General features: G+C 71.7%; 109 protein-coding genes, 2 tRNA genes, 1 pseudogene and 1 riboswitch (1 of these 113 running past the window's edge). Of the genes and pseudogenes, 49 read left to right on the top strand and 63 right to left on the bottom strand.

Annotation, left to right across the window (positions count from 1 at the left end; all coding sequences use genetic code 11):
• Positions 1-11 carry the 5' end (the start) of an ABC transporter permease gene (locus EV187_RS07260; protein WP_130352424.1) on the bottom strand. 946 nt of this gene lie to the left of the window's left edge, so the window shows 11 of its 957 coding nt (coding positions 1-11); its start codon is at positions 9-11; the stop codon falls past the left edge of the window.
• Positions 1-930 (bottom strand): ABC transporter permease, encoded by a 930-nt coding sequence (locus tag EV187_RS07255; protein WP_130352423.1) that lies wholly within the window; start codon positions 928-930, stop codon positions 1-3. The genes EV187_RS07260 and EV187_RS07255 overlap by 11 nt, the downstream gene beginning before the upstream one ends.
• Positions 931-1,114: 184 nt before the next feature.
• A complete protein-coding gene (locus EV187_RS07250; protein WP_130352422.1) occupies positions 1,115-2,734 on the bottom strand; it encodes a peptide ABC transporter substrate-binding protein in 1,620 nt (539 codons plus the stop codon).
• A gap of 206 nt (positions 2,735-2,940) precedes the next feature.
• Between EV187_RS07250 and EV187_RS07245 the strand changes: the two genes are divergently transcribed.
• Entirely contained in the window at positions 2,941-3,702 is a 762-nt protein-coding gene (locus tag EV187_RS07245; RefSeq protein WP_130352421.1) for a CPBP family intramembrane glutamic endopeptidase, read from the top strand.
• Here EV187_RS07245 and EV187_RS07240 read toward each other — a convergent pair.
• Positions 3,651-4,109 carry a hypothetical protein gene (locus EV187_RS07240; RefSeq protein WP_130352420.1) on the bottom strand — a complete coding sequence of 153 codons (459 nt, stop codon included), beginning with the start codon at positions 4,107-4,109 and terminating at the stop codon, positions 3,651-3,653. The two genes, EV187_RS07245 and EV187_RS07240, sit on opposite strands and share 52 nt — an antisense overlap.
• A 138-nt stretch (positions 4,110-4,247) precedes the next feature.
• On the opposite strand from EV187_RS07240, the gene EV187_RS07235 reads away from it, so the two are divergent.
• On the top strand, positions 4,248-4,439 hold the full coding sequence (locus tag EV187_RS07235) for a hypothetical protein (RefSeq protein ID WP_130352419.1): 192 nt from the start codon (positions 4,248-4,250) through the stop codon (positions 4,437-4,439).
• A gap of 64 nt (positions 4,440-4,503) precedes the next feature.
• Here EV187_RS07235 and EV187_RS07230 read toward each other — a convergent pair whose 3' ends face one another.
• The 6 genes from EV187_RS07230 to gcvT form a co-directional block, all read right to left on the bottom strand.
• The gene (locus EV187_RS07230; RefSeq protein WP_130352418.1) at positions 4,504-5,016 is read right to left on the bottom strand and encodes a COG4315 family predicted lipoprotein; all 513 of its coding nucleotides are present in this window, start codon (positions 5,014-5,016) and stop codon (positions 4,504-4,506) included.
• A 128-nt stretch (positions 5,017-5,144) separates the two neighbouring features.
• Positions 5,145-5,846 (bottom strand): anti-sigma factor family protein, encoded by a 702-nt coding sequence (locus EV187_RS07225; protein WP_165391132.1) that lies wholly within the window; start codon positions 5,844-5,846, stop codon positions 5,145-5,147.
• Positions 5,843-6,349, bottom strand: a complete 507-nt coding sequence (locus tag EV187_RS07220) for a sigma-70 family RNA polymerase sigma factor (RefSeq protein ID WP_130352416.1) — start codon at positions 6,347-6,349, stop codon at positions 5,843-5,845. The genes EV187_RS07225 and EV187_RS07220 overlap by 4 nt, the downstream gene beginning before the upstream one ends.
• A gap of 144 nt (positions 6,350-6,493) precedes the next feature.
• Positions 6,494-9,388, bottom strand: a complete 2,895-nt coding sequence (gene gcvP, locus EV187_RS07215) for an aminomethyl-transferring glycine dehydrogenase (protein WP_130352415.1) — start codon at positions 9,386-9,388, stop codon at positions 6,494-6,496.
• A gap of 14 nt (positions 9,389-9,402) precedes the next feature.
• Positions 9,403-9,774, bottom strand: coding sequence for a glycine cleavage system protein GcvH (gcvH, locus tag EV187_RS07210; RefSeq protein ID WP_130352414.1), 372 nt, complete (start codon positions 9,772-9,774; stop codon positions 9,403-9,405).
• Positions 9,775-9,835: 61 nt separating this feature from the next.
• Positions 9,836-11,074: a glycine cleavage system aminomethyltransferase GcvT gene (gene gcvT / locus EV187_RS07205; protein WP_130352413.1), complete on the bottom strand. Its 1,239-nt coding sequence runs from the start codon at positions 11,072-11,074 to the stop codon at positions 9,836-9,838.
• A gap of 91 nt (positions 11,075-11,165) precedes the next feature.
• Positions 11,166-11,254: riboswitch (glycine riboswitch) on the bottom strand.
• A gap of 208 nt (positions 11,255-11,462) precedes the next feature.
• On the opposite strand from gcvT, the gene EV187_RS07200 reads away from it, so the two are divergent.
• The 8 genes from EV187_RS07200 (at position 11,463) to EV187_RS07170 (ending at position 22,566) form a co-directional block, all read left to right on the top strand.
• Complete coding sequence (locus EV187_RS07200) at positions 11,463-14,909, top strand: hypothetical protein (RefSeq protein ID WP_130352412.1); 3,447 nt, start codon at positions 11,463-11,465, stop codon at positions 14,907-14,909.
• Between the two features lie 172 nt (positions 14,910-15,081).
• Positions 15,082-15,801 (top strand): NUDIX hydrolase, encoded by a 720-nt coding sequence (locus EV187_RS07195; protein WP_130352411.1) that lies wholly within the window; start codon positions 15,082-15,084, stop codon positions 15,799-15,801.
• Entirely contained in the window at positions 15,798-17,141 is a 1,344-nt protein-coding gene (nadA, locus tag EV187_RS07190) for a quinolinate synthase NadA (RefSeq protein ID WP_130352410.1), read from the top strand. The genes EV187_RS07195 and nadA overlap by 4 nt, the downstream gene beginning before the upstream one ends.
• Positions 17,142-17,143: 2 nt before the next feature.
• On the top strand, positions 17,144-18,709 hold the full coding sequence (nadB, locus tag EV187_RS07185; protein ID WP_130352409.1) for an L-aspartate oxidase: 1,566 nt from the start codon (positions 17,144-17,146) through the stop codon (positions 18,707-18,709).
• Complete coding sequence (gene nadC / locus EV187_RS07180) at positions 18,709-19,587, top strand: carboxylating nicotinate-nucleotide diphosphorylase (protein ID WP_130352408.1); 879 nt, start codon at positions 18,709-18,711, stop codon at positions 19,585-19,587. Before nadB ends, nadC begins: the two co-directional genes overlap by 1 nt.
• The gene (locus tag EV187_RS07175) at positions 19,584-20,729 is read left to right on the top strand and encodes a cysteine desulfurase family protein (protein WP_130352407.1); all 1,146 of its coding nucleotides are present in this window, start codon (positions 19,584-19,586) and stop codon (positions 20,727-20,729) included. Before nadC ends, EV187_RS07175 begins: the two co-directional genes overlap by 4 nt.
• Entirely contained in the window at positions 20,726-20,872 is a 147-nt protein-coding gene (locus EV187_RS18330; RefSeq protein WP_165391131.1) for a hypothetical protein, read from the top strand. Before EV187_RS07175 ends, EV187_RS18330 begins: the two co-directional genes overlap by 4 nt.
• A 143-nt stretch (positions 20,873-21,015) precedes the next feature.
• The gene (locus tag EV187_RS07170; RefSeq protein WP_423190877.1) at positions 21,016-22,566 is read left to right on the top strand and encodes a DHA2 family efflux MFS transporter permease subunit; all 1,551 of its coding nucleotides are present in this window, start codon (positions 21,016-21,018) and stop codon (positions 22,564-22,566) included.
• 69 nt (positions 22,567-22,635) lie between these two features.
• Here the strand turns inward: EV187_RS07170 and EV187_RS07165 are convergent, their stop codons facing one another.
• Positions 22,636-24,351 carry a VWA domain-containing protein gene (locus EV187_RS07165; protein WP_130352406.1) on the bottom strand — a complete coding sequence of 572 codons (1,716 nt, stop codon included), beginning with the start codon at positions 24,349-24,351 and terminating at the stop codon, positions 22,636-22,638.
• Positions 24,352-24,734: 383 nt separating this feature from the next.
• Between EV187_RS07165 and EV187_RS07160 the strand changes: the two genes are divergently transcribed.
• Complete coding sequence (locus EV187_RS07160) at positions 24,735-25,304, top strand: carboxymuconolactone decarboxylase family protein (protein WP_130352405.1); 570 nt, start codon at positions 24,735-24,737, stop codon at positions 25,302-25,304.
• A gap of 35 nt (positions 25,305-25,339) precedes the next feature.
• Positions 25,340-26,032 carry a phosphoribosyltransferase gene (locus EV187_RS07155; RefSeq protein WP_130352404.1) on the top strand — a complete coding sequence of 231 codons (693 nt, stop codon included), beginning with the start codon at positions 25,340-25,342 and terminating at the stop codon, positions 26,030-26,032.
• Positions 26,033-26,058: 26 nt separating this feature from the next.
• Here the strand turns inward: EV187_RS07155 and EV187_RS07150 are convergent, their stop codons facing one another.
• The gene (locus EV187_RS07150) at positions 26,059-26,868 is read right to left on the bottom strand and encodes a putative protein N(5)-glutamine methyltransferase (protein WP_130352403.1); all 810 of its coding nucleotides are present in this window, start codon (positions 26,866-26,868) and stop codon (positions 26,059-26,061) included.
• A 203-nt stretch (positions 26,869-27,071) separates the two neighbouring features.
• Here EV187_RS07150 and EV187_RS07145 point away from each other — a divergent pair, with 203 nt between their 5' ends.
• Positions 27,072-28,943, top strand: coding sequence for an anthranilate synthase family protein (locus tag EV187_RS07145; RefSeq protein ID WP_130352402.1), 1,872 nt, complete (start codon positions 27,072-27,074; stop codon positions 28,941-28,943).
• Between the two features lie 90 nt (positions 28,944-29,033).
• Complete coding sequence (locus EV187_RS07140; protein WP_130352401.1) at positions 29,034-29,672, top strand: hypothetical protein; 639 nt, start codon at positions 29,034-29,036, stop codon at positions 29,670-29,672.
• A gap of 68 nt (positions 29,673-29,740) precedes the next feature.
• On the opposite strand, the gene EV187_RS07135 is transcribed toward EV187_RS07140, so the two are convergent.
• From EV187_RS07135 to EV187_RS07125, 3 genes are all read right to left on the bottom strand, one after another.
• Positions 29,741-30,226 (bottom strand): nucleoside deaminase, encoded by a 486-nt coding sequence (locus EV187_RS07135; RefSeq protein WP_130352400.1) that lies wholly within the window; start codon positions 30,224-30,226, stop codon positions 29,741-29,743.
• 90 nt (positions 30,227-30,316) lie between these two features.
• On the bottom strand, positions 30,317-30,934 hold the full coding sequence (locus EV187_RS07130; RefSeq protein ID WP_130352399.1) for a GNAT family N-acetyltransferase: 618 nt from the start codon (positions 30,932-30,934) through the stop codon (positions 30,317-30,319).
• A 25-nt stretch (positions 30,935-30,959) separates the two neighbouring features.
• The gene (locus EV187_RS07125; RefSeq protein ID WP_130352398.1) at positions 30,960-31,820 is read right to left on the bottom strand and encodes an Fpg/Nei family DNA glycosylase; all 861 of its coding nucleotides are present in this window, start codon (positions 31,818-31,820) and stop codon (positions 30,960-30,962) included.
• Between the two features lie 108 nt (positions 31,821-31,928).
• Here EV187_RS07125 and EV187_RS07120 point away from each other — a divergent pair.
• Positions 31,929-32,231: pseudogene (locus EV187_RS07120) on the top strand (GNAT family N-acetyltransferase); the annotation flags it as partial.
• A gap of 25 nt (positions 32,232-32,256) precedes the next feature.
• On the opposite strand, the gene EV187_RS07115 reads toward EV187_RS07120, so the two are convergent.
• The gene (locus EV187_RS07115) at positions 32,257-33,045 is read right to left on the bottom strand and encodes an LON peptidase substrate-binding domain-containing protein (RefSeq protein ID WP_207221778.1); all 789 of its coding nucleotides are present in this window, start codon (positions 33,043-33,045) and stop codon (positions 32,257-32,259) included.
• Positions 33,046-33,176: 131 nt separating this feature from the next.
• Here EV187_RS07115 and EV187_RS07110 point away from each other — a divergent pair, with 131 nt between their 5' ends.
• Both EV187_RS07110 and EV187_RS07105 read left to right on the top strand, forming a co-directional pair.
• Positions 33,177-33,932 carry a hypothetical protein gene (locus EV187_RS07110; protein WP_130352396.1) on the top strand — a complete coding sequence of 252 codons (756 nt, stop codon included), beginning with the start codon at positions 33,177-33,179 and terminating at the stop codon, positions 33,930-33,932.
• A gap of 93 nt (positions 33,933-34,025) precedes the next feature.
• Complete coding sequence (locus EV187_RS07105) at positions 34,026-34,403, top strand: DUF4180 domain-containing protein (protein WP_130352395.1); 378 nt, start codon at positions 34,026-34,028, stop codon at positions 34,401-34,403.
• Positions 34,404-34,484: 81 nt separating this feature from the next.
• On the opposite strand, the gene EV187_RS07100 is transcribed toward EV187_RS07105, so the two are convergent.
• A complete protein-coding gene (locus EV187_RS07100) occupies positions 34,485-34,694 on the bottom strand; it encodes a dodecin (RefSeq protein ID WP_130352394.1) in 210 nt (69 codons plus the stop codon).
• Between the two features lie 98 nt (positions 34,695-34,792).
• On the opposite strand from EV187_RS07100, the gene EV187_RS07095 reads away from it, so the two are divergent.
• The gene (locus tag EV187_RS07095; RefSeq protein ID WP_130352393.1) at positions 34,793-35,053 is read left to right on the top strand and encodes a hypothetical protein; all 261 of its coding nucleotides are present in this window, start codon (positions 34,793-34,795) and stop codon (positions 35,051-35,053) included.
• A gap of 26 nt (positions 35,054-35,079) precedes the next feature.
• Here the strand turns inward: EV187_RS07095 and EV187_RS07090 are convergent, their stop codons facing one another.
• The 4 genes from EV187_RS07090 to EV187_RS18860 all read right to left on the bottom strand — a co-directional run bounded on the left by EV187_RS07090 (position 35,080) and on the right by EV187_RS18860 (position 38,248).
• Positions 35,080-35,940 (bottom strand): DNA-formamidopyrimidine glycosylase family protein, encoded by an 861-nt coding sequence (locus EV187_RS07090; protein ID WP_130352392.1) that lies wholly within the window; start codon positions 35,938-35,940, stop codon positions 35,080-35,082.
• An 82-nt stretch (positions 35,941-36,022) separates the two neighbouring features.
• Entirely contained in the window at positions 36,023-37,378 is a 1,356-nt protein-coding gene (locus EV187_RS07085) for a hypothetical protein (RefSeq protein ID WP_165391130.1), read from the bottom strand.
• A 76-nt stretch (positions 37,379-37,454) separates the two neighbouring features.
• Entirely contained in the window at positions 37,455-37,976 is a 522-nt protein-coding gene (locus EV187_RS07075; protein WP_130353224.1) for an RNA polymerase sigma factor, read from the bottom strand.
• 143 nt (positions 37,977-38,119) lie between these two features.
• Entirely contained in the window at positions 38,120-38,248 is a 129-nt protein-coding gene (locus tag EV187_RS18860; RefSeq protein WP_278038942.1) for a hypothetical protein, read from the bottom strand.
• A 205-nt stretch (positions 38,249-38,453) separates the two neighbouring features.
• Between EV187_RS18860 and EV187_RS07070 the strand changes: the two genes are divergently transcribed.
• Positions 38,454-38,798 carry a LysR family transcriptional regulator gene (locus tag EV187_RS07070; protein ID WP_130352390.1) on the top strand — a complete coding sequence of 115 codons (345 nt, stop codon included), beginning with the start codon at positions 38,454-38,456 and terminating at the stop codon, positions 38,796-38,798.
• Between the two features lies 1 nt (position 38,799).
• Here the strand turns inward: EV187_RS07070 and ychF are convergent, their stop codons facing one another.
• Both ychF and EV187_RS07060 read right to left on the bottom strand, forming a co-directional pair.
• Entirely contained in the window at positions 38,800-39,873 is a 1,074-nt protein-coding gene (gene ychF, locus EV187_RS07065; protein WP_130352389.1) for a redox-regulated ATPase YchF, read from the bottom strand.
• 6 nt (positions 39,874-39,879) lie between these two features.
• Positions 39,880-40,791 (bottom strand): DMT family transporter, encoded by a 912-nt coding sequence (locus EV187_RS07060; protein WP_165391129.1) that lies wholly within the window; start codon positions 40,789-40,791, stop codon positions 39,880-39,882.
• 387 nt (positions 40,792-41,178) lie between these two features.
• Here EV187_RS07060 and EV187_RS07055 point away from each other — a divergent pair, with 387 nt between their 5' ends.
• Complete coding sequence (locus EV187_RS07055; RefSeq protein WP_130352387.1) at positions 41,179-43,293, top strand: DUF7363 domain-containing protein; 2,115 nt, start codon at positions 41,179-41,181, stop codon at positions 43,291-43,293.
• Between the two features lie 46 nt (positions 43,294-43,339).
• On the top strand, positions 43,340-45,568 hold the full coding sequence (locus tag EV187_RS07050; RefSeq protein WP_130352386.1) for a caspase family protein: 2,229 nt from the start codon (positions 43,340-43,342) through the stop codon (positions 45,566-45,568).
• Between the two features lie 13 nt (positions 45,569-45,581).
• Here the strand turns inward: EV187_RS07050 and EV187_RS07045 are convergent, their stop codons facing one another.
• Together EV187_RS07045 and EV187_RS07040 are read right to left on the bottom strand one after the other, a co-directional pair.
• Positions 45,582-46,373, bottom strand: a complete 792-nt coding sequence (locus EV187_RS07045) for a class I SAM-dependent methyltransferase (RefSeq protein ID WP_130352385.1) — start codon at positions 46,371-46,373, stop codon at positions 45,582-45,584.
• The gene (locus EV187_RS07040; protein ID WP_130352384.1) at positions 46,370-46,696 is read right to left on the bottom strand and encodes a nuclear transport factor 2 family protein; all 327 of its coding nucleotides are present in this window, start codon (positions 46,694-46,696) and stop codon (positions 46,370-46,372) included. Before EV187_RS07040 ends, EV187_RS07045 begins: the two co-directional genes overlap by 4 nt.
• A gap of 154 nt (positions 46,697-46,850) precedes the next feature.
• Between EV187_RS07040 and EV187_RS07035 the strand changes: the two genes are divergently transcribed.
• Together EV187_RS07035 and EV187_RS07030 are read left to right on the top strand one after the other, a co-directional pair.
• Positions 46,851-47,468 (top strand): 3'-5' exonuclease, encoded by a 618-nt coding sequence (locus EV187_RS07035; RefSeq protein WP_130352383.1) that lies wholly within the window; start codon positions 46,851-46,853, stop codon positions 47,466-47,468.
• Between the two features lie 171 nt (positions 47,469-47,639).
• The gene (locus tag EV187_RS07030) at positions 47,640-49,070 is read left to right on the top strand and encodes a DNA recombination protein RmuC (RefSeq protein WP_130352382.1); all 1,431 of its coding nucleotides are present in this window, start codon (positions 47,640-47,642) and stop codon (positions 49,068-49,070) included.
• Between the two features lie 69 nt (positions 49,071-49,139).
• On the opposite strand, the gene EV187_RS07025 is transcribed toward EV187_RS07030, so the two are convergent.
• From EV187_RS07025 to EV187_RS07010, 4 genes are all read right to left on the bottom strand, one after another.
• Complete coding sequence (locus EV187_RS07025; protein ID WP_130352381.1) at positions 49,140-49,532, bottom strand: VOC family protein; 393 nt, start codon at positions 49,530-49,532, stop codon at positions 49,140-49,142.
• Positions 49,533-49,608: 76 nt separating this feature from the next.
• Positions 49,609-50,991 (bottom strand): MFS transporter, encoded by a 1,383-nt coding sequence (locus EV187_RS07020; RefSeq protein WP_130352380.1) that lies wholly within the window; start codon positions 50,989-50,991, stop codon positions 49,609-49,611.
• A gap of 46 nt (positions 50,992-51,037) precedes the next feature.
• The gene (gene glpX, locus EV187_RS07015) at positions 51,038-52,039 is read right to left on the bottom strand and encodes a class II fructose-bisphosphatase (protein ID WP_130352379.1); all 1,002 of its coding nucleotides are present in this window, start codon (positions 52,037-52,039) and stop codon (positions 51,038-51,040) included.
• 157 nt (positions 52,040-52,196) lie between these two features.
• The gene (locus tag EV187_RS07010) at positions 52,197-53,144 is read right to left on the bottom strand and encodes a fructose-bisphosphatase class II (protein WP_165391128.1); all 948 of its coding nucleotides are present in this window, start codon (positions 53,142-53,144) and stop codon (positions 52,197-52,199) included.
• A gap of 111 nt (positions 53,145-53,255) precedes the next feature.
• Here EV187_RS07010 and fbaA point away from each other — a divergent pair, with 111 nt between their 5' ends.
• A complete protein-coding gene (gene fbaA, locus EV187_RS07005; RefSeq protein ID WP_130352377.1) occupies positions 53,256-54,284 on the top strand; it encodes a class II fructose-bisphosphate aldolase in 1,029 nt (342 codons plus the stop codon).
• Between the two features lie 7 nt (positions 54,285-54,291).
• A complete protein-coding gene (locus EV187_RS07000) occupies positions 54,292-54,915 on the top strand; it encodes a DUF6264 family protein (protein ID WP_130352376.1) in 624 nt (207 codons plus the stop codon).
• 73 nt (positions 54,916-54,988) lie between these two features.
• Here EV187_RS07000 and EV187_RS06995 read toward each other — a convergent pair whose 3' ends face one another.
• Positions 54,989-56,023 carry a 4-hydroxy-3-methylbut-2-enyl diphosphate reductase gene (locus EV187_RS06995; RefSeq protein ID WP_130353223.1) on the bottom strand — a complete coding sequence of 345 codons (1,035 nt, stop codon included), beginning with the start codon at positions 56,021-56,023 and terminating at the stop codon, positions 54,989-54,991.
• Between the two features lie 147 nt (positions 56,024-56,170).
• Here EV187_RS06995 and xseA point away from each other — a divergent pair, with 147 nt between their 5' ends.
• From xseA to EV187_RS06970, 5 genes are read left to right on the top strand one after another with little or no spacing between them, the layout of a single operon-like run.
• Entirely contained in the window at positions 56,171-57,412 is a 1,242-nt protein-coding gene (gene xseA, locus EV187_RS06990) for an exodeoxyribonuclease VII large subunit (RefSeq protein ID WP_130352375.1), read from the top strand.
• Between the two features lie 10 nt (positions 57,413-57,422).
• Positions 57,423-57,671, top strand: a complete 249-nt coding sequence (locus tag EV187_RS06985) for an exodeoxyribonuclease VII small subunit (RefSeq protein ID WP_207221777.1) — start codon at positions 57,423-57,425, stop codon at positions 57,669-57,671.
• Between the two features lie 14 nt (positions 57,672-57,685).
• On the top strand, positions 57,686-58,333 hold the full coding sequence (locus EV187_RS06980; RefSeq protein WP_130352373.1) for a DUF4245 domain-containing protein: 648 nt from the start codon (positions 57,686-57,688) through the stop codon (positions 58,331-58,333).
• Between the two features lie 28 nt (positions 58,334-58,361).
• The gene (locus EV187_RS06975; protein ID WP_242609485.1) at positions 58,362-59,018 is read left to right on the top strand and encodes a carbonic anhydrase; all 657 of its coding nucleotides are present in this window, start codon (positions 58,362-58,364) and stop codon (positions 59,016-59,018) included.
• Positions 59,019-59,077: 59 nt separating this feature from the next.
• Entirely contained in the window at positions 59,078-60,484 is a 1,407-nt protein-coding gene (locus EV187_RS06970; RefSeq protein ID WP_130352371.1) for a class II fumarate hydratase, read from the top strand.
• 66 nt (positions 60,485-60,550) lie between these two features.
• On the opposite strand, the gene EV187_RS06965 is transcribed toward EV187_RS06970, so the two are convergent.
• The 3 genes from EV187_RS06965 to EV187_RS06955 form a co-directional block, all read right to left on the bottom strand.
• Entirely contained in the window at positions 60,551-61,825 is a 1,275-nt protein-coding gene (locus EV187_RS06965) for an RNA 5'-3' helicase PhoH2 (protein ID WP_130353222.1), read from the bottom strand.
• Between the two features lie 308 nt (positions 61,826-62,133).
• Positions 62,134-63,252: an aminotransferase class V-fold PLP-dependent enzyme gene (locus EV187_RS06960; RefSeq protein ID WP_130352370.1), complete on the bottom strand. Its 1,119-nt coding sequence runs from the start codon at positions 63,250-63,252 to the stop codon at positions 62,134-62,136.
• 58 nt (positions 63,253-63,310) lie between these two features.
• Positions 63,311-64,096, bottom strand: a complete 786-nt coding sequence (locus tag EV187_RS06955; protein ID WP_130352369.1) for an isoprenyl transferase — start codon at positions 64,094-64,096, stop codon at positions 63,311-63,313.
• Between the two features lie 73 nt (positions 64,097-64,169).
• On the opposite strand from EV187_RS06955, the gene trhA reads away from it, so the two are divergent.
• On the top strand, positions 64,170-64,973 hold the full coding sequence (gene trhA / locus EV187_RS06950) for a PAQR family membrane homeostasis protein TrhA (protein WP_130352368.1): 804 nt from the start codon (positions 64,170-64,172) through the stop codon (positions 64,971-64,973).
• 16 nt (positions 64,974-64,989) lie between these two features.
• On the opposite strand, the gene EV187_RS06945 is transcribed toward trhA, so the two are convergent.
• A complete protein-coding gene (locus EV187_RS06945) occupies positions 64,990-65,343 on the bottom strand; it encodes a hypothetical protein (RefSeq protein WP_130352367.1) in 354 nt (117 codons plus the stop codon).
• A 114-nt stretch (positions 65,344-65,457) separates the two neighbouring features.
• Between EV187_RS06945 and EV187_RS06940 the strand changes: the two genes are divergently transcribed.
• The gene (locus EV187_RS06940; protein WP_165391127.1) at positions 65,458-65,868 is read left to right on the top strand and encodes a DUF4307 domain-containing protein; all 411 of its coding nucleotides are present in this window, start codon (positions 65,458-65,460) and stop codon (positions 65,866-65,868) included.
• Between the two features lie 57 nt (positions 65,869-65,925).
• On the top strand, positions 65,926-66,417 hold the full coding sequence (gene greA / locus EV187_RS06935) for a transcription elongation factor GreA (RefSeq protein WP_130352365.1): 492 nt from the start codon (positions 65,926-65,928) through the stop codon (positions 66,415-66,417).
• Positions 66,418-66,487: 70 nt separating this feature from the next.
• On the opposite strand, the gene ilvA is transcribed toward greA, so the two are convergent.
• Together ilvA and EV187_RS06925 are read right to left on the bottom strand one after the other, a co-directional pair.
• On the bottom strand, positions 66,488-67,726 hold the full coding sequence (gene ilvA / locus EV187_RS06930) for a threonine ammonia-lyase (protein WP_242609484.1): 1,239 nt from the start codon (positions 67,724-67,726) through the stop codon (positions 66,488-66,490).
• Between the two features lie 4 nt (positions 67,727-67,730).
• Entirely contained in the window at positions 67,731-68,969 is a 1,239-nt protein-coding gene (locus EV187_RS06925; RefSeq protein ID WP_130352363.1) for an AI-2E family transporter, read from the bottom strand.
• An 81-nt stretch (positions 68,970-69,050) separates the two neighbouring features.
• Between EV187_RS06925 and EV187_RS06920 the strand changes: the two genes are divergently transcribed.
• Positions 69,051-70,265 carry a winged helix-turn-helix domain-containing protein gene (locus tag EV187_RS06920; RefSeq protein ID WP_130352362.1) on the top strand — a complete coding sequence of 405 codons (1,215 nt, stop codon included), beginning with the start codon at positions 69,051-69,053 and terminating at the stop codon, positions 70,263-70,265.
• A gap of 61 nt (positions 70,266-70,326) precedes the next feature.
• Here EV187_RS06920 and EV187_RS06915 read toward each other — a convergent pair whose 3' ends face one another.
• Positions 70,327-71,199, bottom strand: a complete 873-nt coding sequence (locus EV187_RS06915; protein ID WP_130352361.1) for a M48 family metalloprotease — start codon at positions 71,197-71,199, stop codon at positions 70,327-70,329.
• 9 nt (positions 71,200-71,208) lie between these two features.
• Positions 71,209-71,775, bottom strand: a complete 567-nt coding sequence (locus EV187_RS06910; protein ID WP_130352360.1) for a LemA family protein — start codon at positions 71,773-71,775, stop codon at positions 71,209-71,211.
• A gap of 131 nt (positions 71,776-71,906) precedes the next feature.
• Between EV187_RS06910 and EV187_RS06905 the strand changes: the two genes are divergently transcribed.
• The 3 genes from EV187_RS06905 to EV187_RS06895 are packed head-to-tail and all read left to right on the top strand — an operon-like array spanning position 71,907 to position 74,150.
• A complete protein-coding gene (locus EV187_RS06905; protein ID WP_130352359.1) occupies positions 71,907-72,569 on the top strand; it encodes a TetR/AcrR family transcriptional regulator in 663 nt (220 codons plus the stop codon).
• Positions 72,559-73,419, top strand: a complete 861-nt coding sequence (locus tag EV187_RS06900) for an ABC transporter ATP-binding protein (protein WP_130352358.1) — start codon at positions 72,559-72,561, stop codon at positions 73,417-73,419. The genes EV187_RS06905 and EV187_RS06900 overlap by 11 nt, the downstream gene beginning before the upstream one ends.
• Positions 73,416-74,150, top strand: a complete 735-nt coding sequence (locus EV187_RS06895) for an ABC transporter permease (protein WP_130352357.1) — start codon at positions 73,416-73,418, stop codon at positions 74,148-74,150. Before EV187_RS06900 ends, EV187_RS06895 begins: the two co-directional genes overlap by 4 nt.
• Here EV187_RS06895 and EV187_RS06890 read toward each other — a convergent pair.
• Genes EV187_RS06890 through EV187_RS06875 form a run of 4 tightly spaced genes read right to left on the bottom strand, consistent with a single transcriptional unit; the run spans position 74,125 to position 78,621 of the window.
• Positions 74,125-75,492, bottom strand: coding sequence for a D-arabinono-1,4-lactone oxidase (locus EV187_RS06890; protein ID WP_130352356.1), 1,368 nt, complete (start codon positions 75,490-75,492; stop codon positions 74,125-74,127). The genes EV187_RS06895 and EV187_RS06890 overlap by 26 nt on opposite strands.
• Positions 75,489-76,733, bottom strand: coding sequence for an alanine racemase (locus EV187_RS06885; protein WP_130352355.1), 1,245 nt, complete (start codon positions 76,731-76,733; stop codon positions 75,489-75,491). Before EV187_RS06885 ends, EV187_RS06890 begins: the two co-directional genes overlap by 4 nt.
• Positions 76,733-78,028, bottom strand: a complete 1,296-nt coding sequence (locus EV187_RS06880; RefSeq protein WP_130352354.1) for an MFS transporter — start codon at positions 78,026-78,028, stop codon at positions 76,733-76,735. Before EV187_RS06880 ends, EV187_RS06885 begins: the two co-directional genes overlap by 1 nt.
• Entirely contained in the window at positions 78,025-78,621 is a 597-nt protein-coding gene (locus EV187_RS06875) for a TetR/AcrR family transcriptional regulator (protein ID WP_130352353.1), read from the bottom strand. The genes EV187_RS06880 and EV187_RS06875 overlap by 4 nt, the downstream gene beginning before the upstream one ends.
• Positions 78,622-78,730: 109 nt before the next feature.
• Between EV187_RS06875 and EV187_RS06870 the strand changes: the two genes are divergently transcribed.
• The 3 genes from EV187_RS06870 to EV187_RS06860 all read left to right on the top strand — a co-directional run bounded on the left by EV187_RS06870 (position 78,731) and on the right by EV187_RS06860 (position 81,349).
• Positions 78,731-79,657, top strand: a complete 927-nt coding sequence (locus EV187_RS06870) for a Ppx/GppA phosphatase family protein (RefSeq protein ID WP_130352352.1) — start codon at positions 78,731-78,733, stop codon at positions 79,655-79,657.
• 570 nt (positions 79,658-80,227) lie between these two features.
• Positions 80,228-80,524: a hypothetical protein gene (locus EV187_RS06865; protein WP_130352351.1), complete on the top strand. Its 297-nt coding sequence runs from the start codon at positions 80,228-80,230 to the stop codon at positions 80,522-80,524.
• 213 nt (positions 80,525-80,737) lie between these two features.
• A complete protein-coding gene (locus EV187_RS06860) occupies positions 80,738-81,349 on the top strand; it encodes a hypothetical protein (protein ID WP_130352350.1) in 612 nt (203 codons plus the stop codon).
• A gap of 196 nt (positions 81,350-81,545) precedes the next feature.
• Here EV187_RS06860 and EV187_RS06855 read toward each other — a convergent pair whose 3' ends face one another.
• From EV187_RS06855 to EV187_RS06845, 3 genes are all read right to left on the bottom strand, one after another.
• Positions 81,546-82,106, bottom strand: coding sequence for a dihydrofolate reductase family protein (locus EV187_RS06855; RefSeq protein ID WP_130352349.1), 561 nt, complete (start codon positions 82,104-82,106; stop codon positions 81,546-81,548).
• A 399-nt stretch (positions 82,107-82,505) separates the two neighbouring features.
• Complete coding sequence (locus tag EV187_RS06850) at positions 82,506-83,063, bottom strand: hypothetical protein (RefSeq protein ID WP_130352348.1); 558 nt, start codon at positions 83,061-83,063, stop codon at positions 82,506-82,508.
• A 51-nt stretch (positions 83,064-83,114) separates the two neighbouring features.
• Positions 83,115-83,834, bottom strand: coding sequence for a hypothetical protein (locus EV187_RS06845; protein WP_130352347.1), 720 nt, complete (start codon positions 83,832-83,834; stop codon positions 83,115-83,117).
• Between the two features lie 589 nt (positions 83,835-84,423).
• On the opposite strand from EV187_RS06845, the gene EV187_RS06840 reads away from it, so the two are divergent.
• Positions 84,424-85,557: a site-specific integrase gene (locus EV187_RS06840; RefSeq protein ID WP_130352346.1), complete on the top strand. Its 1,134-nt coding sequence runs from the start codon at positions 84,424-84,426 to the stop codon at positions 85,555-85,557.
• Positions 85,558-85,597: 40 nt separating this feature from the next.
• Here EV187_RS06840 and EV187_RS06835 read toward each other — a convergent pair.
• From EV187_RS06835 to EV187_RS06800, 8 genes are all read right to left on the bottom strand, one after another.
• Positions 85,598-85,671, bottom strand: a tRNA-Leu gene (locus EV187_RS06835).
• 34 nt (positions 85,672-85,705) lie between these two features.
• On the bottom strand, positions 85,706-87,160 hold the full coding sequence (locus EV187_RS06830) for an NAD(P)/FAD-dependent oxidoreductase (protein WP_130352345.1): 1,455 nt from the start codon (positions 87,158-87,160) through the stop codon (positions 85,706-85,708).
• 46 nt (positions 87,161-87,206) lie between these two features.
• A complete protein-coding gene (locus tag EV187_RS06825) occupies positions 87,207-88,490 on the bottom strand; it encodes a S8 family serine peptidase (RefSeq protein ID WP_130352344.1) in 1,284 nt (427 codons plus the stop codon).
• The gene (locus tag EV187_RS06820) at positions 88,487-89,050 is read right to left on the bottom strand and encodes a DUF501 domain-containing protein (protein ID WP_130352343.1); all 564 of its coding nucleotides are present in this window, start codon (positions 89,048-89,050) and stop codon (positions 88,487-88,489) included. The genes EV187_RS06825 and EV187_RS06820 overlap by 4 nt, the downstream gene beginning before the upstream one ends.
• Complete coding sequence (locus EV187_RS06815; protein WP_130352342.1) at positions 89,047-89,637, bottom strand: FtsB family cell division protein; 591 nt, start codon at positions 89,635-89,637, stop codon at positions 89,047-89,049. The genes EV187_RS06820 and EV187_RS06815 overlap by 4 nt, the downstream gene beginning before the upstream one ends.
• A gap of 74 nt (positions 89,638-89,711) precedes the next feature.
• Positions 89,712-90,992 carry a phosphopyruvate hydratase gene (eno, locus tag EV187_RS06810; protein WP_130352341.1) on the bottom strand — a complete coding sequence of 427 codons (1,281 nt, stop codon included), beginning with the start codon at positions 90,990-90,992 and terminating at the stop codon, positions 89,712-89,714.
• Positions 90,993-91,099: 107 nt separating this feature from the next.
• The gene (gene hisS, locus EV187_RS06805) at positions 91,100-92,368 is read right to left on the bottom strand and encodes a histidine--tRNA ligase (protein ID WP_130352340.1); all 1,269 of its coding nucleotides are present in this window, start codon (positions 92,366-92,368) and stop codon (positions 91,100-91,102) included.
• A gap of 85 nt (positions 92,369-92,453) precedes the next feature.
• Positions 92,454-92,897, bottom strand: a complete 444-nt coding sequence (locus tag EV187_RS06800) for a DUF6841 family protein (protein ID WP_130352339.1) — start codon at positions 92,895-92,897, stop codon at positions 92,454-92,456.
• 135 nt (positions 92,898-93,032) lie between these two features.
• Between EV187_RS06800 and EV187_RS06795 the strand changes: the two genes are divergently transcribed.
• Together EV187_RS06795 and EV187_RS06790 are read left to right on the top strand one after the other, a co-directional pair.
• Positions 93,033-94,025 carry an ABC transporter ATP-binding protein gene (locus EV187_RS06795; protein ID WP_242609483.1) on the top strand — a complete coding sequence of 331 codons (993 nt, stop codon included), beginning with the start codon at positions 93,033-93,035 and terminating at the stop codon, positions 94,023-94,025.
• Complete coding sequence (locus EV187_RS06790; protein ID WP_130352337.1) at positions 94,022-95,104, top strand: ABC transporter permease; 1,083 nt, start codon at positions 94,022-94,024, stop codon at positions 95,102-95,104. Before EV187_RS06795 ends, EV187_RS06790 begins: the two co-directional genes overlap by 4 nt.
• A gap of 3 nt (positions 95,105-95,107) precedes the next feature.
• On the opposite strand, the gene EV187_RS06785 is transcribed toward EV187_RS06790, so the two are convergent.
• Positions 95,108-95,887, bottom strand: a complete 780-nt coding sequence (locus EV187_RS06785; RefSeq protein WP_341272750.1) for a nucleoside triphosphate pyrophosphohydrolase — start codon at positions 95,885-95,887, stop codon at positions 95,108-95,110.
• Between the two features lie 194 nt (positions 95,888-96,081).
• Between EV187_RS06785 and EV187_RS06780 the strand changes: the two genes are divergently transcribed.
• Positions 96,082-97,281, top strand: coding sequence for a Na+/H+ antiporter NhaA (locus tag EV187_RS06780; RefSeq protein WP_130352336.1), 1,200 nt, complete (start codon positions 96,082-96,084; stop codon positions 97,279-97,281).
• Between the two features lie 7 nt (positions 97,282-97,288).
• Here EV187_RS06780 and mfd read toward each other — a convergent pair whose 3' ends face one another.
• Positions 97,289-100,987 carry a transcription-repair coupling factor gene (mfd, locus tag EV187_RS06775; protein ID WP_130352335.1) on the bottom strand — a complete coding sequence of 1,233 codons (3,699 nt, stop codon included), beginning with the start codon at positions 100,985-100,987 and terminating at the stop codon, positions 97,289-97,291.
• Positions 100,988-101,117: 130 nt separating this feature from the next.
• On the opposite strand from mfd, the gene EV187_RS06770 reads away from it, so the two are divergent.
• On the top strand, positions 101,118-101,852 hold the full coding sequence (locus tag EV187_RS06770; protein ID WP_242609482.1) for an RNase H family protein: 735 nt from the start codon (positions 101,118-101,120) through the stop codon (positions 101,850-101,852).
• A 22-nt stretch (positions 101,853-101,874) separates the two neighbouring features.
• Here the strand turns inward: EV187_RS06770 and pth are convergent, their stop codons facing one another.
• The 3 genes from pth to EV187_RS06755 all read right to left on the bottom strand — a co-directional run bounded on the left by pth (position 101,875) and on the right by EV187_RS06755 (position 104,013).
• Positions 101,875-102,459 (bottom strand): aminoacyl-tRNA hydrolase, encoded by a 585-nt coding sequence (pth, locus tag EV187_RS06765; RefSeq protein WP_242609481.1) that lies wholly within the window; start codon positions 102,457-102,459, stop codon positions 101,875-101,877.
• 157 nt (positions 102,460-102,616) lie between these two features.
• Positions 102,617-103,264: a 50S ribosomal protein L25/general stress protein Ctc gene (locus EV187_RS06760; RefSeq protein WP_130352332.1), complete on the bottom strand. Its 648-nt coding sequence runs from the start codon at positions 103,262-103,264 to the stop codon at positions 102,617-102,619.
• 221 nt (positions 103,265-103,485) lie between these two features.
• Positions 103,486-104,013 carry a gluconokinase gene (locus EV187_RS06755; RefSeq protein ID WP_130352331.1) on the bottom strand — a complete coding sequence of 176 codons (528 nt, stop codon included), beginning with the start codon at positions 104,011-104,013 and terminating at the stop codon, positions 103,486-103,488.
• A 172-nt stretch (positions 104,014-104,185) separates the two neighbouring features.
• On the opposite strand from EV187_RS06755, the gene gndA reads away from it, so the two are divergent.
• The 3 genes from gndA to EV187_RS06740 are packed head-to-tail and all read left to right on the top strand — an operon-like array spanning position 104,186 to position 106,388.
• Positions 104,186-105,649, top strand: coding sequence for an NADP-dependent phosphogluconate dehydrogenase (gene gndA, locus EV187_RS06750; protein WP_278038908.1), 1,464 nt, complete (start codon positions 104,186-104,188; stop codon positions 105,647-105,649).
• Positions 105,650-105,679: 30 nt separating this feature from the next.
• Complete coding sequence (locus EV187_RS06745; RefSeq protein ID WP_130352330.1) at positions 105,680-106,033, top strand: YidH family protein; 354 nt, start codon at positions 105,680-105,682, stop codon at positions 106,031-106,033.
• 13 nt (positions 106,034-106,046) lie between these two features.
• On the top strand, positions 106,047-106,388 hold the full coding sequence (locus tag EV187_RS06740) for a DUF202 domain-containing protein (protein ID WP_130352329.1): 342 nt from the start codon (positions 106,047-106,049) through the stop codon (positions 106,386-106,388).
• A gap of 373 nt (positions 106,389-106,761) precedes the next feature.
• Here EV187_RS06740 and EV187_RS06735 read toward each other — a convergent pair whose 3' ends face one another.
• The 5 genes from EV187_RS06735 to EV187_RS06715 form a co-directional block, all read right to left on the bottom strand.
• Positions 106,762-107,349: a hypothetical protein gene (locus EV187_RS06735; RefSeq protein WP_130352328.1), complete on the bottom strand. Its 588-nt coding sequence runs from the start codon at positions 107,347-107,349 to the stop codon at positions 106,762-106,764.
• A gap of 7 nt (positions 107,350-107,356) precedes the next feature.
• Complete coding sequence (locus EV187_RS06730) at positions 107,357-109,057, bottom strand: long-chain-fatty-acid--CoA ligase (RefSeq protein ID WP_130352327.1); 1,701 nt, start codon at positions 109,055-109,057, stop codon at positions 107,357-107,359.
• A 7-nt stretch (positions 109,058-109,064) separates the two neighbouring features.
• Complete coding sequence (locus tag EV187_RS06725) at positions 109,065-110,042, bottom strand: ribose-phosphate diphosphokinase (RefSeq protein WP_130352326.1); 978 nt, start codon at positions 110,040-110,042, stop codon at positions 109,065-109,067.
• A 34-nt stretch (positions 110,043-110,076) separates the two neighbouring features.
• Complete coding sequence (glmU, locus tag EV187_RS06720; protein ID WP_130352325.1) at positions 110,077-111,534, bottom strand: bifunctional UDP-N-acetylglucosamine diphosphorylase/glucosamine-1-phosphate N-acetyltransferase GlmU; 1,458 nt, start codon at positions 111,532-111,534, stop codon at positions 110,077-110,079.
• A 1-nt stretch (position 111,535) separates the two neighbouring features.
• Positions 111,536-111,607, bottom strand: a tRNA-Gln gene (locus EV187_RS06715).
• A gap of 96 nt (positions 111,608-111,703) precedes the next feature.
• Here EV187_RS06715 and EV187_RS06710 point away from each other — a divergent pair.
• The gene (locus EV187_RS06710; protein ID WP_130352324.1) at positions 111,704-112,195 is read left to right on the top strand and encodes a MarR family winged helix-turn-helix transcriptional regulator; all 492 of its coding nucleotides are present in this window, start codon (positions 111,704-111,706) and stop codon (positions 112,193-112,195) included.
• Positions 112,196-112,357: the final 162 nt, after the last annotated feature.

Here is a 112,357-nt window from a genome sequence, read left to right as displayed (position 1 = left end):
TTACTTGGCATAGCGGATCCTCGGGTCGAGAACGGCGTACAGCAGATCCACCAGCAGGTTCACCACGAGGTAGATCAGCACCATGACGGTCACGAAGGAGACGACAGTGGGTCCCTCTCCGCGGATGATCGCCTGGTAGAGGGTGCGGCCGACGCCGGGCACGTTGAAGATGCCCTCCGTGACCGTCGCGCCGACCATCAGCACGCCGAAGTCGACGGCGAGATAGGTGACGACGGGGATGAGCGAGTTGCGCAGGATGTGCACCGGGACGATCCGGGTGCGCGGCAGGCCCTTGCTCGCGGCGGTGCGAACGAAGTCCTGCGTGTCGGTGTCGATGACTGACGCCCTCGTCAGTCGGGTGATCTGCGCGAAGCTGATCGTGGCCAGCACCAGTGCCGGCAATATCAGGTCCTGCGTCGGCGCCCCCGAGCCCACCGTGGTTCTGAACCACCCGAGCTGGATGCCGAAGATGTACTGCGCGACGAACGCGATGACGAAGATCGGCAGCGAGATCAGGATGAGGCTCACGACGAGTGCGCTCGCGTCGAAGATGCCGCCCTTGCGGAGGCCCGAGATGAGGCCCACCGAGATGCCGGCGACCATCTCGAAGAAGATCGCGAGCAGCGCGAGCCGCAGCGTCACCGGGAAGGTGGCGGCGAGGATCTCGGAGACGGGCTGCCCCGAGAACGAGGTGCCCAGATCGCCGCGGAAGATGTTGCCGAGGAAGATGAAGTACTGGACGATGAACGGCTGGTCCAGGTGGTAGCGCTCACGCAGCTGTTCGATGACCTGCGGGGGCGGGGTCTTGTCGCCGAAGAGCGCGACGATCGGGTCTCCCGGCATCGCGAAGACCATGAAGTAGATCAGGAAGGTTGTGCCGAGCAGGACAGGGATCGCCTGGAGCAGTCGGCGCACGATATAGCCGGCCATGGATCAGGCCCCGCTCGTCGTGTTTGTTGACATGTTGAAAAAACCTCACCGTTTGCGAGTTCGTCCACTCGATGCTACGCCGATCGGGTTGGCATCGGGGATACGTGGGAGTGGGGCGGCAGCCGGATGGCTGCCGCCCCACGGGCGCCTCAGAGTCTAACCCGGAGTCGCCCCTGAACGAGAATTACTCGCTCTTGGTGACCTGGTGGTACAGCGGGACCGAGTCCCAGCCGTACTCCACGTTCTCGACCGTCTCGCCCCACGCGCCGTTGACCGTCGCGTACCACAGCGGGATCGCGGGGAGGTCCTGGAACAGGATCTCCTGCACCTGCTGGAACTTGGCGTTCGCAGCGTCGAGGTCGGTCTCGGCGAGGCCCTCGTCGAGGAGCTGGTCGACCTCGGGGTTCGAGTAGTCGCCGTCGTTCGAGCCGGCGCCCGTGCCGTAGATCGGTCCGAGGAAGTTGAACAGGGCCGGGTAGTCGGCCTGCCAACCGGTGCGGAACGCGGTCTGGATGGTGCGGTCGGTGATCGCGGTGCGCGCCTCGGCGAAGGTCGGGTAGGGAGCGCCCGACGCGTCGATGCCGAGGTTGTTCTTCAGCTGGTTCGCCACAGCGTCGACCCAGGCCTGGTGGCCGCCGTCAGCGTTGTAGGCGATCTGGAAGGTGCCGTCCCACGGGGCGATGGCGTCGGCCTGGGCCCACAGCTCCTTCGCCTCGTCGGCGTCGAAGTCGAGGACCTCGGATCCGGGGATGTCCTCGGAGTAGCCGGCGATGACGGGCGACGTGAAGTCGTGCGCCGGGGTGCGGGTGCCGGCGAAGATCACGTCGGTGATCTCCTCGCGGTTGATCGCCTTCGAGATGGCGGCGCGGCGGAGCTTGCCCTCCTCGCCGTCGAAGTGCGGCAGACGCGCCGGGATCGTGAACGACTGGAAGATCGCCGCGGCCTGGTTGACCGAGCGGTCGGGGAACTCGTCTTCGTAGGTCGAGAGCGCGCCGTCGGGAATGGCGTCGAGCACGTCGAGGTTGCCGCCCTGGAGGTCGGCGTAAGCCGCTTCCTGCGTGGCGTAGAAGATGATGTCGAGGCCACCGTTCTGGGCCTTGCGTCCACCGTCGTAGTCGGGGTTCACGACCAGGTCGATCTTCTCGTTGTGCTTCCAGGCGCCTTCGCCGTCGAGCATGTACGGGCCGTTGCCGACCGGGTTCTCACCGAACGCGGCCATGTCCTCGAACGCCGACTCGGGGAGCGGCAGGTACGCCGTGTAGCCGAGGCGCAGCGGGAAGTCCGACTCGGGCTGCTTGAGCTTGACCGTGAAGGTCGTGTCGTCGACGACCTCGAGGCCCGTGAGCTCCGAGTCCTCGTCGTAGCTGAAGCCCTCGATCGACTCGAAGAAGTAGCTCGAGAGCTGCTCGTTCGAGAGGAGCGCGCCGTAGTTCCACGCGTCGACGAACGACTGGGCGTTGACCGGCTCGCCGTTCGTGAAGGTCTGGTCGGGCTTGATCTTGATCGTGTAGGTCTGCGCGTCGTCGGTCTCGATCGACTCGGCCAGGTCGTTGACCGGGTTGCCCTCGGCGTCGTAGTAGACCAGGCCGGCGAAGATCGAGTTGAGGATCTTGGCGCCACCGACCTCGTTGGTGTTGGTGGGGATCAGCGGGTTCTGCGGCTCGTTGCCGTTCGTGGTGATGACGGCAGACGAGTCGCCGGCGCCGGCCGACGGCGAGGCGTCACCGCTGGTGCAGCCGGAGAGCGTGAGAGCTCCCGCGGCCGCAAGAGCAATGGCGGCCACGCCAAATCTCTTGATCTTCAATGTTCCTCCTGTGAGATGTGCTCGGACAGCACGACTTCTGGCCGTGCTGGAGCGCTTGGTAGATCGAGACTATGAAGCACATTGCACGGAAGCAAACTCCAGAGGAAACCGTTACCGACGCGCAATGTAGCAAGGGACCCCGTGGCGGAAACCGCTCTCAGCACGCACGAATCTTGCACGCGGGAGGCGCGTGCGAGGATTACCGCATGTCGACTGCATGGCGCCTGCGAATCGAGGTCGGGATCGTCCTGGGGTTGACGCTCGGGGCATCCGCGGTGTACTCCATCGTCTCACTCGCGGCGAAGCTCACCGAGGAGCGCGCGCTCGGCGACCAGAGCGTCGCCCTCAACCCCTCGCGGTCGAGTCGCGAGTGGCTGGACTTCACCTACCAGTTCCTCGACGTCTTCTTCGGGCTCTTCGCCGTCGCCCTCGTGCTCTACCTGCTGTGGGTGCCCGGCCGCAGCCCGTTCCGGCGGATCGGGCTGGACCTCACCAGACCAGGTCGCGACGCGGCATCCGGCCTGCTGCTCGTCGCCGCGATCGGCGTGCCCGGACTCGCGCTCTACGCGATCGGCCGGGCGCTCGGCCTCACCGTCGCCGTGCAGACCTCACCGGCCGACTGGTTCTGGTGGACGGTCCCGATCCTCGTGTTCCGGGCGCTGGAGGCGGCGCTGACCGAGGAGGTCATCGTCGTCGGCTACCTCTTCACGCGGTTCGCCGAACTGGGCGTCGGGCGCTGGGCCACGATCCTCTCGAGCGCGGTGCTGCGCGGCAGCTACCACCTCTACCAGGGGTTCGGGCCGTTCGTCGGGAACGTCGCGATGGGGATCGTGTTCGGCTGGTGCTATGCGCGATGGGGCCGCACGATGCCCCTCGTCATCGCGCACTGGATCATCGACGTCGTCTCGTTCGTCGGCTACCCGCTGGCGGTCGGCTGGTGGCCCGAGCTCTTCGCGCCGCCGGCCTGAGCCCTGGCGGGCGTCGTGGTCGACGGATGCCGCGGGCGCGGCGCCTGCGGCACGTGCTCGCTACGGGCCAGCGCGACGACCGTGGCCGGCATCGGCGGCAGGGACTCCTCCGGCGGCTCCACGCGCAGGTCGGAGTCCGTGGAGCGGATCCGCGCCATGTCGAGCCCACTGCGCCGGCTCGGCGTGCAGACGGAGGAGAAGCCCTCGTCGCCGAACACGCCACCGGCGGGGAACTCGCTCATGAACTGCGCCCGGCGCAGCGCCGCGGCGGTCCCCGGATCGCGACGCTCCAGCAGCGACGCGCGCTTCTCGAGGCCGAATCCGCTGCCGGCGAGCAGGCTGCTCCCCACGAAGACTCCGGCGAACGCGACCGTTCCCAGCAGTGCGATGAGATCCACGGGCATCATGCGCAACCCCCTCTTCGAGAGAACCTCAGTGTACTCCCGGGGGGCGTCGGCGGGACTGCCCGGATGCCGCGACGCGCCACCCCGCCGACCATGGTCTCGACGCAGCAGCTCGGCGCTGCGCGGATGGGGGACGGGACCATGAGCCTGGCACGTGCGTTCGCCGCGGGAGGACTCGCGGCACGGCGCTCCGACCGACGATTCCGCACCACCGAGGCGGAGATCCGCGACGCGGAGCGTCGCGTCGTCGAGCGCCGCTCGGCGGCCGTCGTGACACCCGTACGCCGGGAGTACACCGAGCGCGGACGCCACGCGGCGCCGCGCCCGGCATAGCTCCCCCGGCTCGTCGACCCGGCCGGCCCGGCTGACCCGTCGGACCCGGCCGACCGGGCGGCCTTCAGCCGCCGACCTTCTCGCCGGCCGGCGTGAGCACCCACCACACGTCGTTCACGCCCTGGCCGTTCGTGTCGCCCGCGGACGAGTCACCCGCGAAGTAGTAGAGCGGCCAGCCGTTCAGCGTCACCTGGGTGGCGCCGTCGACGCCCGTGATGGTGCCGACCTCGCCGGTCACGCCCTCGACCTCCGGCGCGTCGGAGTCCGTCGTGACGGCGGGCCAGTTCGTGGCGCACTCGCCCTCGCACGTGCTGGTGCCCGACCCCTGGGTGTCGCTGTCGAACATGTAGACCGTGAGGCCCTCGCCGTCGACGACGATCTCGCCCAGCGACGAGTCCGCGGTCATCAGGACCGCGCCCGACGCCTCGCCGGCGTCCGCCTCCTCTGAGTCGGGCGCCACGGACTCCGTGGCGGTGCCGGCGTCGTCGGCCGGCTCCTCGGCGGCGGGTGCGGTGCAGCCCGCGAGCGCGACGACGAGTGCCGTGACGGCCAGCCCGGATGCGATGCGCAGCTTCATGCGAAGACCCTCCTCCTGATCGAGGCCGCGGCCACGGCCTCATCGGAACCACGAGGCCGACCGCCGGATGGTTCATCCCACCCGGTCGACGCGCCGATCGGCCGGCGCCGAAGGGCACGGGCCCGCGGTCACTCGGTGACGCCGCGCATGAGCACGTCACCGCTGCCCAGCGACCGGATCTCGAGCGACGCGATCTCATCGAGGTCCACCGCGGTCGCGGCCGACAGGCGCGCGGTGCTGCCGGGGCTCGCGCGCCAGCTCGACACCTCGCTGCGCACGCCGTCGCGGTCGACCACCACGAGCGCGTACGGCCAGCCCTCGGCGGGGGCATCGGATGCCGCATCCTGGGCGTACCGGCAGTCGAGCTCGATCGACGTGCCCCACCCGGCCGGCGTGAGCCTGGCCGTGGCGGACAGCGGCACGTCGACGACGGACTCGAACGCCACCGTCTCGTGCGCGTCGAACGGCCGCAGGATCGACAGCGGCACCGCGATCGCGACGAACGCGAGCACGACCGCCGCGGCCGCGGCGATCCACCACGTGCGGGCACGACGGGTGCGACGGCGCCGGTCCTCTCGGCGGACCGCCGCGAGGAGGTCCGACCGCGAACCCGACACGACGGCGGCTTCGGGGTCATTGCCGAGCGCGGCCGCCCGCTCGGGCGAGAGTCGTGCGAGCAACCCGGGCATCGGCGCGAGCTCCGCGACGGAGCGGCGGCAGGTCTCGCAGGCCTCGAGGTGCTCCTCGTACTCCCGGCGCTCGGCCGGCGAGAGCGCGCCGAGCACGTAGGCGGAGTCCCATTCGGCGAAGCGCGCGTGATCCGGGTTCATCGCGTCACTCCCTTCTCCTGCAGCGCGAGCCTCAGGGCTCGGAGCCCGTAGTGGAGGCGCGACTTCACCGTTCCCTCGGGGATGCCGAGCCTGCCCGCGACCTCCGCGACGCTGCATCCGCCGTAGTAGGCGTGCACGATCACCGCACGGTGCTCCGCGCTGAGGGTCGCCAGGGCCTCCTCGATGAGCAGGCTCTCGAAGAGGGCGTCGGTCGCGTCGTCCTGCGCCCGCTCGGGTGTCTCGGCCACCCCGATCTCGTGCCGCCGACGGGCGCTGCGCACCTCGTCGATCACGAGGTTCCTGGCCACCGTGAACATCCACGACCGCGTCGACGCCGGCTCCTGCGCGAGGATGCGCGGACTGCGCCACGCGCGGAGCAGGGTCTCCTGCACGATGTCGTCGGCTCCGGCCGGGTCGCCCGTGAGGTGCACGACGTAGCGCCACACCGACGGCCCGTGCGCGTCGTACAACGCGACGAGCCGGCTGTCGTCGTCGGGGGGCATCCGTCACCTCCTGCCTTCACAACGAGGCGGGGGTCCGTGCGGTTCAGCCAGAGGCTACCGCGTTCGCGCGGCTGCCGCGTCCGCCCCGCGAGCGCCGCTCCTTCGTCGCGACGTGAGGCCGCGGTGCCCGTTCGTCGGCGCCCGCTACGCGAACGCCTCCACCGGCGGGCAGGCGCACACGAGGTTGCGGTCGCCGTAGGCCTGGTCGATGCGGCGCACGGGCGCCCAGTACTTGTTGCGCACGAGCGAGTGCACCGGGTACACGGCCTGCTCGCGTGTGTACGGGTGCGTCCACTCCCCCGCGATGACCGACTCGGCCGTGTGCGGTGCGTTGCGCAGCGGGTTGTCGTCGGCGGGCCACTCGCCCCGGCCGACGGCGTCGGCCTCGGCCTTGATCGCGATCATCGCCTCGATGAACCGGTCGAGCTCGGCGAGGTCCTCCGACTCGGTCGGCTCGACCATGAGCGTGCCCGCGACCGGGAACGACATCGTCGGCGCGTGGAAGCCGTAGTCGATGAGCCGCTTCGCGACGTCGTCGACCGTGACCCCGGTGGCCACGGTGAGCGGGCGCAGGTCGAGGATGCACTCGTGCGCCACGAGGTGGTTGTCGCCCGTGTAGAGCACCGGGAAGTGGTCGCGCAGGCGGGCGGCGACGTAGTTCGCCGCGAGCACCGCGGTGGCCGTGGCCTGCTTCAGGCCCTCGGATCCCATCATGCGCACGTAGGCCCACGAGATCGGCAGGATCGACGGGCTGCCGTAGGGCGCCGCCGACACGGGACCGCCGTCGTGGGTGACGCCGCCGGAGTGGTCGGAGCGCTGCGCGAGCGGGTGCCCGGGCAGGTACGGCGCGAGGTGCGCCTTCGCCGCGACGGGGCCCACGCCGGGCCCGCCGCCACCGTGCGGGATGCAGAACGTCTTGTGCAGGTTGAGGTGCGAGACGTCGCCGCCGAAGTCGCCGAACCGGGCGAAGCCGAGCAGCGCGTTGAGGTTCGCGCCGTCGACGTAGACCTGGCCGCCCGCGTCGTGCACGGCCTGCGTGATCTGCTTCACCTCGTGCTCGTAGACGCCGTGCGTCGACGGGTAGGTGATCATGAGCGCCGCGATGCGGTCGGCGTGCTCGTCGATCTTCGTGCGCAGGTCGTCGAGGTCGACGTTGCCGAGCTCGTCGCACGCCACGACCACGACGCGCATGCCGGCGAGCACGGCGGATGCCGCGTTGGTGCCGTGTGCGCTCGAGGGGATGAGGCACAGGTCGCGGTCGAGGTCGCCGTTCGCGCGGTGGTAGCCGCGGATCGCGAGGAGCCCGGCGAGCTCGCCCTGGCTGCCGGCGTTCGGCTGCAACGACACGGTGTCGTAGCCCGTGACCTCGGCGAGCCAGTTCTCGAGCTGCTCGATGAGCCCGAGCGTGCCCTCGACGTCGGCCTCGGGCGCGAACGGGTGCAGGTTCGCGAACTCGGGCCACGTGACGGACTGCATCTCGGTGGCGGCGTTGAGCTTCATGGTGCAGGAGCCGAGCGGGATCATGCCGCGGTCGAGCGCGTAGTCGCGGTCGGCGAGCTGCTTGAGGTACCGCATCATCTGCGTCTCGGACTGGTGCGTGTTGAACACGGGGTGCTCGAGGTAGGCGCTCGTGCGGCGCAGCGACTCGGGCAGGCTCGCGGGGAGCTCGCGCAGCGACACCGGCACGTCGAGGCGCGGGTCGAAGCCGAAGGCCTCGACGACGCGCGAGAGCTCGTCGGCCGTGGTCGTCTCGTCGACGGCGACGTGCACGGTCGCCTCGTCGGCCTCCCACAGGTTGAGGCCGAGCTCGCGGCCGCGGGCGACCACGTTCCTCGCGAGTCCGGGCACGTGCACGCGGATGGTGTCGAAGTACGCGTCATGCGCGAGGGTCAGCCCGAACGAGCCGAGCGCGTCGGCGAGCGCCTTCGCCTTCGCGGCGGTCGTCACCGCGATGTGGCGGATACCGCGAGGGCCGTGGTACACCGCGTACATCGACGCCATGACGGCGAGGAGCACCTGCGCCGTGCAGATGTTCGATGTCGCCTTCTCACGGCGGATGTGCTGCTCGCGCGCTTGCAGGCTCAGCCGGTATGCCGGGTGCCCGGCTGCGTCCTGCGACACGCCCACGAGGCGGCCCGGGAGCTGCCGCTCGAGGCCCTTGCGCACCGCCATGTACCCGGCGTGCGGGCCACCGAAGCCCATGGGCACGCCGAATCGCTGCGACGTGCCGACCGCCACGTCGGCCCCGAGCTCGCCGGGACTCGTGAGGACGGCCATCGCGAGCAGGTCGGCGGCGGCCACGACGAGCGCCCCCTGTTCCTTCGACGCCGCGATCACGGATGCCGGGTTCCAGACCCTGCCCGAGGCGCCCGGGTACTGCACGAGGAGGCCGAAGTGCTCGCCGAGGGCGGCGACATCCGTCGACTCGTCGAGGTCGGCCACGACGAGCTCGATGCCGACGGCCTCGGCACGCGAGACGAGCAGCGCGTGCGTCTGCGGCAGGGTGTCCGCGTCGACGACGAAGCGGTTCGAGGCCGACTTCGATCCTCGCCGGGCGAGGAGCATGCCCTCGACGACCGCGGTGCCCTCGTCGAGCATCGACGCGTTGGCCGTGTCGAGGCCCGTCAGGTCGGAGACCATCGTCTGGAAGTTGATGAGCGCCTCGAGGCGGCCCTGCGAGATCTCGGGCTGGTACGGCGTGTACGCCGTGTACCAGCTGGGGTTCTCGAGCACGTTGCGCTGGATCACCGCGGGCGTGATCGTGCCGGAGTACCCGAGGCCGATCATCGAGGTGCGCACCGTGTTCTGCTCGGCGAGCGCCGCGAGCTCGGCGATGGCCTCCCGCTCGGTGGCGGCCGGCGGGATCACCGAGTCGACCACCTCCCCCATGCGGATCGCCGTGGGCACCGCCGCCGTCATGAGCGCGTCGAGGGAGTCGTAGCCGAGGGCGGCGAGCATCCACTCGTGGTCGTGCGGGGTGGTGCCGATGTGGCGGCGGCCGAACGCGTCGGCGTCGAAGGCGGAGGAGGCGGTGTTCATCGCGGGGTGGATCCTTACTCGCCGACGAGGGCGCGGTACTCGGCGTGGCTGAGGAGCTTGGGGAGGTCGCCGACGGTGACCTTGATGAGCCAGCCCTCGCCGAACGGGTCGCTGTTCACGAGCTCGGGCGCATCGACCACGGCCTGGTTCGACTCGACGACCTCGCCGTCGACGGGGGCGTACAGCTCGCCGACCGACTTGGTCGACTCGATCTCGCCGACGACGTTGCCGGCCGTGATCTTCGAGCCCGCCTTGGGCAGGTCGACGTAGACGACGTCGCCGAGCTTCTCGGCGGCGTAGTCGGTGATGCCGATCGTCAGGGTGTCGCCCTCGACGAGCACCCACTCGTGCTCTTCGGTGTACTGGAGTTCGGTCTGGTCGGTCATGGGGTTCTCCTCGCGGTGGACGGTGCTGGCGGTCGGTGCTGCGGTGCGTGCGGCGGCGGGCTCAGGCGGGCCGCTTGTAGAAGGGCAGGGCGACGACGGATGCCGGGACTCGCGTTCCGCGCACGTCGACGTAGAGCTCGCGGCCGAGCTCCGCCGCAGCGGGCGCGACGAACGCCATCGCCACGGGGTGGCCGAGCGTCGGCGACAGGGCGCCGCTCGTCACGATGCCGACGCGGGCGGCATCCGCACCCTCGCCGTCGTACACCTCGTAGTCGGCGCGGGCCGCTCGGCGGCCCTCCGCGGCGAGGCCGACGAGCACCGGGGCATCCACGGCGGGGCCCTGCTCGATCGCGGCGCGACCCACGAAGTCGCCCTCCTTGGTGAGGGCGACGACGCGCCCGAGACCCGCCTGCACGGGCAGGATGTCGCGGCTCAGCTCGTGGCCGTACAGCGGCATGCCCGCCTCGAGCCGGAGCGTGTCGCGGCTGGCCAGTCCCGCGGGGACCACGCGCGCGCCGCCGGTCTCGCGGAGGGCTTCCCACAGTCGCGGCGCGCGATCGGGCGCGATGTACAGCTCGAAGCCGTCCTCGCCGGTGTAGCCCGTGCGCGCGACGAGCACGGGCTCGCCCTCGAACGTGGCCGCGAACGCGCGGTAGTACCTGAGCGACTCGAGGTTCGCGAGGAAGTCGTCGACGTCGTTGCCCGGCCCGTCGTCGACGCCGAATCCGGGCGTCTCCTGCAGCACGGCGCGTGCGTCGGGACCCTGCAGCGCGATGAGCGCGATGTCGTCGCTCTCGTCGGAGACGAACGTGTCGAAGCCGTCGGCGCGCGACCGCAGCTCGTCGGCCACGACGGCGGCGTTGGAGGCGTTCGCGACCACCATGTAGCGGTCCTCGCCGGTGCGATAGACGACGAGGTCGTCGATGATGCCGCCGTCCTCGGCCAACAGCAGCGAGTACTTCGCCTGGCCGATCTCGATCGCCGAGAGCCTGCCGGCGAGCGCGAAGTCGAGCGCGGCGGCCGAGCCCGGTCCGAGCAGGATGATCTCGCCCATGTGCGAGAGGTCGAAGATGCCCGAGGACGTGCGCACGGCGTGGTGCTCGGCGAGATCGCTCGAGTAGCGCACGGGCATCTGCCAGCCCGCGAAGTCGGTGAACGACGCGCCGGCGGCGCGATGCACCGCGTCGAGGGGGCTTCGACGTTCGATGGTGCCGGATTCGGTGCTGCCGGGGTCGGTCACGAGTTCTCCAGAGTCGCGTGGGCGGTCGGCGGATGCCGCTGGGAACTCCCCCTCTGTCATGGGCCTGAGAGTTTCGCGTCGCGCCCGTGGGGAGCTGAGCTTTCACCGTCGGCGGGATGCAGCGTTCGCGGCATCCGCTTTTCAGAGCGGCCTCGTCATCGCGGTGTTGTGACCTGAGAGATTGGCGGGGAGGCTTGCTCCTTCGGTGCCGGATGAATCCGGCTCTCCCGCGACGCGTCGATGGCCCGATGTGCGGTTGTACCGCCGATCCTATCCGACGCGGCCGCCGGCCGGGCTCCCACGCCGCTCGCGAGGTGCGGTTGCTCCGCCCCGCGTGCGGTCGTGAGCCGTGCCACCCCCCGGATGGGGTCTCTACGCTGAGGATTCTTCGGCTGTACGCTCAGCCCAACCCGGCCGCGGGGGGCGGCCGGGTTCCGGGGGAGCGCGAATGTCCGGCCAGCCCGATTCGACGACTACCGAGATCGTGTACGCCTCGGCCACGACCAGACCGCGCGAGCCGGTCATCATCGGCGACGACGCTTGGCGGCGAATCGCCGCGAGGCTCACGTGGGTCGCGGTCGCAGCCCTCTTCGCAGTGATGCTCGGTGAACTCGATCGACTCATCGCCAGCGTTCCGGCGGGGGACGGCCGAAGTCACTCCCTCAACGTCGTGCTCTCGCCGCTCGGAGCCACGAAGGTCGACAGCTGGGTGGCGTGGGCGGGAGCGGCGCTGAATGAGGTGATCGGCCGGTGGATCGTGCTCTCCGCACTCCTCGACCTGATGCTGGTGCTGGCACTCGTCATGCTCCTCGTGGCGCTGATCCGCATCGCACCCCGCCCCAGGACCCAGGTCGTCCCGATCGTCGCCGTCGTCGCGTACGCGTCGGCCGAGGTGATCGAGGACGCACTCCAGATCGCCGGCGGCCTCGCGGTGATCGTCGGCGCGCCGTCGATCGCCGGCGAGCCGTCGATCGCCCACGTCCTCGGGGTCGTCATGGCCGTCTTCACCACGCTGAAGGCACTCTCGCTGCTCGTGTTCGCCGTGGCGATGCTGCGGATCGCAGCGTATCGCCGAGAACTCGGCCGACAGGTCGCCAGGATTGCGAGGGCCGTCTGGGTCCACCGCCTCGCGACCCTCGCGATCCTGGTCATCGTCGTGCTGGCCTGCATTCCCGCAGCGGATCTGCTCGACCAGCTCCCCGACGTGCAGCGGCAATGGGTCGATAACTGGGACGGGTACCGTGCGGCCGGTGCGGCGGCGGCGGCACTCGCGGCGACGGCATTGGTCACCTTCGTCCTCGGGCGTCGTCGCACCCGCCTGGCGGTGGAGACCCGCGCGTTCCGCCTGAGCCGCTGGCCGGCAAGGTGCCGATGGGACGCCGCCGCCCCGTGGCTCTTCGCGCCCGCCGCCCTCGTGGTCGCCGCCGTGATCGTCATCGGATTCAGCCTGTGGTACGGCGTTCGATGGGGCATCCACTGGCCCACCTTCGGCACGATCCTCATCCTGTCGGGCCTCGTGCCCGTGCTTGCCGCATGCGGGTGGAAGTGGGTGAAGCAGCATCCGGCGCGTCCTCTGGGCGTGGAGCGCGACCGAGCGCGGATGAGCTGGATCGTCGGCGACACCCTCGCCGTGCTTGTGCTCGTCGCCGGTGGTATCGGCATCGTGCGGTCCTTCATGGTCCCGGTCGCGCTCCTCCGCCCGACCGAGGGCGCATGGGCATGGAGCTCCACCTGGACGGTATTCGCATTCGTGGTCGGTGCGTGCGTCGCCATACTCTCGCCATTGCTGCTGCTCCCGTGGTTGGCCTCCTGGAAGCCGCACATCCTCGACCCCAACCTGCGGGCGACCGAACCGCCGCCCGGTCCGAACCTCGACCCCTTCGACCGGCTGATCACGCCCGCGGGCCGCCTTGAGGCGTGGTCGCTCTTCTTCGGCGCCGCCTTCCTCCTCGGGGCCATGCTCGTCCCGACGATGGCGGCATGGCTCCTCGGCGGGGTCGCGGTGACCCTCTTCGCCATCAGCGCGTGGATCACGGTCTTCGGCGCGTTCACGCTGCTCGTGCAGCCGCGCGAGCTCATCGCGCCCTTCCGCTGGTTGCGCCTGAAAGCGGCGCCGGTGCTCACCCTCGGCATCCTCCTGCCCTTCGCGATCAACATCGTCATCTCGGCGTTCGCAGCGGATCGAGAGCTTCATGCGGTGCAGGTTTCGAATCCGTCCGCCTCGGTCGCAACTGGGGATCCGCTCGAGGCGCGCCTCGAGGAACTCCAGAACGACGCGGCGTGCGGCATCGCCGTCCCAGCGCCGGACGGCGAACGAGACGCCGGGGACGCCGGCGAACCCGATTCGTCCGAATCCGCCCCGGTGCAGGTACGCCCGGTATACCTCATCGCCGCCGAGGGCGGCGGCATCCGGGCCGCCTATTGGACCGCCACCGCGCTCGCGGCGCTCAAGGACTGCGCCGCGCGCTCGGGCTTCGTGGCGAGCGGCATCAGCGGAGGCTCCGTCGGCTTGGCCGTCGCGAGCACCATCGAGCAGGGCGGCGAGCTCGACGGGTCCGGTGGTGCTGCCGATGACTCGACGTGGGCAGACGAGATCGTGGTGGCCGCGAAGAAGACCGCGGGGCCCGACGTGGTGTCGACCGCCGTACTCGGCCTGGCTGTGGGAGACATGTTCGCGGCGGGCTCCGGCGTGCGGATGCCCTCATTCCTTCCGTGGTTCCATGGTCCCGATGACGAGGGGCTGCGCTGGCGCGACCGGGCCGCCCTCGTCGAGGCGCTCTGGGAGCGTGACGCGCCCGGCCTGGAGGACGCGTTCTCCGCCGAGATCTCGCCGCTCACCGGCATGCTTATGCTCAGCTCCACCGACGTCGTCTCGAAGTGCCGGCTGCTCGTGGACCAGGCCCCGATCGCCCCGAGCGCCCCAACGCCCGCCGATGCGACGGCCGCACCGGAGGACGTCAGCGACGCAGCCGCATCCGGGGCCCAGGAGAACAGCCAGGAGGGCTCGTGCGACGTCGCCGGCGGCTTGCCGTCGATGCTCGGCTTCCGTGAACTCGCGGCGACGGGCGGAGCGGATGCGACCACGAAGTGCCTCGCATCGCTCGACTGGTCGACCGCCGCCATGCTCTCCGCACGATTCGCCATCGTCACGCCCACCGGGGGCCTCCCCGCGGAGGCGCCGTGCAACGACGCTCCGAAGGGAGCGCAGTTCGTCGACGGCGGCTATGTCGAGCCCACCTCCCTCGCAGCATTGGCTGACACTGCTCCGCGCCTGATGGCGAGGATCGCCGAGAAGAACGAGGAACGCGTCGAGGGCGAACCTTGGCTGTTGCCCATGCTCGTGTACTTGCGCAACACGCAGGGGTACGACCTGGCCGACGATGTGGCCCGCGCCGAGTCGGAGCCGCTCGTGCCGATCACCGGCGGCGCTGCGAAGGGGCACCTCACTGCGGAGGACGCGTGGATCCAGCGCATCACCTTGGCCATGCCGGGTGCCTGCCCAGACAGCGAGGCCGCCGAGGCGTGCCGGACCGCGCTCGTCGACCTCATCGGAAGCGATGGGCTCATGCCGGGCGGCACCCTGGTGATCGCCCCGGACTCGACGCCGGCCGTCGTGCCCCCGCTCGGGTGGGCGTTGTCCGGCATGAGCCAGGCTCGGTTCACGTCTGCGATCAAGTCCGCCGCGGGCTGCGACGCGGACGTCGCCGGGACGGCGGCGGCCGAGTCCGCCGCCGACGACGAGGGCGAGGGCGAGGGCGACGACGTCGTGACCGAGCGGGGCCAGTACATGGGCCTCGCCGAGTTCGCGGAGAACGTCGTCAGATTTGACCCGTGTCCGCAGGTCGACGCGCAGGAGCGCTCGCAGACCGCGCCCGCGCCGGCGCCGGCGCAATAGCCGCCCCGACGGGTCGCCGCATGCTGGCGAGCGCTGCCGGCCGCGTCGTCGCGGACGGCATGGCTCGCCGGTTCCGGCTGCACGGCGTCACGCGATTGGCGTTCGTGTCAATCTGACTGTAAGCTGATCCCAGCACTTCGAGTCATACCGACTCTAAGAAGGGAGGTAGCGGATGTCGCACCAGCACGGCCACGGCGCCACGGCGCGACTCGCCGTCTCCACCGTCATCTTCGCGCTCAGCCCCGACGAGGGAGCGGCCGCCCCGAGCCTGCGGATCCCGCTCGTGCGACGCCTCCGCGAGCCCGGCGCCGGACGCTGGGCACTGCCCGGCGGTTGGCTGCCTGTCGACGAGGGCCTCGATGCCGCGGCGGCGCGCACGCTCGCCGAGACGACGGGCCTCGCACCCCGCTACCTCGAGCAGCTCTACACGTTCGGAGCCCCCGATCGCTCCCCCGACGAGCGCGTCGTGTCCGTCGTGTACTGGGCGCTCGTGCACTCCGACGAGGTGCAGCGCGCCGTCGCCGACGAGAACGTGCACTGGTTCGACGAAGACGAGCTGCCGGAGCTCGCCTTCGACCACCGCGAGATCATCGACTACGCACTCTGGCGCCTGCGCACCAAGCTGCAGTACTCGCGCATCGCGCACGCCCTGCTGGGCGAGACCTTCACCATGGCCGAGCTGCGCGGCGTGCACGAGGCCGTGCTCCGCCGCCGACTCGACCCGGCCAACTTCCGCCGCACGATGGAGGCCTCCGGCACGCTCATCGACACCGGCCAGCGCCTCGCGGGCACTCCGCACCGCCCGCCCGCGCTCTACCGCTTCGACACCGGCGCCGGCCCGGCGGCATCCGATCGACCAGCCACCACCGCACTGCAGAGGACGAACCCATGACCATCGCACCTCCACCGACCCGCGACGCGGCCGCGACGCGCGCGGCGGCATCCGTCGATCGCACCATCCGCCTCATCGCCACGGGCGCGAAGTCCGGTGCGACCTGCACACCCGAGCTGGCCTCGGGCCCGTGGGAGTTCGACCGCGGTCCTGCCGGCTACGGCCCCGGGTCGTCCATGGGCGACGTCATCCCCACCGGGTCGCCGCGCCAGGGCTCGCTGCCGGCCGAGTACCGCGAGGCATCCGACGCCGAGCTGCACGATCGCATCCGCGCGGCCAAGGCGACGCTCGGCGAGCGCGTCGTCGTGCTCGGCCACTTCTACCAGCGCGACGAGGTGATCGAGCACGCCGACTTCGTCGGCGACTCGTTCCAGCTCGCGAACGCCGCGCTCACCAGGCCAGATGCCGAGGCGATCGTGTTCTGCGGCGTGCACTTCATGGCCGAGACCGCCGACCTGCTTTCGACGCCCGAGCAGGCCGTGATCCTGCCGAACCTGGCTGCGGGGTGCTCGATGGCCGACATGGCCGACGAGTCGAGCGTCGAGGAGTGCTGGGAGCAGCTCGCGGAGGTCTTCGGCGATCTCGGCACGCCCGACGCCGACGGCCGGGTGCCGGTCATCCCCGTCACCTACATGAACTCCTCGGCCGCGCTCAAGGGCTTCGTCGGCCGCAACGGCGGCATCGTCTGCACCTCGTCGAACGCGCGGACGGTGCTCGAGTGGGCGTTCGAGCGCGGGCAGCGCGTGCTCTTCTTCCCCGACCAGCACCTCGGCCGGAACACCGCGAAGGCCATGGGCGTGCCGCTCGAGCAGATGCCGATGTGGAACCCGCGCAAGGCGCTCGGCGGCAGCAGTGCCGACGAACTGCGCGACGCGCGCGTCATCCTCTGGCACGGCTTCTGCTCGGTGCACCGGCGCTTCACGGTCGACCAGATCGCACAGGCCCGCGCCGAGCACCCCGGCGTGCAGGTGATCGTGCACCCCGAGTGCCCGATGCCGGTCGTCGATGCAGCGGATGCCGCGGGCTCGACCGACTTCATCGTCAAGGCCATCCAGGCGGCGCCCGCCGGCTCGACCTTCGCGATCGGCACCGAGGTCAACCTCGTGCAGCGCCTCGCCGCGGAGCACCCGCAGCACACGATCTTCTGCCTCGATCCGGTCGTCTGCCCGTGCTCGACGATGTACCGCATCCACCCGGGCTACCTCGCGTGGGTGCTCGAGGAGCTCGTGGCCGGCCGCGTGGTGAACCGCATCACGGTGCCCGAGACGGTGGCCGATCCGGCCCGGCTCGCACTCGAGCGGATGCTCGCGGCGAAGCCGCCGGCCGCGGCGGGAGCCTGACCATGTCGCGCGTGCTCGTGGTGGGCGGCGGCATCGCGGGACTCTGGACCGCGGTGAAGGCGGCCGACGCCGGACACGCGGTGGAGCTCGTCACGAAGGCCGCGCTCGCCGACGGCAACACGCGGCACGCCCAGGGCGGCATCGCGGCGGCCCTGTTCCCCGATGACTCGGTCGAACGCCACTTCGCCGACACCATCGCGGCGGGTGCTGGGCTCTCCGATCCCGACGCGGTGCGCGTGCTCTGCGACGAGGGTCCCGAGCGCGTGCGCGACCTCATCCGCTTCGGGGTCGCGTTCGACCGTGGCGACTCGGGACTCGAGCGCGGGCTCGAGGCGGCCCACTCGCGCGCCCGCATCCTGCACGCGGGCGGCGACGCGACCGGCGCCGCCATCGAGACGGCGCTCGTCGCCACGGTGCGGCGGCGGGCGGTCCGGATCCACGAGCGCACGATGCTCGTCGACCTGCTCGTCGAGCACGGTCGGGTGGCGGGCGCACGACTGCTCGCGGCATCCGGCGACCTCGTCGATGTCGGCGCCGACGCCGTCGTGCTCGCCACCGGCGGCACTGGATGCCTCTATCGGCATACGACGAATCCCTCGGTGGCGACCGGCGACGGCGTGGCCGCCGCCCACCGTGCCGGCGCAGCCGTCGCCGACCTCGAGTTCGTGCAGTTCCACCCCACGGCGCTGTCGACGCCCGGCACGCCGCTCATCTCGGAGGCGGTGCGCGGCGAGGGCGCCGTGCTCGTCGACGAGCACGGCGACCGCTTCATGCTCGAGGTCGACCCTCGGGGCGAGCTCGCTCCGCGCGACGTCGTCGCCCGCGCGGTGTGGCGGCGCATGGCCGACCAGGCGGGCAGGCCCGTGCTCCTCGACGCCACCGGCCTCGGCGCCGCGCGGCTCGCGCAGCGCTTCCCGGGTCTCGACGCCGCGTGCCGCCAGGCGGGGTACGACTGGTCGTCGGTGCCCGTCCCCATCACGCCCGCCGCGCACTACGCGATGGGCGGCGTGGTCACCGACCTCGACGGCCGCACGACCCTCCCGCGCCTCTTCGCGGTGGGCGAGACCGCACGCACCGGTGTGCACGGCGCCAACCGGCTCGCATCCAACTCACTGCTCGAGGCGGCCGTGTTCGCCGACCGGGTGGCGCGCGCGCTCGACGCCCCGTGGCCGAACCCCGCGACGGCGCCCGCGACGGCGACCGCTCCCTCGGCGGCCGCCTCGGCACCGCTCGAGGCCGATCCCGCCCGCGCATCCGCGGGAGACCGCGTCGACCGCGAGGCCCTGCAGGAGCTCATGTGGGAGCACGTCGGGCTCGAGCGGGATGCGACCGGCCTCGCCGCGGCATCCGCTCGGCTCGCGGGCTGGCATGCGCCCGAGGTGCGCGATCGTCGCAGCGCGGAGGACCGGAACCTCCTCGACCTGGCACGCCTGACGGTCGCGGCCGCGATCGCCCGCACCGGGAGCCTCGGCGCGCACTTCCGCTCCGACGATCCCGCGAGCGCACGCCCGACGACGGCGGGCGTCCCGGCGGCCGCCCACGTGCCCGAGTTCGAGGAGGCAGCCTGATGACCGACCGCCGCGAGATCGACCGCATCGTCGGCGCCGCGCTCGACGAGGACGCACCGTGGGGCGACCTCACCTCCGAGGCGCTCATCCCCGCGGATGCGACGGCCACCGCCGAGCTCGTCGCCCGGGAGTCGGGCGTGCTCAGCGGCATCGAGGTGTTCGCCGCCGCGTTCCGCCTCGTCGACGACGCGATCCGGGTGGAGCGGCTCGCCGGCGACGGCGACGGCTTCGCCGCGGGCGACGCCCTGGCGCGCGTGCACGGGCCGGCTCGCGGCATCCTCACCGCCGAGCGGGTCGCCCTCAACCTCGTCCAGCGGATGTCCGGCGTGGCCACGCTCACGGCACGGTACGTCGCCGCGTCGGCGGGCACGGGCGCCCGCATCGTCGACACCCGCAAGACGACGCCGGGCCTGCGCAGCCTCGAGCGCCAGGCGGTGCGCGACGGCGGCGGCCGCAACCACCGACGCTCCCTCTCCGATGCGGTGATGGCCAAGGACAACCACCTGGCGGTGCTGACGGCAGGCGGGCAGGACCTCGCGACCGCACTGCGCGCCGCGCGCGAGCGGATGCCCCACACCGCCCACCTCGAGGTGGAGGTCGACCGGCTCGACCAGGTCGACGCCGTCCTCGCCGGCGGCGCCGACACCATCATGCTCGACAACTTCTCCGTCGACGACCTGCGGGCGGGCGTCGAGCTCATCGCGGGGCGCGCCGTGGTCGAGGCATCCGGCGGGGTCTCGCTCGACACCGTCGGCGCGATCGCGGCGACCGGCGTCGACGTCATCTCGGTGGGCGCGCTCACGCATTCGGCGCGCGCACTCGACCTCGGGCTCGACGTCGCGATCTCGACGGCGCCGCCGACCCGGGAGCGACCGTGATCTTCCTCGACCACGCCGCGACCACGCCCGTCCGCCGCGAGGCGCTCGAGGCGATGTGGCCGTTCCTCACGGGCGCCTTCGGCAACCCCTCGAGCCGACACGGCCTCGGCGACGAGGCATCCCGCGCCCTCGCGGACGCACGGGCCGACGTGGCAACGGTCGTCGGATGCCGGCCGGGTGACGTCGTGTTCACGAGCGGCGGCACCGAGGCCGACAACCTCGCCGTCAAGGGCATCGCGCTCGCGAACCCGCGGGGCCGGCACCTCGTGGTCTCGCCCATCGAGCACGAGGCGGTGCTCGATGCGTCGGCGTACCTGGCCCGCGTGCACGGCTTCACCGTCGACCGGGTCGACGTCGATGCGGGCGGGCTCGTGCATCCCGAGGCGCTCGCGCGCGTCATCCGGCCCGACACGACCCTCGTGTCGGTGCAGCTGGCCAACAACGAGATCGGCACGGTGCAGCCGGTGGCCGAGCTCGCCGCGATCGCCCATGCATCGGGCGCGTTCATGCACTCGGATGCCGTGCAGGCGGCCGGCTGGCTCCCCATCTCGCTCGACGTGCTCGGCGTCGACGCCCTCTCGCTCGCGGGCCACAAGGTGGGCGCCCCGAAGGGGACGGGCGCGCTCATCGTGCGCGGCCGGATCCCGCTCGAGCCCGTGCTCCACGGCGGCGGCCAGGAGCGCGGGCGCCGCTCCGGCACCGAGAACGTGGCGGGCGCCGTGGCGTTCGCCACCGCCCTGCGGCTCGCCGAGGCCGAGCGAGCGGATGCCGCGGCACGCGTCGCCGAGCTCGGCGCCGAGCTCATCGCGCGGGTCACGTCGGAGGTGCCGGGAGCGGTGCTCACCGGCGACCCGGTGCGACGGCTGCCCGGCACCGTCTCGTTCGTGTTCCCGGGCACGAGCGGCGAAGCGGTGCTGCTCGAGCTCGAGCGCGACGGCGTGATCTGCTCGAGCGGCTCGGCCTGCGCCGCCGGCAGCGACGAGCCGTCGCACGTGCTCACGGCGATCGGCGTCCCGGCGGAGCTCGCCCAGACGGCGGTGCGGTTCACGTTGGGGGCATCGACGACCTCCGAGGAGGTGACGGATGCCGCGGCCGCCGTCACCCGGGCGGTGTCGGCGGTGCGCGATATCGTGAAGCCATGACCGATCCCAGCATTCCCGCCGACGACGACGACCTCGAGGTCGACCAGAAGCGGGTCGACGACGAGGTGGCTCCCGAAGAGGAGCTCCTCAAGGGGTGGCTTCCCGACGCCGAGCCGACCGAGGGGCCCGCGCCCGCCCCGTAGCCCGGCCCGCAACCACGCGTTTCCATGCATTCCGATCGATCCGTCGAATCGGGAATAGCGGCTCGTCGAGCGCGGGTTGACTCTCACATTCGACGCAACCCACCGGCGCCGCTCTGCGCCGACATCGATTGGATGACTTTCCTTTGACCGAACGCGCCGCTCCCGACCTGACCCGGGGCGAGCCCGCCATGCTCGGCGAGCACGCCCACACCTCGAACGCCCACCACACCGACGACGAGGCGCTGCATGGTGCTCGCAACTCGCGAGTCATCTGGCTGCTGCTCGCCGCGTCGTTCGTCGTCATCCTCAACGAGACGATCATGGGCGTGGCGATCCCCCACCTCGTCACCGACCTCGACATCACGATCGAGGCGGCCCAGTGGCTCACCACCGCGTTCATGCTGACGATGGCGGTCGTGATCCCGATCACCGGCTTCCTGCTGCAGCGGTTCGCGACGCGCCCGATCTTCATCGCGGCCATGTCGCTGTTCTCCACCGGAACCCTCATCGCCGCGCTCGCGCCGGGCTTCGAGGTCCTGCTGCTCGCGCGCGTCGTGCAGGCGAGCGGCACCGCCATCATGATGCCCCTGCTCATGACGACGCTCATGACGCTCGTCGCGCCCGCCGACCGCGGGCGCTTCATGGGCCGCGTCTCCACCGTGATCTCGGTCGCTCCGGCCATCGGGCCGACGATCTCGGGCCTCATCCTCACGTACCTGTCGTGGCGGTTCATGTTCTGGCTCGTGCTGCCTATCGCCCTCGCCATGCTCGTCATCGGCATCCGCCGCGTCGAGAACGTCAGCGAGCCGCGCGTCATCCCCATCGACGTGTTCTCGGTCGTGCTCTCGGCGTTCGGGTTCGGCGGGCTCGTCTACGGCCTCAGCCTCGTCGGCGGCGTGGTGGCGGGCACCGCGCACCCGGCGCCGATGTGGATCTCGTTCGCGGTCGGCGCCATCGGCATCACGACGTTCATCCTCCGCCAGCTGGCCCTGCAGCGGCACGACCGCGCACTGCTCGACCTCCGCACCTTCCGGTCGACCAACTTCGCCATCTCGGTCGGGCTCATGGTCATCGTGATGGCCGCGCTGTTCGGCACGATCATCCTCCTGCCGATCTACCTGCAGGACGTGCTGCACCTGGAGCCCGCCATCACGGGCCTCCTGCTGCTGCCGGGCGGCCTCCTCATGGGCCTGCTCGGTCCCACGGTCGGCCGGCTGTACGACCGGTTCGGGCCGACCGTGCTGCTCGTTCCCGGCAGCATCGTCGTGAGCGCCGTGATGTGGTCGCTCACGATGGTCACCGAGACCACCTCGCCCTGGATGCTCCTCATGGCGCACGTGGCACTCTCCGCGGGTCTCGCGTTCATGTTCACGCCGCTGTTCACGTCGGCGCTCGGCTCGGTCGAGCCGCGGTTCTACTCGCACGGCTCGGCCATCGTCGGCACGGTGCAGCAGGTCGCGGGCGCGGCGGGCACCGCCATGTTCGTCACGGTCATGGCCGCCGGCACGGCGGCGCTCACCGCCACCGGCGCCTCGATCGAGGTCGCCCAGTCGGCGGGCCTCCGCACCGCGTTCACGGTCGGCGCGATCCTCTCGGTCGTGGCCGTGGTGGGTGCCTTCTTCGTGCGGCGGCCGGCCGACATGACGGAGGGTCCGCGCGCCGAGGCGGCCCTGGAGGCCGCGGCCGACGGCTGAACCTCACCGACATGACGAAGGGCCCGGCATCGTCCGGGCCCTTCGTCATGTTGCGATCGGGTCCGAGCGCTAGCCGCAGTTCGGGCGGCAGGTGCGCTGCGAGAGCGCGTCGACGAGCACGGTGCCGAGGTCCTCGGGCTTCGACGCCGAGTAGGCGGCGCCCTTCGTCGCCTGGGCGATGCGCTGCATGGCGGCCAGGTCGGTGTCGGGGCCGAAGCCGATCATGATGACCGGCACGGGCTTCGACGGATCGTCGATCTTCGCGAGCTCGGCGAGCAGGGTGTCGAGGTCGATGCCGTTCTCGTCCTCGTTCCTGCCGTCGGTGATGAGCAGCACCGAGTTCACCTTCTCGGGATCGTACGACTCGCGCACCCGCTGCACGGCGGCGAGCGTGGTGTCGTAGAGGCCGGTCGCGCCGCCGAGCCGGCTCGGCAGGGACTGGATGATCCCGCCGATCTCCTGCTTGTGCGCGAGGTCGGCGAGCGGGGCGATCGGCGAGAGGTCCTCCCAGTCGACGTCGCCGTTGCGGGCCGTCGAGAACACCCAGACGCCCATCTCGACCTCGCCCGAGAACTTCTCCATCGCGCCGATCGCGGCCTGCTGGAAGATGTCGATCCGGCGCAGGCCGTTCTCGGCCGGTTCCTCCATCGAGCCCGACACGTCGATCACCGCCAGCATGCGCGAACGCAGCGTCAGCACGGCCCAGGCACGCAGGATCTCGAGCTGGGCCGCCGCGTCGAGGTCGGCAGCGGCCACTGCCGGGCCATCGGCCGCGAGTCCGGGAACGTCGATCGTGCCGGTGCCGTCGCCCGCGCGGAAGCCCGCGGCGGAGAGCCGGTCGGTGTCCGACCGCGCCGCCTTCTCGAAGGCGGCGAGCAGGGCGGCTCGGGTCTCCGCCGCATCGGCGACGCCGTCGGCCGTCGCACCGCCCGCGTCGCCACCGGACCGAGCCGGGAGGCGCACGAGCGGGTACTCGACGAGCACGGTGCCGTCGGCCGGGTAGGCGGCGACGAGCGTCTCGGCGGGATCGTCGAGGTTGAAGCCCGCGACCTGCGCCTCGGTCGTGACCACCACGCTCGGTTGCGGCGCGGTCGACAGGGCGCCGAAGGCGGCGCTCGTCGAGGCGGGGATGGACTTGCCGAGCTCGATCATCGCCCCGGCGAACTGCCGCGGGTCATCGGGCGACGAGTGCCCGCGTAGCGCGAGGAGACCGGCGAGGCTCGCGGACGACGCCTCGGGGTTGGGCAGGATGGTCGGGAGGGCGCCTCCCAGCACCCTCGTCCACGTGACCGGGGCGCTGGCGATCTCGGCCGCCTTGGTCGCCGCCGCCGCGAACACCACCGGAGTGGCGGCGATCGGCTCGCCGACCTCGACGTCGGGCGCGGTCTGCCCGAGCGAGGCGGCCGTCGCCGACATGCGGTCCACCCAGACGCTCGACTCCGGGACCCAGGCGTCGGCGTCGACGCCGCCGGAGGCGACCACGGCGGCGGTGTCGGCCGAGTCCTGCGGCTTGACGACCGTCTCGACGCACGTCTCGGACGCCTCGTCGAAGTCCTTCGCGATGTCGGCGAGCGCCGGCGCGATGGAGGTGTCGGCGATCACGACGAGCTGCTCGCGCTCGAGGCATCCCGACTCCGCCGCAGCGAACAGCGGGTTCAGGTGGCCGCCGACCCAGAGGAAAACGCCGGAGGCGACGATACCGACGACCGCGAATGCGGCGATGAGGGAAAGGATGAGCGCTCGCCCCGGCCTCTTCGCCGGGGCCTTGACGCTGTGACGCCCCACGGACACTCCAAGCCCGACGGCACCGTGTCGCCGTCGAATCCCTGTGCTGAACGGGTTCCCCCGTCCAGGGGGAGGGTCCACTCAGCATAGGCGACCCGACTCGATACGCGAACTTCGCTCGGGATCTGGAAAACGCGGGTCGGATGACCCCCAGTCATCCGACCCGCTCCCCCGCCCTGGGCGTCGACCCCTCAGTCGTCGCCCAGGCGTCTTGGTGTGTTCTCCGACCCGACGGGTTCGCGTCGGCGTCGTCCACGCCGAGTGCCGCTGCTCCGTCGGATCTCCAACGCTAGGTGGCCCGATCCCGCTGGGACAGGGGTTGACTGGCCGGAGGCCTCACGCTAGACCAAGCTGCAGAGGCCAGCATGCGAACCGGGGGTCCCATGACGATCATCCGAACCGTCCCCGAGGACGAGGCCGAGGGCGAGGTCGCGGCGCTGTACGCCGAGGAGCGCGAGTCGCTCGGGTACGTGCCGACTCACTCGAGGGTGATGGCGATGAACCCGGCGGCGAACCGGGCCTTCGAGGCCCTGGTCGGCTCCGTCGCGACGCCGATGGGCCTCCGCCGCTACGAGCTCGTGACCCTCGCCGCCGCACGCGGCACCGGCTCGCGGCACTGCCGCCTCGCTCACGGCGTGAAGGCGCTCGGCGTGTTCGACGAGGACCAGCTCGAACGCATCGCCCGCGACTACGCCGACGCCGGCCTCAGCGACGCCGAGGTCGCGATGATGCGCTTCGCGGAGCGCGTCGCGCGTGACGCGTCGAACATGAGCGAGGACGACGGCCTGGCGCTGCGCGAGGCCGGGTTCAGCGACCGCGAGATCGTCGACATCGCCATCGCCGCGTCGGCGCGCGTCTACCTCGGGCGCATGCTGCAGGCGCTCGCCGTGGAGGTGGACGTGCCCGAGCGGCTCAGCGACCCACTCCGGGCGGCGCTCGTCGACGGACTCTGACACGCGCGGGCCACCCCGGGCCCGCACCACGGGAGATGGACCACTTCACCGATCGACGCGACGCGGGCCGGCGGCTCGCGCGGGCGTTCGCGGGCCGCACGATCGAGCGCCCCGTCGTGCTGGGGCTGCCCAGGGGCGGCGTGCCCGTCGCGGCGGAGCTGGCGGCGGCACTCCACGCGCCGCTCGACGTGCTCGTCGTGCGCAAGCTCGGGCTCCCCAGGCAGCCCGAGGTGGCGATGGGCGCCATCGGCGAGCGCGGGGCGCGTGTGCTCAACGACGACGTGCTCCGCCACAGCGGCGTCTCGGCGTCGCAGCTCGCCGCCGTCGAGCAGCGCGAGCGCGCAGAGCTCGAGGCACGCGTGGGCCGGTTCCGCGGGGAGGCGCCGCCGGTCGACCTCACGGGGCGGACCGCCGTGATCGTCGACGACGGGGTCGCCACCGGTGCGACCGCACGGGTCGCCAGCCTCGTCGCGCGGGAGCTGGGCGCGGCATCCGTCGTGCTCGCGATGCCGGTCGGCGCACCCGACAGCCTCGCCGAGCTGGCGGCGATGCCCGAGGTCGACGAGGTGGTGTGCCTCTCGGCGCCGCCGGGTTTCATGGCCGTCGGCATGCACTACCTCGATTTCCGGCAGACGGCGGATGCCGAGGTGCAGGAGATCCTCGAAGCGGCCCGGTCGAGCGGCGGCGTGACGGACGGCGGGCCCTCGGGCGGGCGGCCCGACGACTGACGCCGGAGTTCCCCGTCGGGCTGGGCTCAGCGCCGTCCGACCACGATCGTCGCCGCGAGCTCGTCGTCGCGCACGACCCGCGCCTCGAGGCCGCCGGCGGTGACGAGGGCGGTGGTGGTCGGCGCCTGGCGACGGCTCGTCTCGATGAGCAGGTGCCCGCCTGGCGCGAGCCAGTCGGCAGCGGATGCCGCGACGCGACGGTGCACATCGAGCCCGTCGGTTCCGCCGTCGAGTGCCGCGCGGGCCTCGTGGTCGCGCGCCTCGGGCGGCATCATCGCGATCTCGGCCGTGGGCACGTACGGCGCGTTCACGGCGAGCACGTCGACCCGGCCGATCAGGTCGCGCGGCAGCGCGTCGAACAGGTCGCCCGCCACCACGTGCGCGCCGAGCGGCTCGAGGTTGCGGCGGGCGGCCAGCACGGCGGCCGGGTCGACGTCGGCGGCGGTGAGCTCCACCCCGTCGACGGCGTCGACGACGGCCGCGCCGATCGCCCCGGCTCCGCAGCACAGGTCGACGACCACGGGAGCACGTCCCTCGTCGGCGATCGCACCCGCGAGCCGGACGGCCTCGGCGGCGAGCGCCTCGGTGCGACGGCGGGGCACGAACACGCCGGGCTCGAGGAGGATCCGGAGTCCGCCGAACTCGGCCCATCCGAGGAGCTGCTCGAGCGGTTCCCCGTCGACGCGACGCGCGACGAGCCGCTCGAGCTCGTCCGCGGCATCCGCACGACCCTCGACCGCCTGCGCGAGCAGCAGCGCCTCGTCCTCGGCGAAGACGCAGCCGGCGGCGCGCAGGCGCGCGACGAGCGCGGGGTCGGGCAGCGTCTGCGGGGGCATCCTCGCATCGTATGCCTCGCGCGACACCGACGTGCGCCGGTCGCTCGCATGCCATAGAGTGCTCGTCATGACCGCGTCGACCTGCACCTGGTGGCCCGCCTCCTAGGCGGACTCCACGCGTTTCGACGTACGACGACCGCCCGAGGGCGGTCGTTTCGCGTTTCCGGCGTACGACCCGGCCGAGGGCTCGACCGGAGACCGACATGACCCGCCTGCTTTCCTCGCTCCTCGCCTCGACCGAGGCGCCGCCGTTCGCCGTGATCCACCGCGAGCACGACTCGACGCTCGACGTCCTCGTCGGGGCGGTCGTCGACGTCGACCGCCTCGCCGACATCCCGCTCGGCGACGCCGAGGTGCTCGCGCTCGTCCCGTTCCGCCAGGTGCGCGAGCGTGGATTCGCGGCGCACGACGACGGCGCGCCGATCCGCTGCCTCGTCGTGCAGGAACGCGAGTCGGTCGCCGTCGACGACGCCGTGCGACTCCTGCCGCGGCATCCGGTGGTCGTCGACGACTTCGGCGTCGACGTGCGCGACGACGAGTACGCCGCGACCGTGCGTCGCGTGATCGACGACGAGATCGGCCGGGGCGAGGGCGCGAACTTCGTGATCCGGCGCGAGTTCACCGGGTCGACGGATGCCGCGCCGGCGACGGCAGTGCTCGGCTGGCTGCGCGCGCTGCTCGAGCACGAGTCGGGCGCGTACTGGACGTTCGCGCTGTGCACGCCCGGACTCGCCGCAGCGGGGGCGACGCCCGAGCGGCACGTCTCGTCGATCGACGGGGTCGTCTCGATGAACCCGATCAGCGGCACCTTCCGGCACGGCGAGGCCGGCCGCGACGACGACGCGTTCCTCGCCTTCCTCGACGACGTGAAGGAACGGGAGGAGCTCGTCATGGTCGTCGACGAGGAGCTGAAGATGATGAGCGCGGTGTGCCCCGACGGCGGTCGCATCCGGGGCCCGTTCCTCAAGCGGATGTCGCGGCTCACGCACACCGAGTACCTCCTCGAGGGACGGTCGGACCTCGACCCGCGCGAGGTGCTGCGCCGCACGATGTTCGCGCCCACGGTGACCGGCTCGCCGATGGGCAACGCCTGTGCGGTCATCGCACGCCACGAGACGACGCCTCGCGGGTACTACGCCGGCGTGCTCGCTCGCTTCACGCCGCGCGCGGGCGGGGTCGACCTCGACGCGCCGATCCTCATCCGCACGGCGTACCTCGACGGCGCCGGCCGCGTGCGTGTGCCGGTGGGCGCCACGCTCGTACGGCACTCCGACCCCGCGGGCGAGGTCGCCGAGACCCGCGCGAAGGCCGCCGGCGTGCTCACCGCGCTCGGCGCCCTCCCCCGGTCGGCGGGTTCCCATCGCGACCTCGATGCGGTCCGCGTCGACACCCTGCTCGACGCGCGCAACGACCACCTCGCCGCCTTCTGGCGCGCGCCGCAGGCCGCCCGCGCGCCGAGGCGGGCCCGTGCGATGGTGATCGACGCCGGCGACGACTTCACGACGATGCTGGCCCACCAGCTCCGGCACCTCGGTGTCGACGCCGAGGTCGTGCCCTGGCACGCGGCGCCCGATGAGGCATCAGAGGAACTCGTGGTGTTCGGCCCCGGGCCGGGTGACCCGCGCGACCCCGCCGACCCCCGAGTGGCGCGCCTGCGCGAGCTCATCGCCACCCGGCTCGCTGCGGGCCGCCCGATGCTCGCGGTGTGCCTCAGCCACCAGGTGCTCGCCGATCTCGCAGGACTGCCCATCGCCCCGCTCCCGGTGCCGCGGCAGGGCGTGCAACTCGAGGTCGACATCTTCGGTGCCCGGTCCGCGATCGGCTTCTACAACACCTTCGCCGCCTTCGGGCGACCGGGTTCGGAGACCCCGCGGCTCGGGCTCGAGGTGGCCGCGGATGCCACGACCGGCGTCGTGCATGCGATGCGCGGCTCCGGCGTCGCATCCGTGCAGGGGCATCTCGAATCGGTGACGTCACCGGACGGACTCGCGACGCTCGAGCGCCTCCTGAACGACGTCCTCGCAGGTGAGTCGCGGTTTCCGGCGATGATCGGCACTGCCTGCGCCGACGGATGATCCCGCACTCCCGGTCGTTTGGCAAGGCGTTGCGGTCGTCCGTCCCGGGCGATTGGCTGGGGGACACCCCGACTGAGGAGGCGGTTCCCTGTGGAAGCCAGCACCATCATCTGGATCATCGTCGGCATCATCGTCGTCATCGCGATCGTCGTGATCGTCATGCTCGTCACGCGCCGGCGCCGTCATGAGGCGCATCTCGAAGCCGAGCGCAAGAAGGCGGCCGACTTGCGGCAGAACGCGTACGAGTCCGACGTCGCCCGCCGCGAGCGCGAGGCGGATGCCGCGGCCGCAGCGGCCGCAGCCAAGCAGGCCGAGGCCGACGCCATGGCCGCGAAGCTCGAGTCGGAGCGGCTCGCGCGCGAGAGCGCGGCGCACCAGGCCGACGCGCAGCAGCTGCGCACCGAGACCGACGAGCGGCTGCGCAAGGCCGACGCGGTCGACCCCGATGTCGCGACCGACGAGTCGGCAGCGGCGGGCAGCGACACCCGCGATGCGCGGGACGTCCGCGATGACGCCGTCACGCGCGACGAGCGGACGGCGGCCGACGATCGCACGGTCGCCCACGACGAGCGGGCGGATCGCGACGACGCGCACGCCGCCGCTCGCCACGAGGAGGCCGCCGTGCGCGAGCAGGCCGCCGCACGTGACGACGCCACGGTCGCCGATCGCGAGCCCACCGTGGACGCGGCCGGGCACCTTCGCGACACCGACACCGGTCGCCGCGTCTGACGGCGACCGAGCGGCGGGCGACGGAGCGATCCGTCACCCGCCGCTTTCGTCGTGCGGGACTCGGTGCCCTACCTTCCCCCGACCGAGCGCTCGATGAGCACCCGCACCTCGTCGACCAGCTCATCGACGGGTCCCTCGGTCGGCACGCCGGGGGCGATCACCGAGATCGGCAGCGCGGCCACCGGCGAGGGTGCCACGCCACGGGCCGCGCGCCATCCCGCGATCTGGGCGGACGAGGCCGCGAAGACGATGCGGCCCAGACCCACCCAGGCATGGGCCGCCGAGCACATCGGGCAGTGCTCCCCCGACGTGTAGACGGTGGCTCCGGCGCGCTCCTCGCGCGTGAGGTGCGCCGCCGCCCAGCGGGCGATCTCGAACTCGGGATGCCGCGTGTCGTCGCCCGTGCTCGCCTCGCGGTTGCGGTCGGCGAACCGCTCGACGCCGTCGGCGTCGACGAGCACCGATCCGAACGGGCCGTCGCCCGAATCAGCGGCTTCGCGCGCGTGCGCGACCGCACGGCGGAGGTGGATGAGGTCGGTCTCGGAGATGGACATGACTCGAGTCTGCCGAGCCACCGCCCTGATCGCGAGGGGCAGGACCGTTCGAGTGGGTGCGCGGAGCGCGGTGTCGGTGAGGCCGCGCCGTCACCCGAGGGCGATGAGCGCCGCGAGCGTCTCGTCGTCGAGCGGGCGATCCGCGAAGATCAGCCGCTCGAGGTGCGTCGTGTCATCGGGACCAGCCGGCGCATCGCTCGACGCCCCGCTCCAGACGAGCTCGAGCTCGAGCCGCTCGAGCACGCGAATCGACGCCGTGTTGCCCGCCAGCACGCGGGCGGTGACCGGCGTCTCGGGCCGCACCGCGCGCGCCGCGTCGAGCGACACCCGTGCCGCCTCGCGGGCCAGCCCGTGGCCCCACGCCTCGGGGGCGAGCCGGTAGCCGAGGTTCCACGCGTCGAACGCGAGCATCGCCGCACCCGCGGAACCGAGGAACGTGCCCGGGGCGAGGTCGCCGACGGGCTCGCGCAGCACGACGGCGCAGTGCCCGAACCCGGAGGTGCGTCGGCTCTGCATGGAGCGTTCGATCGCTCGCGCGGACTGGCCGCGGCTCGTGTGTCGCCCGCTGGGCAGGTGCTCCCAGGTGCGCGGGTCGCCGTAGACGCGGTGGTAGGCGTCGACGTGGTCGAGTGTGAGCGGCGTGAGCAGGAGGCGGTCGGTGCGGAGGTCGTCGATCATCGTGTCGAGCGTCGCAGCGACCTCCGACATCGGCGCCGGCTGCGCGACCGGCGCGTCACTTGAGCAGGCGCGAGAGCACCCGGTCGGCGAGCGGCTTGCCGCCCGTCTGGCAGGTGGGACAGTACTGGAACGTCGAGTCGGCGAAGATCACCTCGCGCACGGTGTCGCCGCACACCGGGCACGCCTCGCCCGTGCGCCCGTGCACCTGCATGCGCGTGCGCTTGGAGTCCTTCAACTCGTCGGGCCGCCGGCCGGCTGCCGCCGCCATCGCGTCGTCGAGGGTGTCGCGCATCGCGTGGTACAGCCGTTCGACGTCGTCGGGCGTGAGCTTGGCGGCGAGCGCGTAGGGCGACATGCGCGCGTTGTGCAGGATCTCGTCGGAGTACGCGTTGCCGACGCCCGCGAACACGGACTGGTCGCGCAGGAGCCCCTTCACCTGCGTGCGGCGCCCCGCGAGGATGCCGGCGAAGTCGTCGAGCGAGAAATCGGGATCGGTGGGATCGGGTCCGAGCCGCGCGATTCCGGGCACCTCGGAAGGGTCGCGCACGACGTAGACGGCGAGCGACTTCTTGGTGCCGGCCTCGGTGAGGTCGAATCCGGAGCCGTCGTCGAGGCGCACGCGGAGTGCGATCGGGGACTTCCCGGGCCTGATGACGCTCTTCGGCAGCTCGTCGTACCAGCGGAGCCACCCCGCCCGCGCGAGGTGGAACACGAGGTGCAGGCCGCCGGCCTCGAGATCGACGAACTTGCCATGGCGGGATGCCGCATCGATCGTGCGACCCGCGAGCTGCTGCAGCGGCGGGTCGAAGGTCTTCAGGGCCGAGATCGCCGCGACGGTCGCCGACGAGACGGCGCGACCGACCGCGCGCTCGCGGAGGAACCCCACTAGCGCGTCGACCTCGGGCAATTCGGGCACCCAGCCATCGTCTCACCGACCGCCGACACCTGCACCCGGCTCGGTAGCATCGTTCGGGTGATCCAGCCCGTGCTCATCGCCGACGACCTGCTCGTCGACGCGAGCGCCGGCACCATCGTCGGCCGGGCCACCCTCTCGGGCCTCGTGCGCGGCCCCTTCCAGAGCGCGAACCTCGGCTACTGGATCGACGGGGCGCTCAACGGACGCGGCCTGGCCACCGCCGTGGTCGGTGCGTCGCGCGGCGAGCTCGGACTGCATCGCCTGCAGGCGGCGACGCTACGCCACAACGCCGGATCGCAGCGGGTGCTCGAACGCAACGGGTTCGAGCGGATCGGGTCGGCGCCGCGCTACCTGAAGATCGCGGGGCGCTGGCAGGACCACGACCTGTTCCAGCGCATCCTCCACGATTGAGCGGGCGGAACGCGACGCGGCGACCTCATCCGCGCCCATCGGGGCCGGGGTCCGCGTCGGCGTCCGAGTCGGGGTCGGGGTCGTCGGGCTGGGCTCGCGCATCGGCGTCGTCGGGCGGGGCTCCCGCATCGGCAGGGGCGCCCTCGCCGTCGGCGCGTGCCGCCTCCGCGATGGCGTCCGCGAGCTCGGCATCCAGGTCTGGGTCGACGAAGGCGGCGGCGATCGTCTCCTCGGACTCGATCGTGAACTCCACCATCCTCGCGAGCAGCTCCCGCAGGCTCGTCGAGCGCAGCAGCGCGAGCTGGTCGAGGGGGCCGATGGGGGCGATCCCCGCCAGCTGCCATGACGATTCGACCGGATCGTCGGAGAGCTCGGCATCGCCGCCCCACGGCAGTTCCACGAACTCGCTCGCGCGCGAAACGGCGCGACGCACGACGAGCTCCGCCTGCTCGCGCATCCCGCGGAGCGATTCGTCCCACTCGAGCTCCGGCATGTCGCGGACCACGGCCATCGGGTGCGGGTCGTCGTCGAGCCACCGCACGACCTCGATGCGCCGTCCGCCGCGGGCGATCAGGGCGATGTCGTCGTCGAGCGCACCGAGTTCGACGATGCGGGCGACGGTCCCGATGGCGAACCGATGCTCACCGCCGCCGGCCTCGCGACCGCGCTCGATGAGCACCACGCCGAACTCGGCGTCCTCGCCGGTGAGCACGCGCGCGAGCATGACCCGGTAGCGCTCCTCGAAGACGCGGAGCGCCAGGGGCATGTGCGGGAACAGCACCGACCCGAGGGGGAACATCGCGAGGGCTCCCATGCCGGCAGTCAACCACGCGGGACTGGGAGTGGGCCACGGATGCCACGGCGCACGCTGCCGCCGCGGACCGTCGGCGGGCGGGGCGCTCCCCGCCGCTACCGGAGGAGGACGCGAGGGCCTACGATCTCGCTGTGGACCCCAACTCGGCGCGGCAGGTGCTGCGCATCTCCCCCGACACCCCGCTCACCCCCGCACTGATCGAAGGCGCCTATGCCGAGGAGGCGTGGACGCGGCATCCGTCGCGATACCCCGACCCCGAGGGCCGCGCGCAGGCGGAGGAGTGGGCGTCGACCCTGGCGACCGCCCGAGGCGTGCTGCTCGCCCAACTGCCGGCCGTCGCGGCATCCGAACCCGTCGTGGCGCCGGCCGCCGAACGGCGACGCCGAATGTCGCCCTGGGCGATCACGGGCATCGTGGCGGGCGCGGTCGCGGTCGTCGCGCTCCTCTCCTTCGCGGTGATCGGCGGCGTCGGGCTCGTGACGGATGCCGCGGAGACGGTGAACGAGGCGATCGAGGAGGAGGCCGACCGGGGCACCGGCGAGGATCCCGCCGCGCCGCCCGCGGTCGAGCGCTACTCGACGAGCGAGACCCGGTTCACCTTCCCGGCGGCCCTCGAGGTGTATGCCGACGGGCGGTACAACCTCGATTGCCCGTCGGACTTCGCCGACGGCTGCTGGCAGATGGCGCTCTTCACCGAGGCGGACTGCGATGCGCTGGAGGTGGAGCTCGGGTTCTCGAACGACCCCGACGCCCTGCTCCCCGACCACGTCCAGTCGCTCGACGTCGCGGACGTCGTCGGCGACGAAGCCACGCCCCTCGTGTTCGGGCACGACGACTACGAGATCGGCTGGGTCAACCAGGTCACCTGCCTCGACGCCGACGGCTGACGCGCGCGCTCCCGGGTCAGCGCTGACCCCGCGCGCCGATGACCCGCCTCGCAGGTCTGGATCGCGCCGCCCGGACGCCACTAGGGTCGATCCATGTTCATCGACGACGGCAGCGACATCCGTGTGTTCCGGCTCGAGGCCGATGGCGGGCCCATCTCGACGCCCGACGATGCGTCCGACCTGGTGGGAACCGCGTGGTCGCACCAGGCGAACCTCGTGGTCGTGCCCGTCAGGCGACTCGACCCCGAGTTCTTCCGGCTGAGCACGGGGATCGCGGGCGAGATCACGCAGAAGCTCGTGAACTACCGGCTCCGGCTCGCCGTGATGGGCGACATCTCCGAGCACGTTTCGGGAAGCAACGCCCTGCGCGACTTCGTCTGGGAGTCGAACCGGGGCGACCAGATCTGGTTCGTGGCCGACGAGCAGGAGCTCGCGGAGAAGCTGGCGCTCCGAGCCGCGCGCAGTGCATGACGCGCGCGCGGCCGGGCGCGCTCAGCGCCGGACGCGCTCAGCGCCTGAGCGGGCGAGCATCGACGCGCTGTTGGAGGGGTCCTAGTCCTCGAGTCGGAAGCCGACCTTCAGGGTCACCTGGAAGTGCGCGACGCCGCCGTCCTCGACCTCGCCACGCACCGACACCACCTCGAACCAGTCGACGTGGCGCAGGGTCGCGGTCGCTCGCGAGATGGCGTTGCGGATCGCGGTGTCGATGCTCTCGGGCGACGTCCCGACGATCTCGGTGACGCGGTAGACGTGATTGCTCATGATCGGCTCCCCACCCCCGCGCCGTCGCGGGATGCCTCGACCCTAGTGGCCGACGTGCGGCGCCGACCAGTGTCGGTGGTTGCTGAGACACTCTCAGCATGGAGGTCATCGAACTGCCCCAGACCGAACTGCGCGAGACCGAACTGCGCCAGACCGAACTGCGTCAGACTCGTCAGCTGCAGGTGGGCGACACCTTGGTGAACGCCTCCGGCCGCGCTTATGAGGTGACCGGTGTCGCACGCATCGGTCGCGGCATCCGCGTGCAGTACGTCTCCGACGACGGTCGGGCGGGTCGGTTCACCGCAGCGCCCGAGGCGGTGAGCCGCGTGCGGGTCGGCTCGACGTCGCGCGTGGCCTGACACCCGAGCCGAGCTGGGCCGGTCACTCATTTCAGGGGCAGCAGCTCGCCCTGCGTCTGGTCCGTGGGGCAGTACTGCGCCGTCGTGCTGGCGAACGAGAAGTCGCGGATGGTGTCGCCGCAGACGGGGCAGGCCTGCCCCGCGCGGCCGTGCACGCGCATGGAGGCGACCTTGGCCTCCTTGAGCCTGTCGATCGGCACGCCGTGCTGTGCCGCGGTCGCTTCGGAGATGACGCCGACCGTCGCTTCGAAGAGGCGGTCGCGCTCGGCTTCGGTCAGGGCAGCCGCGTGCCCGACGGGCGAGAGCTTCGCCGCGAACAGGATCTCGTCGGAGTAGGCGTTGCCGATGCCGGCGAGCGACTCCTGATCCTGCAGCACCGCCTTGACCTGCTTGCGACGACCCACGACGGCTCGATCGAAGTCCGCTCTGGAGAACTCCGGACGGGCCGGGTCGGGTCCGAGCTTCGCCACGGCGGGTACCTCGCCGGGGTCGTCGACCACCCAGCATCCGAGCGACACCCAGTCCCCCGCGTCGGTGAGCTCGAGGGTGGATCCGTCGTCGAACTCGAGCACCACGAGCGCGGGCGGCGCATCCTCGGCGCTGCCGCGGTCCTCGGCGGCAGGGGCGTCCCCGCCGCCGCCGGCCCAACGGGCCCAGCCGTGCCGGCCGAGCGAGACGACGAGGTGCTGAGCCGCCCCGAACGACAGGTCGACGAGCTTGCCGTACCGCGCCGTGCCGGTCACGGATGCACCGACGAGCGACTCGGGCGGGCGGTTGCGGGTCTTCGTCGTCCGGAACTCGACGACGTCGACACCGGCGAGTGAGCGGCCGGTCAGTCGCTCGCCGACCTCCTCGGCGAGCGCCTCGACCTCTGGCGATTCCGGCATGACGCCAGCCTCCCACGCGACGGCGTCGCGGCGCCAGTGACCCGATTCCGAGTGCCGAGGGGTCCGCGGCGAGCCGGCCCGGCTACCCGACCGCGAAGTCGAGCTTCGCGTCGGCGACCGCGATGACCGACCACGTGCCGCCGTTCGCATCGGTGAACTCGTACGCCGGAACGACGAGCACGCTGCCGTCGGGCTGCCATTGGCTCGCGAGACCGAGGCGGGCGCCGACGAGCTCGACGTCGTTCACCGGCCAGGCGAGCGACGTGCCCGCTGCCGGTGCCGCGGGCGGCTGGGTCGGTGGCACCCACTCGGCGGTCGCATCGACCGCCTGCTCGCGGAACGCGATCGGCAGGTCGGTCATCGCCGCCCCGAACCGCGGGTCGGAGAGCCGCTCGAATGCCTCCTGCTCGCTCACCACGGGGTAGTCGCCGAGTGCCACGAGGTCGGCGAGCGCCCCGTACGCGCCGACCAACCCGTCACGCGTGATCTCGACGGTCCACGCCTGGTCGACGCGCTGTCCGTCGACGATCGGCCGCGCCTGGGCCGATCGCGTGACCGCGCCCTCGTACGTCTCGGAGGTGAACTCGAACGCGGCGGGGTCCCGGCCCGCCGACGCGAGGAGGGAACGCAGCGCGTCGACCGCCTCCTCCTCGCCGGGGAGGTCGCCGGTCGGCGGCTCGCAGCCCTCGACGCCGTCGGCGCACTGCCACGGATCGATCGTCGGGTCGGAGTAGGAGAAGCTCAGCGTTCCGTCGAGCGACACCCACAGGGACGCCGCGGTGCCGTCCTGAGGACCGACGGTCCACGCACCGTCCTTCAGCTCGGGGCTCCCCTGGACGCCGAGCGCGGTGGCGAGCGCGGCCACGGCGTCGGCGGTCGACGCCGCGCGCGCGTCGAATGCGTAGGCGAGCGCGGTGCCCTCCGACCTGGACAGCCCCGACGCGTGGAACTGGTTCCGGCCGAACCCGTACGGGTGCATGAGGTCGGTCGTGCCGGTTCCCGGCATCTTCATCCGCTCGGTCGCAGCGGCGTCGCCCTGCATCATGCCCTGCTCGGTCGGCGCTGCGCCGGATCCGCCCTGCAGCGAGATCGGCGGGGCGGCGCCGTCGGCCTGGTTCGTCGCTTCACCGGTGGTCGCCCCGACCCCGTAGCCGAGTGCGCCGACCACCACGAGCGACGCGGCGACGGCCGCGATCGGGAGCCAGCGCGGGCGCCGACGGGATCGCTCGGCCGTGAGATCGGCCGGCGCCGGCGCGGCCGGCAGCGCCGGGTCGGCCACCGGCGGTTCCGGCTCGGCCACCGTCTCCGCGGCCGCCCGGGCGACGACCTCGTCGGCGAACCCCGCATTCGGTTCGACGTCGGCGGCAGGATCCGCGGCGCGCAGCCGCTGCAGCGGATCGAGCTCCTGCTCGTGCTCGTGCCCGCGGTCGTCGTCCATGCTGGTCACCCTCCGTGACATCCGGTCTCACCCATGCCTGTGTCGCGCGCGGCCCGCACCTTGCACCGCACCCGGACTAGAACGACATCCGCTCGCCCCACGCCTCGCGGAGCCGCTTGCGAGCCCGCGAGAGCGCGGCATCCGCCCCCGAACGCGAGATGCCGAGCACCTCGGCGAGCTCGGCGCCGTCGAGGCCCTCCCAGGCGTGCAGGAGGAGGATGCGGCGGTCGCGTTCCCCGACGCTGTGGAGCGCGCCGCGGAGCTCGGCGTCGAACAGGGCGCTCAGTTCCGGGTCCTCGCGGATCCGGGGACCACCCGATTCCGGGACCTCGTCGACCGGCAGGTCGACGTGCTTCCGACGGTGGTTGGCGAGCGTGAAGCCCGCCGTGCGGTAGAGCCAGGGCAGCACCGCCTCGCGCGGCACGGCGGCGCGGCGCCGCCATGCGGTCGCGAACACGTCGGCCGCGAGGTCCTCGGCGTCCTGTCGCGGTCCGCGACGGGCGAAGTACCGCACCAGTGCGGTCGAGTGCTCGCGCACGACCTCGGTGAACCACGCGAGGTCGTCGCTCGTCGCGGGCGAGCCGGTGCCGTCGGGCATCGCCACCCCCTCGGTCGTGTCGGCGTCTGCGGCGGTGCTGGCGGTCCTCACGTACTGCCTGTGTCGCGTCTGCCGCGAGTCTTGCACGCGACGAGTCGATTCGACCGGATGCGGGCCCGGCATCACGAGGGCGGCCCGTGCGATCACCCCGGGGCTTCCCGCTCGACGAGCGCCGTGAAGTTGTCGAGTTCCTTCTGCGCCTCAGCAGGACTGAGGATGGCCCGCTCCACGAGCTTGCCGACCAGCGTGAGGCCTCGTCTCCATTGCGTCATGACGCGAAGCATGACGTCCGTGCCACCCGCTCGCTCGCTGAGCGATGAAGTGACCGCGAATCACAGGCCGAAGTAGGCGTCCGTTCTCGTCACCAGTTCTCCGCCCCTTTTGCAGCTGCTCCATCCCTGCCGTCACGGAAGCAATCTCCGACTCACGTACCCTGAAGCACGGCCGCGATTCGCGCGGGCCGACGAAGGGCTCCCCGTGAACATCACCCTGCTTCGACGTTTCGTCGCAGTCGCCGAGGAGTTGCACTTCCCGCGTGCCGCAGACGCCCTCGGCATCCCGCTCGCTTCGCTCTACTCGTCGATCGAGAAACTCGAGACCGAGCTCGGGCACCCACTCTTCACCCGCCACGGCGAAACCCAGCTGACCAAGGTCGGAATCCTCTTCCTCGACGAGGCCAGGAGGGAGATCGCCGCAGCGCCCGCTCCCGTCGAGAAACCCATGGCGAAGGCCGGCGGCAAGGCGAAAGCCTCGAAGGGCAAGGGCCGTGCTCCCATCGTGAAGGGGAAGCCGAAGCCGTACAAGAAACGCCAGGGGCGCTGACTCAGACGTTGAACCGGAACTCCACCACGTCGCCGTCCTGCATGACGTAGTCCTTGCCCTCCATGCGCGCCTTGCCCTTGGCGCGGGCCTCGGCGACCGAGCCGGTGGCGACGAGGTCGTCGAACGAGATGACCTCGGCCTTGATGAAGCCGCGCTCGAAGTCGGTGTGGATGACGCCCGCGGCCTGCGGGGCCTTCCAGCCCTGGTGGATCGTCCACGCGCGCGACTCCTTGGGGCCGGCGGTGAGGTAGGTCTGCAGGCCGAGCGTGTCGAAGCCGACGCGCGCGAGCTGGTCGAGCCCCGACTCATCCTGGCCCGTCGACGCGAGCAGCTCCGCGGCATCCTCCGGGTCGAGGTCGATGAGCTCGGACTCGATCTTGGCGTCGAGGAACACGGCCTCGGCGGGCGCGACGAGCGCGGCCAGCTCGGCCCGCTTCGCGGCATCCGTGAGCACCGCCTCGTCGACGTTGAAGACGTAGATGAAGGGCTTCGCGGTGAGCAGGCCGAGCTCCTTCACGGGCTCGAGGTCGACGGATGCCGCGCTGAGGGGCGTGCCCTTCTGCAGCACCTCCTGCGCCTCCTTCGCCGCGGCGAGCACCGACGGGTCGATCTTCCTTCCCTTGAGCTCCTTCTCGAAGCGCGGGATGGCGCGCTCGAGGGTCTCGAGATCGGCGAGGATCAGCTCGGTGTTGATGGTCTCCATGTCGGCCTTCGGGTCGACGGTGCCCTCGACGTGCACCACGTCGGAGTCCTCGAACCCGCGCACGACCTGCGCGATGGCGTCGGCCTCGCGGATGTTCGCGAGGAACTTGTTGCCGAGGCCCTCGCCCTCCGAGGCGCCGCGCACGATGCCGGCGATGTCGACGAAGGCGACCGTGGCGGGCAGGATGCGCTCGGACCCGAAGATGCCGGCGAGCGTGTCGAGTCGCGGGTCGGGCAGGTTCACCACGCCGATGTTCGGTTCGATCGTCGCGAAGGGGTAGTTCGCCGCGAGCACCTGGTTCTTGGTGAGGGCGTTGAACAGGGTGGACTTGCCGACGTTGGGCAGGCCGACGATGCCGATAGTGAGAGCCACGGGGGTCTATCGTACCGTCAGCCCGTTCGGGGCATCCGCCGAGCCGGCCTCCGACCGCCGCGTGCGCAGCGTGAGGTAGACCCCGGCGATCACGAGCGTCCCGCCGATGACGGCGGGCAGCTCGAGGGTCGCGCCGAACCCGAGCGCGATGATCACCGTGAACACGGGCAGCAGGTTGAGGAAGATGCCCGCCCGCGCCGGGCCGACCTTCGAGGCGCCGATGTTCCAGAGGGCGTAGCCGGCCATCGACGGGAAGATCACGATGTACGCCAGGCCGAGCGCGCCGCCCGACGACGACGGCAGCGAGACGCCAGTGACCGCGATGAGCGGCAGCATCGTGAGCACGGCGAGCACGGCCTGCACCGCAGTGGCGGTGATGGGCGGCGTCACGAGCCGCCGGGAGATGAGCGAGTACACCGTCCACGCCAGCACCGACCCGATCACGAGCAGGTCGCCGACGCCGAAGCCCTGCTCGACGAGCTGCCCGACGTCGCCGCCCGTGAGCACGACCGTGACGCCCACGAACGCGACGACCAGGCCGAGCACCTGCACGCGGTTCAGGCGCTCGTGCAGGAAGATCGCCGCGGCGAGCGCGATCGTGGCCGGGTTGATGGCGCTGATGACCGCCGCGTTGACGGCACCGGTGAGCCCGAGCGCGGCGTAGAGCAACAGGGTGTAGCCGGTGAGGCCGAGCAGCGACTGCAGCAGGTGCCACGTCCACTCGCGCACCGCCTCGCGCCAGTTCGGCCGCTCGATGAGCCACGCGATGCCGAGGAGGGGCAGGAACGCGAACGCCCACCGGAGGAACGTGAGCGAGATCGGCGTGATCTCGCGGGTGACCATCTCGCCGAAGACGTAGTTGCCGGCCCAGAACAGGTTGGCGAGCGCCAGGAAGAGGTACACCCGGCCGCGATCCACCGGTTCAGCGTACGTGCTGCGGCGGGGCGCCGACGAACCACGGGTGCCACGGATGGCCCGGGGGGCCCGCGGTGCCCCGGGGTGTCCCGCGGTGCCCCGGGGTCGATTCGGCGCGCCCGGTGCGGCGATTCCATCGCGACGCGCCCGGCGCGGCGATCCCCGTGCGACACGCCGCGCGGGCTCAGGGCGGTCCCTTCGCGGCATCCGGGACCGCACTGAACCCGGCGCGACTCGCTGGCGGGCGTCATCGCCGCGGTCGTATGCTGCGGCCAGAGGATGTTGAGCGTCGCTCGCGTTCGGGCGGGCGACGGTGGCACTCGAGGGGGAGGCGACCATGGTCGCCGGCTGCAACCGGGCGTATGGATGCCGCACGCGGAGGTCCGCGAGATGAAGCCGGGATCCGCGATCCTCGGTGCGCGCGGCGCGGTCCGCGTCATCGGTGCGATGGACGCCGTGGGCTGGGCGCCGCCGACGTCCGGACGGGAGCTCCTGCGCGCCGGACTCGTCGGCACGGGCGGCGGCACGCCGGTGCTGGCGCTCGTGGTGTCCGACGACGTCGACCCCCGGCGCGTCGTCGTGTTCGTGCTCCTCGGCGACCTCCTGTGCACGTTCCGTCCGAGCGGGGCCGAGCGGGACGCCCTCGGGGTCGAACTGCCCTTCCGCATCGGCGACCAGCGCGCGCTCGTCGTGATCGTCGAGTGCGAGACGGAGGCGGAGGCCGCGGAGCTCGAGCGGGCCTACGCGGCGGACCGGGAGAACCTGGAGGCGGCGGAGCCCGTGGCCGAGGCGCCCCGCGAGGCGGCGGAGCCGGTCGAGGCGGAGCCACCGCCCGGCGCAGCGCCCGCGCCACCCGTGACCCGCTCGGCGACCCCACCGCCTCGTCCACCGTCCCCGGCACTCCCACCGGAGGAGACGGCGGAGGAGGCAGCCGAGGAGGCGGCCGAGGCGCCGGCCGGGCAGCGCACCACGCTCGCCCACCTGCACGGCGAGATGCCCGAGCAGGTGCGGGTGGACATGCCCTTCCCGGTGCGCTTCGGACTGTCGCGACGACCGATCGCTCCCACCCCGGGTGCCGAGCACGACGCCACCGTGGCCCACATCGACGCCGCGCGCGACGTCACCGTGACGATCGTGCCGCGCGGCTTCCGCCTGGCGCCGGACACGCCGCGGACGGTCGGACTCAGGCTCCCGGCCGCCGACGACGAGGTGGCATGGCACGAGTTCGAGCTCACCGCCCCGCTCCCCGGGCGCGGCGAGGTGTCGCTCATCGTGCGGCAGGACGCCGACCTGCCGCTCGCGACGCTGCGACTGACGGCCGTCATCACCGACGACGCGACGCCCCGAGCCGGCGGGCCGCGTTCGGTCAGGGCACGGGTCACCCGGCCCGACCCCGAACTCGTGGCGCTGCCGAGCGTTCGCATCGATGAGGAGATCGTCGGTGACGACTCGACCCTGTTCATCCGGGCGAGCGTCGGCGGCGACGTCGCCGAGGACACGATGCCGCTTCCCCACAAGCAGCGCTTCGTGGCCAACCTGTACGACCGCGTCGCCGGGGTGCGCATCGAGCTCGCCGACCTCCGCGACGCCGACGAGCGCAGCGAGGCGGCGCTCCGGCGGCTCACCCAGATCGGTCGGTCCCTCGCCAGGTCGCTGCTGCCGTTGAACGTGCTCGACCTGCTGTGGCGGCACCGCGACGAGCTGGACGGGCTGCTGCTGCAGACCTCGGGCGAGATCGACCTGCCGTGGGAGATCGTGCACCTGGTTCCGCCGCCGGGCGAGGCCGACGACGACGAGGTGCGGTTCCTCAGCCGGAGCGGGATGACCCGGTGGGTGTACGACACGCCGCACCCCATCGAGATACCCGTCGCCATGGCGAACGTCCGGGTCGTCTGCCCGTCCTACGTCATCGACCGGCTCCGACTCACGCACACCGCCGAGGAGCGCGAGCTGCTCGAGACGGCGCTCGCGGCGCGGGTGATCCAGCCCGAGGACGCGGCGGGAGTCGGGGCGCTCATGCGCGAGGGGTTCGACCTGCTGCACTTCGCCGGCCACGGCACCTGGACCACGACCTCACCCCCGCTGCAGGAGCTGCTGCTCGCCGAGTACGACGACGACGAGACCACACCCGGCTGGCGGTACTCCGACGACGACCTGCGGGCGGACCGCCCCGACATCGGCTTCGCCGACGACGACGACGTCGGGCCGCTCGTGTTCCTCAACGCCTGCGACCTCGGGCGCCTGCCCTCGGGCGAGCGTTCGCTCGGCGGGTTCCCCGAGGCCTTCCTCCGCAGCGGCGCCGGCGCCTTCATCGGATGCTCCTGGGCCGTCGGCGACGACCCCGCCGCGAGCTTCGTGCGGGCCTTCTACCGTGCGGTGCTCGACGGCGCGTCGCTGGGCGAGGCCACGCGCACGGCGCGCGCGGCCGCCGCCGAGAGCGCCGACCTCTCCGACCTCGCCTTCGCGGTCTACGCGCACCCGCGTGCCCGCCTCCGCATCACCTGACCCTCACGTCCACCATGCACCTGCCACCAGCCGAGAGGACACGATCATGACCGGCATCCGCCCCCCGAGCCCTGCTCCCGAGGTCCGCACGGCCGCCCCGAGGGGAGGCGGACACGCGTTCACGAAGGACGAGCTCGCCGCGCTGCGCCCGCACGTCATCCTCCTCGACGACGGCGGGCTGTCCTCGACGGCCGTCGACGAGCCGCGGTCGGTCGAGGAGTTCACGACGACGGACGCCGACGTCGCGGCGATCTTCGAGACCCACCTGCCGGCGTTCGTCGCGGAACACGCTCCGGGACCCGTCCCGATCGTGATCTACGCCCACGGCGGCCTCGTCGACAAGCAGTCCGGCTTCGAGATCGCCCGGCAGCAGGTCGACTGGTGGAAGGAGAACGGCGTCTACCCCATCCACTTCGTCTGGCAGACGGCGTTCGGCACGGCGCTCTGGGATGCGCTCCGGCGCTGGACGACGGGTGGCCGGCGCGGATGGCTCGACGAGGCCAAGGACGGTTTCCTCGAAACGGCAGCCCGCCTGCTGGGCGGGGGCGGCATCTGGAACGACATGAAGGTCGATGCGGCCGCGGCATCCGTCGACGGGGGCGGCGGCGCGAGGTTCGCCGCCGCGCTCGGAGCGTGGATCGCCGCCCATCCCGATGAGGTCACCGTGCACGCGGTCGGCCACAGCGCGGGCTCGATCTTCCACTCGCACTTCATCCCGCGCGCGCTCGGGCAGGAGCGGCACCCGATCCCGAGCTTCGAGACGGTGAGCTTCCTCGCCCCCGCCGTGCGGGTCGACACGTTCAACGCGAAGCTGCTCGGGCCGGCGCGGTCGGGCGGCATCGGGCGCCTCGCGGTGTTCGACATGGACGACGACACCGAACGCGACGACAACTGCGCCCACATCTACAACAAGTCGCTGCTCTACCTGGTCTCGGCCTCGTTCGAACCGCAGAAGTCGACGCCGATCCTCGGGCTGGAGAAGCACCTCACGACGGATGCCGCGCTCGGGCCGTTCTTCACGAGTCCCCAGCGCCGAGCCGACCTCGTGCTCGCACCGCTCGACACCGGCGCGCGCTCGACGAGCACGGCGACCTCGCACGGCGGGTTCGACGATGACGCGCCGACGATGGAGAGCGTCGCGAAGCGCGTCTCGGGCAGGGCCACGGTGACGAGGTTCCCGGCCGGCGAGCGCGGACGCGAGGTGCACCCCTGGTCGGCGGTCGGCGACGCCGCCGCGCCGGCGCCCGCCCCCGCGAGCGGCTCACGGGAGGCCGGCTCGCCGGGCGGCGTCCGACGCGCCCTCTGCATCGGCATCGACCGGTACGTCGACGAGGGCGACCGCCTCCAGGGATGCGTCGCCGATGCGAAGGCGTGGGCGGCCGCGTTCCGCGAGCAGGGCTTCGACGTCACGGAGCTCATCGACGGCGACGCCACGCGCGACGGCATCCTGCGCGCGATCCTCGACCTCGTGAGCGAGTCCGCGCCGGGCGACGTGCTCGCCGTGCAGTACTCGGGCCACGGCACCTTCGTGCCCGACCTCGACGCCGACGAGGACGACGGCGACGTCGCGAGCGACGAAGCGCTCTGCCCGGTGGACTTCCGCGGGACGGGGCGCCTCGTGATCGACGACGACCTCGCCCGCATCTGGGACGTGATCCCCGACGGCGTGAGCCTGACCGCCTTCTTCGACAGCTGCCATTCAGGCTCCGCCAACCGCGCTCCGACCCCCCTGCCGCAGCGCACGGCGGGCAGCCGTCCCCGACTGGCCCCGCTCACCGACCGCGACCGCACGGCCTATCGCGCCGATCGCGGCGCCTCCGAGCCGGGCGGCGCGAGCGAGCTCCGGCAGGCGGCGATGAAGGCGGTGCTGGCTTCCGAGACGCCGCCGGTCGCGGTGCCGCGCAGCGCGGGCGTCCGCCGCGAGGTCCTGGTGAGCGCCTGCAAGGCGACCGAGGTGGCATGGGAGTCGAACGGGCAGGGCGACTTCACCCGCGCGGCACTGCCGCTCCTGACCTCCGGCGTCGGCACCGTTTCGAATCGCGCGTTCGTGCGATCGGTCGTCGAGATCCTCGGCCCGGGGCGCCGGCAGACGCCCGAGTACCACGGCGACGACTCGCTCGGTGCGCGGCCGCTGCTCACCCCGTCGACGGCCGCGCCGATCGGCGAGACCGGCCCCGCCGGAGACGGCAAGGCACCGGCGCCCCTCGACGACGACCGTCGCACCGCCGCGGTGGTCGCGATCCTGCGGGCGACGGCCGACCTCCTGGAGACGTGACCCCGGCGCGCGGTCACGCCAGGCGCGAGCGGAAGCAGCGCGTGACGTAGGGCACGGCGAGCTCCTCGGCGCCGGCCACGTCGGGATGCGTCCGGAGCAGGGTCTCGAGCGACGCGATCGTCGACGCCCGCTCCGAGGCCGACGCCGTGATGAAGTGACTCCGCGACCGCACGAGGTCGAGGAAGCGCTCGCGCGACATCCGCTCGCTCCACTCGACCGTGTGCTCCTCGATCTCGCCGAACGGCGGGCCGATCTTCACGTAGCCCTCGAACGTGGCGCTCGCGTCGTGGCGCTCGTGCATGATCTCGCCCGCCTCGCGCAGCCAGCCGACACCGGTGTCGCGGCTGTTCCACACGAGCCCGAGCACGCCGCCCGGCTTCAGCACGCGCGCGATCTCGGGCACGGCGCGATCGGGCTGGAACCAGTGCCACGCCTGGCCCGCGACCACCGCGTCGACCGAGTCGTCCTCGATGGGGATGTCCTCGGCCGTGCCGAGGATGCGCGGCACGCCCGGCACGGCCACCTCGAGCTCCTCGAGCATCTCCTCGACGGGGTCGACGGCGATGACGTCGCGGTCGAGCGCCACGAGCGCCTCGGTGAGCTTGCCCGTGCCGGCTCCCAGGTCGAGCACCCGCACGGCGTCGCCGACGAGCCACGCGATGGCCGAGACCGGGTAGCCGGGGCGGGCCTGGTGGTACACGGATGCCGCTGCACCGAACGAGCGGGCACTCCGCATCGTCGCGGGGTCGGAGGGGTCGACGACGAGGCCCTCGTCGGGCGCCCGGGTGCCGCCTGCCTCGTTCATGCCGTGATCGTCATGCGCTCGATGGACGCCCCGTCGGGCGCGAGCCGGAACGTGAACGTCGACGGGCCGTTGAACCCGCCGCCGCCGACGTCGGCGATCACGACGACCTCGCCGTCGCCCTGGCGCACGTCGGTCACCGAGAAGGTCTGCTGCACGCCGATCGACTCGCGACGGCTCCAGCCTGCGATCTCCTCGTGCCCTCGGAACTCGCGGCCCCAGTCGTCGATCACGCCGTCGGCAGCGAACGCCGCGACGAACCGCCCGAGATCGCCGCCGTTCGTGGCCGCGAACGCCTCCTCCACCGGTGCGGGCAGCTCGGTCATCCGGTCTCCTCACCTTCGCGGCGCGCTCGTCGGCAGGGGCGCTCCCGCAGCCATTCCACGCCCGCCCGAGCCATCCGTCAACCGTTCCCGGCCGATCGCCGACGCGCCCGGCGGCGCGCCCGGCCGTGTCGGAGCCGCGTGCGACGATGCTCGCGTGCCAGTGGACTTCACCGCGATCGACTTCGAAACCGCCAACCCGTCGAGCGCGTCGGCCTGCTCCGTGGGACTGGTGAAGGTGCGAGACGGCCGGGTCGTCGACCGCGTGCACTGGTACATCAGGCCGCCGTTCCCTCACAACGACTTCTCCGAGTGGAACATCCGCATCCACGGCATCACGCCCGAGATGGTGGCGGATGCGCCCGGCTGGGCCGAGCACCTTCCTGCCCTGCGCGAGTTCGCCGAGCGCGACGTGCTCGTCGCCCACAACGCGGGGTTCGACATGGCCGTGATCGCGAAGACCTCCGAGGCGGTGGGGCTCGAGGTTCCCGACTTCCGCTCCCTCTGCAGCCTGCAGGTCGCCCGCAAGACCTATCACCTCGACTCCTACCGCCTCCCGGTCGCGGCGATGGCGGCCGGCTTCGAGGACTTCTCGCACCACGACGCGCTCGCCGACGCCGAGGCGTGCGCCGCGATCATCGTGCATGCGGCGAAGCGGCACGAGGCCGAGGACGTCGATCGCCTCGCGCACATCACCCGCGTCCCGTTCGGCGCGATCGGTCCGGTCGCGACGCGGGAGCGCCGTGCCGAGCACGGGCCCATGGCGCTGCAGTAGCGACATCGCGCCGCCCACTGCGGCCCGGTCGGGCCGGGCGGGCCGCGGTGCCGTCGCCGTTGCGCCGGTTCGGCGCCCACTGCGCCGATCGAGGTGGCGCGTGGGCTGCGGAAGTGGCGCAACGCGCGGCGCCTCCCGAGCGATGTCGGATGCCGCTGCGACACTGACGTCATGGATCTCCTCGCACTCCTCGTGGGCCTCGTCATCGGCGCCGTCGTCGGCGGCCTGGTCGTCGCGGTCCTTTCGGCACGGCGTGCGGCCGTCGGTTCCGTCGGCGACGACCCGGCGCTCATCGAGGCGCGCCACCAGGCGCAGCTGGTCGAGGTCCGGGCGGCCGAGGCGGCCGCGATGGCCGAGCTGCGCGCGCAGGAGCAGGAGGCGCGCGCGCGCCTGCAGGCCGACCTCGCGTCGGCCGTGTCGACCGCAGAGGGCCTCGAGCACCAGATCGAGGAGCACCGGGCCCGCTACCGCGACCTGGTCGAGCAGCAGCGCAGCGACCAGGCGGAGCGTGAGGCGCGGGCGAAGCGCGAGAGCGCCGTGCTCGAAGCGCTGAGCCCGGTGCGCGAGACGCTGCAGACCATGCACGTGAAGGTCACCGAACTCGAGCGGCAGCGCAGTGAGCAGTACGGCTCGATCGCCCAGCAGCTGAAGCAGGCGCAGCTCTCCGATGCGGAGCTCCGTGCCACGACGGAGTCGCTCGCGTCGGCCCTGCGATCCAACAGCACTCGCGGGGTGTGGGGCGAGACCCAGCTGCGTCGCGTGGTCGAGGCGGCGGGGCTCACCCAGTACGTCGACTTCTACACGCAGCAGAGCATCGTGACCGACGCCGGCTCGGGCCGGCCCGACATGGTCGTGCGGCTCCCCGGCAGCAAGTCGATCCCGCTCGACGCGAAGGTGCCGCTCGAGCACTACCTCGAGGCGAGCCAGATCCCGTTCACGGCCACGGGCGAGGAGGGCGCGCGGCGCAAGGAGCTCATCGCACGGCACGTGCGGGCCGTGCGCAGTCACATCGACGCACTCGCCAAGAAGACCTACTGGGAGGGACTCGACGCGAGCCCCGAGTTCGTGATCGCCTTCATCCCGAGCGAGTCCCTGCTGTCATCGGCGCTCGAGGCCGATCCCTCACTGCTCGACTACGCGTTCGGCAAGCGGGTGGCGCTCGCCTCCCCGGTGAACCTCTGGGCCGTGCTCAAGACGGTCGCGTTCACCTGGCAGCAGCAGGCCGTGACCGACGAGGCGAAGAAGCTCTTCGATCTCGGCAACACCCTCTACCAGCGCATCGGCACACTCGCCGGCCATGCCGAGGGCCTCCGCAAGGCGATCGAGCGCACGGTCGACAGCTACAACAAGTTCGCGAACTCCCTCGAGTCACGCGTGCTCGTGACCGCCCGCCAGTTTCCCGGCATCGACGAGACCAAGGTCTCGCTGCTCGCGGCCCCCGCGGCGGTGCACGAGCAGCCCCGGCGACTCACGGCGCCCGAGGTCACTGAGGCGGTCGTCGCCGACGAGTTCGATGCGCGCCACGCCGACGGCGAATCCCTGCTCGAACTCGACCCGGAGATCCGCCGGCAGCTCGAGGTCGGCGAGGGCGCGACCGAATAGTCGTCCGGCGCGCCGCTCACCACCCGTGCGGCAGAGTCGTCGGGCGCCGCTCGACCACCCGTGCGCCGATCAGCCCTCGATGACGCTGATCACGTTCCCGGCGGGATCGCGGAACCACGCGATGTTCGGACCGGGGTTGGCGGACGAACTGCGCGCGATCCCGCGCTCGTCGGTGCCGAAGTCCTGATCGCCCGAGTAGATCTTGGTCTCGACGCCGGCGTCGTTGAGCTCGTCCACCGCACGGTCGATGTCGGGGACGACGAGATTCAGGATCGTGAACGTCGCCGGTTCGTGGTTGTCCTTCGGGTAGACGAAGACGTTCTGCCCCGATGGCAGGGTGACCTGCAGGTCGCCCATCGACCCGTCCTCGACACGAAGCCCGAGCTTCGTGCCGTAGAACGCGCGCGCGGCGGCGATGTCGTTCACGCTGAAACCGGGGAATGCATCCTTGATGGTGACCACGTCGGCCCCTTCCTGTCCGTAGTCGCCACGCTTCCACAGCCCCTCTGCGACGTCGAGGGGTTGCAGTGGGAAGGGCTCAGCCCGGCTCGGGGTCGACACGGGGCCGCAGGTCAGCCCGCGGGTGCTCCTCGTCGGCGGGTGGTTCGAATCCGGCGGCGACCTCGGCGCCGGTCACCGTCGTGGCATCCGCGAGTCCGTCGAGCGGATGCGCGAGCTCGTCCTCGCCGAGCCGGGCGATCGCGAGCGTCGCGAAGGCGAGGAACGGCGGCACGAGCCCCGCGATGAGGAACGCCGGCGCGAGCCCGATCGTCTCGCCGACGGGACCGGCCACGGCCATCGAGATCGGCATGAGCGCGAGCGAGACGAAGAAGTCGAGGCTCGAGACGCGTCCGAGCATCGACGGCGGCACTCGCCGCTGGAGCAGCGTGCCCCACACCACCTGGGCGCCGTCGAACAGCACGCCCACGATGAAGAGCGCGACCACCATGACCCACAGCCACGAGGTGAGCCCGATGATCGCGAGCGGGACGCACCCGACGCCCCACGCCAGGATCATGAGCGTGAGATAGCGCCGCGGGATCCGGAGCGACGCGACGGTGAGCGAGCCGACCGCCCCGCCCAGGCCGAACGCGCCGAGCGCGAGCGCGAACGCGCCGGCTCCCCCGCCGGTCTGGTCCTTCACGGCGAAGGGCAGCAGCACTTCGATCGGCCCCATGATGAGGAAGACGAGGATGATCGAGAACACGAGCGTCGCGAACAGCCACCGCGTTCGCAGCAGGTAGGCGAACCCGTCGCGCAGGTCGATGAACGACTGCCGGAGCGGATGCGCCACCACCTCGTCGGGATCGCGGCGCACGGGGGTCGTGCGCATCACCGCGAGCACCACGGCGGCGACCGCCTGCAGGCCCGCCACGACCGCGAACGCGAGCCACGGCGCCTGCACGGCGATGAGCGCGCTGGCGAGCGCGGGACCCGCCGCCTGCATCACCGCGGGCCGCAGGACACCCTCGATGCCGTTCGCCGCGAGCAGCTGCCCCGCCGGCAGGATGGCCGGCAGCCAGGCGGAGTACGCCGGGTAGAAGAAGCCGTCGGCGAGACCCAGCACGAACGAGAGCAGGGCGATGTGCCACACCTCGATCACCCCCGTGGCGGCGAGGACCGCCGCGACGGCGAACGCGAGCCCCCGCACGATCTCGACGGCGAAGAGGATGCGCCGCTGCGGGATGCGGTCGGCGGCCACCCCGCCGACCAGCACCGCCAGCACGAGCCCGAGGCTGGATCCGACGGCCACGTAGGAGAGGTCGATCGGCGAGCCGCCGAGTTCGACGACCTGCCACACCGCGGCGACGAGCCAGGCGCCCGCCGACAGCAGCGACGCCGCCAGGGCTGCGACGAGCAGCCGGTACTGGCCCGACGAGAACGGGCGCAGCGCGCGCGGCATCCGGGTCGCGTCGGTCATCGGTCCATTGTCGCGTGACCCGCGGACATCCGCCCGCGAGATCGGGTCAGCGGTCGGCTTCGTCGAGCCACTTCTCGACGAGGTGATCGGCGACGACGCGACGGATGGTGCCCGACCGGCCGCGGAGCACGATGCTCTCCGTCCGGATGATCGGGCCCTTCTTCCGCACGCCGTCGACGAGCTCGCCGTCGGTCACGCCGGTGGCCACGAAGAAGGTGTTGTCGCTGCGCACGAGGTCATCGAGCTCGTAGACGCGGTCGCAGTCGAGCCCGGCCGCCTCGCCGCGGGCGCGCTCCGCGTCGTCCTTGGGCGCGAGCTTGCCCTGCATGAAGCCGCCGAGCGCCTTGATGGCGCACGCCGTGGTGATGCCCTCGGGGCTGCCGCCGATGCCGACGCACATGTCGATGCGCGACTCGTACCGGGCCGCGTTGATGCCACCCGCCACGTCGCCGTCGCTGATCAGGCGGGTGCCGGCGCCGGCCTCGCGGATGTCGGCGATGAGCTGCTCGTGACGCGGCCGGTTGAGCACCGCCACGCGCAGCTCGCCCACCTCCTTGCCCTTCGCAGCGGCGAGCGCGCGCAGGTTCTCGCCGATCGGCTTGCGGATGTCGACGACGCCGATGCCAGAGGCATCCGTGACGATCTTGTCCATGTAGAAGACGGTCGACGCGTCGAGCATGGTGCCGCGATCGGCCACCGCGATCACCGACAGCGCGTTCTGGCGCCCGGCGGCGGTGAGCGACGTGCCGTCGATCGGGTCGACCGCGATGTCGCAGGCGGGGCCGCGGCCGTTGCCGACGCGCTCGCCGTTGAAGAGCATCGGCGCCTCGTCCTTCTCGCCCTCGCCGATGACCACGACGCCGTCGAAGTTCACGGTGCCGAGGAAGGCGCGCATCGCGTCGACCGCGGCCCCGTCGGCCGCCAGCTTGTCGCCGCGCCCGATCCACGGATACGAGCGGATGGCGGCCGCCTCGGTGGCCCGCACCAGCTCGAGCGCGATGTTGCGGTCGGGGTGCAGGTAGAGGGTTGACGTGTCGGTGCTCACCATCGAGGGTCCTCCCGGACGCTGTGTTCATCGGCCCCGGCGATCGGAGCAGGGTGCGGACGGGTGACGCCCGCATCCACCAGCCTAGGCATCGGGCGCGATCCGCGCCGTGGATTGCGGCTGAACGGCACCGAAAGAATCGAGGTTCTTAATCACGGCATCACACGGGGTCATCGGGCAGGCGGTCGGCCAGGGGCCCGGGCGACAGCGCGACGAGTGCCGTCGCGGCGGGAACGAGGGCGCACGGCGTGACCGGTGCGATCGCGACGAACGCCGGCGCGGCGCAGAGCTGCCCGAGATCGTGCACGCGGGTCGCGTCGAGGCCGGCCTCCGCCAGCCGGCGCGCCTCGGCCGGCGCCTGCGGCGCGAAGGCGGCCTGCATCACGCCGCCGTGCGCGCGCACGATGGCGGCCTCGATCACGCCCTCTGGCGCGCCGCCGATGCCGAGCAGCAGGTCGAGCGATCCCCCGGATGCCGCGGCGTGCACGACGCGCTCGATGTCGCCGTGCTCGAACACGTGCAGCGTCGCGCCGGCCCGCGCCACCGCCTCGGCGACACCCGCGTTGCGGGCGCGGGACTGCACCGCGACGCGGAGCTCCGAGACGCGCATCCCCCGCGCCGCGGCGAGCCGTTCGAGGTTCTGCGAGACGGGCGCGCGCAGCACCAGCCCGGCGTCGGGCCCGCCGTGCACGAGCTTGTCGAGGTAGTGCGCCGGCCCCACGTCGAGGAACGCCCCGCGCGGTGCGACCGCCAGGATCGACATGGCGCCGGGTCGCCCGGCCGCCGCGAGCCGCGTGCCGTCCACCGGGTCGACGACCAGGTCGACCGCCGGCCCTGTGCCCGAGCCGAACCGCTCACCGGGGTGCAGCATGGGCGCCTCGTCCTTCTCGCCCTCGCCGGCGACCACGCGCACGTCGGCGGGAGCCGCGGCCAGCGCGGTGCGCAACGCGTCCACGGCTGCCCCGTCGACGGCGTCGGAGTCGCCCGAGCCGACGAGCGGTCGAGCAGCGTCCGCCGCCGCGTGCACGGCGGCGACCAGCGCGGCCCGCAGCCCGGCGGGGAACTGCGCATCCGGGGTCGGCGGCGAGGCGAGGGATCGATCGGACACCCCGCCATCCTCCCGCATCGCGAGGTGGGCGCCCCGTCCGTCGACTCGTGAGCACTCCTCGCCACCTCGCTAGACTCGATGGCAAACCTGACGTCACCTCGAAGGAGCACCATGCCCATCGCAACCCCGGAGCAGTACGCCGAGATGCTCGACACCGCCAAGGCGAAGGGCTTCGCCTTCCCGGCGTTCAACGTCTCCTCCTCGCAGACGCTCAACGCGGTGCTGCAGGGGCTCACCGAGGCGGGCTCCGATGGCATCATCCAGGTCACCACGGGCGGCGCCGACTACTTCGCCGGCCACACGGTCAAGGCACGCGCCACCGGCGCGCTCGCGTTCGCCCGCTTCGCGCACGAGGTCGCGAAGTCGTACCCGATCACCGTCGCGCTGCACACCGACCACTGCCCCAAGAACGCGCTCGACGACTTCGTCTACCCGCTCATCGCCGCCTCCGAGGACGAGGTCAAGGCGGGTCGCAACCCGATCTTCCAGTCGCACATGTGGGACGGCTCAGCCGTGCCGCTCGACGAGAACCTCGAGATCGCCAAGCAGATCCTCCCGCGCATGAAGGCCATCAACGCCGTCCTCGAGGTCGAGATCGGCGTCGTCGGCGGCGAGGAGGACGGCGTCAGCCACGACATCAACGAGCACCTCTACACGACCCTCGACGACGCGATCGCCACGGTCGAGGCCCTCGGCCTCGGCGAGCAGGGCCGCTACATGGCCGCCCTCACCTTCGGCAACGTGCACGGCGTCTACGCGCCCGGCAACGTGAAGCTGAAGCCCGAGCTCCTCAAGGAGATCCAGGACGGCCTCGCGGCCAAGTACGGCCACGGCCCCAAGCCCCTCGACCTCGTCTTCCACGGCGGGTCGGGCTCGACCGACGAGGAGATCGCCACCGCGGTCGCCAACGGCGTCGTGAAGATGAACATCGACACCGACACGCAGTACGCGTTCACGCGCTCGGTCGCCGGCTACATGTTCTCGAACTTCGAGGGCGTCCTGAAGGTCGACGGCAGCGTCGGCAACAAGAAGCAGTACGACCCCCGCGCATGGGGCAAGGTCGCCGAGTCGGCGATGGCCGTGCGCGTCGGCGAGTCCACCCGGCAGCTCGGCTCCGCCGGACAGTCGATCAGCGCCTAGGTCCCGGATGCCGGATCAGCACGCCGCGGGGACCCCCGACGAGCCGGCCGAACGGCCGACGCCCGGGGTCTCCCCGGCCTCACCCCCACCGCGCGACGAGCGTCCGCGCCCGCAGTACGGCGAGTACGCGCCCGACGGCTGGACCTGGCAGCCGCCCCCCGGGGAGACCACGTCCGACCCCGCGCCGCAGATGGCCACGCCACGGGCAGCGCGGCCCGCACGACCGGTCGCCGCGGCATCCATCGACCGCAGCGCGCGCCCGGAGCGGCCCGCCGACCGCGTCGTCACGATCCTGCTGCTCGTCATCGGCGTGCTCGGCGTGTGGCTCGCGGTCGCCGTGCTGCAGGCGATGCCGCAGTCGATCCAGCTGCTGCACACGCAGGAGGGCATCGAGCCCTACACGCCCGGCCCCGAGATCCCCGCACTCATCCTCACCGGCTCGATCGTCCAGATCGTCATCTGGGTGGTCGCGGCGATCGGATCGGTCGCGCTCATGCGCGCGCGCCGCCCCTCCTTCTGGCTGCCGCTCGCGGCCGGCGTCATCGCGGCGATCGCCCTGTTCGTGTTCACCGCCATCGCGCTCAGCGGCGATCCCGCCTTGATCGAGCAGCTCACCGCGACGCGCACCTGACCGCGGCGACGCGGCCGGACGCCGCGCGCACCGATCGCCCGGCGGTGGAACCCGCCGGGCGATCGTCGTCGGGTCAGCGGGCCGTGCGACCGCCGAGCGCGCGGGCGTCGCGGTTGCCGGCGAGGTCGCGGCGCAGCTCCTTCGGGAGCGAGAACATCAGGTCCTCCTCCGCCGTCTTCACCTCGGCGACGTCACCGTATCCGGCATCGGACAGGGCGTCGAGCAGTTCCTTCACCAGCTCCTCGGGCACGGATGCCCCGCTCGTCACGCCCACCGTCTCGACGCCGTCGAGCCACTCCTGCCTGACCTCGCTCGCGTAGTCCACGCGGTAGGCGGCCTTCGCGCCGTACTCGAGTGCGACCTCGACCAGGCGCACGCTGTTGGAGCTGTTCGCCGAGCCGACCACGATCACGAGGTCGGCGTCCTGCGCGACCTTCTTGATGGCGACCTGGCGGTTCTGGGTGGCGTAGCAGATGTCGTCGCTGGGCGGGTCCTGCAGCTTCGGGAACCGCTCGCGCAGGCGCCGCACCGTCTCCATCGTCTCGTCGACCGAGAGCGTCGTCTGCGAGAGCCACACCACCTTGTCGGGGTCGCGCACCTCGATGTTCGGCACGTCGTCTGGGCTGTTCACGATCGTGACGTGGTCGGGTGCCTCACCGGCGGTGCCCTCGACCTCCTCGTGGCCCTCGTGGCCGATGAGCAGGATCTCGAAGTCGTCGCGCGCGAAGCGCACCGCCTCGCGGTGCACCTTGGTGACCAGCGGGCACGTGGCGTCGATCGCGTGCAGGCCCCGGTCGGCGGCCGAGTTCACGACCGCGGGCGACACGCCGTGCGCGCTGAAGACGACGTGCGAGCCCTCCGGCACCTCGTCGACCTCCTCGACGAAGATCGCGCCCTGCTGCTCGAGCTCGGTGACGACGTGGATGTTGTGCACGATCTGCTTGCGCACGTAGACCGGCGCGCCGTAGTGCTCGAGCGCCTTCTCGACCGCGATCACCGCGCGGTCGACGCCGGCGCAGTAGCCGCGCGGCGCGGCGAGCAGCACCCGCTTGTGTCCGGGGACGGGGATATCCTTGAGCCGGCCGCGAACACCCGGGACCCTGGGCATACCGAGGCCGATTCGCGGGGCATCCGTCGTACTCGTCACGATGTCCATCCTACGCGGGCGATGCTGAGCGATCGGCTGACGGGAATCGGGCCGGGGCTCACCGGGTGGGTCGACCGGGATGGACCGGCGGGAACGGAGAGGGACTCGATGACGGATGCACCGGCGACGCGAGAGCACCCATGGCCCGTCGCGCTGCTCTCCGCGAAGCTGAAGGACTACCTCGATCGCCTCGGCACCGTGTGGGTCGAGGGCGAGATCACGCAGTGGGGCGTCTCGGGCGGCAACGTCTACGGCAAGCTGAAAGACCTGGAGGCCGACGCCACCCTCTCGTTCACGATGTGGTCGTCGGTGCGGGCACGCCTCTCCGAGCAGTTCAAGCAGGGCGACCACGCGATCCTGCTCGTCAAGCCGAGCTGGTGGGTGAAGGGCGGCTCGCTGTCGATGCAGGTCTACGACATGAAGCACGTCGGCCTCGGCGACCTGCTCGAGCGGCTCGAGCGGCTGCGGGCCAAGCTCGCCGCCGAGGGACTCTTCGACCCGCGTCGCCGCAAGCCCCTGCCGTTCCTGCCTGCGGTCGTGGGCCTCGTCACCGGCCGCGACAGCGACGCCGAGCAGGACGTGCTGCGCAACGCGCGGCTGCGCTGGCCGGCCGTGGAGTTCCGCACGGCCTACGCGTCGGTGCAGGGCGACCGCACGGCGCCCGAGGTCGTCGCCGCGATCCGGCGCCTCGACGCCGACCCCGAGGTCGAGGTCATCATCGTCGCGCGCGGCGGCGGCGACTTCCAGAACCTCCTGGGCTTCAGCGACGAGCGCGTCGTCAGGGCGACGGCGGCGGCATCCACCCCCATCGTGTCGGCGATCGGGCACGAGGCCGACCGGCCGCTGCTCGACGAGGTCGCCGACCTGCGGGCCTCCACGCCGACGGATGCCGCGAAGCGCGTCGTGCCCGACGTCGCCGAGGAGCTCGTGCGCGTCGAGCAGGCGCGGGCGCGGCTCGGCATGCGCCTCTCCGCGATGCTCGCCCGCGAGATCGACCGCATCGGCCACCTGCGCGCCCGGCCGGCCCTGGCCGATGCCGGATGGATCGTCGACCGCCGCGCCGAGGAGCTCACGCGGTGGGTCGCGCGCGGTTCGGAGCTCGTCGAGCGCGGCATCGAGCGGCAGTCCGCGCGCGTCGGCGAGCTGCGCGGCCACCTGCGCGCCCTCTCGCCGCAGTCGACGCTCGACCGGGGCTACGCGATCGTGCAGGGTGCGGACGGCCGCGTGCTGCGCGGACCGCAGGGCGCGCCCGAGGGTTCGCCACTCACGCTCACCCTCGCGGAGGGCGTGCTCGGGGCCGTCTCCACGGGTGCCGTGGTGCGCGACGGCACGGTCGGCGGCGCCGAATAGAATGGGTGGCATGCCCCCCACCACGGATGTCGCCGACCTCAGCTATGAGCAGGCGCGCGACGAGCTCGTGCAGGTCGTCGCCGAGCTCGAGCAGGGATCCGCGACCCTCGAGCAGTCCCTCGCGCTGTGGGAGCGCGGCGAGGCGCTCGCCGCGCGCTGCGAGGAGTGGCTCATCGGCGCGAAGGCGCGCCTCGACGCGGCGCGGGCCGGAGCGGGGCGCGGCGGCACCGCGGCATCCGACGACGCCGGCGTGCGCTGATGGCGCAGCAGCAGATGCCACGCAAGCAGAAGCCCCCGCCCATCGTCGCCGAACTGGGGCGCCCCGAGACGCCCGAGGAGACGGCGGCCCGCAAGGCCGAGAACTCGCTGAAGCACCGCCAGCGCCAGACGGTGCAGAACCTCATCCTCGCGCTGGGCGCGAGCCTGCTCCTCGTGCTCGTGATCGTGCTGCTCGTTCCGCGCAGCGACACCCCGATGGAACGCGACATCGACGTCGCCGCGGTCGCCGAGCAGGCGCAGGTCGCGACCGACGACCCGCTCGCCGTGCCGGTGCTCCCCGACGGCTGGCGGGCCAACGCCGCCGAGCTGCGCACGTCCAACGTCGACGGCGTGACCGCCTGGTACGCGGGATACCTCACCCCCAGCAACGAGTACATCGGCATGTACCAGGGGCTCGAGGCGAACCCCACCTGGGTCGCCGGCCTCCTGGAGCGCACGATCGCGACGGGCACCGTCACGATCGACGGCGTCGAGTGGACGCTGTACGACAACCGAGGCAGCGGCGACGACGTGGGCAACGCGCGATACGGGCTCACGACCGAGGCGGGCGGCAGCACCTTCGTGCTCCTCGGCACGGCGACGCCCGAGGAGTTCGAGACGCTCGCCACCGCCCTCGTCCCCACCATCGATGCGCAGCGCTGAATCGAAGACCAGCCCGAGAGGACCCGCCGTGAGCGAGCAGCCGACCGAACGTCCCGCCACGCCCGCCGAGACGTGGCGGGAGCTCCGTCGCGGCAACGAGCGGTTCATCGCCGGCGAACCGCAGCACCCCCGCCAGGACGTCGACCATCGCACCTCGCTGGCGCACCGGCAGCGGCCGCTCGTCGCGATCTTCGGATGCAGCGACTCGCGCCTCTCGGCCGAGATCATCTTCGACGTGGGCCTCGGCGACGCGTTCGTGGTGCGCAACGCCGGCCAGGTGATCTCCGACTCGGTGCTCGGCTCGCTGGAGTACGCGGTCGGCGTGCTCGGCGTCCCGCTCATCCTGGTGCTCGGCCATGACGAGTGCGGCGCGGTGCGGGCCGCGATCGACTCGCAGGCGCCCGAGGCCACGCCGCTGCCGGCCCACATCGCGACGCTCGTCGACCGGATCGTGCCCGCCGTGCGACGCGTCGCCGGCGCCGAGCCCGGGGCGCCCGTCTCACCCGCCGACGTCGACGCCGGATTCGTCGGTCGCGAGCACCTGCGCGACACCGTCGCCGAGCTCCTCGAGAGCTCGGAGATGATCAGCGACGCGATCGCAGCGGGTACGCTGGCTATCGTCGGCGCGAACTACCGCCTCGTCGAAGGGCGTGCCGAGACCGACATCGTCGTCGGACGCATCTGACCGCCGCTCTCGCGGCACTCGCCGGGAGGGCCCGGCACGCAACCGAAGGGGAACACACCGTGGTGGACAACGCCGCCGACTACCGCATCGAACACGACACGATGGGCGAGGTGCGGGTTCCCGCATCCGCGCTGTACAGCGCGCAGACCCAGCGCGCCGTGGAGAACTTCCCCATCTCGGGCGACACGCTCGAGCCGGCGCAGATCGCCGCCCTCGCGCGCATCAAGAAGTCCGCCGCCCTCGCGAACGAGCGGCTCGGCGTGCTCGATGCCGAGATCGCGCGCGCGATCGCCGGAGCCGCCGACGAGGTCATCGCGGGAGAGCACGACGGCGAGTTCCCGCTCGACGTCTACCAGACGGGCTCCGGCACGTCCTCCAACATGAACATGAACGAGGTGCTCGCCACGCTCGCCTCGCGCAGCCTCGGCCGGCCGGTGCACCCGAACGACCACGTGAACGCGTCGCAGTCCTCGAACGACGTGTTCCCGACCTCGGTGCACATCGCCGTCACGGGCGCGCTCATCGACGACCTCATCCCCGCGCTCGACCACCTCGCCGTCGCCCTCGAGGCGAAGGCCGAGGCGTGGTCGGGCATCGTCAAGTCGGGCCGCACCCACCTCATGGACGCCACCCCCGTGACGCTGGGCCAGGAGTTCGGCGGTTACGCCCGCCAGGTGCGCCTCGGCATCGAGCGCGTGCGCTCGGCGCTCCCCCGCGTGGCCGAGGTGCCGCTCGGGGGCACGGCCGTCGGCACCGGCATCAACACCCCGGCCGGCTTCCCGCAGCTCGTGATCGAGCTCCTCCAGCTCGAGACCGAACTGCCGATCACCGAAGCCGCCGACCACTTCGAGGCGCAGGCCAACCGCGACGGCCTCGTCGAGGCATCCGGTGCGCTGCGCACCATCGCCGTGAGCCTGACGAAGATCTGCAACGACCTGCGCTGGATGGGCTCGGGGCCGAACACCGGGCTCGGCGAGCTGCGGATCCCCGACCTCCAGCCCGGCTCGTCGATCATGCCCGGCAAGGTCAACCCGGTCATCCCCGAGGCCGTGCTCATGGTGTGCGCCCGGGTCATCGGCAACGACGCGACCATCGCGTGGGGCGGCGCCTCGGGGTCGTTCGAGCTCAACGTGCAGATCCCGGTCATGGGCACCGCGCTGCTCGAGTCGATCCGCCTGCTCACCAGCGCCTCGCGCCTGCTCGCCGACAAGACCATCGACGGGCTCGAGCCGAACATCGAGCGCGCCAACGCCCTCGCCGGCATGTCGCCGTCGATCGTCACGCCGCTCAACAAGCTCATCGGCTACGAGGCCGCCGCGAAGATCGCCAAGCACGCCGTGGCCCGGGGCTGCACGGTGCGCGAGGCCGTGGTCGAGCTCGGCTACCTCGAACGCGGCGAGCTCACCGAGGAGCAGCTCGACGCCGCCCTCGACCTGCTCTCGATGACGCGCCCGCCGCAGGCGTAGCGGCACCCGACGTCACGAAGGCCCCCTCGGCGACGAGGGGGCCTTCGTGCATGCGAACGCCGTGGATCAGGTGAGCTCGGCGCCGTCGAGCATCTCCGACACGAGCGCCGCGATCGCCGAGCGCTCCGACCGGGTCAGGGTGATGTGCGCGAACAGCGGATGCCCCTTCAACGTCTCGATCACGCTCGCGACGCCGTCGTGGCGACCGACGCGCAGGTTGTCGCGCTGGGCGACGTCGTGGGTCAGCACCACGCGCGAGTTCTGGCCGATCCGGCTGAGCACGGTGAGGAGGACGTTGCGCTCGAGGGACTGCGCCTCGTCGACGATCACGAAGGCGTCGTGCAGTGAGCGACCACGGATGTGCGTCAGCGGGAGCACCTCGAGGATGCCCCGATCGACGACCTCGTCGAGCACGTTGTCGGAGACCACCGAACCGAGCGTGTCGAAGACCGCCTGGCCCCACGGGTTCATCTTCTCGCCCTGGTCGCCCGGCAGGTAGCCGAGCTCCTGCCCGCCCACCGCGTACAGGGGACGGAAGACCATGATCTTCTTGTGCTGCTGCCGCTCGAGCACCATCTCGAGCCCGGCGCACAGCGCGAGCGCCGACTTGCCCGTCCCCGCCCGGCCTCCGAGCGAGAGGATGCCGATCTCGGGGTCGAGCAGCAGGTCGATCGCGAGGCGCTGCTCGGCCGAGCGGCCGTGCACGCCGAACACGTCGCGGTCGCCGCGCACGAGCTTGACCTCGCGGTCGCCGACGACGCGGCCGAGGGCGGAGCCGCGCTCGGAGTGGATCACGAGTCCCGTATTGACGGGCAGCGCCTCCACGTCGGCCGTCTCCATGCGCTCGTGCTCGTAGAGCCGGGCCATGTCGTTCGAGCCGAGCGAGAGCTCCGACATACCGGTCCACCCGGAGTCGAGCGCGAGCTCGGCGCGGTACTCCTGCGCGTCGAGGCCGATCGAGGCCGCCTTCACCCGGAGCGGCAGATCCTTCGAGACGACCGTGACGGCGACGCCGTCGTTCGCGAGGTTGGCGGCGCAGGCGAGGATCCGCGAGTCGTTGTCGCCCAGCTGCAGTCCGCTCGGCAGCACCGACGGGCTCGAGTGGTTGAGCTCGACGCGCAGCGACCCGCCGTCGCCGACGGGGATCGGGAAGTCTAGCCGCTCGTGCTCGACGCGCAGCTCGTCGAGGATCCGCAGCGACTGGCGCGCGAAGTACCCGATCTCGGGGTCGTTGCGCTTCGCCTCGAGCTCCGTGATGACGACGACGGGGAGGACCACCGCGTGCTCGGCGAATCGGAACAGCGCACGGGGATCCGACAGGAGCACCGAGGTGTCGAGCACGTACGTCCGCTCGGACTGGGCGACGCCCGTGGGCGTCGTGGCATCCGGTCGCTGCTTGCGACCCGAGGACCGGCCGAAGGACTTGGAGGTTTCGAGTGAGGCCACAACCGCTCCTGCCCCGAGCGTTCCGCTCGGCTCTCGCGCCGGCCGGCGAATCCTCCCACGAGCGGTTCACGAGCCGACTCGATCAGGCACCTTGCCCGATGCCTCAGACGCTACGACCGCGGCGTCGAATCCGCGTCAGCGACACGCGAATCGTCATCTGCCGTTCACATTCGAGCGGATGCCGCAGCGTCGCCGCGCTTGCGTCAGTACGACGCCGCGGTGGCGTACGACACGAAGGCGGCGCGCAGCATCTCCAGGGTCTCCTCGCTGGTGGCCGCGTGCACGCTGAGCCGCACCTGCCCGTTGCGGGTGGTGGCCGTGACGCCGTGGTTGTGCATCGACGCGGTGAGGTAGGTGACCTGGCCCGCGGGCGGCTCGAGCACGACGATGCCCGCGCGCTCCTGCTCGTCGCGGGAGCTCACCACGGCGAGCGCGAACTCGTCGGCGAGCTCGATCACGCGACTCACCCGCTCGGCGACCGCCGCGTTGACGGCGGGGACGCCGACCGCGGAGAGGTCCTCGAGGGCGGCCGCGAGGCGTGCCTCGGCGATCGGATCGGGATTGGACACCCGGTAGGCGCGGGCATCGGGAGCGGGCGGCGGCACCTCGTCCCACGGCTCCGGCACCTCGGTGCCCGTGAATCCCGAGAAGACGGGCGTGAGGCGCTCGAGGGCACGCGCCGACAGCGCCATGATGCCGGTGCCCCAGCCGGCGCGGCACCACTTCTGCCCGCCCGAGAGCACGACGTCCGCCGCCTCCCAGGGGGCGTCCACGATGCCGAAGCCCTGGATCGCGTCGACGATGAGCAGGCGGTCGCCGATCACCTGCCGGATGCCCTCGATGTCGCAGAGGTAGCCGGTGCGCGAGTCCACGAGGCTCACCGCGACCGCGGCCACGTTGGTCTCGAGCTGCTCGCGGATCTGGCCGGGCGTTACCTTGCCGTGGTCGGTCTCCAGCCATACGGGCTGCACCGAGTGAAGCGCCTCCTGGGCGCGCACCGCCGCGATCGGCAGGCTCGGGAACTCCCCCGGCGAGAGCAGGACACTGCCCGTGAGCCCGAACATCGCGTGCATGATGCCCTGCGTGGTGTTCGGCTGGAACACGATGGCCTCGGCCGGGAACCCGGTGAGGGCGGATGCCGCGGCTCGCACCCGGGCGTCCTGCTCGAGGAACACGTCGATGCTGCCGTGCCGTGCACGCTGGAGCACCTGGGTGAGCGCGACGCCCTCCTCGGCGGCGGGGGTCGACAGCGGGCCGAACCGACCGTAGTCGAGGTAGCCGGGCTCCTCGGTGAACCCCGCGATGAATGCGTCGATCGTCACGTACGCCCCCTTCTCCGAGCCATATCATGGCAGACCCGGGGGCCGCGAGGGAGCGGTCTCACCCGCCGAATCTGCGGTGACGCTTCTCGTAGTCGCGCAGCGCGCGCAGGAAGTCGACCTTCCGGAGGTCGGGACCGAGCGCCTCGACGAAGTAGAACTCGCTGTGCGCGGCCTGCCACAGCATGAAGTCGCTGAGGCGCTGCTCGCCCGAGGTGCGGATCACCAGGTCGGGGTCGGGCTGCCCGCCCGTGTAGAGGTGCTCGCCGATCAGGTCGGGTGTGAGCCGCTCGGCGAGGTCCTCGAGGCTGCGTCCCTCGGCGTGGTGCGCGGCCACGATCGAGCGCATCGCATCCGTGATCTCCTTGCGGCCGCCGTAGCCGACCGCGAGGTTCACGTGCATGCCGTGCTTGTCGGCGGTACGGTGCTCGGCGGCGTCGAGCGCGGCCACGAGCGGCTCGGGCAGCCCGGCGTCCGACCCCACGTGCTGCACGCGCCAGTCGCGGTAGTGCGAGAGCTCCTCGGCGAGCTCGGCGATGATCTCGATGAGGTCGGCGAGTTCGGCGCTGGGACGGTTGCCGAGGTTGTCGCTCGACAGGAGGTAGAGGGTCACCACGCCGATGCCGAGGTCGTCGCACCACTCGAGGAACTCGCGCATCTTCGCCGCACCGGCTCGGTGCCCGTGCGCCGCCGTCTGGTAGCCGAGTTGCTTCGCCCACCGGCGGTTGCCGTCGATGATCATCGCGACGTGCCGCGGGAGGGTGGCCCGGTCGAGCTCGCGCCGCAGCCGGTTCTGGTAGAGGCGATAGAGGATGCCGCGACCGAGGGGCTGATCGCTGGTCTGCACGGCACTACGCTACCCCTCCGCCGCCCGCCGCACTCACAGCGGAACGTGACCGCCGAGGGCCTACGCTGAGTCAATGACCCCCAAGCGCCGCCACGAATCCGCCGACCTCGCGGAGGAGCTCAGCCGCCCGGTCGCGCCCGACGACACGGCGGATGTCGCGGTCGATCGCGAGGCCCACGGGCCCGACCTGCCGAACATCCCGCTGCTCGACGACTCGCTCTCGTACGCCGCCGAGGTCAAGCCGACCTGGCGGGGCTGGATCCACGCCGGCACGTTCCCCGTCACCATCGCGGCCGGCATCGTACTCATCGGGCTCGCCGAGGGCGCTCCCGCGAAGTGGGCGTCGGCGGTGTTCACCCTCACGTCGATGCTGCTGTTCGGCAACTCCGCGCTCTACCACCGGTTCGACTGGGAGCCGCGCACCAAGGTCATCCTGAAGCGCATCGACCACGCCAACATCTTCCTGCTGATCGCCGGCACGTACACGCCGCTCGCGATCCTCGCGCTTCCGCCCGACAAGGGGTGGCTGCTGCTCGCGATCGTCTGGGGCGGCGCCCTCCTCGGCATCGGCTTCCGGGTGTTCTGGATCCACGCGCCCCGTTGGCTCTACGTTCCGCTCTACCTGCTGCTGGGGTGGGCGGCGGTCATGTACCTCGGCGACCTGCTCGACGCGAGCGTCGCGATGATGGTGCTCGTGATCGTCGGCGGGCTGCTCTACACCGTCGGCGCCGTCGTCTACGGGCTGAAGCGGCCCAACCCGTGGCCCGGCAGGTTCGGGTTCCACGAGATCTTCCACACCTGCACGGTCCTCGCGTTCATGTGCCACTGGACGGCGACGCTCATCATCGCGATGAACCCGGTGTACCACCTCGGCTGACGCCGCGGCGCGCGGGTCAGCGCGCGGGCGGCAGGTCCTCGTCGTCGGATGCCGCGGCGGCGTCGCCGTCGTCGTCGCCGTCGCCCGAAGGTGATGCCGGCCCCGGCGTGACGTCGGGGGCATCCGGTGCCGCGTAGTCGCCTTCGAGGACCTGGACCTCCCGCTCGCGCTGCTCCGCCTCGAGCTGCTCGCGCACCTCGGCGCGGTAGTTGACCCGGCGGATGCGACGCACCATGTCGAGCACCAGCAGCACGACGACCACCATCACGACGAACGTCAGGACGAAGCCCCAGATGCCCGGCGTGACGGTGTCGGGGTCGAACTCCTCCTCCGCGGCACGCACGAGGAACGGCACCGACGCAGCGATCACGAGCGTGCTCCGGCGATGGAGCAGGCGGGCACGACGAGCATCGGGTTCCCTTCACGGGGGCGGGTTAGGCTGGATCCCAAGCCTAGACGATCGAGGCGGGAAGGAGCCGTGGCGGTGGCCGAGCCTGAGACCGACGCGCTCGCCGCGCGCTACGGCAGGACCCGCACGAACCGCACGCGCGACCGCGTGCTGCTCGTGGGCGGCGCGGTGGCCTTCGCGATCGTCCTGATCGCGTGGGTCGTCTGGGCCGGCCTCGACGGCCGGAAGCCGTCGGTCCAGGCCACTGACACCGGCCACCGGCTCATGAACGAGGAGCGGGCGGTGGAGGTCAGCTGGACCCTCTCGGTGCCCCCCGGGAACAAGACGGCGTGCATCGTGGAGGCCCTCGACGAGGACTTCACCGTGGTCGGCTGGCGGGTCGTCGAGATCCCCGCTTCCGAGCAGCACCTGCGCACGTTCACCGAGACGGTGCGGGTTGCGCGAGAGGCGAACACCGGTTTGATTTCGAGCTGCTGGCTCACCTAATATGGGGCATTCGCCCCGGCAGACGTCGGGGCGTCACGTCTATTTCAGGAGTGCACCATGGCGCAGGACGCCACCGTCACCTGGCTCACGCAGGAGGCCTTCGATCGACTCGCCGCCGAGCTCGAGGAGCTCTCGACGCACGGTCGCGAGGAGATCGCCAAGCGCATCGAGGCCGCGCGTGAAGAGGGTGACCTGAAGGAGAACGGCGGGTACCACGCCGCGAAGGACGAGCAGGGCAAGCAGGAGGCGCGCATCCGCCAGCTCACGGCGCTGCTCCGCACCGCGCAGGTCGGCGAGGCGCCCCAGTCGTCGGGCGTCGTCGAGCCCGGCACCGTCATCACGGCCGTCATCGCGGGCGACGAGGAGACGTTCCTCATCGGCAGCCGCGAGATCGCGGGCGACTCGGAGCTCGACGTGTTCAGCGAGCGGTCGCCGCTCGGGGCCGCCATCATCGGACTGAAGGTCGGCGAGAAGACCTCCTACACCGCACCCAACGGCCGGGAGATCCCGGTCGAGGTCACGCGCGTCGAGACCTGGGGCGGCCAGTAGTCGCCCACCGTCCACGTCCCGACGGCCCCTGCGCATCGCGCGGGGGCCGTCGTCGTCGGGGCGGACGCGGCTAGTCGACCTCGACCTTGGGGTCGTAGCCGGCATGGCGCAGGACCTCGACGACCGTCTCGCGGTGCTCGGGCCCCCGGGTCTCGACCGACAGCCGGAGCTCGACCTCCGAGATCTGCATCCCCGAGCCGTGGCGGGTGTGCAGCACCTCGATGACGTTCGCGTTCGCCTCGGCGAGGAGCCCCGCGACGCGTGCGAGCTGGCCCGGGCGGTCGGGCAGGCCCACGCTGATGGTGAGGTAGCGATCGGATGCCGCGAGCCCGTGCGCCACGACCCGCTGCATGAGCATGGGGTCGATGTTGCCGCCCGAGAGCACCGCGACGACGGGGCCGTCGGACTGCACGGCCCCCGTCATCATCGCGGCGACGGCGACCGCGCCGGCCGGCTCCACGACGAGCTTCGCGCGCTCGAGCAGCACCAGCAACGCGCGCGCGATGTCGTCCTCCGAGACCGTGACGACCTCGTCGATGGTGTCGCGGATGATCGCGAAGTTGAGCTCGCCGGGCCGGTACACCGCGATGCCGTCGGCGATCGTCGGCACGACGGGCACCTGCCGCGGCTCCCCCGCCGCCAGCGAGGCCACGTACGGCGCGGCGTTCTCGGCCTGCACCCCGATGATGCGCAGCGGACGGCCCTCGCGCGCGGCCTGCTGCTTCGCGGCGCTGGCGATCCCCGCCGCGAGGCCGCCGCCGCCGATCGGCACGACGATGGTCGTGGCGTCGGGAACCTGTTCGAGGATCTCGAGTCCGAGCGTGCCCTGGCCCGCGATCACGTCGGGGTGGTCGAACGGGGGGATGATCACCGCGCCGGTCTCGGCGGCGAAGGCGGCGGCGGCCTCGATGGTCTCGCCGATCGAGTCGCCCCGGAGCACCACGTCGGCGCCGTAGTGGCGCGTGGCATCGAGCTTCGGCAGCGCGACGCCGACGGGCATGAAGATCGTGGCCCGGATGCCGAGCTCCCGCGCCGCGTAGGCGACTCCCTGCGCGTGGTTGCCGGCGGACGCCGCCACGACCCCGCGAGCCCGCTCCTCCTCGCTCAGCGCCGAGATGCGGTGGTAGGCGCCGCGCAGCTTGTAGGAGCCGGTGCGCTGCAGGTTCTCGCACTTGAGGTGGACGGGCACGCCGAGCAGGTCGGCGAGGTGGCGCGACGACTCCATGGGCGTGCGCCGTGCGACGCGGGCGACGACGTCGCGCGCGTGCTCGAAGGCCGCCAGGTCGGGGCCCGGGATGGTGGTGATCACTGGTTCATTCTCCTCGCTGGTAGCCCGGTCGCTGGGGCACGGTGCGCCAGAGCGGCGACCGCACCTCCGTCGCGGGCGGTCCGGCATCGCCCTTCCACGAGCCTCCGGAGATGTAGACGATCATCACGTTGAGCACGGCGGCGACCGGCACGGCGAAGAGCGCGCCCGGGATGCCCGCGAGGAGCGAGCCCGTGGCGACGGCGACCACGACGCCGAGCGGATGCACCTTCACGGCCGTGCCCATGATGAGCGGCTGGAGCACGTGGCCCTCGACCTGCTGGACGAGCAGCACGATGCCGAGCATGATGAGCGCGATGACCCAGCCGTTGTAGACGAGCGCGATGAACACCGCCAGCGCACCGGTCACGACCGCGCCGACGATCGGGATGAACGAACCGAGGAACACGAGGATCGCGATCGGCACCGCGAGCGGGATCCCGAGGAAGAACGCGCCGAGGCCGATGCCGATCGCGTCGATCGTGGCGACCAGGATCTGCACCTTCACGAAGTTCTGCAGGGTCGCCCAGCCGGCCTGGCCCGCCCCGTCGACGGCCGCGCGGGCGCGGCGCGGGAAGACGCCGACGATCCAGCGCCAGATGCCGCGGCCGTCGATGAGGATGAACAGGGTGGCGAAGAGGGCGAGCAGCATGCCCGCGAGGAAGTGCCCGAGCGTCGAGCCGACCGAGAGCGCGCCGGTGACCAGGACGCTGCTGTCCTGCTGGGCGGAGGCGACGGCCTGCTCGACGAAGTCGTTCAGCTGCGACTCGGTGATGTGCATCGGGCCCGCGAGCAGCCAGGCACGGAACTCGTCCCAGGCCACGAGCGACTGGGCCGCCAGGTCGCCGGAGCCGCGCACGATGAACGTGATCCCGACCGCGAGCAGGCCGCCGACGACGATGAGGGCCGAGAGCATGGCGACCGTGACCGCGAGCCACTTCGGCCAGCGGTGCCGCTGCAGGAGCTGCGAGAACGGCACGAGCAGCGCGCCGATGAGCACCGCGACGAGCACCGGGATGACGATGAGCCGCAGCTGGATGATGAGGAAGATGATGACGGCGATCACGCCGCCGACGAGGAGGAGCCGCCACGACCAGGCGGCCGCGATGCGCATCCCGAACGGGACGGAGTCGGACGCATCGCGGTGCGGCGGCGGGGTCGGCGGCGAGGGCGGGGGCGTCTCGCGATCGCCGCCGCGGCGCCGGCCGATCGACCTGCCCCGAGCCTGCCCCGTCGACTCCGTCATCGCTCCAGTCTAGGCGCGCCGCATGCGCGCAACGGCATGGAGGCGGCGACTGTCGGAGGTGGCGAGTAGGGTCGGAGCACCATGGTGGACTCCGTCAGCCCAGCACTCGCCCGACGCATCGCGCTCGCCGCACAGGGCTTCGGTCGCCCGCTGCCCGGGTCGCCCGGAACGCGCCAGGTCGCGGGGGTCGTCGACCGCCTCGGGCTGCTCCAGATCGACTCGGTCAACGTGTTCGAGCGCAGCCACTACCTGCCCGCCTTCAGTCGAATCGGCGACTACGACCGGGCGCTGCTCGACCGGCTCACGACCGGGCGCCGGGGCCGCATGGTCGAGTCGTGGGCGCACCAGGCCGCCTTCATCCCGCGTGAGCTGTGGCCGCTGTTCGAGTTCCGCCGCCAGGAGTTCCGCAGCCAGGGCAGCGAATGGGGCGGCTGGCTCGTCGAGAATCGCGAGCTCGCCGACTGGCTCCGCGCCGAGCTCGCCGCGAACGGGCCGATGCGCGCCAGCGACATCGAGCACGACGCCAACGAACGCCGCGGGCCGTGGTGGGGCTGGTCAGACGTCAAGCGCACGCTCGAGTGGATGTTCCGGGTCGGCGAGGTCGTGTGCGTCGAGCGCCGCCGCTTCGAGCGGGTCTACGCCCTCCCCGAGCAGGTACTCGCCCCCGTGCTCCTCGGCGATCCGCCGGCCGAAGCCGACGCAGTGCGCGATCTCGTGGCGCGCGCGGGCGCCGCCCTCGGCATCGCGACCGAGGCCGACCTCGCCGACTACTGGCGCATGAAGCGCGCGCCCGTGCGCGAGGCGATCCGCGACCTCGAAGACGCCGGCGAGCTCGTTCCGGTCGAGGTGCCGGGATGGAGCGTCGGCGCCCGCCCGGCTCCTGCATGGCTGCATCGAGACGCCCGCCGACCGCGACGGATCGAGGCGGCGGCCGTGCTCTCGCCCTTCGACCCGGTGGTCTGGTTCCGTCCCCGCACCGAGCGTCTCTTCGACTTCCACTACCGCATCGAGATCTACACGCCCGAGCCCGACCGCAAGTTCGGCTACTACTCGCTGCCCGTGCTGATCGACGACGACGTGGTCGGCCGGGTCGACCTGAAGAGCGACCGCAAGGCGGGCGTGCTGCGCGTCCAGTCCGCCTGGTCCGAGCCGGGTGCACCCGCCGATACCGCCGCACGACTCGTGCCGGTGCTGTGGCGGGCGGCGGCGTGGCAGGGCCTCGACCGCATCGAGGTCGCCGACCGTGGCGACCTCGCCCCCGCGCTCCGGTCCGAGTTGCGCTCATCGGCGGCGTGACGCGATCGACGCGTCGGGCCGCCGCCTCCGGAGGCGCGCCCGCGGCATCCGCGCGGGGCTGCTAGAACGCGCCGCCCATCTGCTCGAGGCGCTTGACGCGGTCGGCGATCGGCGGGTGCGTCGCGAACAGGCGGTCGATGACGCCGGGCTTCAGCGGGTCGGCGATCCAGAGGTGGGCCATCGAGGAGTTCTGCCGCTGCATGGGCCGGCCGTAGGCCTCGAGCTTCTCGAGGGCTCGCGCCAGGGCGTCGGGATGCCGCGTGGTCATGGCGCCGGTGGCATCCGCCAGGTACTCCCGCTGGCGCGAGACCGCGAGTTGCACGAGGCTCGCGACGAGCGGCGCGATGAGCAGGGCGACGAGGCCGAAGATGAGCACGACCGGGTTCTGGTTGTTGCCGCGTCCGTAGAACGTCAGGCGCACGAGCATGTCGGAGATGAAGCCCACCGCGACGACGAGCCCGAACACGATCATCGAGAGCCGGATGTCGTAGTTGCGCACGTGCCCGAGCTCGTGGGCCATGACGCCCTCGAGCTCGGCGTCGTCCATGATCTCGAGCAGGCCTGTGGTCGCGGCGACGACCGCGTGCTCGGGGTCGCGACCGGTGGCGAACGCGTTGGGCGCCGGATCGGAGATGACGAACACGCGCGGCATCGGCGTTCCCGTCGTGATCGACAGGTTCTCGATCGTGCGCCAGAGCCGCGGGTGATCGGCCTTGCTGTGCAGTTCGATCGCACCCGACATCGCGAGTGCCTGCCGGTCGGCCGTGAAGTACTGGAAGAGCGCGTAGGCGGCGGCGATCACGACGGTGACGATGACGATCGTGAGGTCGTTGTAGACCCATGCCGCGAGCCATCCCAGCCCGCCGATGACGGCGAGGAAGAACAGGATGATGAAGACGGTGTTGCGTTTGTTCTTTGCGATCGCTCGGTACAACGCCGGCCCTTAGAACTGCACGCGCGGGGGCTCTGCGATGGCCGCAGGCTCGGTGACCTCGAAGAAGTCGCGCTCGTGGAATCCGAGGCCACGCACGAACAGCGTGTTCGGGAACACCTTGATCTTGGTGTTGAGCTCGCGCACGCCGCCGTTGTAGAACCGGCGCGACGCCTGGATCTTGTCCTCGGTGTCGACGAGCTCGGCCTGCAGCTGCAGGAAGTTCTGGCTGGCCTGCAGCTGCGGGTACGCCTCGGCGACCGCGAAGATCGACTTCAGCGCCTGCTGCATGTGGTTCTCCGCGGCACCCGCCTCGACCGGCCCCTGCGCCTGCAGGGTCTCGGCGCGGGCCCTCGTGACGTTCTCGAAGACCGCCTTCTCGTGTGCGGCGTAGCCCTTCACCGCCTCGATGAGGTTCGGGATCAGGTCGGCACGACGCTTGAGCTGCACCGTGATGTCGCTCCAGGCCTCATCGACTCGCACGTTCAGCGTGACGAGCGAGTTGTAGGTCGCCCAGAGGTAGATGCCGATGATCACCACGAGCGCGACGACGATGATGACGGGGATCAGCCATTCCATGGCACGGACTCCTAGCGCTGCGGCGACGATCGGTGTGTTCGTCTCATCCTAACGACGGGCCGGCGGGACGGCCGTGATTGCCATGAGACTCGAAGGGAAGCGTCGGGCGGCTCCGGGCGTAGGCTCAGGCTGTGGAGGAGCGCACGCAACCCCGCCGCCGTGGTCGGCCCCGCGGAGCGACCCGCGACGACACGAAGGCCAGGATCCTCGCCGCCGCCGCCGCGGAGTTCGGCGAGCGCGGGTACGAGGCGGCGTCGATCCGCTCGATCGCGCGGCGGGCCGAGGTCGATCCCTCGCTCGTGCACCACTACTTCGACGACAAGTCCGCGCTCGTGGCCGAGGTCGTGGCGGTGCCGCTGCGCCCCGATCGCATCGTGCAGGGCGCGCTCGAGGGTCCCATCGAGGAGCTCGGCGCCCGACTGCTGCGCGGCGTCCTCACCGCCTGGGACAACCCGGCGGTGCGCCCGGCCGCCGCCGCGGCCATGCGCTCGGCGATCGGCCACGGCCCGGTCGCGCGGATGCTCCGCGAGTTCCTGCGCCGCGAGATCATGCACCGCGTGGCGACGAGGATCGGCGACGCCGCCGATGCCGAGCTGCGTGCGGAGCTCGCGGCATCGCAGGTCGTGGGGGTGATCATGGTGCGGTACGTGCTGGCGTTCGAGCCGGTCGCCTCGCTCTCCGACGACGAGATCGTGGCGCGCGTCGCCCCGGCCATCCAGTGGCACCTCACCGGCACCGGGCCCGTGCTTGACAGCACCGCGGTGCGCGCGCACAATTCAGCACATGATGAATAATGCGGATGCCGCGCCGAGCGGGCCCGCGATCGTCGTGCACGACCTGCACGTGAAGCGCGCGAAGACGCGCGTGCTGCAGGGCCTCTCGCTCGCCGTGCCGCGCGGACTCATCGTGGGCCTCCTCGGTCCGAGCGGCAGTGGCAAGACCACGCTCATGCGCTCGATCGTGGGCGTCCAGGTCGTGCAGTCCGGCACCATCGAGGTGCTCGGCCGGCCCGCGGGCTCCCCCGCGCTCCGCCGGCGGGTCGCCTACTACACCCAGCAGGCGAGCGTCTACGACGACCTCACGGTGCGACAGAACCTGACGTACTTCCGCCGGGTGCTCGGCGCACCGGCATCCGACATCGACCGGGTCATCGAGCGCACCGACCTCGGCTCGGTGGCCGACCGCCTCGCCGGCTCATTGTCCGGCGGGCAGCGCGGGCGCGTGTCGCTCGCCGCGGCCCTGCTCGGCAACCCCGAGGTGCTCGTGCTCGACGAGCCCACGGTGGGCCTCGACCCGGTGCTGCGCGTGGAACTCTGGCAGCTCTTCCACGAGCTCGCCGCCGACGGCGCCACGCTCCTCGTCTCGAGCCACGTCATGGACGAGGCGAAGCGCTGCGACCGCCTGCTGCTCATGCGCGACGGCGAGCTGCTCGCCGACGACACCGTCGCGGGCGTGCTCGCGTTCACGGGCACCGACGACGTCGAGGACGCGTTCCTGCGCCTCATCGACCGCGGCGAGCCCGACCTGCAGCCCCACGACGCGTCGCCCCACGACGAGTCGTCCCACGACGAGTCCGCGCACGTCGCGAAGCACGTGCGCACGACCGATCCCGACTCCGGCCCCGGAAGCGAGGCCCGGCGATGACGCTCGTCCGCACGTTCTCGACGGCCGGCCGCGTGCTCACGCAGATCCGGCACGATGAGCGCACCATCGGGCTGCTGCTCGTGGTGCCGAGCCTGCTCATCGGCCTGGTCGCCTGGATCTTCGTCGACACCGACGTGTTCCAGACGATCGGCCCGGCGATGATCGCGCTGTTCCCCTTCATCGTCATGTTCCTCGTCACGAGCATCGCGACGTTGCGCGAACGCCGCAGCGGCACGCTCGAGCGGCTGTTCTCGATGCCGCTCGGCAAGGGCGACTTCATCCTCGGCTACGCGCTCGCGTTCGGCTTCCTCGCGATCTTCCAGACCGCGATCGCGGTGTCGTTCGCGGTGTTCGTCTGCGGCCTGGAGATCGAGGGTTCGATCTGGCTGCTGTTCGCGGTCACGGTCGCCGACGCGCTGCTCGGCACGGCGCTCGGCCTGCTCGCGAGCGCCTTCGCGCGCACGGAGTTCCAGGTCGTCCAGTTCATGCCGCTGCTCGTGTTCCCGCAGGTCCTGCTGTGCGGGATCTTCATCCCGCGCGACCAGCTGCCCGAGGTGCTCGAGGCGATCAGCGACTGGCTGCCGCTGAGCTACGCGATCGACGCCCTCACGGCGGTGGCGAACGACTCGGAGGACGCCGCGTGGATCTGGGCGCGCATTCTCGCGATCGGCGCCTGGATCGTGGGCTCGATCGTGGTCGGCTCGATCACGCTGCGTCGACGGACGCCGTAGGCCCGGCGTCCGTCGCGGCATCCGCCCGCCCGCCCCCCAGCACCCGATCCAGGTACGGGTTCGCGAATCGGCGCTCGGGGTCGAGCTCGTCGCGCACGCGCAGGAAGTCGTCGAACCGGGGATACACGTCGCGCAGCGTCTCGGCCGTCTGCGTGTGCAGCTTGCCCCAGTGCGGCCGCCCGCCGTAGCCCCGCATGACCTGCTCCACGGCCGTGAAGTACTCGGTCGGGTCCTCGCGGAAGTAGCGGTGCACGGCGACGTAGCCGGTCTCGCGGCCGTACGCCGTCGAGAGCCAGTTGTCGTCGGATGCCGCGGCGCGCACCTCGATCGGGAAGGTGATGTGCCATCCCCTCCGCTCGATGAGCGCCCGCACCTCCCGCACGGCCTCGGGGATCGCCTCGAGCGGGATCGCGTACTCCATCTCGCGGAACCGCACCCGACGGACGCTCGTGAACACCGACGTCGAGAAGTCCGTGAAGTCCCGGTTCCCGGTGAGCTTGTCGGTGAGCCACGCGAGGTGCGGCGTGGCCCGCGGCACCACCGTGAGCGCGGCGCAGGCGATCTCGAACAGTCCGTTCGAGATGAACTCGTCGTCGATCCAGCGCGGCACGCCGCCGAGCGGCTTGCGGGGCGCGTCGCCGGGCAGGCGGGTGTTCGTCTTCGTCAGCGCGGTGTCGGTGTGCGGGAACCAGTAGAACTCGAAGTGGTCGCGCTCGCGCACCCGGTCGAGCCACTCGTCGAGCACGAGGCCGAACGGCTCGGGGCGCTCCACGGCCTCCAGCACGAACCGCGGCACGAGCTGCAGGGTCACCTCGACGAGCACGCCGAGGGCGCCGAGGCCGAGGCGCACCGCGGGCAGCAGTTCGGGGCGCTCGGTCTCGCTCACGGTGAGGAGCTCGCCCGCGCCCGTCACGAGCTTCGCGGCGACGATCTGCGTCGCGAGGCCGCCGAATCCGAGTCCCGTGCCGTGCGTGCCGGTGGACGTGGCGCCCGCGATCGTCTGCCGATCGATGTCGCCCATGTTCGGCATCGCGAGGCCGTAGGGGGCGAGCAGGTGCGGCAACCGGTGCAGGCGGGTGCCGGCGGCGAGCGTCACCCGGCCGGTCGCGACATCCGCGTCGATCAGGCCCGAGAGGTCGGTCAGGTCGAGCTGCACGTCGGGCGCGACCGCGATGCCGGTGAAGCTGTGGCCGGCGCCCACGGGCTTGACGCGCAGGCCGGATGCCGCGGCGGACTCGACCGCGCGCTGCACCGCGCCGGCCGTGGCCGGCCGCTCCACCCGCGCCGGTCGCACCGACTCGGTGCGACCCCAGTTGCGCCAGGTGTCCCCGCTCGCCGTCATAGGAAGGCCTTCCCCTCGCCGCGGTAGGTGGGCACGGAGTCGACCACCTCGTCGCCGTCGACCACGGCGAACTCGTTGAGGTGCTCCGACAGCTCGCCCGACTTCGTGTGCCGGAACCACACCCGGTCGCCGGCCCGCAGGCGCCCCGCGGCGGCCCCGGTCACGGGCGTCTGCACCTCGCCGGCCGATTCGCGCGCGAGCATCGTCAGGCGCTCGGGCCACACGATCCGCGGCACGCGGTCGGCTCCTGGCGGGCCCGACGCGATCCAGCCGCCGCCGAGGATCGTCGCGTGCGCGGGGCTCGGCGAGCGCACGACGTCGAGCGCGAACGCGGCGGCGGGGGCTGGCGTGAAGTGGTCGTAGCCGTCGAACAGGTGGCCGCCGAGCAGGCCGGAGCCGGCGGCGATCTCGGTCACCGAGGCATCCGCTGCCGTCGCCTCGAGCGACCCCGTGCCGCCCCCGTTCACGAACTCGAGGTCGGCGTGCTCGCGCACGGCCGCGACGGCGCGAGCGCGCCGCTCGAGCAGTTCGGGCAGCGAGCGCGACTGCATCCAGCGGTTCACCGCGCCGTCGACCGGGCGCCCGGCCGGACGGTTCACGACTCCCGCGATCTGCGCCTCGTACGACATCATGCCCACGAGCCGGAATCCCGGGCGCCGCACCACGTACGCGGCCAGCGCGCCCGCGTCGGCCGGCTCGTGCACGGGCGATCGGCGCACCCCGAGGTGCCCCAGCACGGGGGCGTGCCATGACGCATCCAGTTCGACGCAGACCCGGATCTCCTCGCGCCGCGACGGCGGCAGCACGTCGTCGACGAGGTCGAGCTGCTGCGGCGAGTCGACCATGAGCGTGATCCGGCCCGCGAGGTCGGGGTCGGTTCCGAGGCGACGGATGCCGCCGCGCTCCGCCGTGGGATAACCGACGACGAGGTCGTCGACGGTGTCGGCCAGCCAGAGCGCCTCGGCGAGCGTGTAGGCGAGCACGCCGTGGAAGCCCGGCTGCTCGAGGAGGGCCTCCACCACGCTGCGCACGCGCACCGACTTCGACGCGATGCGGATCGGCGTCCCCGCCGCGCGGCGCACCATGTCCTTCGCGTTGTGCCGCAGCGCTCCGCGGTGGATCACCCCGACCGGCGCGTCGAGGTGGCGCGTGGCGGCGGTCAGCGCCGGCCAGTACCCGGCGGGATCGAGCCAGCTCGCGGCATCCGTCACCGGGTCGTCGAACCGCAGGTCGAGGGTCATCAGCGGACGCTCCGGACCCGCGAGACGGCGACGGCGCCGGCGAAGGCGAATACCGCACTGAGCACGAACACCAGCACGAACGAACCGGTGGCGACCACCGCGGCCGCGCCGATCAACGGCGCGATCGCCTGCGGCACCGCGGACGCGATGTTCATGATGCCGAGGTCCTTGCCTCGCGATGCCGCGTCGGGCAGCACCTGGGTGGCGAGCGCCTGGTCGACCGAGAGGAAGCAGCCGTAGCCGAGGCCGAGGATGCCGGCGGCGATCATCGCGACGGTGAGGTCGGGGAAGATCGCGAGGAGCAGGGCCGCGATGCCCTGGAGGCCCGACGCGAGGAAGACGAACGCCTTGCGTCGGCCCAACCGGTCGGAGAGCTTCCCGAGCAGGAGCGACGCGAGGATCACGAAGACCATGTAGATGAGCGTCAGCACGATGAGGTCGGCCTCGGCGTCGTCGTCGTCGAGCTGGAACATCAGGAAGTAGAGCAGCAGGCTCGTGCCGAGCGCGTTGCCGACCGAGACGAGCACCCGGCTGAGCAGGGTCCAGCCGAAGTCGGGATGCCTGCGGGGGCTGATCCAGAAGCCGGCGAGGATGCCCTTCGCGGTCACGCGGGCACGTTCGGCCGCGGCGAGCGGCTCGTCGTGTCGGGTGAGGAACGGCACCGCGAGCACCACGACGATCACGGCGAGCAGGGCGTAGCCGAGCGCCCGGTCGGTGACGAGCTCGGTGACGAGGAGCAGCCCGACGATGATGCCGACCGCCTGCGGCGCCGACATCCAGCCCGACACGAATCCGCGCTGGCCGACGGGCACCTGGTCGGAGATCGTCGCGGTGAGCGCGGCCGTCATGATGCAGAAGCCGACGGATGCCGCGACCCATGCCGCGCCGATCGCCCAGATCTGGGTCTGCAGCCCGAGCACCACGAGCGAGAGCGCGAACACGAGCGCCCCCACCACGATCCACGGCCGTCGTCGACCGAACCTCGAGGCCGTGCGGTCGGAGAGCGCGCCGGTGAGCGGGTAGGCGATGATCGTGGCGATGGCCGCGATGCCCGAGATCATGCCGAACGCGACGACGCTGTCGACCCAGTCCTCGGGATGCAGCGCGGCGTCGACCTGCGCGGGCAGCAGGAGCTGCACCGGGGTGAGCTGCGCCATCCAGACGCCGAGCCACACGGTCGCGAATGCGCCGATCCACCCGGCCGAGACCCGGCGGACCGGCTCGCCGAGGGCGGCGAGCGGCTGGTCGTGCACGGGCCGCCCGGGCACGGGCGGGGCGGGGTCGAGGCTCGTCATCGGGGGTCGGCCATTCTCGAGAGGGCGTCGGCGGCCACGTGTGCGACCGCCCTGGCGGCGTCGTCGTCGCGATCGACGAGCCAGGTGATGGTGAGCCCGTCGGTGAACGCGACGAGCACGCGCGCCACCTCGGAGACCGGGATCCGCCACGTGACGTCGGCGACCTCGGCAGCCAGCTCGAGGGAGCGCTCGGCGAGCTCGGTGTAGCGGGCGTATTGGGCGAGCGCGAGCGAGCGCCGCTCGGGCGACCGCAGCGCGTACTGCGTGAGCTCGAGCATCGCCTGCTCGTGCTCGGGGTCGGCCTTGAGGTGCTCGAAGTAGCCGACGATCCCCGACTCGAGGAGTTCGGCGAGGCTCTGTCCCGGCGAGAGATCGGGGATGACCGCCTGCTGCTCGCGGGCGACCACGGTCGTGATGAGCTCGTCGATGAGCTCGTCGCGGGAGTCGAACACGTAGTGGAAGCTCGCGAGCGACATTCCCGCTTCGGCGACGATCGCGCGCGTCGTCGCCTGGGCGATGCCGACCCTTGCCGCGACGCGGAGGGCCGCCTCGATGAGCGCGGAACGGCGCTCAGGTGCGGGAATGCGGGTCACGCGGCTCCTCTCGACTCCGTCGCCGACCGAAGTGGGACGGTCGTCCCAGTCCGGACCAGTATGCACGAAAGGCGCGTCGCGTGCACGCGCCAGCGGCTACGCTCGCAGCATGCGCCTCGGTGTCCTCGATGTCGGCTCCAACACGGTGCACCTGCTGGTCGTCGACGCCCACCCCGGTGCCCGCCCGATCCCCACGGCCTCGCACAAGGCGGTGCTGCGGCTCATGCGCTACCTCGAGCCCGACGGCGCGATCAACGACGAGGGTGTCGCCGCCATCCTCGCGGCGGTCGGCGATGCGGCCGACGCGGCGAAGGACGCCGGCATCGACGAGCTGCTCCCATTCGCCACGTCCGCCATCCGCGAGGCGGCGAACGGCGAGGAGGTGCTCGCCCGCGTCGCCCGCGAGACGGGTGTCGAGCTCCAGGTGCTCTCGGGCGACGACGAGGCGCGCCTCACGTTCCTCGCGGTCCGCCGCTGGTATGGCTGGTCGGCCGAGCGCATCCTGCTCTTCGACATCGGCGGCGGCTCCCTCGAGATCGCGAACGGCGGCGACGAGGTCCCGGATGTCGCGCGCTCGCTCCCCCTCGGCGCCGGCCGGTCGACCGTGGCCTTCCTCCCCGACGACCCGCCCAGCCCCGACCAGGTCGCCGCGCTCCGCACGCACGCGGCGGAGGTGCTCGCCGCAGCCGTGGGGGACTTCGGCCACCTTCCGTCGCCCGACCACGTCGTGGGGTCGTCGAAGACCATCCGGTCGCTCGCCCGGCTCGCCGGCTGGACGGAGGAGGGCGTCGGCTCGGAGGAGCGCAGCATGCTGCGCCGCAAGGGCCTGGACGACTGGATCCCGCGGCTCGCCCGCATCCCCGCGGACGCTCGCCCCGCACTGCCCGGGATCACCGCCGACCGCACCTTCCAGATCGTCGCCGGGGCCGTCGTGCTCTCGGAGGCGATGCGGGCGTTCGACGTGAACGAACTCGACGTGTCGCCGTGGGCCCTCCGCGAGGGCCTCATCCTGCGCCGGCTCGACCGGATGTCCTGAGGAATCTCCCGCCCGCCCGCTCGTCCCGGGGCGCGGAGCGATGCGTCGTCGCCGTGCTGCCAGGGTATGCGCCGGCATCGTGGGGTCGACGAGAATGCCGTCGTCTTCGTCGACACCTCGGACCCTCACGATCCGGCTGCGAGCACAGCATAGGGCACGACGCTGCGAAACGAACCCTCGAATTTCTCCCGCAGGTGGAGTCCCGCGGATCGACGCCTCGGGTGACAATCGGGTCGGGCCGTCAGCAGCCGTCGCGGCCCTCGATCCCCGCGTCGAAACGCGATCCTCCGCAGGTTCCGCCCTGTCGAGCCCCCGAACGGGGCGTCCGCCCCCGACGCGAATCGGGTGACAATGGCTCCGGGCGTCCCCACCGTGTGACGGCCACCGGACCCCGGCTCGACGCCCGCAAGCCCGTCGCCGGGGTCCGGCTCTCCTAGCACCAGGCCGCCTCCGCGACGCCGCGCCCGGGAGACGCGTGCTCCAGCATCCGCCCGTGAGCGGGTTCTACTTCGCCGGCCCCGCGATCACAAGCCCATGGACCGGCCATGGACGATGTGCGAGATTCGTGCCATGAACGGCCTCACCCACGACGTGCAGGCCCGTCTCGGCATCGAGGTCGAAGACGAGTCAGCCCTCATCAGCCACCTGCCCGACGAGCCAGACACCCCGCAGGAGATCGAGCAGGCGATCGTGTGGGCGCTCACGACTGCGCTGGATTCCCGCGTCGTTCGAGACCTGCTCTCCTCCTATGGGCTCACGGTTCGTCGAGGGGAGGTTCGCAGCTTCTCCCCCTTCCTCGCGACGGTCGTGCCCGGATCCGGCTTGGATCATCCGCTGGCACAGGCGGCCGAGCCGACGATGACGTGAGGGTGGCAGCGGGCCGAGGTCCGAGGGCCACCCGCGGCGCTGGCCCTCGTTCTGGGGCTGAGCCGCGCCCGCGCCGACCCGTACTCTGAGGAGACTTGCGTTCCGGCGACCTGACATCGCCGGCGCGCAATCCCCACCCCAAGCACGACACTCCGCACCCCCAGCGAATGTCTGTGGCGTCGTGACGCCCACTCGACCGAGGAGCCTGCATACATGTCCACTCGAACGTCCCTCGGTGTCGCGCTGTTCGTCGGCGCCGCCCTGTTCTGCGCGACCCCCGCGTTCGCCGCCACCGCAGGTGAGGGCGATGGGGCGTCGACGACGCCCGCATCGGCCGTCGCCACCGACGTGCCCGAGGTCGAGAAGGTCTGCGACGGCCTCGACTCCACGAAGATCGACACCGACGGGGCGGGTCCGACGCTGGAGATCTCGGCACCGGAAGGCTTCGTCATCACCGAGTACTGCGTCAAGGCCGGGTCGGTGCAGCAGGGCAACGGCCCCGAGTACGTGACGGTGGATCCGCCCACGCGGACCGTCATCATCGCGCACTCGAGCGGCAAGGGCATCAGCCACTACTCGTACTCCTACGAGCCCGAGCCGACCACCCCGCCGACGACGCCTCCCGCGACCACTCCGCCGGCGTCGACGCCTCCTGCCACCACGCCGGCCACCGCCACCTCGTCGACCCCGCCGGCGGGTGCCGGACTTGCGGAGACCGGGTTCGACACCTCCTGGCTGCTGATCGCGGGGGTCGGCGCAGCCGCCCTCGGATCGCTCGTCGTCGGTGAACGGTTCTTCGCCCGGCGTCGCTCAACGGGCAAGTAGCGACACCGGGGCAGGCGGCCGGTCCGATTCGTCGGGCCGGCCGCTTCGCTGTGAACGGGAACGACTCCAGTGCTCCCGCTGGGATTCGAACCTCATGCGAGCGAGGAGTCGTGAAGACCTGTGGATTGAGTGCAAGCGGCCAGCAGCATCTGCCCGCCGGCAGCGGTCAATGTTCAGGAAGAATCACCTCACGTCGTTACTCGCGTGGCCGGTATCGCATGGCGACCGCCCCCGACCGGAACTCATGGCGATCCACGAGCTCGAGCTGGATGCGCTCGCGCAGACCGGCGAGCAACGTCGGCCCGTGTCCGGCAAGGACCGGCTGCACAACGAACACGTACTCGTCGATCAGTCCCAGATCTGCCAACGCGAGGGGGAGCGTCACACCACCGACGAACAGGCCCTCGCCTGGCTCCTGCTTGAGCCGCTGAACCGCTTGCCCCAAGTCGCCTCGCACCAGCTCGGCATTCCAATCGACCCCGCTCAGCGTGCTCGACACGACGTGCTTCTTCGCCCGGTCGATGGCATCGGCGAATGGCATCTGCCACTCATCCACCCAGCCAGGCCACGTCCCCGTGGCCGGCTTCCGCCACGCCGACTCCATCATCTGGTAGGTCACCCGGCCGAACAGCAGGGCATCGGCTCGTTCCATCTCCGCGGTCCAGTAGCGCATCGACTCCTCGTCGGGGGGGAGCCCTGCCTCGTGATGGCAGCAGCCGTCGAGCGTGACGTTGATCGAGTATCGAAGTGGTCTCATCTCATTGCGCTCCCTTGATGCGCGCAGCGCGGCTTCACCGGACCGTACTCAGACTACTGAGGTTGAACCCTCCAAGGCTCGCGGTGAGTTCGTCGACGCATCATCCTCTCGGGCGCGTGTGGATGCCCTCGGCGACGGCGGAATCGCAGCCCACGAGCAGCTTCTGAGGCCATCGGCGTTCGCGCCACGATCGGTATTCCGGGGATCTGCCCACGCTGAGCACGGTGCTCCCGCTGGGATTCGAACCCGAAACAGAGCCGCGGCGACGTGCGGCCGGCGCTCGAGAACCGCGGAAATCCGGGTCATAGTAGGGGCTTGAAGATCGGTCCGAACCGCCTGGTTCGCGAGCGGTTGTTGCCATTCTGTTGCCACCGAGAGCGATCGGGCCGGCGATGAAGGTCAGCCGGCTTGGTGCTGTTGGATCCAGCTGACCGCAAGCTCGGTGCTGACTCGGTCGGGCGTTCTACGCTGCCGCCACGGCCATGTGCGCGTGTTGTCGAGCACTGCGCCGTGGTCCAGGAATGTCCAACGTGTCGATCGGCCAAGGCCATGCCATTCCTCGCGGAGCACGGCTCGGCTCGCCTGCGCGGCGACCCAATCGGAGGCTCGCTCCGCGAAGGCCTCGGGCGTTGTCGTCTTGTCGGGGCTGGTCAACGGAATGTCCCCGTCGGTACCGCCCGTGTCGTCGAGGTAGGTGATGTCACCCCAGCTGCATTCGAAACCCAAGCCTTCTTCGACGTCGAGGAACTTGATCCAGAGCCACCGATACTCCGTGGTGAGATGTGCCAACTCGACACCAACGAAGGGAAGCGCGAGTGGGATCGCCGCGGATTGTTCTGCCGTGATCCCATAGGCACCCCAAGATGGCGCGAGCGTTCGCAACCTTTCCAGGAATCGTCGATCGGCTGGCGTGTTCTCTGTCGCGCCCAGAAACCACCGTGGTTCGGGAGTCATCACCGCCCCATCTTCCACGCACCGGCAAAGTTCGTCACTGTCCTGACAGGAGGTTCAGCCACTGATCCTGCGCTCGATGCGAAGGGCACCGATCCCACTGACAGCCGGACCCACATCGTTCGTCCGGTACACCTCGACAGCTGCGAAGTCGTATCCAAGCTCGAGCTCGACCTGGGAGAGCGCCGCACGAGCAGACACGGTGGGCGGGTCGTCCGGACAGCTGCAAAGCACGATCACCTCGCGGAGGCCGCCGCCGCCTTGCGCCAAGCCGTGCACCGAATACCAATGCCGCTCCTCGAATTGAGCCCGCGTCCAGTACTCGTCGAAGAACGTGCCAGGCGGCGGTTCGGCTCGCAACCTGTCGAGTATTTCGTCCAGACGGTCCGGGTCCAGCGGTGGTCGCCGGAACCACGACTGATCATGAAATGCTTCGCTCTTCGGCGAGCCGAGCCGAACGATGCCCGAAGCCCTATTGCGCTTGAACTGTTCGATGGAAGTCGTGTACGACAATTCAGCTGGACGGTCGTAGGGCACGGCCGGGCCGAGCTTGGGTTGATCCTCGAAGTGCTCGACGCGCACGAAGCCGTCGAACCCGGGATTCGCGTCGCGTCCCGGCGTCCAAACGAAGCTCATTCCTTCGAAATTGCGACGCAGCGTCCAACGGAATACCTGGAGCTCACCGCTCACACGCGGTGAATCAGGGACGATCACACTCGTCGGCACACTATTCTCCCTTGCTTCAGACCCGGACACCGCCCAATCCGCAATCAACATCGTCGATCCTCGCTCAAATCTGAGCCACTACGCCATCGTCGCGCCGCCTGAACCATTCTCTACGTTCGCCTACCTCCGCTCCCCGGCCGCCTGATCCACCCCCTTCCCTGTCCCGCCGCCTCTGCTTCACTTCCCAACCTCCCCCAGGAAGACGAAGGATGAGTGGGGGAGGTTGGGAAGCGGGCGAAGCCCGGCAGAGGCGGCGGGACAGGGAAAGACGTGGGCCATCTGTTCGTCCACCTATTCGCGGCCGGTGAACAGCCAAGTGCCTGTCGCCGACGGCGACCACTGCATTCGCGACGGCTCGATTTCGGGCCGCTCTCTCGCGATTCGATCGATGCGGGCGCTTCGCCGTCGCAACCTGTGGACAACTCGTCGCCGCTCTCCTCCCAGGGGGTCGTTCACCGTACCCCTTATAGAAACAGGAAGGAACAGAACAAACAGCAAGAGAATCAGTACGCGCGCGAGCGCGAGAAATGCGGGTGTGGCGAGCTCGACGGCGGTGGGCCGAACAGCGAGATGGATAGCCTGAAGTCTGTGCGCATGATCTCAGGGTTGCCGTCGGTGATGAGCGAGATCGGCCGCTGCCGTGGGTAGCATCCACGCCTACACCGCGGCCGGCGGCCGCCGCTATCGAGTCCTGTTCCGCAAGCCGGACAGAACGCAGGGACAGAAGCGGGGCTTCAAGACCAAGCGAGATGCGGAGCTCTACCTCGCAGAGGTCGAGGTCTCCAAGGCGCGCGGTGAGTTCATCGATGCGACGGCCGCACGAGTCACCGTCGGCGCGCTGGGCGCCGAGTGGCTGGCGTCGCAGCAGCACGTGCTCAAACCGTCGGCGTTCGCGCCGCTCGAGTCGTCCTGGCGGCTGCACGTCGCGCCCGTGTGGTCCGAACGGCCCGTCGGCAGCCTCCGCCACACGGAGATCCAGGCGTGGGTCTCAGACCTGAGCCGGTCGATGAGCCCGACGAGCGTGCTCCGGGCCCACGGCATCCTCGCCGGAACACTGGATGGTGCGGTGAAGGATCGGCGGATCCCGGCGAATCCGGCCCGTGGGCTCACGCTCCCCCGCAAGACGGGAAAGCCCAAGATATACCTCACCCACACGCAGGTGCAGCTCCTCGCCGACGCGTCCGCGCATCCCACCCTGGTGCAGTTCCTGGCCTACACGGGACTGCGTTGGGGTGAGGCCACCGGACTGCGAGTCAAGCACCTCGATGCCCTGCGACGGCGCGTAAAGGTCGAGGAGAACGCGGTCAAGGTGAACGGGGTCATCCACGTCGGCACGCCCAAGACGCACGCGACGCGCTCCGTGCCGTATCCGGCGTTCCTGTCCGAACCCCTCGCTCGGATGTGCGAGGGCAGGGGGCGCGACAGCATCCTGTTCGGCGACGGCGCGACCCACATGGTGCTGCCGCACTCGCAGCGCGGGTGGTTCACCGCGGCAGTAGGACGCGCACAGGCGGCCGATCCGGACTTCCCGCGGCTCACGCCTCATGACCTTCGCCATACGGCCGCGAGCTTGGCGATCAGCGCCGGCGCGAACGTCAAGGCGGTGCAGCGGATGCTCGGACACGCCTCAGCGGCGATGACGCTCGATGTGTATGCCGAGCTATTCGACCACGATCTCGAGGCCGTGTCGACCGCGCTGGATCAGGCTCGATCGGCCGCGGTTGTTGCCAAAGCGTTGCCACGGGCGCAGCCATCCACCGCTTCGATGCCCTGAATTCCGCGAGATCATGCGGATCTCGCGGAGCAAACAACGGTGCTCCCGCTGGGATTCGAACCCAGACTGCGGCGAGTTTAAGTCGCCTGCCTCTGCCGATTGGGCTACGGGAGCGCGGCGTCGCCCGCAGGCGGCGCCGCCTCCCACACTACTTCGCGGCGACCGGCTGGGCGTCGGCCTTCGCCTCTGCCGCCTTCGCCCCGGCTGGCGCGGCCTTGGCCTTGACGGCCTTCGGCGCGGGCTTTCCGGATGTCACGGCCGGCGCCGGCGCCGCGGCGGCCGGCGGCTTCGGGCGTGCGGCGAACTCCTCGAACGACGCGCGAGGCTGCTGCACCGCGGAGAGCGACACGATGTCGCGGCCGAGCCAGAAGTTGTTCCACCAGCCCCAGAACACGCGGAACTTGCGCTCCCAGCTCGGCATCGCGAGGCCGTGGTAGCCGCGGTGCGCGAACCAGGCGATGAGGCCCGTGAGCGCGAGCTTGCCCGACTGGAACACGCCCGAGCCGATGCCGAGGCCGGCGACGGCGCCGAGGTTCTTGTGGAAGTACTCCTTCGGCTCCTCACCGCGCAGCACCGCGACGATGTTCTTCGCCATCAGCTTGCCCTGGCGCACGGCGTGCTGCGCATTGGGCACGCAGTAGCCGCCGACGCCGCCGCCCGAGAGGTCGGGCACGGCGGCGATGTCGCCGGCCGCCCAGGCGTCGGGAACGAAGTCGTCCTCGTCGCCCACGCGGAGGTCGGCCCGCGTCAGCACGCGGCCTCGCTCCTCGACGGGGAGGTCGCTCGAACGGACGATGGCGGGGTTCGCCATGACTCCCGCCGTCCAGACGATGAGGTCGGTCTCGAAGGTCTCACCAGTCGAGAGCTCGATCTTGCCGTCGACCGCGCTCGAGAGCTGCGTGTCGAGGTGGATCTCCGCACCGCGCTGGGCGAGGTGCTTGATGACCCAGTGGCTCGTCTCGAGCGAAACCTCGGGCATGATGCGGCCCATCGCCTCGATGAGGTGGAAGTGGGTCTCGTCGAAGGTGAGCTGCGGGTAGTACTCGAGCAGCGCGCTCGCGAAGGAACGGAGCTCGGCGAACGCCTCGATGCCCGCGAAGCCGCCGCCGACCACGACGAAGGTGAGCAGGCGTTCGCGCTCGGGGCCGGGCGGGAGCGTGGAGGCCTTGTCGAAGTTCGTGAGGACCCGGTCGCGGATGTACACGGCCTCCTCGATCGACTTCAGGCCGACCGCGTTCTCGGCGATGCCGGGAATGGGGAAGGTGCGCGAGACGGCACCGCCGGTGACGACGATCACGTCGTACTCGAACTCCCACGGTTCGCCCACCTCGGGCGTGATCGTGGCGGTCTTGGACGCGTGGTCGATGCGCGTGACCTTGGCGGTCACGACGTTCGTCTTCTTGAGGTGGCGGCGCTGCGACACCACCGCGTGACGCGGCTCGATTGAGCCTGCGGCGACCTCGGGCAGGAAGGGCTGGTACGTCATGTAGGGAAGCGGGTCGACGACGGTGACCTCGGCCTCGCCGGGCCGCAGCCACTTCTCGAGTTTCCACGCCGTGTAGAACCCCGCATAGCCACCGCCGACGATGAGAATCTTGGGCACGGTGAATGGACTCCTCAGTTTGTTACGTGCGGCCTGGTGCGCGCGATCACTGCTCGCGAGTGCGGACAGTCCGCCTGGTATGCCGAGTGGCGCCGATGCCCAACAGCGCTGCTAGCGTACCAAATCCGGCGACGAGCGAGAGCGGGACGGTGATGTAGGCGAGCGTCCACGCGGTCGGCAGAAGCGTCTGCGCGCCGTCCGAACGGGGCAGTGGTGGGTCCGCGATCGGCACGATCTCCTGTGCCTCCTCTTCGGTCGCCGGAGCCGGGGCGTCCGCTCGGCGGTGGATCGTGATCCATTCCGCAAGGCTTCCGAGCGGGCTCGACTCGACCTCGGGGACCTCGGCCGTCAGCGCGGTGACCGGATCGATGATGCCCCACCCGTACAACGGGCTCGGCACCTCGTGGCCGTTGGGATCCGCCGTGCGAATGAGTCGCTCGATGACGTTCGCGGCGTCGAGCTCGGGGTACTCGCTGCGGATCAGCGCGACGAGGCCCGACACGATCGGCGCTGCGGCGCTCGTGCCGCTCCACTGCACGTAGCTTCCGTCGGGCAGCACGCCCACGAGGTCCTCACTGGGTGCCGCGACCGCGATCGTGATGCCCTGGGAGCTCGCGTCGAAGCTCGCGTTCTTCTCGCGGTCGACTCCGGCGACCGTGAGCACGCCCGGGATCGTCGCGGGCGCGCCGACCTCGCTCGTGCCGCTGCCCCGGTTGCCCGCGGCGGCCACGACCACCACGTCGTGCTCGAACGCGTACGTGAACGCGTCGTCCCAGCTCTCGGGCCAGTCCCGGGTGTTGCGGGTGAGCGACATGTTGATGACGTCGGCGCCGCTGTCGACCGCCCAGCGCACCGCCTCGGCGATCTGGTCGTCGTTCGACTTCTCGGCACCCGTGTCCTGGCCGAAGGCGACCGACGCGGTCAGCAGGTCCGCCTGGGGCGCGACGCCGATCACGCCGTTCTCGTTGCCGGTGCCACGGCCGGCGAGGAGCGAGGCGACCATCGTGCCGTGGTTCGGGTCGTCGCCGACCGGTGTCTGCCCGTTCGGCGTACCGAGGCCCGAGACATCCGTGCCGCCCGTGACCGCCCCCTTCAGCTCGGCGACCTCGCCGTTCACCCCGGTGTCGATCACGGCGACGGTGACGCCCTCGCCGCGGGACGTCTCCCACGCCGTCGTGAAGCCGTAGTCGTTGAGCCAGTACTCGAGGTCGCGCACGGTGTCGGCATGCGCCGGCGTCGCTCCCGCGAGCGCGATGAGCGTCGCCGCGGCGACCGCGGCCGCACCTCTCGCGAAGGCCGCGAGAGGCCGTCGGCGGTCGGGCCTGGTCACGCCCGGCCTCCGGTGTCGTCGTCGGCGGGGTCCGCCGGGTCGGGCACGTCGACCCCGTAGTCGGGGCACTGGCACACGTCGGGCGACCACGACGACCGCTCGAGCGCGATGTCGCCGATCGGATTCGCGCCGGGTCCGGCCGAGAGGGAGTGGGCCGCCAGCGCGTGCAGGCACTTCACGCGGGTCGGCATGCCGCCCGCCGAGATGCCGACGAGCTCGGGCACGACCGCGATGGACTCGCGGTCGGCCAGGTAGTCGCGGTGGGCTCGCTCGTAGGCGGCCCGCACCTCGGCATCGGCGGCGAGCAGCTCAGTGCACTCCACCATCACCTGGGCCGCCTCGAGGAACGACATCGCCGCGGTCGCCACCGGATGCGTGAGGTAGTACAGCGTGGGGAACGGCGTGCCGTCGGACAGGCGCGGCGCGGTGGCCACGACGGTGGGGGCGCCGCACGCGCATCGCGCGGGGATGCCGACGACGTCGCGTGCCGGACGCCCGAGCTGGGCCGACACGATGCGGATGTCCCGCTCGCTCACGGGTTCGAACGGCGGCCGGGTCATCGCTCGCCCATCCCGACGGGCGCTCCGGCGGGCACCTCGGCGGGAGCCGTGGGCGCGGGAGCGAGTCCCGCGGTCATCACGGAGTCGAGCAGGGTGCGCATCCAGTCGCCCTTCGATTCGGTCACTTCTGCCGAGACCGCTGCGGTGGCGTCGGCCTTGGCCGCCTCGGTCCGGTCGTCGATGACGAGGTAGCTCACCTCGCCGGGCATCACGTAGTACAGCCGCTCGCGCGCCTGGGTCATGATGAACGTCTCGTCGTTCCAGCGCTCGCGCTCGTCGCGCAGGCGCTGCACCTCCTCCTCCTGCTGCGAGACGGCGGCGCGAAGCTCCGCGATCTGCTGGCGCTGCTGCGCGAACGCCGCGATCGTCGGTGCGAGCACCACCACCGCGAGCACGAGCACACCCATCATGATGAGCGAGAAGCCTGAGAATCGGATGCCGCTGAGCCATCCCGAGCGGTCCGTGGGCGTCGTGCCGCCGGTCGCCGGCTTCGCGGCAGTGCCGGCCCGCCCTTGGCGGGACGCGGGCTTCGACCCGCCGCGCGGGTCGCCCGAGGATCGCGGCGGGCGCGGAGCATCCGGATGCATCGCCCCTCCTCACCGACCCGGAGAGGAGAACGGGGGCGGCCCCGCGGCCGCCCCCGTCACGAGATCCAAGCCGTTCAGGCCGTGAATCGGGGGAACGCCGTGCGGCCCGCGTACACCGCGGCCTCACCGAGTTCTTCTTCGATCCTCAGGAGCTGATTGTACTTGGCGACTCGCTCGCTCCGGGCGGGCGCGCCCGTCTTGATCTGGCCGCAGTCGGTCGCGACGGCGAGGTCCGCGATCGTCGTGTCCTCGGTCTCGCCCGAGCGGTGCGAGAGCACGGCGGTGTAGCCGGCGCGCTGGGCGAGCTTCACGGCGTCGAGCGTCTCGGTGAGGGTGCCGATCTGGTTGACCTTCACGAGGATCGAGTTGCCGACGTGCCGGCCGATGCCGTCGGCGAGGCGCTTCGGGTTGGTCACGAACAGGTCGTCGCCGACGAGCTGCAGCTTCGTGCCCAGCGAGGTGGTGAGCTCGGCCCAGCCGTCCCAGTCGTCCTCGGCCAGCGGGTCCTCGATCGAGATGAGCGGGTAGGCGTCGGCGAGCTCGGCGTAGTAGGCGTTCATCTCGGCCGCCGTGCGGTCCTTGCCCTCGAAGCGGTACACGCCGTTGTCGAAGAACTCGGTCGCGGCGACGTCGAGGCCGAGCGCGATGTCGGTGCCGAGCGTGAAGCCGGCCTTGCCGATCGCCTCGGCGATGAAGTCGAGGGCCGCGCGGTTGTGCTCGAAGTCGGGTGCGAAGCCGCCCTCGTCGCCGAGGCCGGTGGAGAGGCCCTTCGACTTCAGCAGGCTCTTCAGCGCGTGGTAGGTCTCGACGCCCCAGCGGAGGCCCTCGGAGTAGGTCGGCGCGCCGATCGGCAGGACCATGAACTCCTGGATGTCGACTCCGGTGTCGGCGTGTGCGCCGCCGTTGATGATGTTCATCATCGGCACGGGCAGCACGTGGGCGTTCGGCCCGCCGAGGTAGCGGAACAGCGGCAGGTCGGCCGAGTCGGCGGCGGCCTTCGCCACGGCGAGGCTCACGCCGAGGATGGCGTTGGCGCCGAGGCGGCCCTTGTTCTCGGTGCCGTCGGCCTCGATGAGGGCGGCGTCGACGAGGCGCTGGTCGGCGGCGTCCAGGTCTTCGATGGCCGGGCCGAGCTCGTCGAGCACGGCGTCGACGGCCTTCTGCACGCCCTTGCCGAGGTAGCGGTCGCTGTCGCCGTCGCGCAGCTCGTACGCCTCGAAGGCGCCGGTCGACGCGCCCGAGGGCACCGCCGCGCGGGCGAGCGACCCGTCGTCGAGGAGCACCTCGACCTCGACGGTCGGGTTGCCGCGAGAATCCAGAATCTCGCGGGCGCCTACAGCTTCGATGAATGCCACAGTGAACTCCTCTGTGATGGGGGGTGTGCGTCGGACGACTCCGTCGTGATCCGCCAGTCAGTCTAGTGACGCGCCGGCAGGCGTGACATTCCGCGAGGGTGCCCCGCTCAGGCGGTGAGTTCGCGGAACGCGAGCGACGAGGCATCCGTCGTCTCGCTCGTCACGGTGGCGAAGGCGTCGAAGCCGTCGGCGGTCACGCGGTCGAGCAGGGCGCGCAGGTTCTTGACGCGGCGCTCGAACCGCACGCGCGCTCCGGATGCCACGAGCTCGTGCTTCAGCGCGAGGAGGGACGCGGGAGCGACGTCGGCGTCGTACACGAGCACGACGGCCCGGGGGCGACCCGCGTCGCGCACGGCGAGGAGGTCGACGATGCGCTCGAAGCCGATCGAGAAGCCGCACGCCGGCACCTCCTGCCCCAGGAAGCGCCCGATCATGTGGTCGTAGCGGCCGCCGCCGCCGAGCGAGTAGCCCAGGTCGGGGTGCGCGATCTCGAAGATCGTGCCCGTGTAGTAGCCCATGCCGCGCACGAGCGTGGGATCGAACTCGATCGCGGCGTCGGGCAGTGCGGCGCGCAACGCGAGCAGCTCGTCGTACGCCTCCCGGTCGAGCCACGCGGGCGGCGCGACGACGCCGTCGGCGAGATGCCAGCCCGCGTTCATCAGCGACTCGAGCTCGGCCGCGACGTCCACGCCCGTCGTGACGACGCCGAGCTCGCGGAGCTCGGCCGCGACTCCCCCGGCACCGATCTTGTCGAGCTTGTCGATCGTGATGAGCGCGCGCTCCCGCAGCTCGGCCGGCACGCCCCACGATCCGAGGATCCCGGCGAGGATCCGCCGGTCGTTCAGGCGGATGGTGCATCCGCCGAGCCCCAGCGCGTCGAGCGTCGCGACCGTGGCGGTGAGCAGCTCGAGCTCGGCCAACGGGCCCGCCTCGCCGATGATGTCGATGTCGCACTGCACGAACTGGCGGTAGCGGCCCTTCTGCGGGCGCTCGGCCCGCCACACCGGCGCGATCTGGATCGCGCGGAAGACCGGGGGCAGCGCGGCACGGTGCGTCGCGTAGAACCGCGCCAGCGGCACGGTGAGGTCGTACCGCAGGCCGAGGTCGGCCAGCGAGAGGGCATCGCCGGATGCCGCGGCCGCGGCGAGGTCGTCGGGCGTGAGGCCGCGCTTCATCACGGCGAACGCGAGCTTCTCGTTGTCGCCGCCGAGGCCCGCGTGCAGTCGCGACGAGTCCTCCATCACGGGCGTCTCGATCTCGTCGAAGCCGTGCGCCGCGTACACGCCGCGGATCACGCCGAGGGCGTGCTCGCGCCGCGCCTTCTCGGCGGGCAGGAAGTCGCGCATGCCGCGCGGAGGTGTGACGGATGCGGCCATGCCGATCATTCTTCCAGCATGCGGGCGGGGGCCCGTGCGCGGCGAGGTGACGGGAGCGGTCGGGTCGGCGATCCCGCCGGGCGCCTCAGCCGAACAGGTCGAGGTCCACGCCGCGGGTGCGGGCGGCGCGTTGCAGCGCCTCCGCCTCGTCGATCCCGACCGCGAGGTAGACGCGCAGGCCATCGGCGTCGCCGCGCAGGAGGTACTCGTAGTCGGTGGTGACGATCACCTCGTCGTCGGCGTCGAGGTAGCTCCACCGCACGCGAACGGTCGTGATGCGGTCGGTGAGGGCGCTCACGGCGCGGATCTCGGGCACCGCGGACTCGAGCCCGAGCATGCGGTAGAGCGGATACGACGACGCGAGGCCGGCGGCCATGTCGGCACGGCTCTCGAGTGCGCCCGCGAAGTCGTCGGTGACGATCATCCCCGGGAGGCCCCAGAGCGCCGCCGTGGCGTCGGCGTCGAACTCGCGGAGCGCGGCGGCGTACGCGTCGAAGAACTCCGCGATCCGTTCCTCCTCGATGCCCATGTCCCCTCCTCGTCGATGCCTCCTGCCCCGACGGTACGCCGACCCGGCGGCACGCGCACCCCTCCACGCCGGGACCTGCCGTCGCGATCCGCGCCGCCGCTAGACTCGACCGACTGCGGCGGCGAGGAGGCATGGGTGGGCGGAATCACGGTCGAGGGGGTCGCCCGCGCATTCGGCGACGTGCACGCGGTGCGCGACGCCAGCTTCTCGGTCGAACCGGGACACGTGGCGGGCCTGATCGGACCGAACGGCGCAGGCAAGACCACGCTGCTGCTGATGCTGGCGACCCTGCTCGCCCCCGATGCCGGCACGATCCGCATCGCCGGCCACGACCCCGTCGCCGAGCCGCGCGCGGTGCGCGAGCGTATCGGCTGGATGCCCGACGCGCTCGGCTCGTGGCCGTCGCTCACGGTGCGCGACGCGCTCGCCACGAGCGCCCGCATGTACGGACTGACGCGGGACGCGGCATCCGCTCGCGCCGCAGAGCTCATCGACCTGGTCGACCTCGCGCCGCTGGCGGATCGACCGACCCGGGTGCTCTCGCGCGGACAGAAGCAGCGCCTGAGCCTCGCCCGCGCACTCGTGCACGACCCCGACGTGCTGCTGCTCGACGAGCCGGCGTCGGGGCTCGACCCGGCCGCCCGCGCTTCGCTGCGGGAGCTCGTGCGCCGGCTCGCCGGCGAGGGCAAGACGCTGCTGGTGTCGAGCCACGTGCTCGCCGAGCTCGAGGAGATGGCGGACACCGCGGTCTACCTCGCGGGCGGCGTGACGGCGGCCGCCGACGCGGTCGCGCGCGCCGGCCGCAGCGCCCGGCAGTGGCGGGTGCGTTCGCTCGACCCGCTGCGGCTCGACGAGGCGCTCACCGCGGCGGGCTTCGGCGCCGTCGCCCGCATCGACAACCTCGGCGCGGTGGTGCCGCTGTCGAGCGAGGCAGATGCCGCGCAGCTCCTCGCCCACCTCGTGGGCGTCGGCGTGCCCGTCTCGTCGTTCGCCCCCGCGGTCGGCGACCTCGAGCACGTGTTCCTCGACCTCAATCGCGCCGGACCGCCGCCTGCGGCACCCGGCTCCGACGCCGCCACGCCCTTCGGCGACTCCGGCCCGGCCGCGCCGGGCGAGGCCCGCGCATGAGCGGCTTCCTGGGCGGCATGTGGCTCATCGTCACGCTCGACCTCAAGCAGCGCGTGCGCGGCGTGGCCTGGTACGTGCTCCTCGGCGTGTTCGTGCTGCTCGTCACGATCGTGACCGCCCTGCTCGTGCTCGCGACGAACGCCTGGGACGACGGCGGCGGGGGCGTGTTCTCGACGATCGTGTTCTTCGTGCTGCTGCTCGGCACGCTCGTCTCCCCCGCTCTCAGCGGCAACGCGATCAACGGCGAGCGCGATGCCGGCACCCTCGCGACCACGCAGGTCACGCTGATCAGCACGGCGCAGCTGGTGGTCGGCAAGTGGGTCGCCGCCTGGCTGACGGCGTTGACCTTCCTCGCGGCATCGCTGCCGTTCCTGGTCTTCGCGGTCGCGCTCGGCCAGGTGTCGGCTGCGACCATCGCGATCTCGGTGCTGGTGCTCGCCCTCGAGCTCGGCATCATCGCGGCGATCGGCGTCGGCCTGTCGGGCCTGCTCACGCGGCCGCTCTTCTCCGTGACTGTGACCTATCTCGTCGTGGCCGCCCTCAGCGTCGGCACGCTCATCGGATTCGGACTCGGCGGCGCCGCCATCCAGACCACGGTGCGGCAGACCTACATCGGCGTCGACTGGCGGGAGCTCGAGGAGGAGGGCAACCCTCCCGTGGGCGAGCGGCCCCCCTGCCTCCCGCCCGAGGTGCGCGAGTACCCGACGCCCCGGCTCGACCTGGTGTGGGGCTTCCTCGCCGCGAACCCCTACGTCGTCGTGGCGGATGCCGCGCCGGGCTCGTTCGACGAGTTCGGCAGCCCCCGCGACCTCTTCGGCTGGATCGCCGTGGGCGTGCGGAGCGCCCAGCACGCGCCCGACACCGACGCCGTGATCGACGAGTGCGCGGACTGGCGCCCATCGGGCGAATGGGTCTCGCCCGACACCCAGACCCCACGCGAGATCTACGAGCGCTCGGTACCGTCGTGGTTCGTGGGACTCGCGGTGCACGCACTGCTCGGCGCCGGCGCCCTCGCCTGGGCGTGGAGCCGCACCCGGGTGCCGGCGAAGCGGCTGCCGGCCGGGAGCCGGGTGGCCTGAGGCTCAGGCGTTCCGCGGCGCGAACCCGCGGTCGTCGCCCGCGGCCTCGGCCTCGCCCGCGGCCTCGACGGCACGCACCTCGTCCTCGAGCCCGCGCATGGCGCCCCGCAGGGCGCGCTCGGCGTCGAGGCCCTGCGAGCGGGCGGATGCCACGAGCGCGAGCAGCGTGCGCCCGAGCTCGTCCTCCGTGGCGGGCGGCGCCGGCGGTGCGGCATCCGTCGCCTCATGCGGAGTCGGACCGACGGCGACGCCGACCTTCGCGGCCTTGCCGAGCACCTTCTGCGCCCGGGCGAGCGCCGGCATGCCGCGCGGGATCCCGTCGAGCACGCTCGTGCGGTGCGGCTTCTCGTCGGCCTTCAGCTCGTCCCAGAACGAGACGACGTCGTCGGCGGTCTCGGCCGTGCGGTCGCCGCCGAAGACGTGCGGATGCCGCGACACCATCTTGGCCGTCATGTGCGCAGCGACGTCCTGGATGTCGAAGTCCTCGCCCGGCGTATGGGCGGCGAGGTCGGCGTGGAACAGCACCTGGTAGAGCACGTCGCCGAGCTCCTCGATCATCTCGTCGCGGTCGCCCGACTCGATCGCCTCGATGAGCTCCCAGCTCTCCTCCACGAGGTACTGCAGGAGGCTCTCGTGGGTCTGGTCGGCGTCCCACGGGCAGCCGCCGGGCGCGCGCAGCAGCGCCACGGTCGCGACCAGCTCGTCGAGCGCCGAGGCATCCGCCGACCGTTCGATCGGCGAAGCCGAGATCGTGCGCTCGGCCTGGTTCCGGATGTCGCCCACGATCGCTCCCTCCGACGGCGGGCGCACCTGCGACCTGCCGTCCCCGCCAATGCTAGGCGCTGCCGATGGCAGCCCCGATAGGATTGGCGGCGGAGTGCCGGGAAGGCTGGTCGGCCGACGTCGAACGTCGTCGCCATCCGCTCGTGCCCGGCGCGGCATCGCACGCTGCACCGAGACTTCCCGACAGGAGTCCCATGAACGTCCTCCGCTCCGAGCGATTCGCCGCCGCACTGCTCCTCGTCGCGGCCGTGCTCGGCCTCGCCATCGCGAACCTGCCGTTCGGCTCCGCCGTCATCGACGTGATGGACGCCCACCTCGACCTGCCGTGGCTGGGGCTCGACCTCTCGGCCGGGCACTGGATCAGCGACGGGCTGCTCGCGATCTTCTTCTTCATCGTCGCCGTCGAGCTCAAGCGCGAGCTCGTCATCGGCGAGCTCAACTCGCCCTCGCGGGCGATGCTGCCCGCGATCGCCGCGCTGGGCGGCGTGATCGTGCCCGCCGCGATCTTCCTCGCCTTCACCGCCGGCACCCCGACCGTCGACGGCTGGCCGATCCCGACGGCGACCGACATCGCGTTCGCGCTCGGCGTGCTCGCGGTGTTCGGACGGTTCCTGCCGACTCGCGTGCGCATCTTCCTCCTCGCGCTCGCGGTGCTCGACGACCTCATCGCGATCCTCATCATCGCCTTCTTCTTCACGAACGACGCCGACCTCGCCGCGCTCGGCTTCGCCGCCATCGCGATCGCGCTCTTCGGCGCAGTGAGCCGGCTCATGAAGCCGCGGTCGAACTGGATCCTGTCGCGCCGGGCGCAGTGGCCGATCATGCTGCTGCTCATCGTGCTCGCCGTGCTCGCGTGGTACTTCGTCTACCGGTCGGGCGTGCACGCGACCATCGCCGGCGTCGCCCTCGGGCTCGTGATGGCCAGGCGCCCCGCCGGCCGGGCCGCCCACGCACTCGAACCGTGGTCGAACGGCGTCATCCTGCCGTTGTTCGCCTTCACCGCCGCGATGGTGCCCGTGCCGCAGGTGTCGCCGAGCGAGCTCGACCCCGCGTTCTGGGGCATCCTGGTGGGCCTGCCCGTGGGCAAGATCGTGGGCATCACCATCGCCGGCGCGATCGGCGGGCTGATCGCGCGGCCGAGGACCGGCACCCCGCTCACGCTCGGCGACCTCGTCGTGGTCGGCGCGCTCGGCGGCATCGGGTTCACGGTGTCGCTGCTCATGAACGAGCTCGCGTTCGCCGGCCTGGAAGGCGTCGCCGACGAGGGCACCCTCGCCGTGCTGCTCGGCTCGGGCGCGGCGATCGTGCTGTCGGCGATCTTCGTCGCGGTGCGCTCCCGCCAATACCGGCGACGCGGCGAGCGCGCCGGCACGGGCGGCGCCTTCGCGCACTGACCCCGGTTCAGGCGGTGGCGGATGCCTCGGGCGCCGGCGCCGCGGCATCCGGAATCGGGAAGATCGCCGTCACGAGCTTCGACACCCAGTCGATGAGCTCGGCGTCGTCGAGCGGTTCGCCGCCGGGCATCGGGAACGGCACGAGGATCACGTCGTTCTGGGCGAAGTGCTTCGCGCCCGGGTAGAGCCGCTCGAGCCGGACGCGGCGCGAGTCGGGGATGTCCGCCGGCGCGATCCGCAGCTTGGAGCCGGTGGCGATGACGTCGGAGAGCCCGGCGAGCTGGGCCTGGCGGCGGAGGCGCGACACCGCGATGAGGTGCCTGACCGCGTCGGGCGGAGTGCCGTAGCGGTCGACGAGCTCGTCGAGCACCGCGTCGATCTGGCCCTCCTTCGCGGCTGGACCGCTCGCCGCGGACAGCTTCTGGTAGGCCTCGAGGCGCAGGCGCTCGGAATCGACGTAGTCCTCGGGGATGTGCGCGTCGACGGGGAGCTCGAGCCGGAGCTCGGTCTGGCCCTCGGCCACGTCGCCGCGGAACGCCGAGACGGCCTCGCCGATCATGCGCAGGTAGAGGTCGAAGCCGACGCCCGCGATGTGGCCCGCCTGCTCGGCGCCGAGGAGGTTGCCCGCGCCGCGGATCTCGAGGTCTTTCAGGGCCACCTGCATGCCGCTGCCCAGCTCGTTGTTGGCCGCGATCGTGTCGAGTCGGTCGTGTGCCGTCTCGGAGAGCGGCTTGAGCGGATCCCACAGGAAGTACGCGTAGGCCCGCTCGCGGCCGCGGCCGACGCGCCCGCGCAGCTGGTGGAGCTGCGACAGGCCGTACTTGTCGGCGCGGTCGATGATGATCGTGTTGGCGTTGGAGATGTCGAGTCCGGTCTCGATGATCGTGGTCGAGACCAGCACGTCGAACTTGCGCTCCCAGAAGTCGACCACGATCTGCTCGAGCACGTGCTCGTTGAGCTGGCCGTGCGCCACCGCGATGCGGGCCTCGGGCACGAGCTCGGCGAGCTGCGCCGCGACGCGGTTGATCGACGACACGCGATTGTGCACGAAGAACACCTGCCCCTCGCGAAGCATCTCGCGTCGGATGGCCGCCGCCACCTGCTGCTCGGAGTAGGGGCCGACGAAGGTGAGGATCGGGTGCCGGTCCTCGGGCGGCGTGGCGAGCGTCGACATCTCGCGGATGCCCGTGACGGCCATCTCGAGCGTGCGCGGGATCGGGGTGGCGCTCATCGCGAGGATGTCGACGTTGGTCTTGAGCTTCTTCAGCGCGTCCTTGTGCTCGACGCCGAAGCGCTGCTCCTCGTCGATGATGAGGAGCCCGACGTCCTTGAACTTCACCTGCTCGGTGAGGATGCGGTGCGTGCCGATCACCAGGTCGACGGTGCCGTCGGCGAGGCCGGCGACGGTCTCGCGCACCTCCTTGTCGGTCTGGAACCGGCTGAGGGCGCGCACGTGCACGGGGAATCCGGCGAACCGCTCGTTGAACGTCTCGAAGTGCTGGCGCACGAGCAGGGTCGTGGGCACGAGCATCGCGACCTGCTTGCCGTCCTGGATCGCCTTGAACGCGGCGCGGACGGCGACCTCGGTCTTGCCGAAGCCGACGTCGCCCGCGAGCAGGCGATCCATGGGGATGGGCCGCTGCATGTCGGCCTTCACCTCGTCGATCGTCTGCAGCTGGTCGGGCGTCTCGGCGAACGGGAAGGCCTCCTCGAGCTCGTGCTGCCACGGGGTGTCGGGGCCGAAGGCGTGGCCCTTCGCGGCCATGCGGGCGGAGTAGAGCTTCACGAGCTCGACGGCGATCTCGCGCACGGCCTTGCGCGCGCGGCCCTTGGCCTGCGCCCAGTCGCTGCCGCCCATCTTCGAAAGCGACGGCGCCTCGCCGCCGACGTAGCGGCTGAGGAGGTCGAGCTGATCGGTCGGCACGAAGAGCTTGTCGCCCGGCTGGCCCCGCTTGGACGGCGCGTACTCGAGCACGAGGTACTCGCGCACGGCCGTGGGCTGCTGGGCGATTCCCGCCGTGCGGCTCGGCCCGGTGGGGCGGCTGCCGGTCGCGACCTCGCGCTGCACCATCTCGACGAAGCGGCCGATGCCGTGCGTCTGGTGCACCACGTAGTCGCCGGCCTTCAACTGCAGCGGATCCACGACGTTGCGGCGCCGGGTCGCGAGCTTCTTGTTCTGCCGGGGGTCGTAGCCGGCGGCGCGGCCGTAGAACTCGGCCTCGGCGATGAGTCCCAGCTTCGCCTCGGGCACCTCGAAGCCGCGCGCGGCGTCGGCCTGCACGAGGTAGGCGACACCCGGCTCGAGGTCGCCGGGAACCGCGTCGACGATGCGGGCCGCGAGCCCGGCCTCGGCGAGCACGTCGCGGGCGCGCTCGACGAGGCCGTGCCCCGCCGCTGCCACGACGAGCGTCCACCCGTCGCGGAGCCGCTCGGCGGCGTGGTCGACGGCGCCCGCCACGTTCCCCGCGAAGCTCGGCATCGCATTCGCGGCGACACGCACGTACTCGGACGCGACACCGGCCGCGGCCGCGGCGGCCGCGGCCGGTGACGATGCCGCGACGACCTCCGCAGCGTCTCCGATGTCGAAACTCGAGAATGTCCACCACACGCGGCGCGTGTCGAGCGTCCCGGGCGCGCTGAACAGCGCCGACTCGCGGAACTCGCGGATGGTGAGGAAATCCCCGGCGGCCAGGTCGATCGGCGCCTCCGCGCCCGCCGTCGCCGCACTCCAGGCCGCGCCGAGGAACTCCCGGTTCGTCTCGGCGAGGCTGACCGCTCGACCGGTGACCCGCTCGGGCTGCAGGACGGCGATGGCCGTGCCCTCGGGCAGGTAGTGGGTGAGCGGCACGAGCCGCTCGAGCAGCGCCGGCGCGAGCGACTCCATGCCCTCGACCGGGATGCCCTCGGCGACCTTCTCGAGCAGCCCCGAGAGGCTCGGGAACTCGTGCACCATCTCGCGGGCGCGCTGGCGCACGGCCGGGGTGAGGAGCAGCTCGCGGCTCGGGGAGAGCTGCACGCGTTCGATCGGCTCGGGCAGCGACCGCTGGTCGGCGACCGAGAACGAGCGGAGCTCCTCGACCTCGTCGCCGAAGAACTCGACGCGCACCGGGTGGTCGGCGGTGGGCGGGAAGACGTCGAGGATGCCGCCGCGCACCGCGAACTCGCCACGGCGGGCGACCATGTCGACGCGCGAGTAGGCGAGGTCGACCAGTCGGACGGCGAGCTCGGCGAGGTCGTACCCGCGGCCTCCCGCGACGAGCTCGATGGGCGCCAGCCCGGCGAGGTTGTCGGCGAGCGGCTGCAGCGCCGCGCGCACCGACGCGACGACGACGAGCGGATGCCGCGTGCCGGCCTCGGCCCACTCGTGCATCCGGCGCAGGGCGTGCAGGCGCCGCCCGACGGTCTCGGCCGAGGGGCTCAGCCGCTCGTGCGGCAGCGTCTCCCAGGCGGGGAACTCGAGGATCTCGGCACCGTCGAGGTACGGCGCGATGGACGCCCGCACCGACTCGCCCTCGCGGCTCGTCGCGGTGACGACGAGGAGCGCGGGCGGCAGGCCGGCCTCGGCGCGGCGCGCGAGGAGGCCCGCGAGGAGCGGCGCATCGATGCCGGCGGGCGCCGAGAAGTCGGCGTTCCGCAGGGCTTCGGCGAACGCGCGGTCGATCGTGGAGGCGCGCGCGAGCGCCGTGTTCAAGCCCTGCAGGATCACCCGACGAGTCTACGCGCGGCCTCCGACGCGCCCGCCGGCGTCCGCTCAGCGCGGACGCGCGGCGAGCACTGGCACGGCGGTGTCCCGGGCTCCCGATACGATGAGGCCGCACCGCGCTGGAAGGGACCCTGTGATCATCGCTGCCGCCGACGGATCGGCTCTCGGAAACCCCGGCCCCGCCGGATGGGCGTGGTACGTCGACGACGCATGCTGGGCTGCGGGAGGCTGGCCGCACGCCACGAACAACCAGGCGGAACTGACGGCCGTGCTCGAGTTGTTCCGTGCGACGGCGCACCGCGACGACGAGCTGCACGTGCTCTGCGACAGCCAGTACGTGATCAACGCCGTCACGAAGTGGATGGCCGGATGGAAGCGCAAGGGCTGGCGCAAGGCCGACGGCAAGCCCGTGATGAACGTGGAGCTGCTCATGCAGCTCGACGAGGTGCTGCGCGGTCGCCGGTACCGCTTCGAGTGGGTGAAGGGCCACGTCGGCCACGCGCTCAACGAGGCGGCGGACTCCCGGGCTCGCGCCGTGGCCGAGGCCTACCGCCGCGGCGCACCGGCGCCGTCGGGTCCCGGCTGGACGCACGACGGAGCGACAGCGCTCGCCGTCCCGATCGACGACCACGTCGAGCTCCGGCTCGACGTCAAGGTCGAGCCCGAGCCCGAGCCCGAGCTCGACGAAGGGCCCGAGGGCGCGTTCGACGCGGCATCCGACGACGAGGCGCTCTTCGTGCTCGGCGAGCCCGTCGAGCCGTGGCACGCGCTCACGCTCGAGCTCTCGACCGAGGAGCTCGACCGCCTCGTGCAGCGCGCCCGCGCCGAGGGCGTCTCGCCCGAGGAGTTCCTGCGCGGCCTGATCTGAGTCGCAGCCCGGTCGCCGTCGCTCAGGCGGGCGAGTGGAACCGCTGCTGGGCGGCCACGAGGCCGTGCTCGACGATCGCCTCGACGGCGTCTGCGGCATCCGACACGAGGTTCGGCACCGAGGCCTTCTCGGTCGCCGAGAAGTCCTTCAGCACGAAGTCGGCGGAGTCCTGCCGACCGGGCGGCCGGCCGATTCCCACCCGCACGCGCGTGAAGTCGCCGGCGTCGGTGGCCTTCGACACGTCGCGCACGCCGTTGTGGCCGCCGTGTCCGCCGCCCTGCTTGAGCCGCACGGTGTCGAAGGGGATGTCGAGCTCGTCGTGCACGATGATCAGCCGGTCGACCGGCAGCGAGTAGTACTTGAGCAGCGCCGAGACCGGGCCGCCCGACGTGTTCATGTAGCCGTTCGGCTTGGCGATCACGAGCTTCGGCCCACCCGGGTGCAGGAACCCCTCGGCGACACGCGATGGCGTCTTGTGCGTCTTGAACGTCGCCCCGAGGCGGGACGCGAGCTCGTCGGCGACCATCTGGCCGACGTTGTGCCGGTTGGCGGCGTACTGCGCGCCGGGGTTGCCGAGCCCGACCACGAGCCAGGTGTTCTCGGACACGGCGTCGTCCTTCCGGCGGGAGCGAAGTCGATCGAGGAGGCCCACTGGCGGCTCCTCTCGGCGCATGAGGTGGAACGGGAATGGAACGGGGCCTGCGGCCCGCAGTCCGAGGGTACCCGGATGCGGCGCCGCAGGCCCCGTGCGCGTGGCGCGGTGGCTACTCGGCCGACTCGGCCGCGGCCTCTTCGCCCTCGGCGGGCGCCTCGCCCTCGGCGGCCTCCTCGGCCTCTGCGGCCTCGGCGGCGGCCTCTTCGCCCAGGTCGACCTTCTGGGGCACGTGCACGTTGACGACGAGCACCTCGTCGTCGCTGATCAGGGTCGAGCCCGTGGGCAGCTCGACGTCCTTCGCGTGGATCTGCGTGCCCTCCTCGAGGCCCTCGACCGAGACGACGACGCGCTCGGGGATGTGGGTCGCCTCGACCTCGAGCAGCAGGGTCTTGGCGTCGAGGTCGGCGATGGTGCCGGCGAACGGCTCGCCCTCGAGGTGCACGGGCACCTCGACCTGGACCTTCTCGCCGCGCTTGATGACGATGAGGTCGATGTGCTCGATGACCTGGTGCACCGGGTCCTTCTGCACGTCCTTCACGAGCGCGATCTGGCTCTTGCCCGAGATCTGCAGGTCGAGCACGGCGTTCGCCTTGCGGATGAGCAGGCCGACCTGGTGGGCCGGGAGCGTCAGGTGCTGGGGGTCGGTGCCGTGGCCGTAGAGCACGGCGGGGATCTTGCCGGCGGCGCGGATCTTGCGGGCCGCGCCCTTGCCGAACGAGTCGCGGTTGTCTGCGACGACCTTGTTGTCTTCGTCCATGGTGGTTCTCCTTGCGGGCTCGCGGCCCAGATCGTGTGTCTGATGTTTTCGACTCGAACGCGCGCATCTGAGTGCGCTGGTGCGTGAGGAAAAAGCCGTGAAGCCTGGTTCCACCGCGTCGATCACGGATGCCCCGCCGCCGCTCTCGCGGACGTCTCGGGCCTCCCTCGCCGAAGTTCCGGTCGCCTGCGCCGATGGACGCGGGAGACCAAGGGGAGAGTCTACCAGCCCGCCTCGAGGGCCGCGATCACCCTCGACACGACCTCGTCGACGGGTCCCACGTTGTCGACGCGCACGCCCGATTCGTCGTCAGCCAGCGGCTGGAGCGCCTCGAGCTGCGAGGCGAGCAGCGCCGCCGGCATGAAGTGGCCGGCGCGGTCGCGCACGCGTTCGCCGAGGTCACGGGGGGACACCACCAGTTCCACGAACGCGGCATCCGGACACGCGGCGCGGATCGCGTCGCGGTAGGAGCGGCGCAGCGCCGAGCAGGCGACCACCAGGCCGCGGTCGCCCGCCGCGAGCGCCTCGCCCACGAGCTGCAGCCACGGCCATCGGTCGTCGTCGTCGAGCGGCACGCCGCCGCGCATCTTCTCCACGTTCGCCGCGGGATGCAGGTCGTCGGAGTCCAGGAACGCGATTCCCGGGAACCGTGCGGCGAGGCGTTCCGCGAGCGCCTCACCGACGACCGACTTGCCGGAACCGCTCGGTCCCATGACGACGAGGCGGGGTGGGACGTCGGCGGCGCTCATGCGTTGCAGGCTAGCCGACGCGCGTGCGCGGCATCCGATGGGCACGCTTCGCGACGAAGGAACGGTACGTCGTCCCGCGTGCGACCGTCCATCTCACCGCAACAGCGCGCAACGGTGAGCCGGGCTCACAGTACGCTGGACTGGACCCCCCGAACCCACGAGGAGAACTTTCGTGCCTGCAACCGGATCAGCAAACATCGGCGTCGTCGGACTCGCGGTGATGGGGTCGAACCTCGCCCGCAACCTCGCGAGCCGCGAGGGCAACACCGTGGCGGTGTTCAACCGCTCCCCCGAGCGCACGCACACGCTGACCTCCGAGCACCCCGAGGCCGGCTTCGTCCCCTCCGAGGGCTACGACGAGTTCGTCGCGTCGCTCGCCAAGCCCCGCACGGCGATCATCATGGTGCAGGCCGGCAAGGGCACCGACGCCGTCATCTCCGAGCTCGTGCAGCGCTTCGAGCCGGGCGACATCATCGTCGACGGCGGCAACGCGAACTTCCACGACACGATCCGCCGTGAGAAGGAGATCAGCTCCACGGGCATCCACTTCGTCGGCATGGGCGTCTCCGGCGGTGAGGAGGGCGCGCTCAACGGCCCGTCGCTGATGCCCGGCGGCACCGCGCAGTCGTACGAGACGCTCGGCCCGATCCTGCAGACCATCGCCGCGGTCGCCCCCGACGGCGAGCCGTGCGTCACGCACGTCGGCACCGACGGAGCCGGGCACTTCGTGAAGATGGTGCACAACGGCATCGAGTACGCCGACATGCAGCTCATCGCCGAGGCCTACGACCTGATCCGCCAGGGCACCGGCAAGACCCCTGCCGAGATCGCCGACGTCTTCGCCGAGTGGAACACCGGCGAGCTCGAGAGCTACCTCATCGAGATCACCGCCGAGGTGCTGCGCCAGACGGATGCCGCGACCGGCCTGCCGCTCGTCGACGTCATCCTCGACGAGGCCGGCGCCAAGGGCACCGGGGCGTGGACCGTGCAGAACGCCCTCGACCTCGGCGTGCCCACCTCGGGCATCGCCGAGGCGGTGTTCGCCCGCAGCCTGTCCTCCAAGCGCGCCCAGCGCGAGGCGGCGGCCGACCTGCCCGGCCCGGCCGAGGCGTGGAAGGTGGCCGACGGCGACGCCGACGCGTTCATCGAGGACGTGCGTCGCGCGCTCTACGCGTCGAAGATCATCGCCTACTCGCAGGGCTTCGACGAGATCGTCGCGGGCGCCGAGCAGTTCGGCTGGGACGTCCACAAGGGCGACATCGCGAAGATCTGGCGCGCCGGCTGCATCATCCGCGCCCGCTTCCTCAACCGCATCGCCGAGGCGTACGCCGACGACCCCTCGCTCGTCGCGCTGGTCGTGGCCCCCTACTTCCGCGACGCCGTGGCCGGCGCACAGGACAGCTGGCGCCGAGTGGTCGCGATCGCGGCGCAGGCCGGCATCCCGACGCCCGCCTTCTCGTCGTCGCTCGCCTACTACGACGGCCTCCGCGCGGAGCGCCTCCCGGCCGCGCTGATCCAGGGCCAGCGCGACTTCTTCGGCGCGCACACGTACAAGCGCGTCGACAGGCCGGGCGTGTTCCACACGCTGTGGTCGGGCGACCGCAGCGAGATCGAGACGACGCCCTCGTCGCACTAGCGTCGGGGGCGCGAACGAGGGAGCGAGCGGATGCCGGAGCCGGCGTGGCGGCACGAGGGCACGGAGCCCGACTATCGCTTCACGCTCGCGAACGAGCGCACGTTCCTCGCGTGGATCCGCACGGCCCTCGCGCTGCTCGCCGGCGGCGTGCTGCTGCACCAGTTCGCCACCGAGCTGGGCCCGCGCGTCGCGGTCACGGTGCTCTCCGTGGGCCTCGGAGCAGTCGCCGCGGTGCTCAGCGTCGTGTCGTACACGCGGTGGCGGGCCAACGAGATCGCCATCCGGCAGGGCCGGCCCCTGCCGTTCAGCTGGGTCCTCCCCACGCTCGCGGGCGTCTGCCTGCTGACCAGCGCGGTGCTCGTCGTGCTGCTCCTCGTGGGTTGAGGGGGTCGGAACCATGGTGACGTCCCACGTGGTGCACGCGACCGGCGATCCGGGCCTGCAGCCGGAGCGCACCTCGCTCGCGTGGACGCGCACCGCCCTCGCCATGGCGGTCAATGCGCTCCTCGCGATGCGGGCCGGGTTCGTCGCCGGCGAGCCGTGGCTCGTCGCCATCGGCGTGCTGCTCTTCGCGGCATCCGGCGCGGTCGTCGCGATCGGCACGGTGCGCAGGCGTCAGCTGTCGGGTGAGCGGCTCGTGATCACGCCGCCCGCGGGTGCGCTGCTCGGCGTCGCGGTCGCGACCCTCGTCGCGAGCGCCGGCGGCGTCGCCTCGGTGTTCGTCGGGGGTGCCGCGTGACCGGACCGCACCCCGAACTGGAGCCCGACCCCTTCGACGACGAGGAGCCCATGCCCGGTCAGCGCCGACGGCGGGTGCTGCGCATCGTCGTGCTCGTCGCGCTCGGCGCCCTCGTGCTGCCGCTGGTGCTCTCGGCCTACGGGGTGGCGAAGTCGGCCGCCGACCGCGCGTGCGCCGTGTTCGTGGCGGCGTACGACACGAACGCGGCCGGGTTCCGCACCACGTTCGACCTCTTCGCGCCGGGCGGTGCGGGGTGGGAGTGCTTCGCGATCTCGGAGAACGGCACCTCGCGACTGCTCGGCAACCTCGGCCTGCTCCCGGCGATGCCGCGCCCGCCCGAACTCGACGTGCCCGACGAGCGTGAGGCCCGCGCTCAGTCCTCGGGCGCCCTGAACAGGGCCGCGGTGTCGACCGGGCTGGCCGGCTCGACCGGCGGGCTCGCCGGCTCGACGGGCGCGGTCGCCGGCTCGACCGGCGCGGTCTGGTCGTCGGCGGCCGCCGTGAACACCCGCTTGTAGCGCCGGCCGTCGGGCAGCTCGATCGTGCGCGCCTCGAGCTGGCCGCGGTTCACCCGCTGGTAGATCGCCTGCGCCGTGACCCCGAGGCGCTTCGCGGCCTCGGCGACGCTCTCGCCCGGCAGGTCGGTGGGCACGCTCGACGGCCGGTCGCGCTTGCGTCGGCGGCTGGCCTCCTGGCGCTCGGCGATGGCGTCGTCGTCGCCCGCCCACCGGTACTTCGCGGCCGCCGGGCTGAGGCCCGCGGCATCCGCCACCTCGTCCCACGTCGCCCCAGCCTCGACCGCCGCACGCGCCGCGGCCAGGGAGGCCGGGTCGGCCTCGAGGGCCGTGACGAGCGAGCGGATGCCGCGGAGGCGCTCGAGCGGCGCGACCTCGGGCCCCTCGGCCTCGAGCTCGACCAGGCGCGAGAGCGCACGGGCCGCGTCGGCGGAGAGGAACGTCACGGAGGCCCTAGCCCTCGAGCAGCCCGTTGCGGACCTGACGGCGCAGCACCTTGCCGATCAGCGATCGCGGGAGGTCGTCGACCTGCACGACGCGCTTCGGCACCTTGTAGGCCGTGAGCTCGCCGCGGGCGAAGTCGCGGATCGCGGCCTCGTCGAAGGTCGCGCCGTCCCTCAGGACGACGACCGCCACGACCTGCTCGCCGGTGCGCTCGTCGGGCAGGCCGACCACCGCGCAGTCCTCGACGTCGGGGTGGGCGCGCAGGGCCTCCTCGACCTCGCTCGGCGCCACGTTGAAGCCGCCGGTGATGATCAGCTCCTTGATGCGGTCGACGACGCGCACGAAGCCCTCGTCGTCGATCGCGACGATGTCGCCGGTGCGGAACCAGTCGGCCCCGCCGTCGTCGGCGGGCACGAACACCGCCGCGGTCTCCTCGGGCTTCCTCCAGTACCCCGAGAACACCTGGGGCCCGCGCACGATGAGCTCGCCCTCGTCGCCGGGCTCGCGATCTCGCGTGGGATCGTCGGGGTCGACGACGCGCACCTCGGTCGAGGGCAGCGGCAGGCCGACCGTGCCGGCCTTGCGGCTCGGCGCGACCGGGTTGGCGATCAGCACCGGCGAGCACTCCGAGAGTCCGTAGCCCTCGACGAGGGTGCCGCCGGTGGCGGCCTCCCATGGCTCGACGACCTCCGCCGACAGCGGCATCGCGCCCGAGATGGCGATCTGGATGCCCCGGAGGGAGACGCCCTCGGCGGCGGCGGCCTTCGTGAGACGGTCGTAGATCGGCGGCACCGCGGGGAAGAAGGTCGGCGGGTGCTTCTTCACGACCTTCAGCACGAGCTCGGGATCGAACTTCGGGAAGAGCACGAGCCGGGAGCCCATGCTCATCGCGAACGTCAGGCACAGCGTGAGGCCGTAGGCGTGGAACATCGGCAGCACGGCGTACACCACCGAGGTGCCCCGCTCGATCTCGGGCACCCAGGCCCGCGCCTGCGCCGCGTTCGCGCCGAGGTTCTCGTGCGTGAGCGTGGCGCCCTTCGGGCTGCCGGTCGTGCCGCTCGTGTACTGGATGAGCGCCACGTCGGACGCCTCGGGGCCGATGATGTGGGCGTCGATCGGCTCGGATGCCACGAGCTCGCGCCACGGCATGGTGCCGCGCACCTTCGTGGTGAGCGCGGCGCGGGACTCGCGCGCCTTCGCCACCGGGAGGCGCAGCATGGCGCGCGTGAGGAACGGCATCGCCCGGGTGACGTCGACCGACACGATCGACTGCACCGCGACATCCGCCGGGAACGCCTGGATCGTCTCGACGACCTTGTCCCACGCGATCACCACGCGGGCGCCGTGGTCCTCGAACTGGTGGCGCAGCTCGCGCGGCGTGTAGAGCGGGTTGTGCTCGACCACGATCGCGCCGAGGCGCAGCACCGCGTAGAACGCGACGATGTGCTGCGGGCAGTTCGGCAGCACGAGCGCCACCGGATCGCCCTTCTGCACGCCGAGCCGGCGCAGTCCCTCGGCGGCCCGGTCGATCTGGTCGCCGAGCTCGGCGTAGGTCGTGGTGCGCTCGAAGAACTCGAGCGCGACGTGGTCGCCGTACTGCTCGACCGAGCCGCGCACGAGGTCGGAGAGGGAGTCCTGCTGCGGCTCGATGTCGTGCGGCACGCCGTCGGCGTAGCTCGCCAGCCAGGGTCGCGGGGTCGTGATCGCCATCGCCGGCCTACGCCGCGCCGTCGAACATGCTCGTCACCGAGCCGTCCTCGAACACCTCGTGGATCGCACGCGCGAGCAGCGGCGCGATGGGCAGCACGGTGAGGCGGTCCCAGCGCTTGGACTCGGGGATCGGCAGCGTGTCGGTGACCACGACGCTGTCGATGGACTCGTTCTGCAGGATGTCGACGGCGGGGCTCGAGAAGACCGCGTGGGTGGCGGCCACCACCACGCCGATCGCGCCGTTGGCCTTCAGCGCCTCGGCGGCCTTGACGATCGTGCGGCCGGTGTCGATCAGGTCGTCGACGAGCAGGCAGACGCGGCCGTGAACGTCGCCGACGATCTCGTGCACCGAGACCTGGTTCGGCACGAGGGGGTCGCGACGCTTGTGGATGATCGCGAGCGGTGCGCCGAGCTTGTCGCTCCAGATGTCGGCGACGCGCACGCGGCCCATGTCGGGCGACACCACGGTGAGGGTCTCGGGGTCGAGCTTCTCGCGGAAGTGCTCGAGCAGCACGGGCATGGCGAAGAGGTGGTCGACCGGGCCGTCGAAGAAGCCTTGGATCTGGGCGGCGTGGAGGTCGACCGACATGATCCGGTCGGCGCCGGCCGCCTTGTAGAGGTCGGCGACCAGGCGGGCCGAGATGGGCTCCCGCCCGCGGCCCTTCTTGTCCTGACGCGCGTAGGGGTAGAACGGGGAGACCACGGTGATGCGCTTCGCGGAGGCGCGCTTCAGCGCGTCGATCATGATCAGCTGCTCCATGAGCCACTCGTTGATCGGCGACGTGTGCGACTGGATCACGAACGCGTCGGAGCCGCGCACGCTCTCGTCGTAGCGCGCGTAGATCTCGCCGTTCGCGAACGTGCGGGCGTCGGTCGGCACGAGCTCGGAACCGAGCTCCTCGGCGATCTGCTCCGCGAGCTCCGGGTGGGCTCGTCCGGAGACGAGCACGAGGCGCTTCGATCCGGTGGTCTCGATTCCCGACATGTGGTTGTCCTCTCCACCCGCGTGAGCCGGTGCGTCAGTCGGCGGCTGCGTCGATCGATGCCGAGCCGGATGCCTCGTCGGCCGCCTCGGCCGCCTGGGCCGCCGCGGTGCCGGGTCGGTGCGTCTGGACCCATCCCTCGATGTTGCGTTGCGGGGCCACGTTCACGGCGAGGGCGCCCGCGGGGACGTCCTTTCGGACGACGGTGCCGGCAGCCGTGTAGACCCCGTCGCCAATCCTAATGGGCGCGACGAAGACGCCGTGCGAGCCGGTGCGCACATGGGAGCCGACCTCGGTGTGGTGCTTCCGCACGCCGTCGTAGTTCGCGAAGATCGACCCGGCGCCGATGTTGGAGTGGACGCCGATCGTGGCGTCGCCGACGTACGAGAGGTGCGGCACCTTGCTGCCCTCGCCGATGGTCGAGTTCTTCGTCTCGACGAAGGTGCCGATCTTGCCGTCGGCGCCCAGCACGGTGCCCGGCCGCAGGTAGGAGAACGGACCGACGGATGCCCCGTCGCCGATCACCGACAGCGTGGCATCCGTGCGCTTCACCTCGGCGCCGCGGCCGACCTCGCAGTCGACGAGCGTCGTGTCGGGGCCGACGACCGCGCCCGTGGCGATCACCGTAGCGCCCTTGAGCTGCGTGCCGGGGCGGATCGTGACGTCGGGATCGATCTTCACGTCGAGGTCGATCCACGTGGTCGCCGGGTCCTCGATGGTGACGCCGTTGAGCTGCCAGCCGCGCACGATGAGCGCGTTCAGGCGGGCCGCGGTCTCGGAGAGCTGCGCACGATCGTTGATGCCCGCGACGAGCCACGGCTCCGACACGGGTACGGCCTCGACCTCGGAGCCGGCTTCGCGGAGCAACTGGATCACGTCGGTGAGGTACTTCTCGCCCTGCGCGTTGTCGGTCGTGAGGTTGGCGAGCTGGTCGCGCAGGGCTCCGGCGCCGAACGCGTAGATGCCCGCGTTGATCTCGGCGATCGCCCGCTCGTCGTCGGTCGCGTCCTTCTGCTCGACGATGCGGTCGAACCCGCCGCGGTCGTCGCGGACGACGCGGCCGTACCCGGTCGGGTCGTCGTACACGGCCGAGAGCACGGATGCCTGCGCGGCGTGGCCGCGGTGCTGCCCGAGGAACGCGGCGAGCGTGTCGGCGTCGAGGAGCGGCACGTCGCCGTTCAGCACGAGCACCTCGCCGTCGAACCCGTCGGGGAGTGCCGCCAGCGCCTGCTCGACCGCGCGCCCGGTGCCCGGGATCTCGTCCTGGTCGACGACGATGATCCCGGGCATCGCCGCCTCGACCTCCGCGGCGACCCGGTCGCGCTCGTGGCGCACGACCGCCACGACGTGTGCGGCGCCGAGCGCGTTCGCCGTGCGCAGCACGTGTGCCACGATCGGCGACCCCGCGAGGGGGTGCAGGAGCTTCGGCGTGGCGGACTTCATGCGGGTGCCCTGGCCGGCGGCGAGCACGATGATGGCGAGTTGCTGGTCCATGCTCCGCCACCAGGATTCGAACCTGGTCCTCACAGCTCCAAAGGCTGTCGTGCTGCCGTTACACCATGGCGGACCGCGCGGGTCGGGCCCCGACGCGCCAACCAGTCTGCCATGGTGCGCGGAATGCCCCGTGGCATCCGTGCCCCGTGGCCGGCGGGATAATGGCGGCATGACGGATGCTGACGAGGTCGACCGGATCGTGGGCGACTGGGAGCGCGAGCGGCCCGACCTCGACTTCGCACCGCTGCAGGTGCTCTCCCGGGTCGCCCGCCTCTCGAAGCACCTCGACCGCGCCCGTCGGCAGGCGTTCGCGCGATCGGAGCTCGAGGCCTCGGAGTTCGACGTGCTCTCGGCGCTGCGCCGTGCCGGCCCGCCCTACCGCCTCTCCCCCAAGCAGCTGCTGCAGCAGACGCTCGTCTCGAGCGGCACCATGACGAACCGCATCGACCGGCTCGTAGAGCGCGGTCTGGTCACGCGGCAGACCGATCCCAACGACGGCCGCGGCATCCTCGTCGAGATGAGCCCCGCGGGCCTCACCCGGGTCGACGCCGCGATCACCCGTCTGGTCGACGCGGAGTCCGAGCTGCTCGAAGGCCTGCCCGCGGCCGAGCAGAAGCGGCTCGCGTCGCTGCTGCGGAAGTTGAGCCTCGGGTTCGACTGAGGCACGCTCGGGCCACCCTCCCGCGGCCGCCCACCTGTCGCCTGCCCAGCTGTCGCCTGCCCACCTGTCGCCTGCCCACCTGTCGCCTGCCCACCTGTCGCCTGCCCACCTGTCGCCTGCCCACCTGTCGCCTGCCCACCTGTCGCCTGCCCACCTGTCGCC

The organism is Agromyces ramosus, assembly GCF_004216665.1.
GTDB classification, from domain to species: Bacteria; Actinomycetota; Actinomycetes; order Actinomycetales; family Microbacteriaceae; genus Agromyces; species Agromyces ramosus.
The sequence above is the reverse complement of the archived record's forward strand: the minus strand, read 5'-3'. Positions and strand labels throughout refer to the sequence as shown.

Bases quoted from the DNA above. Each gene is read 5' to 3' on its own strand.
- EV187_RS18860 (WP_278038942.1), bottom strand. From the start codon at position 38,248: ATGACGCAATGGAGACGAGGCCTCACGCTGGTCGGCAAGCTCGTGGAG.
- EV187_RS06885 (WP_130352355.1), bottom strand. From the start codon at position 76,733: ATGACCCTCGACCTGCGGTTCGACGACCCGGTGACGGATGCCGCGAGC.
- EV187_RS07225 (WP_165391132.1), bottom strand. From the start codon at position 5,846: ATGAACCCGGATCACGCGCGCTTCGCCGAATGGGACTCCGCCTACGTG.
- EV187_RS07245 (WP_130352421.1), top strand. From the start codon at position 2,941: ATGTCGACTGCATGGCGCCTGCGAATCGAGGTCGGGATCGTCCTGGGG.
- gcvT (WP_130352413.1), bottom strand. From the start codon at position 11,074: ATGACAGAGGGGGAGTTCCCAGCGGCATCCGCCGACCGCCCACGCGAC.
- EV187_RS06730 (WP_130352327.1), bottom strand. From the start codon at position 109,057: ATGGCGATCACGACCCCGCGACCCTGGCTGGCGAGCTACGCCGACGGC.
- EV187_RS06865 (WP_130352351.1), top strand. From the start codon at position 80,228: ATGAACGGCCTCACCCACGACGTGCAGGCCCGTCTCGGCATCGAGGTC.
- EV187_RS07160 (WP_130352405.1), top strand. From the start codon at position 24,735: ATGACGATCATCCGAACCGTCCCCGAGGACGAGGCCGAGGGCGAGGTC.
- EV187_RS07220 (WP_130352416.1), bottom strand. From the start codon at position 6,349: ATGCCCCCCGACGACGACAGCCGGCTCGTCGCGTTGTACGACGCGCAC.
- EV187_RS06815 (WP_130352342.1), bottom strand. From the start codon at position 89,637: ATGCATCCGGATGCTCCGCGCCCGCCGCGATCCTCGGGCGACCCGCGC.
- EV187_RS07240 (WP_130352420.1), bottom strand. From the start codon at position 4,109: ATGATGCCCGTGGATCTCATCGCACTGCTGGGAACGGTCGCGTTCGCC.
- EV187_RS06925 (WP_130352363.1), bottom strand. From the start codon at position 68,969: ATGACGGAGTCGACGGGGCAGGCTCGGGGCAGGTCGATCGGCCGGCGC.
- nadC (WP_130352408.1), top strand. From the start codon at position 18,709: ATGACCGACCGCCGCGAGATCGACCGCATCGTCGGCGCCGCGCTCGAC.
- EV187_RS06845 (WP_130352347.1), bottom strand. From the start codon at position 83,834: ATGTTGATTGCGGATTGGGCGGTGTCCGGGTCTGAAGCAAGGGAGAAT.
- EV187_RS07105 (WP_130352395.1), top strand. From the start codon at position 34,026: ATGTTCATCGACGACGGCAGCGACATCCGTGTGTTCCGGCTCGAGGCC.
- EV187_RS07145 (WP_130352402.1), top strand. From the start codon at position 27,072: ATGACCCGCCTGCTTTCCTCGCTCCTCGCCTCGACCGAGGCGCCGCCG.
- EV187_RS07130 (WP_130352399.1), bottom strand. From the start codon at position 30,934: ATGTCGGAGGTCGCTGCGACGCTCGACACGATGATCGACGACCTCCGC.
- trhA (WP_130352368.1), top strand. From the start codon at position 64,170: ATGACCCCCAAGCGCCGCCACGAATCCGCCGACCTCGCGGAGGAGCTC.
- EV187_RS07155 (WP_130352404.1), top strand. From the start codon at position 25,340: ATGGACCACTTCACCGATCGACGCGACGCGGGCCGGCGGCTCGCGCGG.
- EV187_RS06725 (WP_130352326.1), bottom strand. From the start codon at position 110,042: ATGTCGGGAATCGAGACCACCGGATCGAAGCGCCTCGTGCTCGTCTCC.
- EV187_RS06760 (WP_130352332.1), bottom strand. From the start codon at position 103,264: ATGGACGAAGACAACAAGGTCGTCGCAGACAACCGCGACTCGTTCGGC.
- EV187_RS06880 (WP_130352354.1), bottom strand. From the start codon at position 78,028: ATGACGAGCCTCGACCCCGCCCCGCCCGTGCCCGGGCGGCCCGTGCAC.
- EV187_RS06800 (WP_130352339.1), bottom strand. From the start codon at position 92,897: ATGGGCATCGAGGAGGAACGGATCGCGGAGTTCTTCGACGCGTACGCC.
- EV187_RS06870 (WP_130352352.1), top strand. From the start codon at position 78,731: ATGCGCCTCGGTGTCCTCGATGTCGGCTCCAACACGGTGCACCTGCTG.
- EV187_RS06920 (WP_130352362.1), top strand. From the start codon at position 69,051: ATGGTGGACTCCGTCAGCCCAGCACTCGCCCGACGCATCGCGCTCGCC.
- EV187_RS06910 (WP_130352360.1), bottom strand. From the start codon at position 71,775: ATGGAATGGCTGATCCCCGTCATCATCGTCGTCGCGCTCGTGGTGATC.
- fbaA (WP_130352377.1), top strand. From the start codon at position 53,256: ATGCCCATCGCAACCCCGGAGCAGTACGCCGAGATGCTCGACACCGCC.
- EV187_RS07000 (WP_130352376.1), top strand. From the start codon at position 54,292: ATGCCGGATCAGCACGCCGCGGGGACCCCCGACGAGCCGGCCGAACGG.
- EV187_RS07075 (WP_130353224.1), bottom strand. From the start codon at position 37,976: ATGCCCGACGGCACCGGCTCGCCCGCGACGAGCGACGACCTCGCGTGG.
- EV187_RS07045 (WP_130352385.1), bottom strand. From the start codon at position 46,373: ATGAACGAGGCAGGCGGCACCCGGGCGCCCGACGAGGGCCTCGTCGTC.
- EV187_RS07115 (WP_207221778.1), bottom strand. From the start codon at position 33,045: ATGGGAGCCCTCGCGATGTTCCCCCTCGGGTCGGTGCTGTTCCCGCAC.
- EV187_RS06780 (WP_130352336.1), top strand. From the start codon at position 96,082: ATGAACGTCCTCCGCTCCGAGCGATTCGCCGCCGCACTGCTCCTCGTC.
- EV187_RS07255 (WP_130352423.1), bottom strand. From the start codon at position 930: ATGGCCGGCTATATCGTGCGCCGACTGCTCCAGGCGATCCCTGTCCTG.
- EV187_RS06820 (WP_130352343.1), bottom strand. From the start codon at position 89,050: ATGACCCGGCCGCCGTTCGAACCCGTGAGCGAGCGGGACATCCGCATC.
- EV187_RS06900 (WP_130352358.1), top strand. From the start codon at position 72,559: ATGATGAATAATGCGGATGCCGCGCCGAGCGGGCCCGCGATCGTCGTG.
- EV187_RS07230 (WP_130352418.1), bottom strand. From the start codon at position 5,016: ATGAAGCTGCGCATCGCATCCGGGCTGGCCGTCACGGCACTCGTCGTC.
- EV187_RS07055 (WP_130352387.1), top strand. From the start codon at position 41,179: ATGAAGCCGGGATCCGCGATCCTCGGTGCGCGCGGCGCGGTCCGCGTC.
- EV187_RS06790 (WP_130352337.1), top strand. From the start codon at position 94,022: ATGAGCGGCTTCCTGGGCGGCATGTGGCTCATCGTCACGCTCGACCTC.
- gcvH (WP_130352414.1), bottom strand. From the start codon at position 9,774: ATGACCGACCAGACCGAACTCCAGTACACCGAAGAGCACGAGTGGGTG.
- EV187_RS07040 (WP_130352384.1), bottom strand. From the start codon at position 46,696: ATGACCGAGCTGCCCGCACCGGTGGAGGAGGCGTTCGCGGCCACGAAC.
- EV187_RS06985 (WP_207221777.1), top strand. From the start codon at position 57,423: ATGCCCCCCACCACGGATGTCGCCGACCTCAGCTATGAGCAGGCGCGC.
- EV187_RS06860 (WP_130352350.1), top strand. From the start codon at position 80,738: ATGTCCACTCGAACGTCCCTCGGTGTCGCGCTGTTCGTCGGCGCCGCC.
- EV187_RS07020 (WP_130352380.1), bottom strand. From the start codon at position 50,991: ATGACCGACGCGACCCGGATGCCGCGCGCGCTGCGCCCGTTCTCGTCG.
- EV187_RS06890 (WP_130352356.1), bottom strand. From the start codon at position 75,492: ATGACGGCGAGCGGGGACACCTGGCGCAACTGGGGTCGCACCGAGTCG.
- EV187_RS06710 (WP_130352324.1), top strand. From the start codon at position 111,704: ATGACGGATGCTGACGAGGTCGACCGGATCGTGGGCGACTGGGAGCGC.
- nadA (WP_130352410.1), top strand. From the start codon at position 15,798: ATGACCATCGCACCTCCACCGACCCGCGACGCGGCCGCGACGCGCGCG.
- glpX (WP_130352379.1), bottom strand. From the start codon at position 52,039: ATGGTGAGCACCGACACGTCAACCCTCTACCTGCACCCCGACCGCAAC.
- EV187_RS07050 (WP_130352386.1), top strand. From the start codon at position 43,340: ATGACCGGCATCCGCCCCCCGAGCCCTGCTCCCGAGGTCCGCACGGCC.
- EV187_RS18330 (WP_165391131.1), top strand. From the start codon at position 20,726: ATGACCGATCCCAGCATTCCCGCCGACGACGACGACCTCGAGGTCGAC.
- xseA (WP_130352375.1), top strand. From the start codon at position 56,171: ATGACGGATGCACCGGCGACGCGAGAGCACCCATGGCCCGTCGCGCTG.
- EV187_RS06980 (WP_130352373.1), top strand. From the start codon at position 57,686: ATGCCACGCAAGCAGAAGCCCCCGCCCATCGTCGCCGAACTGGGGCGC.
- nadB (WP_130352409.1), top strand. From the start codon at position 17,144: ATGTCGCGCGTGCTCGTGGTGGGCGGCGGCATCGCGGGACTCTGGACC.
- hisS (WP_130352340.1), bottom strand. From the start codon at position 92,368: ATGGCCGCATCCGTCACACCTCCGCGCGGCATGCGCGACTTCCTGCCC.
- EV187_RS06740 (WP_130352329.1), top strand. From the start codon at position 106,047: ATGGTGACGTCCCACGTGGTGCACGCGACCGGCGATCCGGGCCTGCAG.
- gcvP (WP_130352415.1), bottom strand. From the start codon at position 9,388: ATGAACACCGCCTCCTCCGCCTTCGACGCCGACGCGTTCGGCCGCCGC.
- EV187_RS07085 (WP_165391130.1), bottom strand. From the start codon at position 37,378: ATGGACGACGACCGCGGGCACGAGCACGAGCAGGAGCTCGATCCGCTG.
- greA (WP_130352365.1), top strand. From the start codon at position 65,926: ATGGCGCAGGACGCCACCGTCACCTGGCTCACGCAGGAGGCCTTCGAT.
- EV187_RS07090 (WP_130352392.1), bottom strand. From the start codon at position 35,940: ATGCCGGAATCGCCAGAGGTCGAGGCGCTCGCCGAGGAGGTCGGCGAG.
- EV187_RS07135 (WP_130352400.1), bottom strand. From the start codon at position 30,226: ATGTCCATCTCCGAGACCGACCTCATCCACCTCCGCCGTGCGGTCGCG.
- EV187_RS07030 (WP_130352382.1), top strand. From the start codon at position 47,640: ATGGATCTCCTCGCACTCCTCGTGGGCCTCGTCATCGGCGCCGTCGTC.
- EV187_RS06895 (WP_130352357.1), top strand. From the start codon at position 73,416: ATGACGCTCGTCCGCACGTTCTCGACGGCCGGCCGCGTGCTCACGCAG.
- EV187_RS07195 (WP_130352411.1), top strand. From the start codon at position 15,082: ATGTCGCACCAGCACGGCCACGGCGCCACGGCGCGACTCGCCGTCTCC.
- EV187_RS06745 (WP_130352330.1), top strand. From the start codon at position 105,680: ATGCCGGAGCCGGCGTGGCGGCACGAGGGCACGGAGCCCGACTATCGC.
- EV187_RS07100 (WP_130352394.1), bottom strand. From the start codon at position 34,694: ATGAGCAATCACGTCTACCGCGTCACCGAGATCGTCGGGACGTCGCCC.
- EV187_RS07200 (WP_130352412.1), top strand. From the start codon at position 11,463: ATGTCCGGCCAGCCCGATTCGACGACTACCGAGATCGTGTACGCCTCG.
- EV187_RS06995 (WP_130353223.1), bottom strand. From the start codon at position 56,023: ATGCCCAGGGTCCCGGGTGTTCGCGGCCGGCTCAAGGATATCCCCGTC.
- EV187_RS07095 (WP_130352393.1), top strand. From the start codon at position 34,793: ATGGAGGTCATCGAACTGCCCCAGACCGAACTGCGCGAGACCGAACTG.
- EV187_RS07150 (WP_130352403.1), bottom strand. From the start codon at position 26,868: ATGCCCCCGCAGACGCTGCCCGACCCCGCGCTCGTCGCGCGCCTGCGC.
- EV187_RS06755 (WP_130352331.1), bottom strand. From the start codon at position 104,013: ATGAGCGCCGCCGACGTCCCACCCCGCCTCGTCGTCATGGGACCGAGC.
- EV187_RS06855 (WP_130352349.1), bottom strand. From the start codon at position 82,106: ATGAGACCACTTCGATACTCGATCAACGTCACGCTCGACGGCTGCTGC.
- EV187_RS07235 (WP_130352419.1), top strand. From the start codon at position 4,248: ATGAGCCTGGCACGTGCGTTCGCCGCGGGAGGACTCGCGGCACGGCGC.
- glmU (WP_130352325.1), bottom strand. From the start codon at position 111,534: ATGGACCAGCAACTCGCCATCATCGTGCTCGCCGCCGGCCAGGGCACC.